Raw genomic sequence first — 115,343 nt, forward strand, 5'->3', positions numbered from 1 at the left:
TTGCTGCATTCCAGAATTGTGAAAAAGCATCCGGTGAAGTTACCACACCCTGATCTCCCATACCTCCTGATCTTGCATCTGGTGCGATTCTAAGGAATGGAGCTCCGGTTAAAACAGGTCTTACCTGACTCAAATCTTGTGCATAGCTTAAAAAACCAGCACTCAAACCAATCCCTAAAAGCAGTTTAGTAGTTAAATTCATATGTTGTCTTTTATATATTATCAGTTTTTTATTGATATTCTTAATTAATTATTTATTTACTTCAAAAGTACCATTTTTTCTACAGCTGTAGCACTTCCTTTGCATTTTTCTTGATTTTGACTTTTTGCAAATATCTTAAAAATATACGTACCTTTTGCTACTGTGTCACCAAAATCATCTTTTCCGTCCCACTCAATTGCCTGACGTGGCGTTCTAAAGCCCTGTAGGAAGGGTTCTGCAACTACAACATTTGTTAAAGTTCTTACTAATTTTCCTGTAATTGTATAAATTTGAACATTAACATCTAAAATATCATCACAATTATGCTCAAACTGAACGTATGTTTTGTTCGTAAAAGGATTTGGCCAGTTCAACGGTCTGTTAATAATCAGATGTTGATCTGCTTCATCTTTAACCTCAAAGTTTAACGTTTCAGTTGTCGAATTATTGTTGATATCCCAAACTTTAAATGTTAACTGATGTTGTCCTAATGCTAAATTTCTAAAAGGATAGGTTACATTTCCTTTCTGATAGTCTGCTAAAGAAGGATTAAGACACCCGTTTCCTTCACCTGAGGCGAAGAAATCATTTAAAACTACGGTATTAATAATTTGTCCGTCCAAATATACTGTAATATCGTGACCAATACCAGAACCTGTAGAATTTATTCCTGTATCATCTGTTAAACAAGCTAAAAGCATCGGGCTTTGATTGGTAATTCCTCCATTGGCAAAATTGGTATTGTTCATGTATAATTTTACTTTTGGTGGTTCATTATCATTAATTCCGTTAGGGTTAAGATCACCTACTCGTACCGTTTGGTTATTAAACACATCAAAAGATTTATTGTCGGCATAGCCTAATATTCTTCCGTCTCCAACAGCGTAATTGATGTCTTTAGGAACATAAAATTCAACAGTAAATACACCGTTAACTGCAGTTCCGGAAGCTTTTACAATTGCACTGCCTTCCTCTGTATATTGTAAAATAGGAGTTAAACCGCCATCGTTATTTAAAGTGCTTTTATTTAATCGCTTATCAAAAATATTAATCACAACTCTACCGTTAAATGTTGTATTAACCGTTCCGTTTGCATTATTAATGTGTCCCTTCACTTTCACAAAATCTAAACCTCTTATCAATCCCGGAACTGGTGATTCTATGTTATCAATCACCAATAATCTTTGAGGTCTGCTCAGTTTCATGGCTGGATCGCTCAGAACATTTACTTTCAGGTGATTAGAATCTCCTCCATATTGTTTTTTTGCATTCAAATGAGCGTTTCCTATAGTCTGAAAATCATCATTTACCATTTTGAACATTTCTCTGGTGAAAAAATTAGTGAATTGCTCACCATAAAATACACCCACTGCACGGCTTGAAGTAATCATTGAGGCAGGCCCTCCTTGTTTAAGCTTAATAAATTGTTCTCCGGCCGAAAAAGTACCCGGCTCGTCCCAAAGTGTAAATTCACATGTAATGGTTGATACAAAAGGAAATCTGCTGTAAACAGGCGAAAAATTATTTGAATTTTGAATTTCATCCGTTGTTAAAACTCTTTCCTGAGCCCATCCGTTGATACCTCCATGTCCGAAATAAAAAAGATAAAGACTGTTACCAATATCATTCGAGATAGCCTGATTTACCTGAGGATACCTCTGTCCTCCTGCTGTACTTTGAGCCTGAAAAGCATCTAAGTACAATTTTCTTACATTATATTCTTTTAAAGTATTTACCAGAGGAACTTCAAATATACTCTGTAAAGAATTATTCATGGTAGTATGGAAAGGCACTGTGTTGTCATTGTCATCATCAACTACAAAATCAAGCTTCATTCTCCACTCTCCAAAAGGGGATGATTGTCCCGAAAGAGCATTGTAATATGCTAAAGTTTTATCGATCATATTAGCAGCTTCCGTAGGATTTGCAGCAGGAAGACGACCAATCGGTAAATCCGGAATGTTCAGTGATAATTCTGCAGAAGTCTGAGGTTTCGTCATTACAATATAATCATCCGTCACGAAAGAGCTTTCGAAATCTCTTGAAGATTCACTTTCATAGCTTGAAACGATATTTGAATTATTTGAAATTCTATTTTTATAGTCATAAGAAGCATCACCAAGAATAAAAACATATTTCAGGCTTCCAAGAGGTGTGTTCAGTTTAGTTATAAAATCTCTTAATGCGGTAAGATCTCTGCTGCCGCTTCCAAATTCATTATAAATTTTATCTGTATCTACAATCTGAACATTAAAATTATTTCTTGTCTGATGATAAGTGGCAATTCGCTGAGCTTGTGCCATCATTTCTGGTGTCGTGATAATAAGGTAATCTACATTTTGCAATGCAGAAAGATTTTGATTGGCAATTCTTCCTACAAATTGCGGAGAAAATGCTGCATCTGCTCTGAAAGCTACAAATTCATTATTGAAATTAAGATCAGAAGTTGTGTATCCGAAATTAAAATTTCCACTTCCTGTAGCTTTGTTTACTCTCCTGTTGGCATTGGTAATATCTGTTACATCCCAAACCTGCTCCATATTCCCCGTATTTGAAATACTGAAACCATAATTTGTATTGGTACCTGTAGCCAAAGAAAAATCTCTGAAATTCATTTGAGAACCATTGAATTTAAGATCTTCTCTGTACTGTACCTCGGCATAATCGAGGTAAAAAACTCCGTTAGGATTAGTTGCAATATTCGGTAAATAATTAATGGTAATCTGGTTGCCGGAAATCGCCGTTGTAGTTCCTGTATAAGTTAAAGGATAAAAATCATTTGAGTAACTAGGAGGATTTTGAGGAACTGATTGAGGGGAAGGATTCTGGCTGTTAATATTGAAGATTAAACTGTTTTGCTGAGCACGCCAACCGACAACCTGAGTTCGGTATTTTACAATATCGCCTGCCTGAATTGGTGATCCTAAATTAAAAGTAACCGCTTTGTCTGTTGTAAAACCTTGATCTTCAACCCAAACTCTTCCTACTTTTAATAAATTTCTCTGGTCATTATTTATCACCTGATAATTATCAAACTTTGTTATCGGTGCAGAGGAAGGTAAATTCAAATCAACAGGTACAACTCTTTTTCCTGCACCTTTGTCGAAATTGATATAGTAATAAGAGAAATCTTCGTAGATGTTTTTTAAATTCTCACTGCTGTCAGTTCTGAATTCGCGTCTTTTTATACCGTTACCGTTCGCAGTGTTGTATAAATTATATCCATTCGGACCCTGAGCGTAAAAAAGTGCGTAATCATTATCATTCCAGACACCATCATCTTCTCCCACCACCTGAATTGCATTTTCCTGCAATGCACTATATTTTACATCCTGATTAAATTCGGGAAGCATAATTCCTCCATTTCCGTAGATTCTGAAATTTTTCGGATTGATATTGGCAGGATTCATCCCATTATCTCTCAGAAATTGAGCCGTAATTTTGAAAATTCCGGATTTGTCAACTTTAATTTTGTAAAAACCACCGCTTGATAAAGGATTTTGTGTAGTCCCGACTTTGCCTGCGCTCATTGGCATCGGCGCATTGCTTTCGGTGATATTAAAAGATGATAACCTTTGTACCTTACCATTTATTTTTTTAAATAATCCCACACGCACACTTGCAAAACGTTCTCCTTCTAAATAATAGTAGTCTATATCCGAAATGTCACGATCCTGGATAAAATAGGGATCTAATTCGTATAACTCTTTCATCGAAACCGCTTCCCACACAAGATTTGATACCTGAAGCTGTCTATCTCCTGTTTTCTGCTTATTGATGATGAAAATATTATTCTGATTATAAGAAAAACCTTCATTAGTAAAATTGGGAAGATTTTTTTTAATATCACCATAATCCTGAATTTTAGCTCCTTCCCAGTTTATGGATACTCTTTGAGCCCAAGCCGTTGATACAAAAGCAAATATAGATAATAGAGTGATTTTTAGTCTCATGTTTATGTTTGAAATTTCTAAATTACAAAATAAATGAAAATTTTATAATTAAATTGTCATACCATAAAATTAATTTGTTAAGAATTTTCAAAAAAATCAAATCTTTACTTGATTTATTGAATAATTTATTTTTTCTTTGTACTTTGAATAATATTTATATCGACTATGAAAAAACTAAAGTTGTTTTCATTAATAGCATTGAGTTCTACACTTGCATTAACCAGTTGTGGTGGTTCAGGGACTTCCGGAGGCGGCGGTACTAAAAAGTTTGTCAGCAAGACAGGTTGGAAACCAAACGAAAAACAGGGTTGGTTTTTTGCAGGAAAGCAGCAGAAACAAAAAGGTTGGCCGGGGATGGTATATGTTGAGGGAGGAACTTTTACAATGGGATTAGTGAAAGATGATGTAATGCACGATTGGAATAACTCTCCTCGCAGAATGCAGGTAAGCTCATTCTTTATCGGTGAAACTGAGATTACTAACTACGAATACCGCGAATACCTTACATGGTTGAAGTATGTATTCCCACCAAGTGATCCAAGTTATAAAGAAATTTACAACGGTGCTTTGCCGGATACTTTATTATGGGATAATAAATTATCTAGAAATGATCTTAATGAAACGTATTTCAGAGATCAGAACTACGATTATTATCCGGTAGTGGGAGTTTCTTGGACTCAGGCAAACAGATATTGCGAATGGTTGACAGACAGAGCAAACGAAAAAGCTTTGATGCAAGCAGGTATTATTGCAAAAGATTTGTACATCAACGAATCTAATAACCAAGGTGGAACAGCATTTAATATGGATAAATTTAGATCGAATGATCCTGAAATGCAAGGGTACATCAATGAGCAGAGAATGATGCAGAAGAGTGGTATGAAAACTACCAACCAAAGACTTCAGGCAGCAAACAGAGCTCCTAACGCAGCAATGGTTACCAAATTCAGACTTCCTTCTGAAGTTGAATGGGAATTTGCTGCTCTTGGAATGGAAAAAAACAGAGAGTACAATAGCTACTTAGAGAAAAAACCGGAGGTTGAGCTTCTTAGAGGTACCAAAGGTAGAAACAGAGGGATGATCCTTGAAAACTTTAAACAGGGAAGAGGAGATTACTCTGGTCCTGCAGGTTGGAAAAACGACGGTGCAGCTCAAACTTCAGACGTAAGACAATTCCCTACTAATAATCTTGGTATTTACGGTATGTTTGGAAACGTGTCAGAATGGACTGCAGATGTTTACAGACCAATTATCGATGAATCTGGAAGTGATTTCAACTATTACAGAGGAAATATGCCTCAGGCTATTGTAAGAAACGGTGACGGAACTTACAAAATGGTTGATGAGACTAATATTAAATATGACACTCTAAAAGACGGTCGATTGGTGGCAAGAAATCTACCTGGTCAGTTTGAAAGAGAAACGATTGCAGATTACAGAAACTATATGGATGGTGACAGACAGTCTTCATTAGATTATAGAAATGCAAGCGACTCTGCGGCTTCTTATGATATGTATAATTCTCCTGTTACAAAATTTATCGTTAATGCAAACGGTAAAGTAATATTGCAGAAAGATACTAAAGACAGAACCTCAGCGATTTCTAATGATATTAGAGTTGTGAAAGGTGGTTCTTGGCAAGATTCAGCATATTGGTTGGATCCGGGACAGAGAAGATACAAAGATCAGTCAGCTGGTTACGGCTGGATCGGTTTCCGTGTAGCACAAGATGCTAGAGTAAACGACAAAGCTAGAACAAGAAGATAATATTTATCAAAATACTTATAAAAAACCTCCCGAAAATACGGGAGGTTTTTTTATTTTTGAATTTTAAAAATTATATTTAACCCATGACTATAGAACAGTTTTATCAAATATTTTTAAAAGCTAATAAGGTAACAATAGACAGCAGAAAAATAGAAAAGAATGATATTTTTTTCGCTTTTTCAGGTGATAATTTTGATGCCGCTACATTAGCCGAAAAGGCTGTTGACCAAGGGGCGATTGCAGTAATAGTTGAAAATAAAGATTTTGAAAATTCAGACAAAAATATTTTGTATGTTTCTTCCACTTTGAAGTTTCTCCAGGAGTTGGCTATTTATCATAGAAATCAATTAAATATTCCTATCATTGGTCTTACCGGAAGTAATGGGAAAACCACGACAAAGGAGCTTATTCACGCTGTACTTTCACAAAAATATAAGGTTCAGTACACATTTGGAAATTTGAATAATCACATCGGGGTTCCATTGACTTTACTTTCAATAAAACCCGAACATAAAATAGCAGTTATTGAAATGGGAGCCAATCATCAAAAAGAAATAGAACTACTTTGCAGGATTGCGAAACCAAATTTCGGATATATCACTAATTTTGGTAAAGCCCATTTAGAAGGTTTCGGTGGCTTTGAAGGAGTTATTAGAGGTAAATCTGAATTGTATGATTATCTTAAAAATAAAAAACAAACTGTTTTAGTAAATGAAAGTGATCCCATTCAATATGAAAAAACACAAGATTATCAATCAAAAATAACTTTTGGAAAATCAGATTCCGATTATTATTTTGAGCCATTTTCTAAAGAACATTTTGTTGGCTTAAAATTTCAGAATGAAAACGTACTTTCTAAGCTTACAGGAGAATACAATTTTACCAATCTTTGTGCTGCAGCAAGTTTTGGCCTTCACTTTGGAGTAAGTTTCGATAAGATTAAATCTGCATTAGCATCTTATACTCCAACAAATATGAGATCTCAGATTATTAAGAAAGACAATAAAACGCTGGTTTTAGATACTTACAATGCCAATCCGAGTTCCATGTTTGCATCGCTGCACAATTTTATCACTTTTGAAGGGTCAAAAACAATTATCATCGGTGATATGCTGGAATTAGGTGATGAAAGTATAAAAGAACACGAAAACATTCTTACACTGGCTCAAGACTTAGGTTTTGACGAAATTATTACCGTCGGAAAACAATTTAGAAATATTAATTTAAATTCTAAAGCTTTTGAGAGTACCGAAGAATTGACTCAATATTTAAAAGAAAATAAAATTCAATCAGATAATATTTTATTTAAAGCTTCACGAGGAATTTCTCTAGAAAAAGCTATCGATTTTATTTAGACTTCGAGTCCCAAAATTCTTTAATAATCAATTTTATATTCTGGAAAGTACTTGGGAAAACTTCATTCTCAATCTGAGTGATGTTTTTCCAGGCAACTTCTGTAATGCCTTCTTCCACTTGAGGTTTTGAAGTATCTTCACCATCGAAAAGCATTTCAAACCAATGGGTATGTTTCAAAACACGGTCGCCGTTTCTCTCGATATAGATGTGATAGGTTGTATTGATAAAGTCTCTAAGTTCTACATTCTGCAAATTCGTCTCTTCTTCAATTTCTCTTACAGCAGACTCTTCACGAGATTCACCTTTTTCCATCTTACCTTTGGGAAGATCCCATTTACCTAATCTTTTGATGAAAAGCGTATCTCCATTTGGCCTTACTACAATTCCTCCTGCTGCTTCGATGATTCTGAATAATTTTTTAAATTCTTCCCAAATAATTTCAATCTGTTCGCCATAAACGTTCAGTTCGGAAGTCGATGTATTCTGCAGAAGATCAAGCGCGATTTCTAAAGTTGTGAAACTTTCATAATTTAAAGCTTTCTCTAAGTTTTCCGGCTTCTTAGAGATCAATAATTTTTTTTCGTTCACAAAAACTTTATACATTTGTAGTAATTTAAATACAAAAATAAAAAATGAATTTAGAAGGACGAAAAATTATTGTCAATAAATCATCAAAAGATTTATCTGAGTTGCTGAAATCGCCTGAAAATTATAAAAATTTTATGCCGGATGGTCTTCAGAAGTTTGAAACCAGAGAAGATGGATTCAAATTCGGACTTCAAGGTATGCCAGAAATAGCACTAAAAATCGATGAAGTTACAGAGGAAAAGGCTGTTTTGAAATCTGCTAGTTCAAGTTTAGATTTTGCGCTGACTGCAACTTTGAATCCGTTAAATGAAAATCAAACGGAAGTTCAGATGCTTTTTGAAGGAAAATTTAATCCTTTCATTAAAATGATGGTTGAAAAACCGCTTCAGAATTTTATCAATACTTTAACCGATAAGATTGAAGTTTACAAATAATCAGAAACCTTCAGAAATGAAGGTTTTTTTATGCAATAATTCCTGAGCTGTGATCATGTGAACTGCCTGTTGCAGAAGAAAGAACGTTGATTTCGTTATTCCATCTTAAAACTCCCATAAAAGCAAAAATCAAGGCTTCTTTAAAATCAATAATTTCTTTTTCAGGAATATTAATTTCAGATTTCGTTTTGCTGTTAATTCGCTCAATCAAAAACTGATTATACGTTCCGCCTCCTGTAAAAAGAACTTTTTTCAAATTATAATCGTTAAAAACTTTAGAAATCTGTTCCGCAACATGTTCTGTAAATGTTGCTAAAATATCTAAATTTTCAATATTTAAAAATAAAGGAAAAATATTTTCGTTACACCATTCAATTCCTAAAGATTTTGGATGCGATTGGCTGTAAAATTCCAAAGAATTTAGTTTTGTTAATATTTCTTGATTAATCTTCCCTTTCTTCGCTAAATCACCATTTTCATCATAATTCTGATTGAAATTTAAAGCTAATTTATTTAAAACAATGTTTACCGGAGCAATATCAAATGCAATTCTTTGATGATTGTTTTTAAATGAAATATTAGAAAATCCGCCTAAATTTAAACAGGCATCATAATCGGAAAATAAAAGCTCATCACCAATCGGAACCAAAGGTGCTCCGTTACCGCCCAATAAAACATCTTGTGAACGAAAATCATATATAACAGGAATTTGAGTTTCTGTTTTTATTGCTCTTCCATCACCAATCTGAAGTGTAAATTTTCTTTGAGGCTGATGAAAAACCGTATGACCGTGAGAAGCGATTAAATCAATATCTGATAATTGATTTTTTTGAATGAAATTTTGAGTAATCTGACCTAAATAAAAGCCATAATCGGTATTTAAAGCTAATAAATCTTGTGATGATAAGTGAATTGAATTTCTAAGCTGATCTTCTAAAGCTTTAGAATAAGAAACGGTTTCAGCCTGAATAATTTTAAATTTCCAATAAGAATTTTCTTCCCAAAACTGAGCAAAACAGATATCTAAACCATCTAAACTTGTTCCGGACATCAATCCTATTGCTTTAAAAACCATTTTTACTGAGCTTTAGGTTGGGCAATTTTGGCTTTGCTTACATCAAGATCTCCCGAATTATTGAAGAATTTGTATTCTGAGAAATCGTCTTTTGCGGTCATTCCGTTGGCGTGAACTAAAGTAGAACCATCTTCCATCGTTGCATAAACAGTATCTTTGGTATAAATTCTTTTTTTCATTTGATCCCAGAAAACACTTTGGGTAGCAAATCTTTGTCCGTCACTTGTAAGAATTTTTACATCACCTCTTGCTTCATAAAATTTCTTATAATCATAAATTTTAGCAAATTTCGCCGTGATATTTCCTGGCTTTTCAGGATTTTTTTTATCAAAAAATTCTATTTTCATGCCCTTTTTGGCAACGGTATAGGGACTGTCGATCAAATCATACGTTTCAATAATCGGAGCCGTCGCTTTTAAAGTAATAAATCCTGAATCTCTTTGAACTATTTTTGCATCATAAATAATTCTTGAAGGGAAGTTTTTGTTCTCATTACCGTTTAATTTGGTAAGATCTTCTTCGCAGGATGTGAATATAAAAAATATAGCACAACTAAAAAGGTATGCTATATTTTTAAAATTTTTATGTGAAATAAAATTCATTATTAATTGTAAAGCTGTTTTCTAAACCATCTGTCAGCAAAATTGAATCCAACTCTTAGGTTGATAAAATTTTGGTTGATCAGATTGTTTTTAAGCGTTCCTCTCTTTCCTAGTTCTAAGCCAATCTCCAAACCGCTCATTCTTGTGATGCTGCTGTTTTTGAAAGGTAACATTACTCCTGCTGAAACACCAAATTTATTAATGCTGTTGCCGTAAAGTTCGATATTTCCTTTTTCATAGAAAGCACCATAACGGTATACTACTCTTGAAAAATAACTTCTGAAGTTATTATAATTAGGCAAATACCATCCTCCTGCAGAAACTCTGTAAGAATCTTTGTAATCGAATGTGTTGCCGAAATAACTTATAGACTCTCCTTTTTTATAATCTACCTGCCCTGAAACGAACCATTGATTTTCGCTTCCATATCCAACTCCGACAGATGCCTGAAGCGGGAGAAGATTATTAGAATTGGTCTGTTTTTTCTCAATCACAGTAGGAATTGATGTAAGATCTACGTCTGTGTAATAATAAGTACTGTTGGTATATTCAGTAGTCATTTTGCTGGTGTTACCAAAAGTAGCAGTGGCACCAATAGTAAGTTTTTTGTCAGTTCGTGTATTAATCTTCTGATAACTTGTGCCTAATGTAAAATTGAAATTTCGGATGCTGTTTTTGGTTTCGTAGCCATTAATCAAATCTGCAGTGGAAGTTGTAAATTCATTCAGATCATACAGATTTCCAAAATAGTAATTTGCTCTTGCACCAACAGAAAACTGAGGATTTACTTTGTAAGATAATGCAAGCTGTGCAGTATTTAAAGTTCCGCTACCTTTAAATTTATTTCCGTAAACAGTTCCGTCTGTCATCGTTTCGCTATGAAGGATCTCATAACTTTTTGAGCTGTATGGTTGATACAAAAATCCCATTTTAACTTTTGGTGAAACAGGAAATGCCAATGAAATATTAGATAAATAAGTAGAATGCTTTGTTGCTTTTGTACTATTATAATCAGTTTTAAAGTAATTATTTTCGTTTGTAGCTTCAAGTCTGATGCTTGTCAGCTCAAAATTACTGTTATTAGCAGGGTTTCCGAAATTGAAATTACTGGTAAAATCACTGATGTATGCAGTAGAAATACCTCCCATTGAGTTGGTTTCAATCGTATTATCATATTTTACATCCCCAATTCCATAAGCAGCATAAGGTGAGTTGCTTAAACTCTGCGCGTTAAGGAAATACCCCACCGAAATGAATGATAGTACAAAAATTTTTTTCATTCTAGATTTTTAAAATAATGCGCAAATATCTTAAATATTAATGAATTGTAAAAATTTACTGAGGTTAAAGTTTGTTAAGGGGAATTTTGTAAAGAATTTCTATTGTGAATAGTGAGTCAGCTTTCCTGTGAATAGTGAATTTTTAATATTCAATACATAGGAAATGATTAGATAAAATTGACTATCGACTTGCGAAGCAAAATTGAGCATTCACAAAATATCAGTTCTAAAAATTCTTATCTTTGAAGCATGAATTGGGAAAACATCGCCGGACAGGAAAACCTAAAAAAAGTTCTTAAAGATAGCATCGCCGAAAATAGAGTAAGCCACGCCCAGCTTTTTATCGGAAAAGAAGGTTATGGAACGATGCCATTGGTTTTAGCGTATGCAAAAGAGATTTTGAAAGGTGAAAATGAACATGCAGCTTCGAAAGTTGAACATCTTAATCACCTTGATTTGCATTTCAGTTTTCCGGTTTTTACGGACAATAAAAATTCGTTAAGTAAAAATAAATTTGAGCAGTTCAGAGAAATGATAATCAGTTCGCCATATTCAAGTTTTGATGATTGGACGGCTCATTTGGAATCTGAAAACAAGCAGTTCTTTATTTCAGCAGACGAAATTGACGATCAAAATCAAAAATTTGCCCTGAAAAGTTTCGAAGGCGGTACAAAAATATTGATTGTCTGGAGAGTTGACAAAATGAATGTTGCAGCTTCCAACAAGTTTCTGAAATTTCTGGAAGAACCACCAGCAAAAACAATTATTCTTTTGACGGCAGAATCTACTGATGATATTTTGCCCACAATTTTATCAAGAACACAACTTATTGAAGTTCCAAGAATTAATGATAGAGATATTGAAACCTATCTTCAGTCTAAATTTCAGATTTCTGCAGAAAAAATAAGGGAAATTGTTCATCAGGCTCAGGGAAATCTTAATGATGCGATTAATTTTTTAAATTCAGAAACGAAAAATCCTGAGTTTGAAAAGTTGTTTGTACAATGGGTTCGTGATGCGTTTATGGTCAAAAAGAAACCTGAATTTTTGAAGAATATTATTTTGTGGGCAAGAGAAATTGCCGGCTGGAACAGAGAAAAGCAGAAGAATTTTTTAAATTATGCTTCTGAGATTTTCAGATTGGCTTTGCTGCAAAATTATCAGTCACAAGATTTGGTGTATAAAAAAATTGATGCAAATGGTTTCAATTGGGAAGGTTTTTCGAAATTCATCAGTGGAGCAAACATTATCAGTATTTTAGATGAAATCAATACAGCAGATTTACATTTAACAAGAAACGGAAATCCTAAAATTGTATGGACAGATTTGGGAATAAAATTATCGAGATATATTCACAAAAGTTCATAAATATAAATATTAATGAACAGCTATCATTTAAGATTGTTTTTAAACTCTAAATATTCCTTTTCCATAAAATCTGGTTTGCTTAGCTGAATACGCATAGATTCTATATTTTTTATTGTAGATTGTAATGCAGTTGTAAACCAAGGAAATTCCTGACTTAAAGAGATAAGTTTGGCGAGCGAACGTAAACCTGTATTTTCAGTTTCAGATAATTTTACTGCATGTTCGTAACGGAAAACAGGGCAATAATAATACTCGTCAGCAACATAATCCCACATCTCAAGATCTGCATTGCTGTTAATAAGGTAAGCCATTGCAAATACAGAAGAATCCAGATAATTTTCTGAAAAAATAAAACAATCGAATACGTTTTGTGATTCATCTTGTTTCATTTTCCTTTTCAAAAGATCACCGATAATCTGATGGCTTTTTTCCCTTTTTACAGTATCCTTAGATAAATGGAGTACACTGGCATATTCCACTTTCGCCAGATCATTATTGGGAAACTTTTTATAAGCCTTTTCTGCGTAGGTCATTGCTGCGTCATTATCCAATAAAATTCTTTGAAGCTTAGATGTTGCTACCAATTCTTCCACAGACAGCTGATCTTTTCCTTCAACCTTTTTTCTGAAATAATTCAGCGATTTTGTAGCGTATCTGTCTTTTGTAAAACGTTCTATAATTTGCCAGTCTTCTAATTTTTCAAATTGAGAATTATCCCAAAATTCATAAAGCACAGACATTCTGTCCCATTTAGACTGAATTTCTGCCCACTGAGAAAATACCTGAGAATAGGCAAGGTGTGGCGGTACACTTTTTCCGTTTTGATCTTCGATATCGAGACTGATCTCAGAAATCGGATCAGAATAATATCTTTTATAAGCTTCTACAATTTCCAGATCGAATTTTGCTCCGGATTCAGAGATTTTGACTAATTGATCTTCTGATTGAGGATTGATTTTTTCTGTCTGTTTTTTCTTGCCGAAAAGAAAGCTGAAGAAGCCCATAAAATCTATTTTTAGTAAAAAAAAATTAATAGTAAATATAGTAAGAATTAAAATAAAATTAAAAAATCAATCAAACGTTTGATTTTTATAAAAAAGCATTGTATATTTGCATCCGAAAATTATCATTTATGATTTCAAAAGAAGAAAATATATTGTTCGCTGCTGAAAAGCTTTTTGCTGAAAACGGCTTTCAGGGAACTTCTACTAGAGAAATTTCTAAAGCGGCAAACGTGAATATTTCCATGATTTCTTATTATTTCGGATCTAAAGAAAAGCTTTACGAAAAACTGGTTGAATACAGAATGCAGGAAGGGCAGTTTTTTGCGAAAGATATTTTGGAAAGAACAGATATTAACGAATGGGAAAAGATTCAGAAAATTGTTGATCAGTTTGCGGGTAGAGTAAGACATCACAAATGTTTTTACAGAATCATGCAGAGAGAACAGCTTCATACAGAAAATCCTCAGATTGTAGAGTTTCTGAAACAGACCAAATTAGGTTTTCTTACCATGTATTCTAAAATTCTGGAAAGCGGAATCGAAAAAGGAATTTTTACTAAAAATCCTCCCATCTATTTATTGCATTCTACGGTGAGCGGAACTCTGTTTTATGCATCAAACGCAACCGGGATGTATAAGGAGTTTCTTCAAAATAATGAAACTGATGAAGTTTTTGAGGAGACTTATTTCAATGAACTGACACAACACGTAAAACATATTTTAAAAGACCTTTTAGGTTATGAAGAGAATAAATAACTCAGTTATTGCATTGTCACTTTTTGCAGGGATGATGTATACTCATGCTCAGGAAAAAAAGCAGCTTACCCTTGATGAAGCGGTTCAGCTTGGAATCCAGAACAGCAAAAGTTTAAAAATAGATGCTGCCAAAATTGAAGAAGCAACAGCTGACCTTTTGGAAGCCAGAAACAGACAGCTTCCTGAATTAAAGGTTTCAGGAAGTTATATGTATCTTCCGGTTAAGCCGACTGTTAACTTAAAACTTCCCGGAGTTTCTGGAGCAGGTGGGCCGGAAGTCAGTCAGGTTGCGTTTGGTTCGGCAAATTTAAGCGTGCCTTTATACAGTGGCGGAAAAATAAAATACGGCATTCAGTCGGCGAAATATTTGGTGGAAGCATCAAAACTGAGTACGGAAAACGATAAGATTGCTATTGCTTACAATGTTGCTCAGGCTTATAATAATTTATTTAAAGCGAATCAGTCTATTAAAGTCTTAGAAGAAAATCTTACCGCTTCTCAAAAGAGAGACGAAACTTTTCTTAAACTGGAAAATAATGGCGTTATCGCAAGAAACGACCGTTTAAAGGCGAATCTTCAGACTTCAAATATCGAATTACAACTTTTAGAAGCAAAAAACAACTACAATATTGCGAATATCAATATGGATTTGCTTTTAGGTCTTCCGGATGCTACAGAAATCGAAGTTGATCAAAATTATATTGACGAATCTAATGAGGTGAAAGCTGTTGATTTTTATCTGAATGAAGCAAGAGAGAATCGTAAAGATCTTCAGGCTTTAGACCAACAGAGGAAGGCAGCGGCGTTGGGAACTAGATCTGCAAAATCCGAAAATCTTCCATCTATTGCTTTAACGGGAGGTTACGTTGCAGCAGATATTCCGAAGTTTTTAACGGTTTACAATGCGGTAAATGTAGGAGTGGGAATTTCTTATAATCTTTCAAACCTTTGGAAAGAAAATTCTTCATTAAAACAGTCTCAGGCAAAAGAAATGCAATTGTCTGCAACGAATGATATGCTGAATGACAATATTAAACTGGATGTCAACAGAGAATATCAAAATTCAGATTATTCTAAAAAAAGAATTGCAGTTTTCGAAAAATCTGCTGAGCAGGCAAACGAAAATTACAGAATCACCAAAAATAAGTACGATAACGGTCTTGCAACCATGACAGAATTATTGGATGCAGATGCTGCACAGATTGCTGCAAATGTTGGTGTAATTAATGCAAAAGCTGATGCTGCATTAGCCTACAGAAAACTGTTACAGACTACAGGAACTTTAACTATTAAATAAAAAGACAATACCCAAAATGGAAAATAATAATACTCAGGAAATCGCTGAACCAAAAAAGAAAAAAAGTTTAGTTTTTCCAATTATATTAGCAATAATCGTAATCGGAGGCGGAATCTTCGCTTACAGATCTTACACTTACGGTCAGTTTCATGAAGAAACCGATGATGCCCAAATTGCATCCAATATGAATCCCGTAATTTCTAAAATATCCGGTTATGTGGCACAAGTGAAAGTAAAAGACAATCAGTTTGTAAAAAAAGGTGATACTCTGGTAATTTTGGATAATAAAGATCAGAAAATGGCTTTGGAACAGGCGGAAGCAGCTTTGTCAACAGCGAAAAGTAATATTTCTTCTGCTCAGTCTTCTACCAATGCCACTTCAAAAAACATCAGCAGTTCTCAGGCTGCAGTTGCTACTGCAAATGCTCAAATTGAAGCGGCAAAAGTTAATGTTTGGAAAACAGCACAGGATTTAAAAAGATATGAGATTTTGGTAAAAGATCATTCTATCACGCAACAGCAATACGAACAGGCTTTGGCTGCAAAACAATCTGCTGATAAGCAATTGCAGGTTTTGGTGGAACAGAGAAATCAGATCGCTCAGCAAACAGGTATTGCTTCTTCTCAAACTGAGGCAAGTTCTCAACAAATTTCGGTTGCAGGTTCGGTTGCAAAACAAAGAGAAGTAGATGTGGAAAGTGCAAGATTGAATCTATCTTACACCGTTATTGTTGCTCCTGAAGATGGTTTTGTAGGAAAAGTTCCTATTCAGGCCGGACAGTTTTTACAAGCGGGTTCTCAGTTATTTAGTTTGGTTAAAAATGATCAAAAATGGGTAATTGCCAATTTTAAAGAAACTCAGGTAGCTAAAATGGTGGAAGGTCAAAAAGTTGAAATCAAAATTGATGCTTTTCCTGATACAAAATTTGAAGGCGTTGTGAGCTCGTTCTCCCCGGCAACAGGATCTACATTCTCTATTCTTCCTCCGGATAATGCAAGCGGAAACTTTGTAAAAGTGGTACAAAGACTACCGATAAAAATCGATTTCGTGAATTTAGATAAAAATATCGCCAAGAAATTGAGAACAGGGATGAACGTAAAAGCAGAAGTAGCTTTAAAATAATATTAAAATAGTGAAAGGTCTATAAACTTATTTGTCAATAGTGAATTTACTTCGCTGTCAATTTAAAACTGACTGCTTTAAAATTTCAAGATTGACTTGCAAATTAAAATTAACCATTCACATCTGTAAATGTATATCAGTGGATTGTCATGTTGAAGATGAAGGTCAATGATGATAATGAAAATGAAGAAGCAAAGATTGACAACGGTGTTAATTGACCATTGATAATCCACTTTTTTTTACAATATAAAAACTATGCAAGATTCATTAGTAGAATACGGAGCCCGAAGAGTAATTATTACAATTACAGCGATTCTTTGTGCTTTGCTTGAAATTGTAGACTCCACGATTGTAAATGTTGCCTTGAATGAAATGAAGGGGAATCTTGGAGCTACACTTTCTGAAGTAGGCTGGGTAATTACGGCGTATGCAATTGGTAACGTAATCGTTGTACCAATGACGAGCTGGCTTTCTCAGCAGTTTGGACGTAGAAATTATTTTGCGGCCTCAATTATTATATTCACTGTATTTTCTTTTCTCTGCGGTAATGCCGACAACATCTGGGAATTGGTATTTTTCAGATTGTGTCAGGGAATTGGTGGCGGAGCGCTTTTGGTGACTTCACAAACCATTATTACAGAATCTTATCCTCTCGAAAAGAGAAGTATGGCACAGGCTATTTATGGTTTAGGAGTAATTATTGGCCCTACTTTAGGTCCGCCATTGGGAGGATATATTGTTGATAATTACAGTTGGCCGTATATTTTTTATATCAATATTCCCATCGGTATTGCGGCAACCATCATGACTTTACAGTTTGTGAAAAGCCCGAAATTCTCAGAGAAAAGGAAAGCTTCGGATGTAGACTGGCTCGGAATTATGCTTTTGGCATTAACTGTTGGTTCTTTACAGTTTATTTTGGAAAGAGGGCACGAAGAAGACTGGTTTGAAAGCGGAATGATCGTTACTTTTACCACAACAGCAATTTTAGGATTTGTACTTTTCCTTTGGAGAGAACTCACCTATAAATATCCGATTGTAGAACTCAGGGTTTTAAAGAACGGAAATCTGAGGATTGGAACTGTAATGTCATTTGTTTTAGGATTTGGTTTGTATGGTTCTACATTTATTGTTCCTTTATACACACAAAGTATTTTGGGTTGGACGGCGCTTCAGTCAGGAGCTTTAATGATTCCGGCGGCTTTAACCACAGCTTTTATGATGCCTATTATCGGAAAATTACTGTCGAAAGGAGCAAAACAACAGATTTTGGTTTCTCTGGGGTTATTAATCTTCTTTATTTACAGTTTCTGGGGTTACAAAATTCTGACACCCGATACGAGTAAAGATGCCTTTTTCTGGATGCTGATTGTACGTGGAATGGGACTTGGTTTATTGTTTATACCAATCACTTCCTTATCCTTAAGCACTTTAAAAGGTCAGGAAATAGGACAGGGAGCTGCTTTTACAGGAATGATGAGACAGCTTGGCGGTTCATTCGGAATTGCTGCAATTACAACGTTTATTGCCAATGCAAGTCAGAAATACAGAGTCAATTTACTTTCCCATTTAGATGGCGACAGCTTTGATGTTCAGCAAAGATTGGTGGGGATGAAAGCCAGTTTCATTGCCAAAGGAATGACTCCTGATGCAGCAATGAATGCCGCTTATAAAGTTCTGGATATGACTGTCACCAAACAGGCAACTGTACTTTCTTACATGGATGTATTTCTTTATCTCGGGGTTGCATTTTTAATCTGTATTCCGTTTATCTTATTTATTCGGGAACGTAAAAGCAAAGAAAAAATAGATTTAAGTGAAGCAATGCACTAAAATATAAACCTCTGAAAAAATTTCAGAGGTTTTTTTTGTTTCCGAATTCTGTTGAAAACTTTACAAAATCTTCAGTTTAGAAATTTTAATAAATATCCTTTATGTATATCCGTAATTTGTAATAGTTTAATTTTTAGCTCCATTTTTATCATTCTGAAAGAATCTCATCACGTTGAAATAAAATGATTTGGATTCCTTCGGAAAGACAAAAAGACTGTTGATTTTTGCAATATGTTAAAAAACTCTTTTTCGTTTTAAAATTCTTTGCTTACAACATATCAACAGAAATATTTTATATTTTAAAGAATATCCGAAAACGCCTGATATTTGGTAGAATATTTTCCTTATTTTTGAGAATTAACTATCGTTTTTGAGCTGTTAATATTTAATAAAATAAATTATGAAAAAAATGAAATTGAAAACAGTATTGAAACGATCGTTTTTAATGCTAGTAACAGCATTTATTTTTGGTTTTGTAACATCTTGTAAAAATGACGGCGATGATGTTTCTGAAGCAAATGATACGCATAAAGTAATTTTCAAAGCTGAAGCATCATCTGGAAGTAATATCAGTACAGCTGTTTATGGAATTGATGGAAATCCTATTACAGTAAACGGTTTAAGCGGAACAACCTGGATGAGCCCTGAAATAACAACGGACACAAAGGTTTATAATTCTAATGTCGTTGTAAATGCAACAGGAGCAAACAGTGCTTCAACTCTCAAAGTTCAGATTTGGGTAGATGGTGAACTTAAAAAAGAAAGTACGGTAACGGGTAAGAATTTATCAGCTTCTACAAGCTATTCTTTTTAAGAATAATCTATAGACATAAGAAATCCGGTTCATGAATCTGAACCGGATTTCTTGTATTTAAAATAAAAATTAAATTACTTTAACAATGAAGTAACTTTTCTTCCCTTTTTGAAGTAATAAAAATTTACCGTCAATCAAATCACTTTCATTAGCAGTATAATCTTCAGCGATTTTTTCTTTATTCACAGATATTGAATTTCCCTTCAATTCTCTTGTAGCCTCACTTTTTGATTTTAAAAACCCTGATTTTTCAGAAAGTAAATCAACAATATTAATTTCTAAAACGTCACCTTTTGAAACTTCTTTCTGAGGAACTCCATCAAAAATTTCTAAGAAAATTTCTTCATCAAGACATACTAAATCTTCCGCTGTAGATTTTCCGAAAAGAATTTGTGAAGCTTTCAATGCTCTTTCGTATTCTTCTCTTCCGTGAACCCAAACTGTTACTTCTTCAGCCAGTTTTTTCTGTAGTTTTCTTTCGTGTGGTGCAGTTTGATGTTCTTCAATTAAAGCTTCGATTTCTTCTTTTCCTAAAAAAGTATAAAATTTAATAAATCTTTCAGCATCAGAATCAGTTGCATTTAACCAAAATTGGTAAAATTTATAAGGGGATGTTTTCTTTTTGTCTAACCAATAATTTTCTCCGCTTTCAGACTTTCCGAATTTAGAGCCATCTGCTTTTGTAATCAGAGGAACTGTTAAAGCAAATGCTTCTCCTTGCGCTTTTCTACGGATCAATTCTGTTCCGGTTGTAATATTTCCCCATTGATCAGAACCTCCCATCTGAAGTCTTACATTATTGTTTTGGTATAAATGAAGAAAGTCATATCCCTGAATTAATTGATACGTGAATTCTGTAAAACTCATTCCGTCAACACCCGCTTCTCCGGAAAGTCTTTTCTTCACCGAATCTTTTGCCATCATATAATTAACGGTAATGTTTTTCCCAACATTTTTCGCAAAATCAAGGAATGAAATTTTTTTCATCCAATCGTAATTGTTTACCAGCTCGGCATTGTTGGTTTCATTACCCTCAAAATTCAAAAATCTCGAAAGCTGGTTTTTCAGACATTCTACATAATGTAAAAGTGTTTCTTCATCCAAAAGATTTCTCTCTGCAGATTTTCCTGAAGGATCACCAATCATTCCCGTCGCACCGCCAACCAAAGCAATCGGTTTGTGACCGTGTTGCTGAAAATGAGCCAAAATTTTAATCTGAATAAGACTTCCGATGTGCAAAGAATCTGCGGTAGGATCGAAACCGATATAGGCAGTCGTCATTTCCTTATTCAGTTGTTCGTCTGTTCCGGGCATCATGTCAGAAAAAAGACCACGCCATTTTAATTCTTCTATAAAGGAATTCATTATTTTTTTCAGTTTAAAATTTAAGGTGCAAAGATAATAATTTCGTGCGAGTTCTGAATTGGGTTTTGAGTTCTGGGTTTCGAGATTCAAGATTATTCAGTCATAGTTTATTTTCAAAGTTATAAACTTCCAGCACCCATCTTCTAACTTCCAGCTATTATCATTATATTTGTTACTAATGAAAGACGAGCAATTATTTCCTCTCATCCAGAAAGCAAAGGAAAAAGATCAGAAAGCACAGACCAAACTCATCAATGTTTTTTGGGTAGATGTTTTTTCATTTGTGATGAAAAAAGTTCGTGATGAAAATGATGCAGATGAAATTACTGTAAATGTTTTTTCAAAAGTTTTGTCGAAACTCGATATGTATGACCCGCATTTTCAGTTTAAAACCTGGGTTTTAACCATTGCTCAGAATACTATTATCGATTTTTGGAGAAAAAAAGCAAGGGAAAATCAGGACCCGACCGAAAATTTAGATGAAGTAAAAAATCAGTTTGCAAAATCTCCGGAAGAACTCATGATTTCTGATGAAGAGCAAAATAAAATTATCAAAACAATCGAATCTCTGGATGCTAATTATCAGGATATTATTAAATTACGATTCTTCGAGGAAAAAAGCATTAAAGAAATCGCGGAAGAATTAGGGATTTCCGTTGCCAATACGAAAGTTCGTGTAATGCGCGCCAAAAAAGTTTTAGCAGAGTTGTTGAAGAACAACGAATTTGAGGATAATTAATTATTAAAATAAAAGAAAATCCCTGTTTATCATCCTGAAAGGATCTAAGCGATAATCTGTTCATACTTTTCTCTAGTTTTAATAATAGATTTAGATTCTTCTTTCGTCCGAATAACAATCTTTGCTGTTAATATAATTTAAAATTTAGAAAATTATAAATAAACTGTTTCTTTGGTTTTTGGCAGAACAATTTTTCTTTGTTTATCGAGATTTCTGTTTTGAAGATTAATTTTCAACCCTTTTTTTATAAAAGTTTCTTTTTTAGATGTTCCGTATTCTTTGGTGTTATCAACTTCTTTTTCAAAAATTAATTGTCCGGTAGATAAATTAAAATCAATATCTGTAAAATATTCTTCAGGTTTTCCGCTGCTTGATGAATAGCCGATTAATTCAAAATGTCCGTCCTGAAATCTATATTTGTCAGTATATCCCCATTTCCAGCTGCTTCCTCCGGCTTGAGTAATTTCTAGAATTCCATTTTTTATTTCTGTACTTTGATAAGGATCGCCCATCATGCCGCCATCATTGCTTTTCAGAATAGCATTTCTTGACTTTTCTAAAATTGTCCATTTTCCGTTCGTTTTTTTGAGTATCTGTAGTTCACGGATATTTCCGTACTCAGTTGTATCTTTAGTATTGTAAATAATTACTTTTTCCGGGATTTTATCACCATCAAGATCTCCGTCAACGGTTTCAATAATTGTAGATCCTGCTGGTTGAAATTCTTTTTGAGCATAGGAAAGTGTACTGAAAATAATACACAGAAAGCAAATTATTGTTTTCATAAAATATTTTTTGGATTTTAAAATTACAAAATTATACGTTTCATCAATAGCCGTCTTTGATTGTTTCGATAAAAAATTCACTAACTTTGAACCTCAATTTCAGAAATAAATGGAGAATTTAGTTCAAGATACTACCGTTCAAAAACCAAAATGGATTCGTGTAAAACTTCCTACCGGAAAAAATTACAGAGAATTGAGAACTTTGGTTGATAAATATAAATTAAATACAATTTGCCAAAGCGGAAGCTGCCCGAATATGGGGGAATGTTGGGGAGAAGGAACAGCAACTTTCATGATTTTAGGAAATATCTGTACAAGAAGCTGTGGATTTTGCGGTGTAAAAACCGGAAAACCGATGGATGTTAACTGGGACGAACCTGAAAAAGTGGCACGTTCCATCAAATTAATGAAAATCAAACACGCCGTTTTAACTTCGGTTGACCGTGACGATTTGAAAGATATGGGTTCTATTCTTTGGGGCGAAACAGTGAATGCTGTAAGAAGAATCTCACCTGGAACTACGATGGAAACATTGATTCCTGATTTTCAGGGAATAACAAAACATCTTGACAGAATGGTGGATGTTGCTCCGGAAGTAATTTCTCACAATATGGAAACCGTAAAACGTCTGACAAGAGAAGTGAGAATTCAGGCAAAGTATGAAAGAAGTCTTGAAGTTTTAAGATATTTGAAAGAAGCCGGACAAAACAGAACCAAAACAGGATTAATGCTTGGTTTAGGCGAAGAGAAACATGAAGTTTTCCAAACAATAGAAGATATCAGAAATGCCAATGTCGATGTCATTACAATGGGTCAATATTTACAGCCCACGAAAAAACATCTTCCTGTAAAGAAGTTTATTACTCCGGAAGAGTTTGAAGAATTTGGAGACTTTGCAAGAAGTTTAGGTTTCAGACACGTTGAAAGCTCGCCTTTAGTACGAAGTTCTTATCACGCAGAGAAACATATTCACTAAAATATCAATCGCTTCAAATTTTTGATGCGATTTTTTATTTATATCGAAATAGTTACCATGTAGTTTGTCATTCCGGTAGGAATCTAAACAACTTTATTAGAGATAAAATTTTAGTATAGATTCCTACCTGAATAACAAACTCGGTGTTTTGATGCTGTTTGAAAGATTTGATTAGAAAGAAAAGCATAAAAATCTGTGTAAATCTGTGAAATCAGAGGGAGAAAACTTATTCAACCTTACTCAAATGTTTTTTCTTAAAAGCGGAAGGAGTTTCACCAATATATTTTTTGAATAATTTATTAAAATAAGAAAGACTTTCAAAACCTACCTGAAAGCAAACATCCGTTACACATTCATTTTGCAGAAGAAATAATTTTGCCTGATTGATTCTGTAATTATTCACAAAATCGGTGAACGTCATATTGGTTTGCTTTTTGAAATAACGGCAGAAAGCAGGAGTGCTTAAGCTTACATTTTCAGCGATAGTATTGACATTCGGGCTTTTGTCATAGTTTTCATGAATATAATCGTAAATGGTTCCCATCCTGATTTTATCATTCAAAAACCACTTTATTCTGGTGTCTTCAGAATTAAGTTCTTTCACTTCATCTGAATTTGCCAGTATCTGTAAAATTTCAATTAGACCCATAAAAGAAGCGAACGAATTTTCATTTTTTATCTGATGAAGTTTTTCAACAACAATTTTTTTTGCCTCTCCTGAAAATGATAATCCAAGATAGGAACGTTCTAATAATTTTTTTATAGAATCGAATTCGGGAACGGGGAAAACAAGTTCGTTGAGAAAATTTTCCCGCATTTGCAAAACCAATTGCTTGCATTCTGTCTGAATTTTATAATCAAAATTTAGATGAGGAACATTAGAGCCAATTAATAAGAGCTCACTGTCTTTAAAATCTGAAATATTTTTCCCGACGTGACGTATGCCTTTACAGGCTTCTACATAAACAAGCTCTATTTCTGGATGATAATGCCAGAAAAAACAATCTTTTAATGAAGGTGAAAACAACTTGAAAGATTTACCTTCTTCAAAATCAATAATTTCTTTCTGAATTTTCATTAGGTTCTATTTTGATTAATATTAAGTTTAAATTGAATTAAAAAAGTTAATACAGAGCAAAAATAAGTCATTTCTGTTAAAGTTTAAATGATTATTTCTATCGAATTTTGTGCTTTCAAAATGATTAGTAGATAATTGCTTGAATTACATTTATTTTTAAAGAATATACAATGCAGATTGATAAAAGAATTATTCCGCTTGCGATTGGCGGTTTGGGAATAGGAACAACGGAATTTACCATCATGGGGCTGCTTCCCGATTTGGCGAGAAGTTTACAAATCAGTATTCCGGAGGCAGGACATTTAATTTCAGCTTATGCTTTTGGAGTTGTTGTGGGAGCTCCGATTTTAATTGGATATTCGGTAAAGTTTCCGCCCAAAAAGGTTTTAATTGTTTTAATGATGATTTTTACTTTGTTTAATGCTTTATCTGCAATAGCTCCGGATTACAATTCCATGTTGATTATCCGTTTCTTATCGGGACTTCCACATGGCGCATTTTTCGGCGTAGGAACTGTAGTTGCAACGAGAATGGCAGCAAAAGGGAAGGAGGCTTTTTATATTTCCTTAATGTTTACGGGATTGACGGTTGCCAATTTGGCAATGGTTCCTTTGGTTACATATATTGGTCACGAATTTCATTGGCGATGGTATTTTGCGATTGTTGCTGTTATTGGTTTAGTTGCTTTATTATTTTTAAAAATCTGGCTTCCCGGAATGGACGCCAATCAGGATACACATTTTAAGGAAGAAATTAAATTCCTCAGAAGAAAACAGGCTTGGTTTGTTTTAGCAATTACGGCAATCGGTTTTGGCGGGCTTTTCACTTGGTTTAGTTATATTACCCCTTTAATGACGGTGGTTTCAGGAATTGCAGAAAATAATATGGCATATGTCATGATTCTTGCCGGAGCCGGGATGGTTCTTGGAAATCTTGTCGGTGGATATTTATCCGACAGATTGAGTCCTGAAAAAACCTGTATCTTATTACTTACTTTAATGTTAGTTTCTTTATCGGGCGTATTTTTCCTTTCAGAATATCAATATATTTCTTTAGGATTAACGTTTATTTGCGGTGCATTATCAATGTCTGTTGCAGCACCGATTAATATTATGATGATGAAAGCAGCTCCGAAAAGCGAAATGATGGCAGCTGCGTTTATGCAGGCCGCATTTAATATAGCCAATGCAATGGGAGCCTTCTTGGGAGGGATTCCTTTAGAAAACGGATTTTCATACAATTATCCGTCATTAGTCGGAGTTTTTATGACATTAATAGGATTAATGATCAGCGTAAGATATCTATATCTCTTTCGTACAACAAAATCTGTAGAGAAAGAAGTTTCAGCGGAATGTATAATTTCTGATAAATAAAGAAAAGAGAAGCAGTTTAGCTTCTCTTTTTTATTACTTAATCTTCAACTTCATTGCCATTTTCACACCAGTACAAAGCATTATAGAGATTTTCTTTTGGAAAAGACTTAAATTCTCCGGGCATTAAAACACTGAAAATATCGGTGAAATTTTGTACACCTTCTTTATCGGTTACTATTGCAGTACGGTTCCAGTTTGAAAGGTTTTTTAATCCTAAGAAGACATCCTGAAGCCAGGCCCCCATTGTAAAGTTACTCAAATCTGTATCTAAATAAAGAAGATAATTCAGTTCATCAAATTGTTCTACTTTACTTTTAACATAGGGAATGACAAGATTTTCAAAATCCTCTTTCGTTACATCACCTGAAGCATTGAATGCAGCTACATTTTCAGGAGCGTCATTAATAATCGTTATCATATTTTATATTTTAAATCGTTTTGGCGTAATTAATTTATCAATAATTAAACCATAAACAGAAAATATGGTATTTAAGGCGCAATTCTTGATAAGCTTTTGAAAATAATTTTCTATGGACTTGAAATCTAACGAACCTTTCTGGCTTTTGAAAAATGGCTTGATCTCTTCCTATCCTTCCCTGAAATCTGATGAAGAATGTGATGTTCTTATCATAGGAGGCGGAATTACCGGAAGTCTCATTGCCCATCAAATGATAAAAGACGGATACCAAACTATTTTAATTGATAAACGAGAAATCTGTAACGGAAGTACCTCGGCAACAACCTCTATGTTGCAGTATGAAATTGATACTCCACTGTACGAATTAATTGATATGATTGGCGAAAAAGGTGCGATAGAAAGTTATAAAGCCTGCTCAAAATCGATAGATGATCTGGAAAAAATAACCAAAGAAATAAAAGCACGGTCAGGTTTTAAAAGAAAACAATCGCTGTATTTCGCATCAAAGAAGAAAGATGCGGTTTGGCTTGAAAAGGAATATGAGGCCAGAAAAAAAGCAGGATTTGATATAACCTGGCTCGGAATTGAAGATATTGAAGAAAGATTTGGTTTCCAAAATACATATGGCGGAATTCTATCAAAGCAGGGCGCAAGTATCGATGCATTCAAATTTTCCCACGAATTACTGAGATTTAATGTGAATAAAGGTTTAAAAGTTTTCGATAAAACCGAAATGAAATCGGTTAAATATCTTCGGGATCACAATTTGGCTTTAACCAAGGATAATTTTAGTATTAAAGCCAAAAAAATTATTTATTGTGTTGGTTATGAGAGTTCAAAAATGATTAAAGAGCATTTTGTAAATCTGAAAAGTACCTATGCCATCGTTTCTGAAATCGACAGAGATCAGTTTAAAAATATGGAACAAACCTTGGTCTGGAATACGGATAAACCCTATATTTATATGCGTTCAACGGATGATGAAAGGCTTCTGATTGGTGGTGGAGACGAAGATTTTACGGATCCTGAAAAGCGAGATTTACTTTTAAACAAAAAAGAGAAAGATATTCGCAGACATTTAAAAAGAATAAAACCTGATTACCACTTTTACACCGATTTTGTCTGGGCAGGAACTTTCGGAGAAACAAAAGACGGGCTTCCGTACATCGGAACACATGACAAGTTTAAAAACTCTTATTTCGTTCTTGGTTTTGGCGGAAACGGAATTACGTTCTCGGTTACCGGAATGGAAATGTCTTCCGCATTCATGAAAAACAAGCAACATCAACTTTCGGAATATTTTAAATTTGGCAGATGATATAAAATTTTATTTTTTCAGTACTAATAAATTGAAAAGTTTCGGACTCAGCAAAAGCCGAGTCCGAAACAAAATAAACAATAGTAACACTTACATTAATCTAAAAAACTATCACTGAAGGAACTGGTGTTTGCGGTTGATTCAATTATTTTTTTATTGATAAGTTTTCATCCTGTCTTTTAGAAAATGATCTTTTCAAGCTTGGGATATTAAACCCAGAATGTTAAATAAAGAATTTCAAATCAAAAACTTCAAATCTCAAATCAAAAACTGTAACCATTTTTCTTTGCAATCTCGGCAATCGACCTCTCAATCGCTTTTCCTAAGTCATCGGAATCTGAATCTCCACGTTTTTTGGTTTCGTGATCAATAAATTCCTGTCTTTTTTTCGCTAAAACTTCAATTTTTTTCTGAATTTTTTCACGGTCTGCTGTTTTTTGAGCGACAATCTTGGTAATTTCGGCTTTGCTTTTTCCTTTTAATTCAGACGGTAATTCTTCTTCTTTCATTGATGAAATATAACCTTTGTCTTTTTCAACTCTGTCTACCAAATCCCAATGTTCATTTTTATAAGCATTTTTCTTTGATTTGCTTACTGCTCTTTCTACAGCATTTGACGCTGAAAGAGATTCTGCATTAACGTCCTGCACAGACTGTTTGCTTTTCATTTCAGAACCACGGCTTCCGTAAGAAATGTAAGTGTCATTTAATTGAGAATTATATTGTGAAATTTTCACATCATAAGGCGTTTCGATATAAATTACCTTTTGATTACTGTCGATATTAAAGAATTTTCCGTCTCCTAAATTTGCGCCGTTTTGCCAGTGCGACTGAATTCCTTCTTCACGGCTTCCACAGAAAATCGTATTGGTATAGATGTTTTTGGTTTTGGCTTTGGAAATTACATCTCTATAACTGATTTTTCCCTGATCAAAAGGTTCGTTTCCGGCAATGTAGATTAGTTTCATGCTTTTTTCGTTCCCGTCCCATTTTAGATTCGTTGATGCATCACGAATTACCGCTCCGCAATATTCATTTCCACCATTGGTTCTCAGAGCGAAAAGTTTTTCGGAAACCAAATCCAGATCCTGAGTTAGCGGAGTTACCTGTCTTATGAAGTTTTCATCATTCAAACCGTCGTTTCCGTATTCATAAAGAGCAATTTCAACTTGCGGAGCTTTTCCGTTGTACTTTAAAGTAGTTAAAGTATTGACGATATTCCAAAGTCTTGATTTTGCCTGATCAATCAATCCATCCATGCTATTGGAAGTATCCAAAAGCAAGGCAACCTGAATTTTATTGTCTTTAGAAAGGTCAATTTCCGGTTTTGGAGAAATATTACTTTCTACAATTTCTCTCTCGTTATTTTTGCTGCAACGATTATCTGAAATTTTTCCTGCGCTCAAAAAAGCAATTACGCTTGCTGTTACTGTTAAAACTTTTAAGGTGTTCATATTGTATGTTTTTTTAATGATTTTATTTTTTGTTATAAGTTGCGAGACCCGGGTTAAGAGATTTGAACTACAATACAGTTTTAAATTTTAAATCTTGAATTGTGAAACCCAAACCTCGAACCTCGCATCCCGAAAAACTACCTGCTGTAATACTGAATCTGCATTTCCTTCGGATATTTCACTTCGTAAGAAAAGTTGATTTTTTCTGTATTTCCGCTGTTAATTTTTCTGTTCCAAAGGATGCTTCCTGTTTTAGCATCAAATTCTCCGTTGTCAATGCTCAGAGTCTTTACCGTGATTTTCTGATTTTCACTTAACGGAATCTGGTCTAAAATTTCCAGTTCGATACTTTCTTTTGTATTGTTTCTGATGGAAATTTCATAAGATTCTGTTTCGGATTTTGTGATTGATTTTTGCCCGGTTTTATCTTCAAGTTTAGTGCGTTTTACCACAATTCTTTCATCAACGCCGAGCGAAATCGGGAATTCGTCTTTTACATAATTGCTTGTAATATTGGTTTTACCGATATAGTTATCTTCAAAATAAATATTTGCTTCGCCGGAAATAAGATTCAAATTCTGCCAGTTTTTCACAAAAGCCATCAAGAAAACCTGATTGTTAAGTTTAGGAACTGTATGATATTTATAAGTGGATTCTATATTTTTCTTGTCTAAAATCACATACTGCTCTTTTTCCTGACTGACAATAGTTTGATTGTAATTCAATTCATACAAAATATTCATCTGATTATCAGAAACCGTAGCCACAGGAATCTGGCTTGTTGCAGAAACTTCCGCTCTCATCTGATAAGAATTTGAAAGATTAGCTTTCTCTTTTTTTGCATATCCCAAAACCACATCCTCATTATTGTAAGCTCGATATTCTGCAACATAAAGTGGCGATAAGATCGGTCTGTTTTGATTGTAAGAAGGTTTGTAAGTAGACACAAAAAGTTTGATATTGTTCCAATCCTGTCCGGTTTTTTGATAGATTTTTCCTTTATAAACAATTTCCAATGGTTTTTTGGTTGATAAAGCTCTCAAATCATAAGACGGTACCCAACCTGCATTAGAAACGATATAACTTATTCCGAGATTCAAATTCATTTCATTTTCGGCCAAAATTTCAAGAATCAGTTCTTTTCTGATGATGTTTTTGTGGGTCTGTACATCGGCAAACTGTTTGTTGATTTTTGTAATGCTTTCGTCGAATACTGATTTTTGTCCGTTCAGAAGAAAAACCTGATTATCGATTTCCAGCATTCTTTTTCTGTAAAATTTTGTCAGTTTTATGAGCTGTTCTTGTGGCGTTGATCTGTCATTGGTTGAAACTTTCAGATTGTCATTAATGATATTTTGTTCGCCCGTGAGATTTTTAATCTGAATATTTAACACATCCACCTGTCTCTGAAATTTTTTTCTTTCATCATCCAGTTTTTTTTCGGCATCAGTCATTTCATCATTTTTTAAAGGACTGTTTTGCGGCGTTATTGATAAAAGTGTTGTGTTTTTTTCAAGATTAATTTTGTACGTGTTTTCATCTAAATCATTTGGGAGATTAATGATTTTTACCGTGTTTTTTCCTTTTTGAAGAGTAACATTCGTACTTCCGAAAACTTTGGCTCCCTGCAGAAATACAGTTGCCTGTTTTACATCGATTTCTTTTCTGATTTCCTGAGATTTAAAAAATGAAAGCGAAAAAATTAAGATTAAAATTGAGTGTCGCATTGTTATTATTTTAAAATTCTACAGTAAAATTACCCTGATTTTAAGGCTGAAATCTGAAGACTTGGTGAACTGATGCTTTCACTTGGTGAATTTTTTTACAGCAAAAAAAGACAGCCATTTCTGACTGTCGTTGTGTGAGGTTTTACCGCAAAAGAAACAAAAGATTAATCCAGTTTCAGTTGCTCGAAAGTTTCACATCATTTGCGCTCAATGAATTTTCTGCATTTTGTAAACTTTTTGAAATTTTTTTCCCCCATAATTTCTTATAATTCTTTTGCGGTAAAAATTTTTTGTGAATTTATTATCTTCTCAATCTATTAAAGAATTTCGTATTTTGCTTTAATGCTGTATTTCAGCTTTATATTTTCGATGTTATCGAAAGAATACTCTAAATTTTGGTCGGCTGCTTCCATTTGTACATTCGCCATTTTACCTCTGTAAGCAACCGGCATTATTGAATCGCTCATGTAATCTTCAATTTCTGTAATCTCCATCGCATCTCCCGTTTTTTTGTTGATGCTTCCCAAAAGATAATCTGCTTTTTCTTTTGCAGCTTTTAAAGCATTGATTTTTACCGTTTTTCTGAAATCTGCAATTTTTGTGTTTTTAATTTCTGCGATGTTCAGATTGCTTACCCATTTTTGGTTTAGATCTTCAAAAAGCTTACTTACATTGGTTTTGGCATTCACTTTAAATTGAAAACTCTTAGTAAACTTAGTTGTCTTAGAATACAAATTCTGGTACATCGATTTGAATTTAATGTCTTCGTTTTTAACGCCATTGTTTTTCAAAGTTTCAAACAAAAGTTTTTCACTGTCTGCCAATTGATTCTTGTTGTCGGCTTTTATTCCGATGTTGAAAATAATTTCATCCGGCTCTACTTCCATTTCGGCAACTCCGGTTACTTCAATTGCGTTTTTTTTCATTTCTTGTGCATTCACCAAACTTCCTGCTGCAAAAATCCCTGCTAATAAAAGGTGTTTCAGTTTCATAATGTAATTATTTATTGTTTTTGTTTGTCATATGCAATCGCTTTTGCGATTTCATAATGTAATTATTTATTGTTTAAATTTCTAAAGTAAAATTACCACAATTAGAAACTGAGCTGTTGAATACTTGGTGAATAGAGGTTTTCACTTGGTGAGTGTCTTTACAGTTATCAGATTTTTGGATGCATATTTGTTTTTAAAAATATTTACCTATTTTTGTCTAAACAATTCATTTCTAGAGGTTTTGATTATCTGATTTAAATTTATAAAAAATGAGCACCTACAATGTTTCTATTCCTGATGATAAAAATTCTTTTTTTGTTGAGTTTCTGGAGCTCATAGGAGCGCAGTACAAAAAGGAAAATGATGATTTTTTTGAACTTTCTGATGAACAAAAAAATATTTTAGACAGCCAGAATAATTTCGATATTTCTGAATTTCAGGATAATGAAGAATTTTTAGCTGAACTTAAAAAAGAATATGGCTTATAAAACAATTATTTCTCCTATTGCCAAAGCTAATATCAAAGAAATTGTTGCCTACTACAAGAAAATTGCGTCACTGAAAATTGCTCAGAATTTCTTAAAAGACTATGAATTTACTTTAAGAAAAATCCAGAGAAACCCATTCTTTCAGATCTATTACAAAGATTTTAGAGGATTAACTTTAAAAAAATATCCTTTTATAATTTTCTATCAGGTTGATGAACATAAAAAACTAATTCTTGTAAAGGCAGTATTTAACGCCATGCAAGATGTCGGCAAACGCCCATCGTAAAAAACAATATTTACAAACTGATTTTAGATAACATATAATTTAAAGCTACTATAATTATTTAGTAATATTCAAATCCCTCATGTCACAGTTCGGAATTATTAGAAACTTAAATTTTAAATTCTTGGTGAACTGAGGTTTTGACTTGGTAAAAGAAATCTCAGTCAACCAAAACATGAAAGCTGTCCTGTAATGCATTCATATTTTTATACTGAACAGGTTTAGCATTCATTGTCTGATTATTCAATAAGAAAGTAACAGAATTGTCTTTATTTTTAATTAATAGATGTTTAGAAATATTGTGTCGAGAATCTTCAAGAATAATTTGATTATCAAAAGAAATGTCATAATGAAAAGCGGTCATTTTTTCTGAAGATTTTTCCATGAAAATCAAATATTGATCTTTATGGAAGAACAGATAGTTGTATGGATTTTCCAGAGAAGTCACTTCATAAACTCCGGTAAATTGCTTTGAATTATCGTTTGCTTCTTGTTGAAAATAAGGCATTCCAATTTTTACCAATATAATTCCTGCAATTAAAATCTTTATAAAAGTTTTATAAGGCAGAAAAGAAGTTTGATTAAGAAAAGTTTTTTTCGGAAAATCAATAATTTTCAAAATAAATTTCCATCCGTTTTTTCTAACCAGAAAAATACTCATGAATAGTAAAATCAATGAAAAGAATTTCACAGAAATATCGAAGCTAATATTGATGATTAATATTTGAGTACAACTTATTATCGCTAATAATAATCCTAAAAATCGGGAACGTCTGAACATCAAAAGAATTCCTGAAAAAAGTTCAATCGATCCGATAATCATATTGTATATTTTCGACGTTCCTATTGTACTCCAGAATAAAATGTCTTTATCTAAATTCCCCAATCTTGTAAACAGAAGATTAGCTTCCGGTTTCGGAAATTGCGCCTGGAAAATTTTATCGAAACCGTATTTAATGAGAATAATAGAAATGTAAAATACACAAACATATTCTGTGAAGATCAAAAAATGTTTAAACCATTTTTTTAATATCAGAAAACTGAAAATTATTGAAGTGACGATCAAAATAATAATTAGAATCAACATCGAGTAACTATCTGAACTGTAATCAATTCGAGTATTTTTTTTCTTCAGAAAATATTCCAGAATAAACTGAGTTAAATCTCCAAACAGAAAAGTCGTCAATTTCAACTGAAAATCATTCAGAAAACTCAACGGAAAAAAAAGGATAAACTGAATAAAAAAAACACCGCAAAAAGTAGTAGTTTTTCTTAAAAATATAGATTTGAAGTTCACAGAAATTCACTTTAATGTTTTTTTCTGTAGATAAATAAAGATCCGAAAACAGCAAACGTTAGTACAAAAAGATACGCCATTTTCTCTTTTGATGTGGATCTTTTCATTTCGGCAGTTTTAATTTTTCTCTTTGTGGAAATCGGCTTGTATTCTTTTGTTTTCTTATCGTATCTGAGAAAAACAGTACTGTCAATATCATTTTGGAAATTGTAATCTCTTTTCAGTTCTTTTTTTACATTTTCTATATTTTCCTGAGAAAAAACGGGATGATTATAAACAGTATCTCTTCCTGGATGCCATTTTTCATTCTTATTATTTCTCGTATTTTTGCAAAAATTAGAAGTTACAATTACACTCTTTTTGTCATCAATGATGATAACGCTGTCCAGTTTTGAGTTGGTTACATATCTTTCCGGTCTCATTCCGAGGTTTGAATAATTGGTGTTAAAGCGATTTTCCACAATACTTTTTTCAAAATATTCCATATCTCCGCTGTGACTTTTGTAGGAGATTAATTTGGTCTGAGCAGAAATCTGAAAATTAGAAAATATCAGAACCACAAGTAATAAAAAAGATAAATTTTTCATGAGAATTAAGTTTAAATTATACTGCAAACATACTTTCATAATTCAAGTGAAATAAGAGAAACTTGGTAAACCCGACTTTTCACTTGGTGAATAGTTTTTTGTAATCTGCAGATATGTATATCTTTGTTTTATGAAAATCATCAGGCTTTTTGCATTCGCATGTATGTTGCTTTCTGTGAATATCTTTTATTCTCAGAGCAGCAGAGATACAAAAGAAATTGTAGCCGAATCTTCAAAACTTAAAAAGGCGGTCGATAACCAAAATGAATCTGCGGAAGCCGATTCTTACTATAATATTGGGGAAACCTATTTCAACAGTGGAAACTTTTCCAAGAGTGAAGAGTATTTTATCAAATCAAAAAATATTTACGAAAAGATTAATGATAAAAAAAATCTTGAAAAAGTAACCCGGAAACTCGCCCAATCTCAGGAAAGCCAAAATAAGCTGAAAGATGCGGTTTCAAATTATGAAACGGCCTCAAAAATAGGTTATTCGAAAGCAAGCAAAAAGCTTAATTCTAATGATGTTTCCAGAGTTTCTTCATCTTCTGTAATTCAGAAAGCAGAAGCAATTCAAAGTAATATTGACATCAGCGAAAAGGAAAATAACAAGGAAGATGTTGTTCTGGGTTACAGCAGAATGGCAGAAGTAAACATTGAAAACAAAAACATTCCGAAAGCTGAAGAAAATTTGAATACAGCCTATAAAATTTCAAAAGAACAGGCTCCGCAACAGGCTTTGGCAATCAATCAGAAACTGACCGATCTGTATGTTGACAATAAAAATTTCGACAAAGCGATTGCCGCTAAAAAATCTGTTTTAAAAGAAGATTTCGTTAAAGAAAATTCTCAGAAAAAAGTTGAGCAGATTCAGGAGCTTGCAGAAATTTACATCAAGAAAAATGATCCCAAAGAAGCGATTGTTCTGTTGAAAAATGCTTACGATATTGCCTTACAGAAAGGTCACACCTTGGAAGCTCAGAAAAGTGTACAAAAACTCGACAGTCTTTATAATATTGCCGAAAATACAGATTCTTCCATAAAACTTTACCGTGATTTTTTGGGAAAATTACCCGATTTGGTCTCAAAAGACAGAAGCTTGGTTGATAATAAGATTCTTGAAGATACAGAACAGAAAATTGCTCAGCTTTTACAGGAAAAAAAACTAAAAGATGAGTTAATCAGAAAGAAAAATGTTTTTAATTACAGTCTCATTGGCGCTTTAATTATTTTAATCGGACTGATATTTTTCATTTTCAGAACCTTAAAAAAAGTTCAGATTAAAAACAAAAAAATTGCTTTGCAGTCGCTTCGTCGTGAAATGAATCCGCATTTTATTTTTAACAGCTTAAATTCTGTCAACCATTTCATTGCAACGAATAATGAGTTGGAAGCCAATCAATATTTAACTAAATTTTCAAAATTAATGCGTGGCGTGATGGAAAATTCTACAGAAGATTTTATTCCTTTTCAGCAGGAATTAGATTTATTGCAGAATTATTTAGCCTTAGAAAAAACACGTTTTGCCGATAAGTTTGATTACGAAATCGAAGTTGATGATAGTTTAAACACCCAAAGTTTAAAAGTTCCGGGAATGTTGATACAGCCTTTTCTTGAAAATGCAATCTGGCACGGCTTGAGATACAGAACCGATAAAGGGTTTTTAAGTTTAAAATTTGAAAAAAATAATGATTCTCTGAATGTTTTTATTGAAGACAACGGAATCGGAATCGAAGAAAGTAAAAAGCAAAAAACTGAACATCAAAAAAACCGTAAAGGTCGCGGCATGAAAAATACCTTAGAAAGAATCGCTTTGCTGAATAATTTGTACAGGCAAAATATTAAATGTAAAATTAATGATAAGAAAGATTCTCAAGGCGTTTTTGTAGAGATTTCTTATAAATTAATCAATAGCTAAACCTCAACTTTAATCTCAAAAGATGAAAATAAAATCTGTAATCGTAGATGATGAAAAAATTGCCAGAGAAGTTCTGAGGAATTATCTCACAAAATACTGTCCCCAAATTGAAATTTTGGGTGAAGCAGAAAACATTAAAGAAGCCGTTCCATTGATTTCTGAAACTCATCCACAACTCGTTTTTCTGGATGTAGAAATGCCTTTCGGAAATGCTTTTGATGTGTTGGAAGCTACCAAAGAATTTTCTTACGAAACTATTTTTATCACTGCTTTTTCGCAATATTCTCTGCAGGCTTTAAACAAATCTGCGAGTTACTATATTTTAAAACCCATCGATATTCAGGAACTGATTTTAGCGGTAAATAAAGTCGCTGAAAGTATTGAAAAAAAAGATGAGCTCAACCGAAATAAAATTCTTCTAGAAAATTTAAAATTAAAGCCTGAAAAGCAACAGTTGATTCTCCCGACTTTGCAAGGATTTGACGTGGTAAAAACCGAAGATATTGTACGGCTTCAGGCTGATGGAAATTTCACTCAGGTTTATCTCGCAGATGGCTCAAAGAAAATGGTTTGCCGGTTTTTGAAGCATTTTGATGACCTTTTAGAAAATCCATTTGTAAGAGTTCACCGTTCACATATCATCAATACCAGTTTCGTGAAATCTTACCATAAAAGCGGAACAGCGATGCTTTCCGATAATACGGAAATTGAAGTTTCAGGAAGTTTTAAAGAACAGTTTTTGAAAGTTTTTTCTTAAATTTTAAATGTAGAAATTATTTGAACCATAAAGATTTATTAAGTAGTTAAGTTTTTTTATGGAAAAATCCAATAGATTTTAATAAGTATTCTGTTTAAAGTGAAGCTCATCTTAACTTATCTAAAACGCTTAATAAATCTTAATGTTTTAAAATCAATAGGCATCATTTTTGAATTTTTCATCATCTACAAAGTACAGTATTATGAAAACCTTCTATAAAATAGCCATTCCCGTTTCTTTGGGAATTTTAAGTTTTACCATCCTAAACTCCTGTTCGGTAGGAATTCCGAAAGGTGCAACTGCGGTAACTGATTTTAATTCAGATAAATATCTGGGAAAATGGTATGAAATTGCACGTTTTGATTATAAATTTGAGAAAAATATGGATAATGTAACGGCAAATTATTCATTAAATTCAGATGGAACAATCAAGGTTCAGAACCGAGGATATAATTACGTTAAAAAAGAATGGAAAGAGTCGATTGGGGAAGCAAAATTTGTTAATGATAAATCAGAAGCGAGACTGAAAGTTTCATTTTTTAAACCCTTTTGGGCAGGTTATAATGTAATTGAGATTGATGACGATTATCAAAACGCTTTAGTGGTGGGTAACAGCACGAAATATATTTGGATTTTATCTAGGAATAAAGAAATTCCAAATAGCATAAAAGAAAGATTTTTAGCAAAAGCTCAGAAGTTAGGGTATAATACAGGCAATTTGATTTGGGTAAAACATGATTAATTGTCATTGCAAATTGCATAGAAAAAAGGTAATCTTTTAATAAGAATTTAAATACTAAACCTCACAGGTTTTTAAAACCCGTGAGGTTTAGTATTTTTAGTTTAAACTTTTATACTCTTTCCACTCCTCAAATCGATGATCAATAATCTGCTTCATCAGATTGTAATTTTCATAAGAATCTTCAATGTGATAAAAAGTTTCGTATTCATAATTACTTTCTTCAGCAATAGAATCAAAAAGATTGAGATAATCTGTAGCAAACGAACTGAATCGATCTGTAAAATCGGTTTCGTCAACATAATAGTCTTTGGCAAAAGCGTTTCCGAAATCATTCAAATCATATTCAGAAAATTTTCCGTCCATAGAATCGATAATGAATTCTGCTCCGGTGATTTCTCTCCTTTTTAATTTTTCAATTTCCTCTTCGGTATCTTCTTTAAATTCAGTTGAAACAAAATCTTTTTCAATACACCAGTTCAGAAACATTCCTGTATGTGTGACACCGTTTTTTTCTGGTAATCCTTCAGGAAAATCGCCTCCGTAATGCCATGAAGCATCATCGTATTTAGACATAAAATTGTTTTAATTATAGTTTTAGACTGTAAAGTTCAAAGATATAAAAAATGGTTTTCTTTTGTACACCACACAGAATTTTCCGTCATTTGCAGAAGAATTTTTCTCGAAAATTATTATATGGAAAATGCAGTTCTTGTTACCATTGGTGACGAAATTCTTTCAGGGAATACCGTTGATACCAATTCAAATTTCATCGCAGCCGAGCTTAAAAATATTGGAATTAAAGTCGTACAGATTTTTACTATTTCAGATGAAATTGATATGATCAAAAATACTTTAAGATCTGCTTTTAAAATTGGAGATTTGGTGATTACAACAGGAGGATTGGGCCCTACAAGAGATGATAAGACCAAGAAAGCTTTAGCCGAATTTTTCGATGATGAAATTGCTTTGGATGAAGCTACTTTTGACCATCTTAAAGCCTATATGGAAAAGCGCGGTAGAATTGAAATTTTAGAAAGAAACCGCGAACAGGCTTTTGTACCGACAAAATCTACCGTTTTTCAGAATCATTTTGGAACAGCACCTTGTATGATGATGCAGAACGGAGACAAACTTTCTTTCAGTTTGCCCGGAGTTCCTTACGAAGTAAAACCATTGATAAAAGACCAGATTGTTCCTTATTTAAAAGAAAAATTTAATCTCAATTATATTTCTACAAGAATTGTTTCCGTTGTTGGAATTCCCGAAAGTATTTTGGCTGATCAAATTGAAGAATGGGAATTGGCTTTGCCAGAAAATATGGCTTTGTCTTATCTTCCAGTCGGAACGAGGGTGAAACTGAGATTAACTGCAATGGGAGAAAACGAACAGTTTTTGCAAATTCAGCTTGAAAACGAGATTCAGAAATTGATTCCGATTATCGGTGAAAATATTATTGCTACCAATGAAGATAAAATTGAGAAGATCTTAGCGGAAATTTTGAGTGAAAAAGAATTGACCATTTCTACAGCCGAGAGTTGTACCGGTGGGGAATTAGCAAAATTGTTAACCTCAAATCCTGGAAGTTCAAAATATTTTACCGGTGGTGTTGTCGCTTATGCGTCTCAAAAAAAGACAGATATTCTTCATGTTTCAGAAAGTACGATTGAAAGATTTACGGTAGTGAGCAGAGAAGTCGCAAGAGAAATGGCGGATGGCTGCCAAAATCTTTTTCAAACTAATATTTCTCTTTCTACAACGGGCGTTGCCGGTCCCGGGAAAGGCGAAGACGGTAAAGAAGTGGGATTAGTTTATTATACGGTAAAAGTGGATAATGAGTCTGAAACCTTCAAACTCCATCTTCCGCATCTTGACAGGCAGGATTTTGTGTCTTTTGTATCACAGAAAGTAATCCAGGATTTGGTCGGGATTTTAATTCGGAAATAAATTCAATTAAAATTAAATTCGAAATTTAAGATTCAAAATAAATTAACTTTACCGTAACAAAATTTAAATTAAATATACATATTGTATAAATTATTATTACAATGAAATCGCTGCAGTTTTATGGTGAATGAAAAATCACAAAATACTGGCGATTGCATAAGACCTTAAAAAAAAATTTTTCTTATGAAAAAATTAACGCTTTCTTTATTTTTACTAGCTGGAATTTGTTCGCAAAATACGCTGAACGCTCAGACTAAAAGTACTAAAACAGCAACTGCAGCAGATAAAGGTTTAGACATCAGTCTGATGGATAAATCTGTTCGTCCACAAGATGATTTTTATAATTACGTGAGCGGAACCTGGATGAAAACTGCTAAAATCCCTTCTGATAAGCCTACTTGGGGAAGTTTCAATAAATTGGCAGATGATACGGATAACAATTCGATGACGATTTTAAATTCTCTTCTGAAAGATAAATTTGCAGACGGAAGTGAAGGTAAGAAAATTCAGGATCTGTATGCTACTTATATGGATCTTAAAAAGAGAGATGCAGATGGAATTAAACCTATTCAGGAAAATATCAGTAAAATTGATGCCATCAAAAACCTTACAGATTTACAGAATTATTTAGCTTCTGTTACAAAAGACGGTGAAAATAATTTTTACGGATGGGGTGTTTATGCGGATCTGAAAAATTCTAATATGAACGCTGTTTATCTTGGCGACGCTACATTAGGTATGGGTAGAGATTACTATCAAAAAGAAGACGTAAAAAATACAGAAGCTCTTGCAGAGTACGAAAAATATGTAGCTTCTATGTTGCAGGAGTTAGGTTATACCAATGCAGATGCAGCAGCAAAAGAAATTGTAGCATACGAAAAAACAATTGCCAAAACTTTATTGACGAATGAGCAGAGCCGTGATAATACTTTACAGTACAACCCACGAAAAATGCCTGAACTTAAAGAATTAGTAAAAAATATAGATATTCCTGCATATCTTAAAAAAGTAGGTGTAAATTCAGATATTGTAATTATTGGTGAGTTAGGATATTACAAAAGCCTAGATCAGTTAATCAACGAAAAGAATCTTCCCGTCATAAAAGATTACCTGAAATTTCACATGATTAACGGCAGTGCTTCATATCTTACCCAAAACCTGGGTGACAAAAAATTTGCTTTCTATGGTAAATATTTAAGAGGTCAGCAAGAGCAGAGAGCTTTAAACAAAAGAGGTTATGAATTAATCAATGGTTCTCTTGGTGAGGCTTTCGGTAAACTGTATGTTGAAAAATATTTCCCGGCTTCGGCAAAAGCTCAGATGGTTGAGCTGATTGATTATTTAAAGAAAAGTTTTGCAGTACACATCAATGGTTTAGCTTGGATGTCTCCTGTTACAAAAGAAAAAGCAATGACCAAGCTTAATAAATTTGCTGTAAAAGTTGCTTATCCCGATACTTGGAAAGACTACTCAAAATTGGTCATCACTCCGGAATCCAAAGGCGGAAACTTATACAAAAACCTTCAGAATATCGGTGAATGGCAGTATAATAAAGAGTTGGCAAAAATAGGAAAACCGGTTGACAAAACAGAGTGGGGAATGACTCCACAAACGGTGAATGCATATTACAATCCGGTTTATAACGAAATCGTTTTCCCTGCTGCAATTCTTCAGCCGCCTTTCTTCAATCCTCAAGCAGATGCTGCTGTAAATTTTGGTGGAATTGGTGCAGTAATCGGTCACGAAATGAGCCACGGATTTGATGATTCTGGAGCTCAGTTTGATGCCGAAGGTAATTTGGTAGATTGGTGGACTCCGGAAGATAAAGCAAACTTCGAAAAAGCGACTAAAGCTCTGGCTGCTCAATACGATAAATATGAGCCGGTAAAAGGAACTTTCGTGAACGGAACTTTTACAAACGGTGAAAATATTGCTGATTTAGGAGGTGTAAATATCGCTTACGATGCACTTCAGATGTATCTGAAAGATAAAGGAAACCCGGGAACAATCAGTGGTTATACACAAGATCAGAGATTTTTCCTGAGCTGGGCAACGGTTTGGAGAACTTTATCAAGTGAAAAATATATGATCAACCAAGTGAAAACAGATCCGCATTCTCCTGGATATTTCAGAAGTTTTGCACCTTTAATGAATGTTGATGCTTTCTACAAAGCGTTCGATGTAAAACCTGGTGATAAATTATACAAAAAACCGGAAGAAAGAATTAAAATCTGGTAATCAATATTTAAAATATTCAAAACCGTTCAGAAATGAGCGGTTTTTTCATTTAATAGAAACGGGGTTTAACCCGTTATCTAAAATGAGCTTTTCACAGGCTTTAGCCAAAACCTAATATTTCCTGTTTGATTTCAGAATATTTAAAAATCTCACAAAAAAATTTAACATAAATGCTTATATTTGATCAAACAGATTACAATTCAAAAATAATTTAATGAAAAAACTAAATATTGCAGTACTTGCATTCTCAGGTATTGTATTTCTAAATTCTTGTGGAACTGCAAAAAAGACGGTTGAAACCAAAGAAAAAACACCCACAAATATTGTTGCCATTAATTCAGAATTGGTGATTCAACCGGAAAACGGAATCAATTTATCTTACATGGACAAATCTGTTCGCCCACAAGATGATTTCTTTAGCTACGTCAATGGAAATTGGGTAAAAAACACTCAAATTCCCTCAGATAAAGCAAGTTGGGGTTCTTTCAATGCATTGAGAGAAAATGTAGATGATGCTTCGCTTAAAATTTTAAATAAAATCCTGACTGAAAAATATGCAGAAGGTTCTGAAGGGCAAAAAATACAGAATCTGTATGCGTCTTTTATGGATGTTGAAAAGAGAAATGCCGCAGGAATTACTCCCATCAAATCTGATTTGGCTAAAATAGATGCCATTAAAAATGTAAATGATCTTCAGAAATATCTTTTGGAAGCCACAAAACTGGGCGACAATTCATTTTATGGATGGAGAGTCGGTGCAGATTTGAAAAATTCTAATATGAACGCAGTTTATTTGGGTGGTCCTGATCTTGGTTTAGGAAGAGATTATTACCAAAAAGTAAACGAAGCAAACACCAAAACTTTAGCGGAATATCAAAATTATGTAGCCAAATTATTTGGAGTTTTAGGCTATAAAAATTCAGATTCTGCCGCAAAAAACGTAGTTGATTTTGAAAAACAACTGGCAAATTATCTTTTGACTTTAGAGCAAAACAGAGATGCCAATTTAAGATACAATCCAAAAAACGTTTCTGAACTTTCAGGTTTGGTAAAGAATATCAATTTGGCAAAATATCTTACCGACGCAGGTGTAAAGACCGATAAAGTAATTGTTGGCGAACTGAAATATTATCAAAATATGGATCAGTTTATCAACCAGAAAAATCTTCCTTTACTGAAAGATTATCTGAAATATCATGTTATTAATGGTAATGCAAGTAATTTGGGAGATAATTTAGACAATATCCGTTTCGATTTTTATTCTAAATATCTTCAGGGACAAAAAGAACAGCGTGCCATGGATAAACGTGGTCTGGCTTTGGTGAACAGTATTTTAGGAGAAGCTTTCGGAAAACTTTATGTTGATGAATATTTTAGCCCGGAATCTAAACAACAGATGGAAATGTACATCGAGTATATTTTAAAATCATTCAAAAAACATATCAATGATATGGATTGGATGTCTGCTGAAACCAAAGTAAAAGCCCAGGAAAAACTTTCAAAGTTCTCTGTGAAAATTGCATACCCTGATAAATGGAAAGATTATTCTAAATTAAAAGTTGAATCTCCAACTCAAGGTGCAAGTTTATACTCAAACTTACAGAATGTTTCGGCTTGGCAATATCAGAAAAGTTTAGAAAAAGTAGGAAAACCGGTTGATAAAACAGAGTGGGGAATGTCTCCACAAACTGTAAATGCGTACTACAGCGGATCAAATAACGAAATTGTTTTCCCTGCTGCAATTTTACAGCCTCCTTTTTACAATCCAAAAGCTGATGCTGCGGTTAATTTTGGTGGAATAGGAGCAGTTATCGGTCACGAGATTTCTCATGGTTTTGATGATAGCGGTTCAAGATTCGATGGTGACGGAAACCTGAATAATTGGTGGAGCGATCAGGATCGTAAGAATTTTGATGCAAAAGTGGCACAGCTAGCTGCTCAATACAATACTTATGAGCCGGTAAAAGGAAGCTTTGTAAACGGAAAATTTACAAGTGGTGAAAATATCGGTGATTTGGGCGGAGTTGCGGTTGCCTATGATGCTCTCCAAATGTACCTTAAAGATAAAGGAAATCCGGGATTAATTTCAGGATTTAATCAGGATCAGAGATTTTTTATGAGCTGGGCCACCGTTTGGAGAACGAAGTCTACTGATCAGTATATGATGAATCAGGTGAAAACAGATCCGCATTCTCCGGGATATTTCAGAGCTTTCGGTCCGTTGGTTAACCAGGATTCTTTTATAAAAGCATTCGATATTAAGCCGGGAGATAAATTATATAAAGCTCCGGAAGAAAGGATAAAAATCTGGTAGTTTATACAATAATAATATTTAAAACGCATCATTTCGGTGCGTTTTTTTGTTTGTTTTTCATAGATTAGTGACCAAAAAAGTGTTAATAATCATTGGCTTACCTTTGAAAATGCGGTTTATTTTAATAAAAATCATAACAAAATTTTGTATGTTATAGTTTTTTTATAAATTTAAGCAATGGATTGGTCAAAAAATTGCTAATTCAAACCAAAATCAATAATCACAAAAAATAATAATATGGCAATGTTCAATTATGGCGTTGGTGGAAACGAAGTAAAAGTAGACGCTAATGAAGCTATTCAGGAAATTCAGGAGAACAAATCTCTTATCGTAAGCCAGCTTACAACCGATGAATCTTATGTTCCCGAAATTGTTACAGGATTAAAAACCGTAGATGATGTTTTCAGGCATTTTCAGCCTTCAGTTGCTGTACAGCATGAATCTGAGGACGGAAATGTGGTGGAAGAAGAATTTCGTTTTCAAAATCTTGCAGACTTCACTCCCAAAAACCTTACACAAAAATCAGAATATCTTCAGCAGCTTAGTATGGAAAAAGAGCAGTACAATAAAATTGTAAGACAGCTGAAAACAAATAAAATTCTGAGAAATATGCTTGAAAATGAACAGACAAGGGCTGCTTTTATTGAAGCGTTAAAGGATGTGGCACAAGAACTTGAAAAATAAATCTAACGAAATCACCCTAAAATCATGGATAGTAAATTACAAGCGGCGGAAAGCCAACAGCATAATCAACAGCAACAAGCAGGAAGACCGAAAGGTAATCCGCTTGAAGAATTAAATAAAATCGGAGGTTTTGGCTTCATAGAATCTGTTGTTGACGGAATCGCAAACATGAATCCGACAAGAAAAGCAAGAAAAGAAATTTTTTTGAACGATGCTAATAAATCTGATGAGAGAAAAGAGCTTTTACAAAAGATAAATCTCTGGATGGAACTTTTGGGAAGCAACGAATCTGCTGAAGATATGGCAGAAACTTGTAAAAGTAAAGCTCAGCAAGCCGACCAGAGCCTGAAACAAAATCTTAAAAATACATTAGACGCTGTTCGCCAGTTAGAGACTTCTTACAGAACCGTTGCCCAGTTTTATAAGAATACAGAGCTTGATAAAGTTGATAATGTGAGCATTGTTAACGCTACATTAGATCAGGTCTCAGATCTGGATAATCCTTTATTTATTGATGCGATTGCTGAAGAATTTAAAAACTATTATGATCGTTTAGATTTGAGAGATAACTATTCTATTTTAGCAATTCCGGGTTATTTGGGATCTAATAAAGTAGTTGAGAAATGGGCGAAAATCTGTAATGAAAACAAAGTAATGATGGTTACCGATTTTGCAAACCTTGATAAACCGGATGATGTAGTAGATTTATTCCATTCTGCAAATCTTACAGGTGGTGAATTGCACAGAAGTAATGTTATTATGACTTGTAACTGGCTGGTTGGTCGTGGAAAAGCAGAAGAAGTAGGCGAAGAAGAAAATGTAGAACTTCCGCCTTCAACTTCATTGGCAGGAAAAATCCATAAAACACTGATGTCGCAAGTTGCAGCCGGTAAAAAGCATGGTAACATCAACGAAGTAGATGCAGTGAAATTTGAATTGAAGAAAAGCGAAATTTCTCAGTTGGAAAAAATGGGATTGGTTCCTATGGTTAATGAATATGGGAAAATCATGGCTTTCTCGGCCAAAACATTGTTTACAGGAGATAATATTGGTCTTCAGACGTATTCTGTAGTTCGTGTATTCGATTATGTAACAAAAGTTTTGTTAGATTTCTTAAACAGAAGAGCCTTCGAAAACTGGAATGCAAGAAATGAAGATGATTTGAGAAGACAAATTGTAAGTTTCTTAGATGGCATCAAAGGTGCAGATAAACTGATTGAAAAGTTCAAAATTGTACGTTTCGAACAGGATAAAGTAAATAAAGACAGAGTCTGGTTAGACATCAGACTGACCCCATATTTCCCGACAAAAAGTTTTGTTATCAAACTAGATGGTCACAAAGGTGACGACGGAAACGAATGGGATGCAGAATATATTCAGGATTAAATTTTACAATATTAATATAGAAACCGGTGCATCAAAAACATCGGTTTTTTATTTCGAATTTTTTTTAAACTGCTTAATGAAAAATTTTACATTTTATATCTTCGTTTTTTTCTGTATGTTTTCAATTGTTAGCTGTGAAAAAGAGTATCAACGACCACGAAAATATGAAATTGATCTTTTTGCCAACGAAAGAAAAGATACAGCTAAAGCTTATATCATGTCGGAAGATGAAGCTTACGGAATCAGCGATATGGTGGTTGCGAGTTCGGATATTTCTATTGCCGACAGTTCTTTGCGTGGAAAACCGTTTTACATTTACAGAGTAAATTCCGGAGATTTATTGTTTAGCAAAAGAGATTCTGTAATTCCATATCCATTTCAATTTCTTTCCCATCAGAAATTAAATTTTAAGAAAGAAAAAAATGATTCTGTTTATGTTTTTTTAGAAATTTTAAAAGGGTATAAATCAATTGCAGAGATTAAACAAATCAAATACCAATGGCTGAAAGGAGCTCCTGTTTATCGTCTTGACAACGAGAAAAAATAAATTATCTTTGCCTCACTAAAATGAATTGGTTTTTTGGAAAAGAATAAAAATACTTCAGACTTTCATCATATTGGAAACAAATTGTTGAAATGGTATGATAAAAATGCGAGAGATTTACCGTTCAGAAAAACCAAAGATCCGTATAAAATATGGATTTGTGAGATTGTTTTTCAGCAGACCAGAATTGCTCAGGGATTAAATCATTACAATAATTTTATCGAAAGATTTCCCGATGTGAAAACTCTGGCAGAATCTCCTGAAGATGAGGTTTTGCTGTATTGGAAAGGTTTGGGGTATTATTCCCGTGCCATCAATATTCATAAAGCTTCACAACAAATTATCAATGATTATAATGGAATTTTCCCTTCTGATTATAATGAAATTTTAAAACTGAAAGGAATCGGGAAATATACTGCAGCTGCAGTTTCCAGTATTTGTTTTGGTGGAAAAATGCCCGCTGTTGACGGGAATTTCTACCGGGTTCTGAGCCGGATTTTCGCAGATGATTTTGATATTTCCAATTCTCGGGCTTTCAATTATTTCTCTGAATTGTCAGGTTTAATATTACCTGAAAATGTTGGCGATTTTAATCAGGCGATGATGGATTTGGGTTCGGAAATCTGTAAACCTAAAAATCCTTTATGTGGAGAATGTCCTGTAAATGAAGAATGCCTTGCTTTTTCTTTAAACAAAACTTCAGAATTTCCAGTTAAAACTAAAAAAACGAAAGCTCAGGATTTAGACTTAAAATATTATTTCGTTCACAGAAACGGTCAGTTTTTAATTCAGCAGAGAAAAGATGATTTTATCTGGAAAAAATTGTTTGAGTTTCTACCGTTGATTGCTGATGATTTAATTCCATTCATTAAAAGTGTAAAAACGGTGAATCATAAACTGACGCACAAAAATTTAATCATAGAAATTTTTAATGTTGAGGTTGATTCTGAATCGGTTTGGGAGGATTTTATTGCTGAAAATAATTACATTGTAACGGATGTTGAAGGTTCTCATGAAAGATCATTTCCAAAGCCTTTGGAGAATTATATTCAGAACTATGAAACAGCTTATAGGATTTTTTAAGGATGGAAGATGGAAGATGGATGATGGAAGATGGATGCTTGAAGTTTTCAGTATTGAGAATAAAATTTTTTAGTAGAAAAATTCGACGAAACTGGTCTTAGCTGAGTGAAACGCCTTTGCGAACGAAAAATATGCAGTATGAGATAAAAAAATCTTTGCGTGCTTTGTGTTTAAAATAAAATTTCACAAAAATTAGCATCCAAATTAAAATTTGAAAAGGTTCAATTTCAAAACTCACTGAAATGCTGAAATTTGTACCTTAAAATCTGAAATGTAATTTGTATTTTTGCCGAATGATTAAAAAAGTCATTTTTATTTTTGTTTCAATGCTGATTATTTCATGTGCAAAAGAAACTACTCCAAAACCTTACGGGGAATTGAGACTGGAATATCCTGCGCCGAAATATCAAAAATTTGAGCCTGATTGTCTGTATTCTTTTGAAATTTCAGATTATGCTAAAATTTATAATGCAAAGAAACCTTGTTGGTATTATCTGAACTATCCGAAAATGAAGGCGAAGATTTTCCTGACGTATTATCCTATTAATAACGATTTTGCCCAGCAGATTATGGAAACCGAAAAAATGGTTTACAAACATACCGTGAAAGCAAGTTCTATAGATACAAAATCATTCGAATATCCTGAAAGAAGAGTCTTCGGGAATTTTTATGAGCTGAAAGGTCAGGCCGCATCAAATTTGCAGTTTTATGCGACAGACAGTACAAAGCATTTCGTAACGGGGTATTTATACTTCAATTCAAGACCAAAACCAGATTCTTTAGCTCCCGCAATCGATTATATTAAAAAAGATATGATGCATTTGCTGGATACTTTTGAATGGAAAAAATAAATTTTAAGTAATAAAAATGTAATCTCAGAATTACAAGAAAAAAAATAAAAATTAAATTATGAAATCGTAAAGATTACATATGATCTTTTAAAAAATATAAAATACATGAAACTTTTAGTCGTAGGAAGCGTGGCATTTGATGCAATTGAGACGCCGTTTGGAAAAACAGATAAAATTTTAGGAGGAGCAGCAACATATATTGGGATTACATCTTCTATTTTAGGCGTAAAATCAGGGATTGTTTCTGTAGTTGGGGGAGATTTTCCACAAGAATATCTGGATAAATTTACAAACAGAGAAGTAAATATCGAAGGATTAGAAATTGTAAAAGAAGGGAAAACTTTTTTCTGGGCAGGAAAATATCACAACGACTTAAATACCAGAGATACTCTGGCTACTGAAGTGAATGTTTTGGAGAATTTTGACCCGAAAATTCCAGATTCTATGCAGGATGCGGAGATTTTATTATTAGGAAATCTTCATCCCGGAGTTCAGCTTTCAGTTCTTGAAAAAATGAATCAGCGTCCAAAACTGGTAATTTTAGACACCATGAATTTCTGGATGGATTCTGCAATGGATATTTTAAAAGAAATGATTGCCAAAACTGATGTAATCAGCATCAATGATGAAGAAGCAAGACAACTTTCAGGAGAATATTCTTTAGTGAAGGCAGCTAAGAAAATTCACACTATGGGACCTGCTTTTGTGATTATTAAAAAAGGTGAGCATGGTGCTTTATTGTTCCACGATAATAAAATATTTGCAATTCCGGCACTTCCGTTAGAAGAAGTTTTTGATCCGACTGGAGCGGGAGATACTTTTGCAGGCGGTTTTGCAGCTTATTTGGCTAAAAAAGGAAAATTCGATTTTGAAACGATGAAATCTGCATTAATTGTAGGCTCTGCAATGGCTTCTTTCACAGTAGAAAAATTCGGAACTGAAAGAATTGAGGAAGTAAACGAAGCAGATATTCAAAGCAGATTGAAACAATTTAAAGAATTGACAACTTTTAATGTCGAATTGCAGTAAATCATCTCTTTTTAAGAAATATTTATAATAAAAAATTGAGTGCAATTCATTAAGAATTATAAATTTGCAACTTGTTTTAAAATAGTATAATGACAAATAAACTAAAAATCACTTTCCTTCTTGGAGTCTTCGCAATGTTGTTCTCAGGGAATGTGAATGCTCAATTGAAGAAAGGACAGTTGATAGACGGTATTGCAGCAGTAATTGGTGATGAGATCGTTTTGGAATCTGATGTTGAGGAACAGATGAATTACGGAAAACAACAGGGTGCTTCAACAACCGACAGATGTGAGTTTTTGGAAAACCTTGTGAATAATAAACTTCTGGTTTACGAAGCGAAAAGAGATACGTTAATTGAAAATCGTTCTGCGGCAATCAAAGATGGGGCAAATGCAAAATACAACAATTTGCTTGCTCAGTTTCCGGACGAAAAAACAATGCTTGCTGCTTATAAATTCAGAAATCAATACGAGATGAAAAATGCCATCGAAAAGATTGATACTGACCAATATTACGGACAGGCAAAATACCAGAGAATTACCGATAAAGCTGATGTTACGCCAAATGAAGTGACGGATTTTTTTAATATATACAAATCCCAGTTACCTGAAATCAAAGATGAGGTTTCTCTGTCTCAGATTATGATTCACCCCAAATTAACTGAAGCTCATAAGGATGAGTTAATCAATAAATTAAAAAAAATTAAAGCTGATATCGCAGGTGGAGAAAGTTTCGAAAGTCAGGCAAGAATTTATTCTGAAGATCCGGGAACGGCTCCTAATGGAGGCTTGATGAAAAATATTTTTAAAGGACAAATGGTAAAACCTTTCGAAGCCGCTGCTTTAAATCTTCAGGAAGGCGAGATTTCAGATCCTGTTGAGTCTGAGTTTGGATATCACATTATTCAGCTGGTGAAAAAATCAGGTAAAGCATATGACGCGAGACATATTCTTTTAACGGCAACTCCAACTGCAGAAGAAATAACGACAGCTAAAAAGAAACTGGACAGTATTAGAGGCTTAATCCTGGCTGAAAAAATGAGTTTTAAAGATGCCGCTTTCAAATTTTCGGATGATAAAAAAACAAAATTCAATGCAGGTGTAATTTCTGGTGCAGATGGTTCAAACAAAATTGAAAGAGAAAGTGTACCTGGAGTTATCAGTTATGAACTTGCCGGTCTGAATAAAAATGACATCACAACCGCTTTCGATGATGAAGATGAAAGAAAAAGAAAAGTTGTAAAAATTATAAAGATTGAAGATGTAATTCCTGCACATCAGATCACTTTAGAAACCGATTACGACAGAATAAAACAAATGGCACTGAATAAGAAAAAAGGTGAGATGATCGAAAAATTTGTTAATTCAAAACTTCCGACCACATTTATTTCTATTGACGGCCGCTACGACAATTGTAATTTTAAAGGAAACTGGAAAAAAGAGTCTCTTAGAAAATAAAAAAAAACCTTCAGGTATTCTGAAGGTTTTTTGTGAAAACGAAATCATTTTAATTTAAAATTAAATGAATGTCCGTTTTTAATCATAATGTTAAAATCAGCAGTCGTTTTAAGAATTAAATTATTACAATTTACGGATATTCATGTAGAAGTAAGTTCAGTTATTGACGAAAATCTGAACTTACAAATCGATCTGAAATTTTAATTAAATGATTAAAAAAGTTTAAAACATCAATGTTTAGGATATTTCCTTTTACTATTTTTACATCATGAGTAATTTTATAGATTTCAACTCGGCTAAAAAACTTCATCAGATGAGCGATAGCAAAAATAAAGTAACTGAGCTTTTTAATATTAAATATCCTGTTATTCAGGCTGGAATGATTTGGCATTCCGGTTGGAAACTGGCTTCTGCAGTTTCAAATTGTGGCGGATTGGGATTAATTGGCTCAGCAAGTATGTATCCTGATATTTTACGTGAAAATATTCAGAAGTGCAAGAGAGCTACAGATCAACCTTTTGGGGTAAATGTTGCCTTACTTTACCCGAATTTAGATGAAATTATCCAGATTATTTTAGAAGAAGGAGTAAAGATTGATTTTACCTCAGCCGGAAATCCTAAAAATTACACCGAAATTCTTCAAAAAGAAGGTATAAAAGTAGCTCACGTAGTTTCTTCAACCAAATTTGCTGTAAAATGCGAAGATGCAGGAGTTGATGCTATTGTTGCTGAAGGGTTTGAAGCGGGTGGTCACAACGGAAGAGATGAAACAACAACTTTATGCCTCATTCCGAATGTGAAAAAACATATTTCAAAACCATTAATTGCTGCAGGTGGAATTGCTTTGGGATGCCAGATGAAAGCTGCCATGATTTTAGGAGCAGACGGAGTTCAGATTGGAAGCCGTTTTGCCGCCACAACAGAAGCCAGTGCTCATGAAAACTGGAAAAAGAAAATTACAGAGCTGAATGAAGGCGACACGCATCTTACGCTGAAAGAATTGGCACCGGTAAGAATGGTAAAAAATAAATTTTTCAGTGAATTGGAGGAAATCTATAATGTTGGAAGAAATACTGAAGCTTTAATAACTTCTTTAGGCAGAGCGAGAGCAAAAAAAGGAATGTTCGAAGGTGATATGGATGAAGGCGAACTGGAAATAGGTCAGGTTTCAGCCTTGATTGATGAAGTTCTTCCTGTGGAAAAAGTTTTTGAAAATCTTTTAAGAGAATTCAACGAAGCTAAAATGCCGGAATTATAAATTTTATGATGACAAAAAATTAAGATTGAAAAGAATTATATCAATAGGAGCGGGCTTTAGTCCGCTTTAAATTTTAGAAAAGATGAAAGGCTTCAGCCAAAACCTATAAAAATTTCAATTCATTTTCAATATTCATTCTCGCCTGAATTTCATATTTTGTTTTAAAATAATCAGTTTTAAAAATATTTTCAAGCTCTGAAAAGTGCCTCAAAACTTTTTTCCTTCCCGGTTTATAAAGAAAATCAGGGTAAATAGAATATTCTTTTCTGATGTTTTTGGTGTAATCTAGATATGTTTCAGGATCTTTTCCCAGAATAGACAAATCAGCATCCAATAAATAATTAATGTCGCTTTTTTCAGATTTTTCATGAGATTTTGTCGCTAAAATCTGTGCTGAGATTTCGGTAATATCAGTTTCATCTAAACACAACTTTTGAAGTCTTGATTTGGCAAATTCTGCGCTCTTTTCTTCATTTAGTTTTGAAGTTGCATCATAAATTACATCATGATAAAAAACAGAAAAAGAAAGATTTGAAAAGTTGAGTATTGTATCTTTCACGAATTCCAATTCAGAAAACATATTTTCAAGATGTTGAACATTGTGATAATATCTATTTTTTTCAGAATATTTCTTTTCGATTTCTGTCGAGAAATTTTGAATAAGAATCTCATTCTGTGTGAACTGTAAGCAAATATGAAAGAATTTTTCTTTTAAAATCATAATTAAAAATTGCTAGAATTAAAATCCAATGCTAAAAAAAGGAACTTTAAAAAGTTCCTTGATTTGCTTCTAAATTTGCTTTCAATTCAGCCCAACCGCCGCCGTTGTAACCATCTTTCAGACCTTGAGAATTCAGATATTCTAAAGCTTTTCCACTTCTGTTTCCACTTCTGCAGAATAAAATTACCGGCTTTTCGATAGACAAAATTTCGTCTTGCCTGTCTTCAACTTCTCCCAAAGGAATATTTTTAGCACCATCTATATTTCCGTCCATTTCAAGCTCCATCGGCTCACGAACGTCTATTAATTCATAGTTTCCTGACTGTAATACATCTGCTAATGACATAATGTTTAATTTTTAAATGTTTAAAATTTCAAAATAAATGAATGAAGCATTTTCAGACATCCAAATCTCAACAAATTTATAAAATAATATTAATTTTGCAATGCGAAATCTATGAATTCAACAGCCGAAAAATATTCACAAATAATCAAGTCTAAAGCTAAAAGTTTCGGGTTTCAGAATTGTGGCATTTCAAAGGCTGACTTTTTGGAAGAAGATGCACGTCATCTCGAAAAATGGCTGAAGAACGATTACCATGGAGAAATGAAATATATGGAAAATCATTTCGACAAAAGACTCGACCCAAGACTTTTGGTAGAAGGTTCAAAATCGGTGATTTCGTTATCTTACAATTATTTTCCTGAAGAAAAAATTTCATCTTTTGAGAATTTTAAAATTTCTAAATATGCTTATGCCGAAGATTATCATGAAGTTGTAAAAGAAATTCTCCGTGAATTGGTTTCAGATTTACAAACTGAAATTGGAGAATTCAGCTTTAGAGTTTTTGTTGATTCTGCACCCATTATGGAGAGAACTTGGGCGAAAAAATCAGGAATTGGCTGGGTTGGTAAAAATGCAAATCTGATTACCAAACAAAGCGGTTCTTTCTATTTTTTAGCTGAAATAATTTGTGACCTTGAATTAATTTCTGATAACGAAACGGCTGACCATTGCGGAAGTTGCACGAAATGTATCGATGCCTGTCCCACAGATGCGATTGTTTCTGAAAAAATTGTAGATGGAAGCAAATGTATTTCTTATGCAACAATAGAATTAAAATCTGAAATTCCGGATTACTTTAAAGAACGAATGGAGGATTGGATGTTTGGTTGTGATATTTGTCAGGATGTTTGTCCGTGGAATCGCTTTTCTGTACCGAATTTACAAAGCAGATTTAAACCTAATGATTCTATGAAAAATTTCAAAAAAGGAGAATGGAAGGAATTAACTCAGGAAATATTCTCAGAAATATTCCGAAAATCTCCTGTGAAAAGGACGAAATTTACCGGTTTAAAAAGAAATATTGATTTTTTAAGCAAAGCATCAGATAAAGATATCTTCAATATTTCAGGATAAAATACCTTTCCGGAAAAATGACTTCCGGAGAATTGAGGGGATATTTCATGATCCTTAAAACTTAAGTTCTAAGAAAACTGAAAATTTAATCAGATAAAATTTAAAAATGCCTTTCCTACAAAAGAAAAATTGACTTTCAAAAAGATAATATCTTTAAGAAAATCAACGCTTTTTTTGTGTTCTTTTAGGGGCTATTTTTACTCTGATTTTAAATTTCTTCTGAGATTTTGATTTCTTGTGCATATTTGTGAATGTTTGATATCTAAATTTAGTTAATTTTTAAATTAAAATAAATACTTTTAGGAAAAATTTTAAAATTAATTTTTATTAAACTTCAATATTTAAACATGAATGTAAAAATAGTCTTCTTTTATTTTTTGAAAGTATTAGGTATAATCCTCGGAATTATCGTTGTATATGCTCTTTTGGGCTATCTGTTACCATTTATTGAAGTTTCGGCGAAGGAGGATGGTGAGAAAAAAGAAATTCCAATATATATTTATACAAATGGCGTTCACACCGATATTGTAATGCCTGTAAAAAATGATTTGCAGGATTGGAGCGCAAAAATTCCGTTTGCAAATACAAAATCTAAAAAAACTGATTATCAGTATATAGGAATCGGGTGGGGCGACAAAGGTTTTTATCTTGATACACCAACTTGGGCAGATCTGAAGTTTTCTACTGCTTTTAATGCTGCTTTTTGGTTAAGTGATTCTGCAATGCACTGTTCTTATTACCGAAAAATGACTGTTGCGGATGACTGTAAAATGATGATGATCAGCAGAAATCAGTATAAAGATTTGGTAAAATTTGTGGATGATAAATTTGATAAGGATGCAGACGGAAATTATATTCTGATCCCAACAGATGCTGTTTACAGTGATAATGATGCATTTTACGATGCAAAAGGAAAATATAGTTTTTTAAATACCTGCAACACCTGGGCAAATGATGCCTTGAAATCTGCCGGACAAAAAGCTGCACTTTGGACTCCTTCAGACTACGGAATTTTCTTACATTATAAATAAATTATGAAATTTTTCTCAGCACTTTTTGCCATGATGGTTTTTCTTTCCTGTCAAAAAGAATCAGCAAACGACAGAAAAAATTTTTTGACACAAAATACAATTTCCAAAGAAGAAAAACCTGTTTTAGATTTCAATAAAACAAAAGGAAAGGCAATTGAAGCGCTACAATTTTGCAAAGACAATAAGCTAAGTACAGATTTTTGTATTTTAATTGATATGAGTTTGCATTCTGGTGTGAAACGTTTTGTTATATGGAATTTCAAAGAGCAGAAAATTACCGGACAATATTTGGTTGGTCACGGTTGCGGAACAAATTCCTGGAGCAGTGACGAGTCTAAAAACGATCCTTCATTCAGCAATGCAGATGGAAGCCACCTTTCATCTCTAGGCAAATATAAATTATCAGGAAGAGGCTACAGCGACTGGGGAATTCACGTAAAATATTTAATGCACGGAATGGAAAATTCAAACAGTAATGCGTTAAAAAGATTCATCGTTTTTCATTCTTGGAATTTGATGAGCGATCAGGAAGTTTTTCCAAATGGTTCACCAGAAGGATGGGGCTGTCCTACGGTTTCCAATAATGCAATGAGAATAATTGACCCTATCATCCAACAATCTCAAAAACCTGTCTTAATGTGGATTTATAAATAAATGAAATCACTTGCCAACATTTTCCATATACAATTTCCGCCATTTTCCTACCGTATTTCTACTTAGATTAAAGTGATTCGCCAGCTGAATATTGTTCAGTTTTTCTTTTTCCTGATAGGCTAATATTTTTAGAATCGTTTCTCGGTCGTAAGATTTGTGTTTCTGATTAAAAATAATTGTATCTCTGTCTTTCAACGCAAATATTTTATTGTTCAAATCAATCACATCCATTATCGTAAAGCTTTTCTTTCTGAAATAGTGATTGAATTCCTGTAAACGGTCTGGACATTTTTTTTCTACAATATCTTCAAATATTTTTTTGTAGTTAGGTCTTAGTTCTGTCACGATGGATTATGGTTTATTAGATGATTATTTTAAATTATTTCTCAGGTGTTTCATGCTCTGAGTTGTATTTTGAGAACCATTTATACAAAGTTGTTTTCGGAATATGATATACGTCGATGATATCTTGCTTTGTTTTTTCTCCGGAATTCACGGATTCTAAGATAAACTCAATAATCTCTTTGGTATAAATATTCTTTCTGAACTGATGAGTTTTTTTTGAATCATCTTTAGTTTTCGATATATGTTTTTGTTTTTCCAGAGATGAAAAAAGTACCATATGCTGAGAATACATTCTGAAAAAATCGTATTCAAGAAATTTGCTCAGATTCAGCAGCATTTCTGTCTCAATATTTTTAGAGTCATAAATTGCTTGCAGATCTTCGGCAGTAAAATCCATCAAACTGCAGATTTGCATAACATCAGTATTCGTCTCAATCATTCTCTTTTCAATCATCTTCCCGATGTGTATATTTTTAAAGTCCATGACGTTTAGAATTTCATTGTTTATAATTATTTGATTTGAAATATTTTGTAAAATACTTCAAGTGATTTATATCCCTACCAATACACCTGCAGGTGAAATGATCTTTAGCAGAGAAATAATATTTATGATGAAAAATTTGTCTTGGATTCTCTTTTCAGCAAAATATCTATGACTCTAATCATATATTATGCCTGTAATAATAAAATTATGTTAAAAATTTAATAAATTTTGTCTTCCGGTTCGTTTTATATAATTTAACCAGAATCTAATGATCTTTACAGAATCTTTATCTTCTAAACTTTTAATTAGCTTCAAATATTTCATTTTTTAAAACGTAAAAATATTGAAAAATTATAGGTTCGTAAAATCAGGTTTTAAGGGTAATTTTATACTTAAATCTTAAAACCATTTTATTCCACAGCGTTAATGTCTGTTCAGCGGAAATACCGTGGTCATTTTCTCCGATAATTAATTTATCCCGAAAAGATTTAATGAATTGCGACCAATATTCACCTTTAGAATCTTTAAGGAGAAAGTAAAACCCGGCATCGCCGAAATTTTTCCCCGAAGAATCCAGTATCAGTTCACCGTTTTGTCCTACAGTTGGTGTCATAATGACTGTTGCATTTCCGTTGGGTAATGGAAAAACAGCTTTTACACACGTTTTTCCTGACGGTAATGTACAGACGCCGTAAATTCCGGAATAAACTACTTTTCCGCTGGATTTGATGGATCTGAACCAGATGGTATATTTAATTTCTTTAGTACCGGGATCTGTAAGAGTGATGATCTGGCTTTCTAAAGATTCTGAGTCTGAAATATTTTCTGTAGGAATATTTAGCTGATTGATTCTTACACTAAATAATCTGTTGACTAATCTGCCGAAAACTTTGAAAAAAGAATTCCATTTTACTGAAAAATCCAGGTCATAATCTGCAGTATTTTCATAAAATGAGATAACACTTTTCGACAGTCTGGAAAATTCTGTTTCTGAAAGATTGAGTGCATTCATGGAAGGTATCAAACCTTGTGAAGAGGTGTGATAATCGATGATCAGGTTTTCACTCCGGGCAAATTTTTCAATAAACTCTTTCCCGATGGAATCTAGCAGGCCAAAAGGACCTATAAGCCACGGAAAATCATCAGTTTTAATTTTTTGTCCCCGGAAAATTACCCATTGCTGAGTCAGCCAATCCTGGGTTTTCTGTAGCGGATACGCAAATCTCATTTAAAAGTTTATGGTTTTTGTGGTGAAATTTTTTTCTCCGTTCCATTCTCCGAATTCAGACAGAGGCTTGAAGCGAAGGGTCGTAAATTCAAAATGAAAGTCTTTTCTGTCTCTTTCTTTCATCGCATCGACGTGTTTTTTTGAATTGGGAACTGCGCTGTGACCACGAACCATATCGGTCATTTCTTTCTGGGTTTTCCATACAGAAAAAGTAGAAACCGTTTGTGGAAGCCTGATTGAGGCCAATGATAAAGTTGTTCCTGGATGATCACGAACCAGTTTTTCTACAGGTCTTCCCCAACGTATGAATCTCGGAACTTCAGGGAGTTTCATTCGGGCAATTGTAACTGCTACAACGGGCGATTCCGGTGAATCTGTTTCTAAAGTTTCATCAGAAATTATAAAACCCGAAATTCTTCCCCACTGTCTAAGAAAATGCAGTTTTACGTACCAACCTTTTGCCAATATTTTACCGAAACTGTTTTTATGCAAAAACTGATCAATTGCAGCTTCATTTTCCCACTGAGCAAATACTGCAACTTGTCGGAGCAACATTCTTGAAGGTGAAAAAACCGGAGAACCCAATGTCATGACGGTCATATATTCTGCATGAATTAAGCCCGTGATTTTTTTCGGTTTCAGAGGAAACAGAATAGCTTTTAAGGCTGAAAAATAAGAAGTTTTTACCAAATGGTAAGTGAATACACTCATATTTCAAAGGTTGATGATTAATCATTTTTATCAGGACAATAATTTACAAATAAATTTATAACTGTAAACAATTCTGAAGCTATATAAATTCTGAAATGAACTCCAGTTTAAAAAAGAGAATATCAATTCCCCAGTCAAGTTTTTCAAATAAAATATCTTGTGCTTTTCGATACTTTGGCTGATCATTTCATTAACATACTAATTTTTCGAAAATCATATTATATTATCATTTTCCGGGATTTTGTTGTTCAGGTGATAATTATATTACATCCAGTGTATATAAGCATCAGTAAGAAGATTGGTTTAAATTTATAAGATAAAAACGGTCAAAAAGAGGTTTTTATGAAGGGATGTATCAAAACAGATGACTTTTGATTATATCTCCGTTATTTCCTCAAAATCATAGCTTATATCTTTTTAAGATGTATTATAATTATTTTTAAGATGTAAATGTAAACAGACTCTTAGTTTTCTGATAATACAATGAAATTTAAAATTTATTTTTTTTTTATATATTTCGCAAATATTTATAAACACAAATTTACACTTATAATATCCGATTAAGATGAGAGAATTTTCCTTAAAAACTGGCAATAACCAAGTTGATGAAAATATTGAAAGTAATTATTTAAAACTTATTAACAAGTATCTTCTTTTTTTATTTCTCTCATTTCTATTCTATTCAGTATTTATTTTATTGTTTTTTCAAGATGTCATGGTATTCATATCACTTTTGATAATTACCATGTTTTGGTTGCTTATTTTTATAATGAATAAAAAGATTTTTAAGCTTGACAAAATTCTAAGGACGGGTATTATTTTCATCTATTTATTATTGATAAGTGTTGTAAGTTTTTTTCATATTTATACAAATAAGAACGCGGGTGTAGATTATTTTTACTTTTCACTTCTGTTTGCTCTTCCTTTTTTCTTTAACTACAGGAAAGATTTTACTCTAATTCTTACGATGGCAACTATCATTATTATATGCCTTGTTGCTTGTCTGTATTTTGATTTTAATTTTTTACCTAAAAGCAGATTTTTAAAAGAAGATGACTATAAAACTGTAAAACTTATAAATATTTTATACTCTTTCATCACTTTTATAATGGATATTTTCTTTATCTCACAAAAAGATGGGTTAATACATTCTCTTGTAAAAGATACGGAAATAAAAAATAACACTATTGAAGATTTGGTAAAGTCGAATAGTGAACTTATGAAACAGCAAATTATTTTAAACAATCTGACAGATGATAATATTTCAGAAATTACAAGCTTAGCAGAAAATGATTCGCCATTATTTATTGAAACATTCCAATTATGCTTTCCTGATTTTATTCCGAATCTTTTAATTATTAATTCCAAACTTATTTCTTCTGAAATACACCTTTGTGCTTTAATGAGATTAAATTTTGATACGAAGAAAATCGCTTCATGTACAAACAGCAGCGTTAGAGCCGTAGAAAGCAGAAAATATAGGATCAGGAAAAAACTAAATATTCATCCGGACGATAATATAAATAATTTCATACTTAAAATATAAATGAAGCGGAGAATTTTTTAAGTAAAATGAATGTATTGATTTGTAATGACTTAACTTTTAAGGGTTTGTTTGTCATTAAATAGAATTTAAACATTCTGAAAATAATGCAGTTGAGATTTCTGCCGGAATGACAAAATGACTGTTGAGTTCAGTGTTTTGATTAAAAACAGACATTTATAAAGTTAAATTTCTGTTTCATGCAAATGTTCTGTAAAATATAATCCTTAGTATTTGATAAATTTTTCAAACCAGCTTCCTTAAATTAAATTTTCACATGTCATTTAAAATGCTAATTTTAAAATATTGTTTTGTATAATAAATGAATAAATTATTCAAATGAAAATACTACTTATTGAAGATCATAAAGAGCTTGCTTATAGTATTACAGACTACTTAAAAAAAGAGGGTTACATCTGTGAAACGGCTTCCAGTAAAATAGAAGCAGAAGAAAAAATTGATTTTTATGACTATGATTGTATTTTATTAGATCTTATGCTTCCGGACGGAAATGGGTTAGACTTACTAAAAGATATTCATTCTAAAAAACAAAACTCAAGTGTTATTATAATTTCGGCAAAAGATACTTTAGATCACAAATTAACAGGTCTGGATGAGGGAGCAGATGATTACATTACCAAACCTTTTGCTCTTCCTGAGCTGCATTCTAGAATTAAAGCGGTATTACGAAGAAAAATGCCCGAATTAAATCATACCCTCTTATTCAATGAGATCAGTATTAATATAGACTCAAAAGAATGTAAAGTAAAGAATACACTCATTAATCTTACTCCGAAAGAACTCAATTTACTTATTTTTTTTATCAGCAATGAGAACAGAATGCTGTCGAAGCAGTCTATTGCCGGGCATTTGTGGGGAGATTACACCTATAGCATTGATAATATTGATTTTGTTTACCAACATCTGAAAAATCTCAGAAAGAAAATTACAGATGCAGGAGGAAAAGACTATCTGCAGACTATTTACGGGTTAGGATATAAATGGCAGGACGTATGAATTTAAATTATCGTTTTGCAAAAGCTTTCAGTTTGCTTGTCTTTTTTACGCTATTACTTGGTATTGGCCTCATTTACTATGCACTAGAAAGAGCTACCATGAGATCAGCGATTTTAAAAATGGAAGGATTGAATAATTATGTTGCTGAAAAAATAAAAAAAGATGAAAACTATAATTATTTATCTCAACATCATAATCAGGTTCAGGTTCAGTTAATTAAAGAAAGCTCACCGGAAAAAAAATACAAAAAAACTCAGGAAAAATATATTTGGAACAGCAGTATTCAATCTTATATTAACAGAATATCAGTAACGTCATATGCCACAATTCGAGGAAAAAAATATGCTATTACCAATGTACGTTATATAACCATTATAGAGAAGAGATTTCTGTTCAGTCTTATAATGGTAATTGCATGGATAATGGTTTTTCTTATCATTCTTACTATCATTACCAGTGTTGTGGTTTCCTCTAAAATATTAGACCCGTTTTATCATGCATTAGAGGAAATAAAAAATTTCAGGATCAAAGAGAAGAAATCTCTAAAGCTGATGAATACCAACATCCATGAATTTCGTCTGTTAAACAATTTTCTTGAAAAAATGACCGACAACTCCAGAAAAGATTATTATCTTCTGGAAGAACTTACGGAGAATACCTCCCACGAGCTGCAGACTCCTTTGGCATCGATAAAAGGTAAAATTGAATTATTGATGGAAACCAGCCTCAGCGAAAAACAATTTATTACCTTATCTTCAATGAATGATGAGCTAGACAGACTTTCATCTGTAAACAAATCACTTATCTTATTGGCAAAGCTGGAACATTTTGAAGCGGGCGATTCCGGATATATCAATTTTTCTCAGTTACTGCATGAGAGAATTTCTTACTTTGATGATATATTTTCCATCCAGAATATTACGCTTAAAATATCTATTGATGAAGACGTTTTTATCCGGTTTGACGAGAATTTAGCAGTTATCGTGCTGGATAATCTTTTAAGCAATGCCAAAAGACATAATACAACCAATGGGTATGTCTCTATACTCCTTACTGCAGAGCATCTTATCATTTCCAATACAGGAAATCCGCCTTTGCTTTCGAATCATGAAGTCTTTGAAAGATTCAAGCGGGGAAACCCCAATCAAAACTCTATCGGAATCGGATTGGCATTAGTCAAAAGAATTTTGGAGATTTTCAATTATGAAATTAGCTACCAATTTCATCAAAATTGGCACACAATGACTGTTGTTTTTAAAAGTTAACTATTAATTAATCAATTGTTTATGTTGTTTTTTTAAATTTTCATTATAACTTCAAAATTTCTTCAGAATTTCTTTTTTCATTGGCAACAAATAAAAGCTCCAATGAAGAAACTAATTTTACTTACTGCATTTTTATCACTTACATTGATCAATGCACAAGATAGTTTACAAACAGTAAAACAGAAAGAAACTAATGTTCCTGAAAAAAATCCTCTCGATATAGGTGAACTGAAACTTAATATTGACAGTAAAGGTGAAAAATGGGTAAAGGTTGGGATAAACAGCCAGATTTGGCTTAGGAATATTGAAAACAATCCCGGAACTCTCGTCAATGGCAATCCACAAGACAATACGTATGATGCAAGTATCAGAAGAATGAGGGTTACGATGCAGACGCAGCTGACTCCTTTCTACACGGTGTATTTGCAGGTCGGTATCAATAACCAATCTTTTATTTCCGGAGGCGGTACAGGAACTGGTGCATTTGGAGCGGGAAAAAAACCAAGCTTGTTTTTTCATGATGCCTATAATGAAATTGCCATAATACCAAGAAATAATTTCTACACCGGGAAACCCAATATTAACAATCTCTACATAGGAGCAGGTCTACATTCCTGGAACGGAGTGAGCCGACTTACAAATGCAAGCACAACAAAAATGCTGGCTGCCGATATTCCGATTTTTAATTTTCCAAATATAGAGGTTGCTGATCAATTCGCACGCCAGATTGGGGTTTTCGTACACGGAGATTTTAAGAGAATTAATTACAGATTGAGTGTAAATAAGCCTTTTGCTACCAGTAATACACCCGTTGTAGGAGGTGCAGCAGTAGATAACAACAAAAGCGGAAAACTTTCCTATTCAGGTTATGCCTACTATCAGTTTTTTGAAAAAGAAGTTACTTCGGTCTCATTTTTATCAGGAAACGGTCTTGCAAAAAAGAAAGTTCTGAATATGGGAGCAGGTTTTTACAGCAATAAAGAAGCAACCATAAGCCAGCCAATAGCAACGGTTTTTGAAACCCATAATTCTTCTATTTTTGGAGCAGATGTTTATGGGGAATTTCCGATAGGGAATAAAGCGAAGGAAATGGGTCTTACACTTTATTCAGCGCTTTACAATTACAACTACGGTCCCAATTATATCAGGATGAGCGGTCTCATCAATCCGGGAACGGCAGATCCTGCATTTACAGGAAGCAGAGCACTCGAAGGTGCCGGAAATAACAGAGTATTGATGGGAACAGGTAATATTTTATTTATACAAACCGGATTTGTACTGCCAAAATTCAGTAATGTGATGAAAGTGCAGCCGTTTTTCAATTATTCACTGAAAGATATGAAAGCACTGGAGCAAAAAGGGAGTTATTATGATGTGGGTACAAGCTTCTATTTTTATGGACAAAATGCAAAAATAGCATTACAATACAGCTCAAGACCGCTTTATGATGCAACAACAAAAAAAATATTTGACAGAAAAGGGGAATTTATTTTATTATTTCAAATTGTTATATAATCAGTTACAATCTATAAATACGATTATCAAATACAAATTTTCTAATTATTAAGAATAACATTTAAACATGAAAATAGATATTGAACAAAAAACAGTAAAACCCAAAAAAATATATCAGCAATTGTATTTTCAGGTACTTTGTGCCATTTTTTTAGGCGTTTCATTAGGGTATTTTTATCCCGATTTGGGAGAAAAAATGAAACCATTGGGTGATGGCTTCATCAAATTAGTCAAAATGATTATTGCACCCGTCATTTTTCTTACGGTTTCTACAGGAATTGCAGGAATGAACGATTTAAAAAAGGTAGGAAGAGTTGCAGGAAAAGCATTTCTGTATTTTTTTACATTTTCTACTTTAGCACTTGTAATTGGTATGATTGTAAGCAACGTGGTACAGCCTGGTAAAGGTTTAAACATTAATCCAAGTACTTTAAATGGTGCAGAAGTTGAGAAATATGTAAAAGCAGCGCACGACAATTCTATCGTTAGTTTTATTTTCAATATCATACCCGAAACGCTTTTCAGTCCTCTTACGGGTGATAATATTCTGCAGGTTTTATTGGTAGCCATTTTGTTTGGTGTTGCGTTGGCTATTACGTCAGAGAAAAGCCAGCCTATCAATGATTTTCTTCAAAACCTTACGATTCCGATTTTTAAAATTGTGGAAATTCTGATGAAAGTTGCACCCATAGGAGCATTCGGAGCAATGGCTTTCACGATTGGAAAATACGGTGTAGAGTCTCTCCAAAATCTCATAATGCTTGTCGGAACATTTTATTTGACCTCTGCGCTATTTATAGTTTTAATCTTGGGAAGCGTAGCTTGGTATAACGGATTTAATATTTTCAAATTACTGAAATATCTTAAAGATGAGATTTTTCTGGTATTGGGTACAAGTTCATCTGAACCTGCGCTGCCCGGATTGATGACCAAAATGGAAAATGCCGGATGTGAAAAAGGGGTTGTCGGGTTGGTTGTGCCGACAGGCTATTCCTTTAATCTCGATGGTACTAATATTTACATGACCTTAGCAGCTTTGTTTATTGCACAGGCGTGCAACATAGATTTATCTTTGGAGCATCAGCTCGGTTTGCTTTTGGTGGCAATGTTGAGTTCTAAAGGGGCTGCAGGTGTTTCTGGTGCAGGATTTATTACCTTGGCCGCAACTTTGGCCGTTGTTCCCGAAGTTCCAATTGCAGGAATGGCATTAATCCTTGGCATTGATAAATTTATGTCGGAATGCCGTGCTTTGACCAATTTTATTGGGAATGCAGTGGCAACAATAGTAGTTTCAAACTGGGAAAAACGTTTAGATAAAGAAAGATTAAAAGAAGTTTTAAACTAAAATTTAATAATAATCCTTTCATTTTGAAGTCGCTATTAAAATTTTCAGAATGATAGGTTTTGTTGTCTCTTTTTTGTCTCAGAGAAAATATGACTGCAAACAGTAGTTTTTGTAATCTTATAACAGAGAATAAATATTTAAATCTATATTAAAATGTAACTAATGCAATTATGAATACACAAGTAACAAAACAAATTACAACAGGAGAAAGAATTAAAGCCATTATCGGTGGTTCGGTCGGAAATTTAGTAGAATGGTACGATTGGTATGCTTATGCAGCATTTGCTATTTATTTTTCTCATTCGTTCTTTCCAGATTCGGATATGACTGCACAGCTACTGAATACAGCAGGAATTTTTGCGGTAGGATTTTTAATGCGTCCTGTAGGAGGATGGCTTTTTGGAAGTATTGCAGACAGAATTGGAAGAAAAAAAGCAATGACACTTTCTGTACTGTTAATGTCTTTTGGCTCTTTACTAATTGCGCTTACTCCTACTTATGAAACTATTGGTGTCCTGGCTCCGATACTGCTTTTGGTGGCGCGCTTGCTACAGGGATTAAGTGTAGGAGGGGAATATGGTGTTTCGGCAACTTACCTTAGTGAAATGGCTACTGAAGACAGGCGTGGTTTTTATTCCAGCTTTCAATATGTTACTTTAATTGGCGGGCAGCTTATAGCTTTAGGAATTCAATTGATTTTACAAAAATTACTTCTTACAGAAACCCAATTGGAAAACTGGGGATGGAGAATTCCGTTTGTGATTGGGGCCATACTTTCTGTCATCGCATTGTATCTGAGGTCAAGTTTGCACGAGACAGAGGCTTTTGAAAATAAAAAAGATATTAAGCAAGAAAAAAAAGGCAGTATAAAAGAACTTCTTAAACATCCACAGGCTCTTCTCACGGTGGTGGGTCTTACTCTTGGCGGTACGCTGGCTTTCTATACTTATACCACGTACATGCAGAAGTTTTTGGTAAATACGGTGAACTTAAGCAGAGAAGAATCTACTCTGATTTCTTTTATTTCTCTTTTCATCTTTGCCTGTTTGCAGCCTGTTTTTGGAGGACTTTCTGATAAAATAGGAAGAAGACCTTTACTTTTAGGCTTTGGAATTTTGGGTACAATATGTACAGTTCCTCTGCTTACAGCTTTAAGTCATACCACTTCAATGTATACTTCTTTCGTGTTAATCATGTTAGCTTTAATTATTGTGAGTGGTTATACTTCAATTAATGCAATTGTAAAAGCAGAGCTTTTTCCTTCCGAAGTAAGAGCGCTTGGTGTTGGTCTGCCCTATGCATTAACTGTAGCAATTTTTGGCGGAACCGCAGAATATGTTGCACTTTGGTTTAAACAAGCAGGTGTAGAGCATTATTTCTACTGGTATATCACCATATGTATTTTCTTTTCCTTGATTGTATATGTGAGAATGAAAGACACAAAAAACAACTCAAAACTAGATCAGGATTAAACACAAATTCTATATAAATTATTCATTTCAAAAAAGAGAAAACTAAAAAAAGTTTTCTCTTTTTTTGTGGTGAAGGTTTATTTTATCAGGTGTAATTTGATGACTGATACATAGTGAAAAAATATGATAAGGTACGCATTTGTACTTATTTTTAATCCTTCCATGAGTATATGACTTTTTTTTGCAATAAACTGAGGCAATCATATTGAAATATAAAATATTTTTTATCAACAGACCGGCAAAAAACAGTTCACGACGAACATTTTAATTAAGGTAATATTTTAGTGACTTTAATTTAGCTCAGTATGATTCTTTCTTTTTTATCTTTAAAATATGTGAGTGATATTTTTCTTTTTTTGTTTTTAATATTCTGCTGATTAATCCCAGTATAATTGAGTTTTTAGGCGTGAATTGGGTCTTAAATGAAATAAAATTCAGATATGAAAAAAAACTTTTTTATATACAAAAAAATGGCTAAAGCAGTTGAAAGTATAAATATAAAATCACACAAAAAAATTAAATATTAATCAAGAAAATAATACAAATAATTTCATACGTAAAATATAATTCTTACAATTTGGATTAATAATGAAGATGCGTAGTATTGCGTATGTGTTTTGATGTGATTATGAGAGGTATTTTAATATTTTTGAATTCAGATATTTATGATAACCACCTGTGTAATTTGGTAAGCGGAATGAAATTTAAGTCAAAAAAACTTTGAATCAATAAATAGAGTTTTCTGATTTTGTTTTTCAATCACTTTTAAAAAAAGACCGCTCATTATCAATTTTATATACCTTTTTATAATACTGATATAACTGTATAAAACATATGAACAAATCAACGCCAAATTATAAACTCATATTTTCAGATATCATTGATAAAAAATATCCTGATAAAAAAGATTGCTGTAAAAAAATACTTGAAAAAAGTTCTTTAAATAATTTAGATATCATCCGGCTTAATAAATTAATTTTTGGAACAATTGACAAACAAACAGAAACCTTTAATCAAAAACATCGTGCCTATAGTACTTCTGATATTACAGAAATTATTCAGTATCAGAAAAAAACAGGTTTAAATAATACACAAGTGTCTTTATATTTTAAATTAAGTCGAAACACATTATCTAAATGGAAAAAAATATTTCCGGCTTAATCTTAAGTGGGAAAGTATAACTATACTTTCTCACTTATTTTACAAATAACATAAATGTAAATCTTGCCTGTAACGTAATTTAAAAAAAAAGGAAAACTGAAATTAATTTTAATTGGCTACATATTATAAAAATGGATTTTAAAAATATACACATTGGTGAAATTATTAAAATAAAAGTAAAAGAATCAGGTATTGAAATGTCTCGTATTTGTAACTTCCTAAAATCAGATGAATATGGCATTGCATCTATGTATGAATCAAGCAGCTTAAACAGTGACTTGCTGCTGCAGTGGAGCAAACTTTTAAAATATGATTTTTTCAGATATTTTTCACAGCATCTTATTCTGTATGCACCTGTAAATAATACTGTTATCCATCAAAATTCCCCCAAAAAGGTATCAGAACTTCCTCAATTCCGCAAAAATATCTATACCAAAGAAATTATCGATTACATACTGTCTCTTATAACGTCAAAGGAAATGACAAAAAAAGAAGTGATAGATAAATATAAAATACCAAAGACCACTTTATATAAATGGATCAATAAGTATTTGGATAATAACAAGTGATGTTTGAATTGCTTATATATGATTTGAACAGGAAGAATAAATAATTATGGTTCAGTTTTTAACATTAAATAATTTAACTGAAAAAATAATACAGAACATATGAAAAAAAAATTATTATTAATTGCAACCTTGATGACTTCAGGAGTTGTATTTTCACAAGTCGGAATTAATACAGATTCCCCGAGCACTACGCTGGATGTTATAGGAAAGCCTAATACTGTAACTGCAGCAGACGGTATTATAGCACCTAGATTAACGGGAGACCAGCTGAAAGCAAAAGATGCCGCATATTCTGAAGTACAAAACGCGAGCATTGTGTATGCGACTTCTGCGGTTGGAGGAACTCCGGCTGGTAAAACAATCAATGTTACTGCACCTGGATACTATTATTACAGTCAGCCGACATCTTCTGTTGCCGGTATTTGGGTTGCTTTCAACTCATCGGCAACCTCTGGAATGCAACCTTGGAATCTGGAAAACTCCACAACTCCGGCAACAAGCAATACACAAAATATTTATCAAAACGGCAATGTTGGTATAGGTAATTTCAGTTCTGGTGTACCGGTATCAAAACTGGACGTACGTGGTGCTGTGAGGGGAGGTGGGCGTCATCCTAATGAACTAAATGGTACTTGGGTGATTGGTAATAATTCTGCTGCATTTGGAACATCTTCTACAGCTGAAGGAAGCTCTTCTTTTGCTGCCGGGCAAGATGCTCATGGTAAAGCTCTTCAATCGATAGCTTTGGGTTCTTCTGTTTTCGCAAATTCAAATCAATCTATTGCCATAGGGAATGGTAGTGCTGTATCCCAAAATAATTCTATTGTAATAGGTAATAATAGCAATATTCTGAATAATGCTACTGACTCTAATTCATTCTTATTAGGTAATGAAAATAATATATTTCAGGGGTCTAATTCGTCAGTTTTTGGGCAGGGAAATATTGCTGGTGGAAATTATAGTATTACAGTAGGTAATAATAGTTCAAATTTAGGGAATTATACTTCTGTTTTTGGACAAAATAACACAGCCGTTACATCTTCAACTTCCGAATATAGCGTTGCATTAGGTAATTTTAACCAACTTGCTGCACCTAGCTCGTTAGCAATGGGGTTTTCAAACCTTACAAATGGTCAAAATGCATTGGCAATAGGTAGTCAAACAACTGCAAAGGGACAGTATTCTGTAACTTTGGGTAGTAATTTAGTTTCAAATTCTTACAGTGAGATTGTACTTGGTTCTAATAATTCTATCACGAGTACGGATGCTGCAAACTGGATACCGACAGAGCCTATATTTCAGTTAGGGAATGGGCCAAGCTTTGGTAATAACAGTAATGCTGTCACTGTTTTGAAAAATGGTAATATGGGTATAGGAAATGAAAACCAGGCACTTAACCCCGTCAATAAATTGGTTGTGGGCAGTGGAAATGTTCAGATTATCAACTTACCATCCATATCGGGAGCTACATCTGATAAAATTGTTGTAGCAGACACAGGCGGAGTTTTGCGAACCATCAATTTCTCTCAGCTCACACAAGCTATCCCACAATATGCAAATGATGCAGCGGCAGATGCAGATTCCGGTTTACCAAGTGGTGGCTTTTATAAAATTACAGGAAATCGTGCCGTATACCAAAAGCCATAATAATATAAGCAGTGTTGTGCATCTTTGATTTTTACATTTCGAAATAAGTAAATGATTACACGAAATCAAACGTCTTTGTTTGATTTATTTTATAGTAAATAAATCAATTCTTTGTCTTTCTTAGCAATTAATCACCGGGCGATGGTGTATAAAGTTTCTTTATAATAACACCTAAAAAAGCAATAAAAATTGTAATTGGAAATATTAATTTCATTAATATAAGTCAGTATGGAAGCGGTATTCGTGTAAATGTGGTGTAAAAAATAACAAAAATTCAATAAAATTTTCTGAATATTATAAAATATATATTGTGTAGTATACTTATAACCTGTATATTTACAATACTCAAAATTTTAAAATATAGAATGATTTTGGGCAGTGAGTAGAATTGCGTAGATGCGTAGCCTCGTATTTTTGTAATACATTATATATTTGTACTGATTAAATGTAAATATTAAAAGATCCCTCAATCAGGTTTAATTTTACACATTAATTAAATTAACAGAGAGTACATTTTCATCACCCTGTTATAATTGTAGAATGAAAAAAAATATTATTAAACAACTTACTTATGAAAAAAACATTTATGAATTTAAAATTTAGAACTTTATTTTTTGCATTACTTCTCATATGCGGAAATTATTTTTCTCAAAGCACCAATGGTGCGGTTGGTATAAATACAGAAACTCCAAATGCCAATTCAGTTTTAGATGTTGTCTCCGGAAACAATAATAAAGGAATACTTATTCCCAGACTTACGGAAGCTCAAAGAAACGCAATTACGATAAATCCGGCTAATGACGATGGTCTTACTATTTTCAATACGACAGAGGACTGTTACAACTACTGGAGTCTTGCAGATAATGAGTGGAAAAGTGTCTGCGGGCAAATAGGTAAATCGGTTTTTACGGTTAACTGTGCCAGTAGTCAGGCTGTAGGAACTTATATTCAAGGAAAAACATTAACGAGTTCCAACTATTTAAGCATTACAGTAAACGTTACCAAGATTGGTAATTATACGATTTCCGGGACTACAAGCAACGGATATAATTTCTACGGGACAGGTGTTTTCCTAAATACCGGCGTACAAACTGTACAGATTCCGGGACAGGGTACTCCTGCTGCTGTGCAAACTGATAATATACAGCTTATTGCCAACGGAGTAAGTGTTACCTGTACACCTGCCATCTCTGTAAATGTTTTAAGTTCTGCAGGAACTTATACAGTGTCTTGCGGAACTGCAACAGTAAATGGTGTTTATACAAAAGGAACGGCTCTGGGCGCAGCTAATACAATTACATTACCTGTTGTTGTAAGTGCTTTGGGAAGCTATTCTATTACCACCAACACAGTAGACGGAATTTCTTTCAGTGTATCAGGAACCTTTACAGCTACCGGTAATCAGAATGTAACATTGTCTGGTACAGGAACTCCAACTTCTACGGCAGATAAGGTAATGACAATTACTTCTAACAGTGCAGACGGAGCAAGCACATGTAATGTGACAGTTGTAATGACGATTCCTGTAAAAAAAGTGCTACATATAGGAACTGAGTCAGTATACGGTTACAGTGCTTTTACAGGACCTTCAAGAAGCTTGATGGATTCTCCTACCAATTTTGGAACTGCAACAACAAGCAGAGTGAAATCTGCAGGGTTTACCCATACTTCTTTAGGAGCAGCACCTTCAAATGCAACATTACTAACAGCGCTAAATACTAAACCAGATGTTGTTATCATTGGGTTTGGTTATACACCAGATGCTACTGCGGCTGGCTATCTGGCAAATTATCTGAATAACAAAGGTGTTTTAATTCAATTTCAGGATGATGCGGCATCTTCTCAAAACTTGATGCGAGCGGTATACTCTGATCCTACAATATCTGCAGGTACTGGTTCAGGAGCAGGTTCTGTGTATGCGCTTTCAAATACAAATGATCCTGTTTTAAATGGTCCTTTTGGAGATGTGAGAGGCAAAAACTGGGGTGAAGATGCTTCTACCACAATAAATATAACAGGACTTACCAGTGGATTCATACCTTATAGTTTTGCGCAGCCTATTAACAGTGCGACTGCCAGAACTGGAGTTACTGGTTTACGACACTCATCTCTATCTTATATTTGGTTTGGAGATGGAGGATTCTTAAGCAACGAAAATGCAAACGGAAACCAATATCTTAGTAATACAATTGAACCTTTTGTTGCTCCAAGTTCCGGAGGTTACTTCCCTGTTCAAAAATCTGCCTACGGTACAGCGGGTAATGGTTATACAGCAGGAAGTATGCAGGTTCAGAATTCAATTATTTTTGCTAACGCTCTAGCCTGGGCAATAAAACAGGCAGAATTTAGTGGAATTAACACACAATAATATTTAATATTAGTTTTATTATCCGTGATATAGAAATATATCACGGATTTTTTATTTTCTGAAACTGATTTTCTCTAAAATAAAGTTTTCTGGATAAGATATACGAATATTTTAACACTCAAATAGTCACTTTGTTATTCTTAAAGAGACATAAAAAACTGTTAATGATTTAGTTTTAAGGGTATGTTTGTCATTTCGTAGAATCTCAACTGCTTTAATTTTAGAGTATTGAGTTTTTTTAGGAATGCCAAAATGAATGCTTATTTTGGCATTGTGATTAAAAACTGACATTCATTTTTTATTATTGGGGTTGTTGCTGTGTTACACAGTGTACCATTCCTCCGTTTTCGTACAAATTCCTCACGTCAATACCAACTGCGGTTCTTGTTGGGTAAAGAGTTTGAATAATGCTATTTGCAATTGCGTCATTCGGATCATTATAATTGGGAACTAATACTTTATTGTTGGCAATATAATAGTTTACGTAGGAACCTTTATACCCTAAATTAGTTCCGTTTGTAGTTACAACATTATTCTGTGTTAAAGGAACTTTTAAAAATGTATAAGGAGTTCCATTTTTGTTTTTGGCTGATAAAAGTTTATTGATATCTGATTGTTTTACGTCAAAATCCAACAAGTCGTTATTTTCCATTGTTACAATTGTTGTAGCATTTCCAAATCTTGCAAATCCGTCTATGTGTTGGTCTGTAAGATCAAGTCCAGCTTGTCCGTCAAGCCAGATAAAATTGGTAACACCCAGATATTTTTTAAAGATATTTTCAGCTTGTGCCTGTGACATTCCGGGATTTCTGTTGTTGTTTAAAATTGAACTTTTACAAGCCATCAAAGTTCCTTTACCGTCAATTTCTACACTTCCGCCTTCGTTTATCATTATGGCATTGATGTCAATTAAGGTTTTGCCCTGGTCTTTTGCAATTTTTGAAGGAATTGCATTGCAGTTTACAAAACCAATTGGCTATCCTGATTGGTCATCTGTTTTTTGTCCCCAACCATTAAAACCCCAATCCTGAATAACTAAATTTCCATTTTTGTCTTTTGCATAAATTGGTCCGTTGTCTCTTATCCAAACATCGTCTGTTTTATAAATTTTGAAATCTACATTTGCCAATGGAACACCTGCAGAATTCAGCAAAGCAATAATTCTATCTTTTTCAGTTTGATTGTATGCGATAATATGTACTTTTTCACCTGAGACCAGTTCTTTTGTCATAGATACCCAGGTTTGATCTAAGCTGTTACGATAAGCAACACCATATTGATATTGGTGAGGCCATTGCAACCAGGTTCCTTCGTGTGCATCCGATTCTTCGGGCATTGTATAGACGATTTCTGTGTCTGAAGGATTTTGTTCGTCATTTTTTTGACAAAAAAACAGAGTAGCGAGTACTGTCATAGTTAAGATTGTTATTTTATTCATTTGTTGTGTTTTTATTGGTTCTGTTAATTATGGAAATAAAATTAAAGATAATAGATCGGATCAGAAGTTCCTGTATTTGCTTTGGTTACCAGACCGATTAATTTTGTGGCAGCAAACGATCCCATCTCAAATCCGTCGTTGATATGGTATTCATAGGTTTCATCAAGATATTTCGGGAGTGTTCCTTCGCTTATCGAGACCACTTTTACATCGGTATTATTTAGATTCCTTTTTATTAGGGAGCTGTGAAGACCCAGCAATGTTTCATCGCTCATTGCAAAAAATCCATCGAATTTATTATAATCTAAAAGGTCTTCTATTTTTTCCTTCACTTTATCGGGAGATTTACAAAATATGATTTGTAGTTGAATGTCAGATACTTCCAGGATCTTTTCTTTAAAAGACTTCAGCCTGCTTTTTGTGATTTCCAGGTTTTCATCACCAAAAATCCCAAGTACATTTTTACAGCCGTGTTTAATGAGTTTTTCGGCAGAGAGCTCAGAATTTTTTTTGTTATCGAAAATGACCGTTCCAAAAAGATTTTGAGGCACGGTTTTATCAAAAATGACAGTCGGAATATCCATTTCTTTTAGTCGTTTCAGATGTTCAGCATCCGTCGTTTCATTTGTTAATGACATTAGAATTCCGTCTACTCGGGAATTAATGCAGGTTTCGACGTGGCCTTTTTCAGTCTCGAATGAATCGTTAGACGACAAAATAAAAAACCGGTATCCTTCCTTATTTAATACCTGTGAAATGCCATTTATGATCGATGGTACGAAAAACATCGATATTTCAGGAACGATAAGGCCAATGATTTTTGAGGATTTATTTCTGAAATTAATGGCAAAATCGTTGGGAACATAATTGAATGTTTCGGCAGCTTCCCTAACTTTAGTTTTCACAGAACTACTGATATCAGGATGATCTTTCAACGCTCTCGAAACAGTGGAAGTGCTTATATTTAGCATTTCTGCAAGGTCTTTTATGGTAGTTCTCTTCATTTTAAGTTTTGGATCAATTATTTGGATAAATTAAGAATAATTATCCATAAATATTTTGTTAATATTTGTTAAAATAAAGCGGCTTATTTCTTAATTAAATGTTAAATTATTTTAAAGTTATCAACCGCAACCGTTTGCGCAACCGTTTGAAATTAATACTATGTTAATGATCAGTTCAAAATCGTTTTTTGATATACTAAAAAAAATACTTTTGAGACATAACAAAAACAAAAATATTATGGAATCGCAGGTAATCAAGAAATTACTGATCTTCGGGACAATGAATATTGCAGCATTTATGTTTTCCCAGACTACAGTAACAGATACAATATCAACCAAAGATAAAGTTATAGATGAGGTGGTCATCACAGGGAACTCAAATCCTAAAAATTCGATCAAGACCAGTACTTCAATTTCTACTTTGAAATCTGCTGATATTATTAATTCGGCACCCAGAACGACGGCTGAGATCTTCAGAACCATTCCCGGAATACGTGCAGAATCTTCAGGTGGCGAAGGAAATTCAAACATTACAGTAAGAGGTGTTCCTGTTTCTGCAGGAGGCTCAAGATACCTTTTGATCCAGGAAGATGGTCTTCCGGTGATGCAGTTTGGTGATATTGCTTTTGGAACGCAGGATCAGTTTACAAGATTTGATTCTTTTATATCCCGTGTGGAAGCTTTGAGAGGAGGTTCTGCTTCTGTTTTTGCGTCCAATTCTCCGGCTGGGATCATCAACTTTATCACAAAAACGGGCGAAAAAGAAGGCGGCAGCATTACCCAGCAAGTAGGATTGAATTATAAAAACTTCAGAACAGATATAGACTATGGAACTCCACTTGGAAAAGACTTTTACATTGGAGTAGGAGGTTTCTACAGAGGCGGAGATGGTCCCAGAAAGACAGGCTACACATCCAACAACGGAGGGCAATTCAGATTATCTTTATTGAAGAAATTCGAAAAGGGAAGTGTCAGAGTTTATGGTAAATATCTGGACGACCGTACTGCAGCTTATATGCCGATGCCAATAGCGGTTTCAGGTTCAGATTCTAATCCGGATTACAGCTCGCTCAGCAATTTTAATATTTTAACGAGTGCTTTGCAGTCTTCCAATTTTAAAAATGACCTTACGATTGGCGGAAACGGACAGATTTTGAAAAGCGACATTCGTGACGGGATGCATTCAGTATCAAAGACGGTCGGATTAGAATTCAATTACGATCTGGGTTCAGATTGGAAAATAGATGCCAAAGCGAGATATGCGGCAAACGAAGGTCAGTTTTTGGCACCTTTTCCAGCGTCGGTTGGAAGCAAATCAGAAATTTTGGAATCTGTTGCGGGGTATGGCAGCGCAGTTTATTCGGTAACCAACACAGCAGTCGATAACAATGCAAAATATATGAAAACGGTTTTGTTCAACACCAAACTCAATAATTTGAACAACTTTTTCAGTGATTTGAATATCAGTAAAAAATGGAATAAAGTGAAACTTAATACCGGTGTTTACAACAGCTCACAAAATATCAATCTCTCGTGGAACTGGAATACCTACTTGATGGAGGTTTCTGACCACAATGCGCGTCTTGTAGATATTGTGAGCAATACAGGAACCAAAATTACAGATAACGGACTTTTACATTACGGCGTTCCGGAGTGGGGAGGTCTGAACAGAAATTATGATACTAAATATTCTGTAATTGCTCCTCACGCTCAGATAGAAATCAATCCGGTTGAAAAATTGACCCTGGATCTTGGGGCAAGATATGACTTTGGTAATGTATCGGGTAGTTTTGCCGGAATCAAAAATACAACCCGTGTTATAGATGTTAATCAAAACGGAACAATAGAAACGCCCGAACTTGCTGTGGCTGTTGTAGACGGAACTGTTCCTGTTGATTATAAATACGGTATTTTCGGATATTCTTTCGGAGCTAATTATGCTTTGGATTCTCATAATGCAGTTTTTGCAAGAGTAAGTCAGGGTGGAAGCGCCTCTGCCGACAGAATTCTTTTCGCAGGCTACAACTATACCAATAATGATGATCCGGCATTGGATGCTGTAAAAGTCAATAAACTGAATCAGATCGAAGTGGGTTACAAATTAAGAGGTTCAAATTATTTCCTGAATACAACCCTGTTTCAGGCAAGAACGATAGAAGCCAATTACGAAGCGACCACACAGTTGAGAACAGAAAATAAGTATGAGTCATTTGGAGTAGAGTTGGACGGTTTCTACAAGATAAGTAAAAACTTTGACATTAAAGCAGGATTGACCTATACACACGCCGAAATCAAAAATGCGATCGATCAGACCATCATAGGAAACATGCCTAGAAGAACTCCGAAATTAATGTATTCTTTCAACCCGAATGTGAATATTGAAAAATTAAGCCTTGGCTTCTTCGCAGTGGGGTCTACAAAAGCTTTTACTCAGGACAGCAATAAGTTGATCATGCCGGGCTATGTAATCGTAAATCCGTATATCTCGTACAGAGTATTGAAAAATTTAACACTTAATGTCAATGCCAATAACGTTTTCAATGCATTAGCGATCACCGAGGCAGAAGAGGGAACTTTGCAGGGAACTAACGGAATCATCAGAGCGAGAACATTGCCCGGAAGAACTATCGGAGCGAGCGTAAAGTTTGATTTTTAATAAGGAATGATAACTTTTCAGAGAGTTATTATCAAAGTGAAATAAATTTAAAATGTAAGCTAACAGTATATTTTGCTGTTAGTTTTACTTAATCATATTTATAAAAATATATGTTTACAAAAGAAGCCTTGAACGTTATAGAGCAGGCCATTTCAGAACAGGGGATTCTTGCATCTTCCGAGAAAAAGGACAATTATGCGAGAGTCTGGTCCAGAGATTCTATGATGACGGGGATCACAGGAATTTTTATTAAAAATCAAATGATCATTGATGGTTTGCAAAAATCTATAAAAACACTTGCAGATTTTCAGGCAGAAAACGGTCAGATCCCATCCAATGTTTACGGAAATAAAGCCAGCTACGGAACGCTTGTCGGCAGAACAGACGCCACAATCTGGTGGATCATCGGTGCTTGCGAGTACATCATCTATTCAAAAGATGAAGCATTGAAGAATATTTTAAAAGAAAAAATTTACAAAGCGCTTTCTTGCTTGAAAACCTGGGAATTCAATCAGAGAGGTCTTTTGTACAGTCCGCTTGGCGGGAACTGGGCAGATGAATATGTGACCTCTGGTTATGTTTTGTATGATAACGTACTCCGTTATTGGGCTATGAAAAATGTTGCGGAAGTCTATGATGACGAAGACCTTAAAATTCTTGCTGATCGCACAAAAAAACAGATAGAAAATAATTTCAGGAAAAATAATTCTGATGAAATCAAATACCACCAGACTGCCTATCAGAAAGCCAGCGAAAAACCATATTTCTGGGCTTCTTTGAACGCCAACGGCTATGATGAACGCTTCGATCTTGCAGGAAATGCTTTAGCAATATTTTTAGGTTTTGATATAGATCTGGATGCTTTTACTCAGTTTTTAGAAAAATTGAATAAAGAATTTAGCCATTGGATGCTTCCCGTTTTTTATCCGATCATCTTCCCGAAAGATGCAGACTGGACTTTGCTGGAAAACAATTACAGCTATGATTTTAAAAACCAGCCTTATCAATTTCACAACGGAGGTTCGTGGCCAATCTACCTTGGATGGCTTTGTCTGGGATTGAAAAAAAGAGGCCACAGTGAAATTCCTTTGAAGATATTAAATCAATATGAGAATCTTCTGAATAAAAAAGGCTCAAGTTTCAGAGAGTACTATTCTACAGACCAGTTGATCCCTTCAGGAACAGATCAGCTGTGTTTTTCGGCTTCAGGATATCTTTTGATGAAGATATAATGCTGATGATTGAGCAATTATAAAAGAAAAATATTTATTTTTAAAACAGATCAAAAAATGATTGGAGATGTAATTAATTTGGAGCAGAGACATCTGGAGACAGCAGAAAATATCTATAAAATTATAAAGCAAAATAATGGGCATGCTGAAAAACGGGCAATAGGAATCTGCGGAGAAAGTGGCAGTGGAAAATCGGTCACAGCCTATGCTTTGAAAAAAGTCTTGGAAGAAAACAATATTACCAGTTATGTGATTCAAATGGACGACTACTTCAAACTTCCGCCGAAAAGCAACCATGAAAACCGACAAAAAAGTTTAGATAACGTTGGGATGGGTGAAGTTCATCTGGATATTATTCAGGAAAACATACAACATTTCAAAGAAGGAATATCGGGCATTGAAAAACCTTTGGTTCATTATCAGAATAATACGATTTCGAAAGAAGCTGTTGATTTGGAAAATGTTGAAGTTCTTATTGTCGAAGGGACGTATATTTTGAATATTGATGCGTTTGATTTCAGTATTTTCATAGACCGGAATTATAAAGATACCTATGAAGACAGAATGGATAGAAACCGTGATGAGCAGAGCGATTTTGTTGAAAAAGTTTTGGATATTGAACATAATATTATCCATCAATTCAAAGAAAAAGCAGATATTATACTAGGGAAAAATTATCAAATTGTAAAGCCTTAAAAGATGACTAAAAAATTAATTCCCAAGCTTAGCTTTTGGCAGATCTGGAATATGAATGTCGGTTTTTTCGGGATTCAGTACAGTTTCGGTCTTCAACAAACAGCCGTCAATCCTTTATACTCATTTTTAGGAGCTCACGCAGAGCAGCTTCCTATTCTCAATTTAGCAGGTCCTGTTACAGGATTGCTGATCCAGCCATTGATCGGAGCGATAAGTGATAAAACATGGAGCGTGAAATGGGGAAGGCGGAAACCTTTCTTTTTGCTGGGTGCAATATTTTGTAGTCTTGCATTGTTGGTTTTTCCATTCAGTTCTTCAATTTGGATGGCAGTAGGTCTTTTGTGGATTTTGGATGCAGCAAATAATACGGCAATGGAGCCATACAGAGCTTTTATCGGCGATAAACTTCCCGAAGAACAGCAGACCTACGGTTTCCAGATGCAGAGTCTCTTCGTAGGGGGTGGTATTACCCTGGCCAATCTCTCGCTGTTTGTTTTCCAGAAATATTTCGGAGGAAGTTCTGAGTCCGGAGGTATTCCTGTTTGGGTCTATTATTCATTTTTCTTAGGTTCATTCTGTTCGATAGCATCCGTGGTATGGTCGGTTTACAAAACTCCGGAAATTCCTCCGACAGAAGAAGAACTTGTAAAATTGAAAGCAGAAAAAGAAAATGATACAGTTTTTACACCGTTTGTTGATATTTTTACCGCAATCATAAAAATGCCGAAAATACTTTGGCAACTGGCTTTGGTGTATTTGTTTCAATGGTATGCGCTTTTCTGTTACTGGCAGTTTGCTACGCCAATGATCAAGCAGTCTCTATATCGCGTTTCTGAAAATGATGAACAGAAAGCCAATCATTTTATTGAACTTTCAAAAAGCGGATTATCAGTTTCACAAAGTGATATGTCTTGGGCAAAAAATATATTGAACCTGGTAGAAACGGCAGTCGGACAAACCGGGCTGATGAATGGTTTTTATAATTTCATTACGATGATCTCGGCATTGCTTCTGATTCCGTTTGCACTTAAATTTTCCAGCAAAAATGTGTACGCCGTTTGTCTTCTGGGAACAGGTTTCTCATTATTGGTGTTACCTTTTATTCATAATGAATACACAATTTTACTGCCGATGGTTCTTTTCGGAATAGGATGGGCTGCAATGATGGGATTACCTTATTCGATGGTTTCTCCATCCATACCTCCGGAGAAAAGAGGCGTTTATATGGGCGTTATCAATATGATGATCGTTATCCCGATGTTGATCCAGACTGTGTCATTCGGTTTTATCTATAAAAATCTTTTAGGCAATAATCCTGCAAATGCTATTATGATGGCAGGTATTTTATTTTTAATGGCGTCTTTGTCGGTAGTTCTTATCAAAGTCAAAAATGGTAAAGGATAAAATATCAAATTCTATCGCTACAATGGAATTGATATTTCATTTATTGTTCAAAATGATTTGATTTTGTTTTTACGCACAAAATTTAATAAAGAAAGCCTTATCCATCAATGTTTTTTGAATAATGATGGGCTGAAAATATGGTGAAGTTTATATAGATGTTACAAGACTTACAAAATTGTAACATCTGTATTTTATTACCCAAACGATTTCACTTTCATTTAACAGAAAATAGCATAACCAAAAATTGTGGGTGTGAAACATCTTTATTAATATTGTGTTAATATGTCCACGAAAAAAGTTTTTAGCGAATTTGGCGTTCTCAGGATTTGTGCAATTTTACTTTTGTTGCTGATGACTTTATCGGCGTGTAAAAATGCTTCCGAAAAATCAGATAAAATAAATATAGGCTTTTCGCAAGGTTTGGGAAATCATCCTTGGCGACAGTCGATGAATCACTCGATGGCGATTCAGGCATCATTGCATTCTGAGGTGGAATTGAGCATCAGCAAAGCAGAAGGTTCTGTTAAAAAACAGATTCAGGATATTCAAAAAATGATTGATAGCGGAGTAGATATTATCATTATTTCTCCCATTGAACCCAATTCATTGATTCCGGTTGTAGAAAAGGCATTTGAAAAAAAAATTCCTGTTATTCTCGTCGACAGGAAAATTAATTCCTCAAAATATACAACTTACATTGGTGCAGACAATGTTGAAATAGGAAAAGAAGCAGCCAAATACATTCTTTCTGATTCTAAAAATCTGAAAAAAATTATTGAAATAAAAGGTGACGACAATTCTTCACCAACGGTTGAAAGGAGTTCAGGTTTCGGGCAGACCATCAAAAATAATCCAGATGCCGAATTGATAAAAACTTTCAAAGGCCTTCCCGCAGAAGCTTTCAGAAAAACGCTGGATTCTTTGAGAAATCAGAGTTTATACGTTTTTACTTTTAATGATGAGCTTGCTTCTCAGGCGTGGCAAATTGCAAGAAACGAAGGCCTGGAAAATCAAATCAAATTCATCGGTGTCGATGGCCTTAATACCAAAGACGGCGGAATTCAGATGGTTTTAGATGGAAAATTAAACGCAACTTTACTTTATCCTACAGGTGGTGCAGAAGCGATTGAAACGGCCATCAAAATCTACAATGGGCAAACGCCTCTGAAACGCATCAAACTCAGCACAACCATTATTGACAGGTTGAATGCCGAAATTATGCGAAATCAGTTTGACAAAATTATCGAGCAGCAAGGTGTGATAGAAAATCAGGTCAACGCCGTGAAAAAACAGACCGAATTGTATTCTTCCCAAAAGGAACTATTTCGCTGGTCGGTCGTTTTGCTGATATTAATGTTTTGTCTGGTCGCTTATTCCATCTACCTGATTTATGCTATTAAAATCAAAAATAAACAATTGACGCTTACCAACGAAAGAATCACCATTCAGCGGAACCAGATTGAGATGATTGCCGATGAACTCAAGCAAAGCAACGAAGCAAGGGTCAATTTCTTTACAGGTTTGTCTCACGAGTTTAAAACACCGATAACGCTGATTATGAGTTCTTTAGAGTCGCTGAAAGATACCTTTAAAAGCAAAGGTACAAAACCTTCATATGAAATTGAGCTCATCAATAAAAATTCTAACCGCTTGCTTCGTTTGGTAGATAATCTTTTAGATTTCAGGAAAATAGAGAATAAAACATTTAATCTTCGGGTGTCGAAAACCAATATTTACGATTTTACTTACGGGATTTTCAGGGATTTTGAGAATGAGGCCAAAAAGAGAAATATAAGGTTTGAAATTCATTCTGCCAACAAAAACCAGGAACTTTATATTGACCGGAATCTGATGGATAAAGTGTATTTCAACCTTTTGTCTAATGCTTTCAAATTTACACCAGACAACGGAAAAATCGAAATTACGATTCTGGAAAAAGGCAATCATGTGGTTATTAAATTTAAAGATAACGGCATCGGAATTCCTGAAAAAGAAATTGGCAGCGTTTTCGAGGCGTATTTCAAAGGTTCCAACAATCGGAAAAACAGCTCGGGAATCGGTCTTCATCTCACTCGCCAATTTGTGGAACTTCATCTCGGGAAAATCGAAGTCAGCTCTTTTCAGGGAACAGAATTTGTCATTAGTCTCTATAAAGGCAATAAGCATTTCAACGAAGATCAAATGATAAAAGAACCGGGCGTGACAGATGCGGAGACTCTGGCAAAAGATGAGGTTTTTACAGAAATAGAAAGTGAAATTTTTCCATCCAATCCGGAAAATCAATCTGAGCGGTATTCTTTACTTTTGGTGGAAGACAATTCAGATTTGTCATTTTTCCTCAGTAATAAGCTGAAATCTGAATTTGATGTAATGGTTTCTGATGGTACAGATGCGATTGACAAAGCTTTGAAAGAGATTCCTGATATTATCATCTGTGACGTGAATCTCCCAGACAAAAACGGTTTTGAAATCTGTGAAATTCTGAAAAATGACCTTAGAACTTCTCATATTCCCGTCATTTTGCTAACAGCTTTAGATAATAAAGAATCTTATCTCCAGGGTCTGAAATCCGGTGTTGACCTTTATCTTACCAAGCCGTTCAGCTATCCGATTCTTACGCAATCTTTACGGGCATTGCTTTACAATCGTGAAAAACTACGCTATTATTACACCAATAATATCGGCAGAATTGTAGACAGCAAATCGTTCGGAAGTATCGAGCAGACTTTTGTCAATAACCTGAACCAAATTATCCAAACCAATATCGACAATGCAGAATTTTCCGTAGAAAATCTTGCAGATCTGCTGAATATCTCACGAATTCAGCTTTACAGAAAGATTAAAGCGATGTTTGATGTAAGTGTAAGCGATTATATCAGCAACATTCGTCTGGAACAGGCAAAATCGATGCTTCAAAACCCCGAGCTGACTATTTCCGAAATTGCCTACAAAACAGGATTCTCTTCTCCGAATTATTTCTCCACGGTTTTTAAAAACAAGTTTGGTGTGTCGCCCAATGTTTTCAGGAAGAGTGCGGGTAATGAATGATAATTTTATTTAGGTTTATACTTTTCAAAATAAATTTTATGAATGTCCGTTTTTAATCATAACTCTAAATCAACAGTCATTTTATCATTCCGATTCCTATGACAAGCAAACTCTTAAAACTAAATGATTATCAGTTACGGACATTCATATAAATTTTAATTAGATAATATTTTATTGTGTTATTTATTTTTGTAAAAAGGTTTCAAAAAACAAAATGATTTTGAATTCCGGCTGAATTATCGTCTGTATTTTAATGGGAAGCTAAAAAAATCGAAACCGAAAAAAAAAGCAGAGATATGAAACCCGACAATTATAAAATACTTCTTATTCCACTCCAAATACAGGATTTTAAACAATACTATCATTTATATTATCCGGATTCGTATAATGATTATGAGAATTTAGCAATTGACTTTACACAAGATATTTTGCAGCGTTGTAATGAGATTTTTACAATTAGAATGATTGAAAATAAAAATCAAATAATAGGCGATTGTGCACTTCATCATTGGAATCAGCTTAAAAATGAAATTGAAATCGGTGGTTCCTTAAAGCCTGAATTTTGGGGTAAAGGGATTATGGCAGATGCTTTTAAGATACTAATAAATTTGGCGAAGGATAAATATAATGTGCAGACTATTGTGGCAAAAACTGAAAAATCCAATTCAAAAGCAATAAAATTTGCTTCTAAATTAGGTTTTAATTTAGTAATTAATGAAAATAAGAAAGAGGTGAAGTTAATTAAACATTTGGTATAAAAAATTAATTGATAACTTCCATTTAATATTTATCAGTTCTTTTCTAAATATAATTTTGTGTAATTGATAAACACATTTGGTTAATATGCTATTAATAAAAATTGGTATCACTTTTCAAAAAGCTAGAAAACAGTGAAACAATTCTATAGATCGATGTAACATTTTTGAAACATCTTTATAATTTTTTAAAATAAATTTATTATAAGTTTCTGATTATTAAATAATTATAATGTGTTAACAAATAATTAACCCTGACGAAATATTTTGTTACATAATTAGACCTTCCCATTACCATCTCAGGATATATTAGCCACAAACAAATAAATAATTTCTTTGAGATGAATAAAATTGTATTGTGGTCTGTTACCGCTGCATTGGCAGGATTTCTTTTCGGTTTTGATGTGGTGGTGATTTCCGGAGCCGACAAAAAACTACAGGCGCTTTGGCAGAGTTCAGATGCTTTCCACGGAGCAGTCGTGATGGGAATGGCATTATGGGGAACGGTTATCGGCGCTATCTTCGGTGGAATCCCGACCAACAAGTTCGGACGCAAAAAAACGCTCTTGGCAATTGGCGTTCTATACGCACTTTCTGCCATAGGGACTGCTTTCTCCAATGATCCTTATATATTTGCATTTTTCAGATTTATGGGCGGTTTGGGCGTTGGTGCATCCACCATTGCTGCACCGGCATACATTTCCGAGATTGCTCCCGCAAAAGACCGTGGCAGATTGGTTTCCCTATATCAGTTCAATATTGTTTTGGGGATTTTAGTGGCATTTTTATCCAATTATCTGCTCAGTGGAATTGGTGATAATGATTGGCGTTGGATGTTGGGAGTGCAGGCCATTCCGGCAACAATTTACACACTTTGCGTTTTTATCATTCCGGAAAGTCCAAGGTGGCTCGTTTCACAAGGCAGAATAGAAGAAGCCAAAAAGGTAATGAAAATCGTGAGTCCTGATCAGGATTCTGAAACACTCATAAGACAGATGGAAGACGACCACGCCGATTCGCCAAGGGAAAATATCTTTATGAAGAAGTATAGATTCCCATTGATATTGGCTTTCCTTGTTGCATTTTTCAACCAGATGTCGGGAATCAATGCTTTTTTATATTATGCTCCAAGAATATTTGGCGAGGCAGGTTTGGGCGAAAAAACGGCGTTACTCAGCAGCATCGGAATCGGGATTATCAATATGGTTTTCACACTCGTTGGTGTTAATCTTATTGATAAAGTGGGAAGAAAAACATTGATGTTCATTGGCTCTATCGGGTATATTATTTCGCTGGGACTCGTATCTATGGCGTTTTACTTCCATTGGACAGGTTTGGCAATTCCGGTATTTTTATTCCTGTTCATCGCTTCGCATGCCATCGGACAGGGAACGGTAATCTGGGTTTTCATTTCTGAGATTTTCCCCAATCATCTCCGCGCATCCGGACAGGCTTTTGGGAGTTCTACGCATTGGGTTTTGGCAGCGATCATTCCGTCGCTCATTCCCACATTATTCTCCACTATAGGAGCTGGAACTGTATTTTTAGTCTTTACGGTTGCGATGCTGTTCCAGTTGTTGTTCGTGATTTTTATGATGCCCGAAACCAAAGGCGTTTCCCTGGAAAAATTGAGCAAAACATTAACGAAAGAATAAAAAATTCTGTAGAACTGCCAAATCAGCGAGTAATAATTTATAACAGAAATTTGGGCAGCTTTATCCGCCCTCCGTTCCCGCTTTTTTCCGGCATTGCGAAGCAAGTTCAGACTTCAAAAAGAAATATCCGGCATCCGCAATGCCAGAAAAAGTGCTCCACTCAGGTCGGGCTGCGGGATTCGGTATAAAACAAGACTTGTCATAAAAAATAATATTTGACTCACTTACATATCTGAATGAAAACTTTATCAGGTTCAAAAAAATCAAAAAAAAAGTCAAATCCAACCAAAAAAAATTGAAATCTGCCAAATCCGCAAAATCTGCGTGAAACAGAAAAATAATCCTAATGAAAAAAATAATATCAACCTTAATTATCGCTGCCACTTTCCAATCAGGACTCCACGCACAGTCAGATTCCAAACCATCGGAAGAACAGCTTTACCGTCCCAATTTTCATTTTACGCCCAAAAAAGGCTGGATGAACGACCCAAACGGACTCTATTATAAAGATGACGCTTACCATCTCTTTTTCCAGTATTATCCCGATGGAAACAAATGGGGACCGATGCATTGGGGACATGCGACCAGCAAAGATCTTGTGAAGTGGGAAGAAACTGACATTGCACTTTATCCTGATGATTTGGGATACATTTTCTCAGGAAGTGCGGTTGTGGACAAAAATAATACTTCTGGTTTTGGAGATTCCAAAAATAATCCTGTGGTTGCCATTTACACCTATCACAATCCAAACCGTGAAAAAGATGGCAAAATTGACGTGGAATCTCAGGGAATCGCTTATTCGCTTGACAACAGCAAAACGTGGACAAAATATAGCTCAAACCCAGTATTGAAAAATCCTGGAATCCGTGATTTCCGTGATCCGAAAGTCATTTGGGATGCCAAAAGAAAACAATGGGTAATGGCTTTGGCAGCGCAGGACAGAGCGCATTTATACACCTCAAAAAATCTTAAAAACTGGACTTTTCAATCCGAATTCGGGAAAGATTTGGGCGGTCACGGCGGCGTTTGGGAATGCCCTGATTTATTCCCGTTGAAACTTGAAGGTTCAAATGAGGAAAAATGGGTTCTGATTGTGAATATCAATCCGGGTGGTCCGAATAATGGTTCTGCCGGACAATATTTTGTCGGAGATTTTGATGGCAAAACCTTTAAAATAGACGAATTATTCACAAAACAGCTCAACAAAGAAAAAGCAGCCTGGCTGGATTGGGGAAAAGATAATTATGCAAGTGTTTCCTTTGATAATGTTCCTCAGGATAAAAGAATCATTATTGGCTGGATGAGCAATTGGGAATATGCGCAGGAAGTTCCTACAGAAACCTGGAGAAGCAGTATGACCGTGGCAAGGGAAGTTTCACTCAAAAAAACAAAGGATGGGTATATTCTTAAAAATATTCCCGTTGCTCAGCTGAAAAAATATCATGAAAAATCAATCCGGAAAACCATCAATATAAAAGCAGAAAATCAATTGGTCGGTAAATCGGAAATTGACCTCAGCAAAGCCATTATCGACTTAGATTTAAAAAAAATGAGTTCAGGAAAATACACTTTCGCCTTGAAAAATACTTTGGGAGAGCAAGTCCTTTTCGGGATTGATAACAAAGCAAAAGAACTGTTCATAGACCGCTCCAAATCGGGGAAAACAGATTTCGGGAAAAATTACGCAACATCTGTTACCAAAGCACCACTCAGTCAGGTCTATTCCAATGCAAAAATGAAGCTGATTATTGACAAAGCATCTATCGAAATCTTCTTCAACGACGGCGAAAAAGTCCTCACAGAAATCTTCTTCCCGAATGAAAACTTCTCAGAACTGACATTAAACACAGACACTAATGGAAGTTCTTTAGTTTTCAATGCTTATCAGCTAAACATTAAATAAAAAAACTATATCATAATGAAGAAATATAAAATTGCAATTGCCTTTTGTCTTCTTCCGTTTTCCTACATCTTTGCACAGGAAATCATTAAGGGAAAGGTGCTTTCGCCCAATCAGAAACCACTGAGCGGCGTTACCGTAACGGTTTCGGAAACCGGCGTAAGTACAACAACCGACAGTAGCGGAACATTCCAAATCAATGATTTGCAGAAAGGAAATACGCTTGTTTTCACCTATCCCGATTATTCCACTCAGGAAGTCATTGTGGATGAAAAAACGGTGCTTAACATCGTTCTGGCTGCCGATAAAGTGAAAAACATAGATGAGGTCGTAGTAACCGGCTATACCAAGCAGAAAAAAGCCGACATCACAGGTGCTGTTTCCATCGTTGATATGAAAGATTTGAACAAACAAGGTGAACCGAATCCCATCAAATCTTTGCAGGGAAGAGTTGCTGGTGTGAATATCACGACAGACGGTTCGCCTTCCGGTGGAAATACCAAAGTTCTTATCCGTGGTGTCGGAACTTTGAATAATACAGACCCGCTTTATGTGATAGACGGCGTTCCCACAAAAGCCGGAATGCACGAACTTAATTCCGGTGATATAGAATCGATGCAGGTTTTGAAAGACGCTTCTTCTGCAAGTATTTACGGTTCTAGGGCGGCAAACGGTGTGATTATCATTACTACGAAAAAAGGAAAAAAAGGCAAAACAAGAATCGACCTGAATTATTACACTGCCTTTTCCCAATATGCCAAAAAAACAGAAGTTCTGAATGCAAAACAGTTCGGACAAGTTCTTTGGCAGGCAAATATTAACGATGGTCTGAATCCGAATCTAAATAATCTGAGCTACAATTTCGACTGGGGCGTTCAGAATGGTGTTCCAACTTTGTACAACAGTTTCGTTCCCGAATATCTGGATGCGGGAAAAACCATCAAATCTGCCAATACCAACTGGTACGATGAGGTTTCCCAGACTGGCGTTGCCAATTCTTTGGATGTTGCGGCTTCGAGTTCGTCCGACAAAGGTTCTTATTACTTCTCGATGGGTTATTATGACAATGACGGCATCGTGAAGCTTACCAATTTCAAAAGATTATCTGCCCGTGTGAATACTTCGTACAATTTCTTCGATGGTAAATTGAAAATCGGGGAAAATTTTACCTATACCAAAACCAATGAACTGATGGACCCGGGCGTTTTGGACCCTGCTTTGAGAGCCTTGCCGATTATTCCTGTTCATACTGTGGACGGAATCGGGTGGGGCGGTCCGGTTGGTGGGATGAATGACCGTCAGAATCCTGTCCGTCTTTTGGAATACAACAAAGACAACGGTTATCGTTACCAAAGGTTTTTCGGAAATGTTTATGCGGAATTGCAACCAGTGAAAAACCTGACTTTGAAATCAAGTTTTGGGGTTGACTTTTCCAATTATTACAAAAGAATGCTGCAAAGAAGCTATGTTTCCGGTTATCTTCAGAATAAAACCAATGCAGTAAATATTGACCAGTCCGATACTGAAAAATGGACTTGGACAAACACTGCTCAGTATACTGCCAAAGCTGGAAATCATCATTTCGATTTGCTGGGCGGAATGGAGATGTACAAAGATACTTACAACAATACCTGGCTCAGAAAAGAAGGATTTCTGATAGAAACACCTGATTATATGTATCCTGATGCCGGAACAGGTGATGCGTTCAATGGCGGAAGTTCTACTTATTACAGCTTACTGTCCTACTTCGGAAAGTTTTCTTATGATTATGATAATCGCTATTTATTTTCTGCAACGGTACGTTATGACGGTTCATCAAGATTTGGAAAAAACAACCGTTTCGGAACATTCCCTGCATTTTCAGCAGGTTGGAGAATCAATAAAGAAGATTTTGCGGAGAAAGTGATTCCGTTTTTCTCAGATTTGAGGTTGAGAGCAGGTTGGGGACAGACTGGAAATCAGGAAATCAGCAACTCGGCGGTGTATTCGCTTTACATTGCCAATTATGCAGGCGGAAATCCGACATGGGCAACTTCTTACGGAACGGCTTATGATATTTCCGGTGTCGGAAGTGGTTTATTACCTTCAGGGTTCATCGCAACCCAGACCAAAAATGATGATTTGAAATGGGAAACCACCACACAGACCAACCTTGGTTTGGATTTCGGATTTTTCAACCAAAAACTGACGGGAAGTGTAGATATTTATAAAAAAGATACCAAAGATATCCTCGTATTGCCACCATATTTAGGCGTGATTGGCGAAGGCGGAAACCGCTGGATTAATGGTGCTTCAATGGAGAACAAAGGGATTGAGGTTGCTTTAGGTTATCAGGACAAAACTTCCGGTGGATTTGGCTATGAGATTTCAGGGAATTTCTCAATGAACAAAAATCAGATTACCGCATTACCACAATCCGTTATCAACAATTATGGTGGAAACGGAACCACGGATAATATCCTCGGAAGACCCATTAATTCAATGTATGGCTATGTAGCCGATGGACTTTTCAGAACGCAGTCCGAGGTGGATAATTCTGCCACACAGCCGGGAAAAGGTTTGGGAAGAATCCGTTATGCTGATTTGAATGGCGATGGCATTATCGATGACAAAGACAGAACGTGGATAGGAAATCCGAATCCGGGGTTTATGTACGGAATCAATCTTAATTTCTCCTACAAAAACTTCGATTTGTCAACTTTCTGGCAAGGCATCAGCGATGTGGACGTTATCAATTCCAAAAAATACCAGACTGATTTCTGGAGTGTGGATGATGTAGGTTCTAACAAAGGAACAAGGTTGCTCAATGCATGGTCGGCACAGAATCCGAACTCTGATATTCCGGCATTGACAACGGTGGACAACAACGCAGAATCCAGATTTTCATCCTATTATGTGGAGAACGGAAGTTATCTGAAATTAAGAGTTTTACAGCTGGGTTACAGTATTCCTAAAAATGTGTTGGAACAATATAAAATCACGAATTTCAGAATTTATATCAGTGCGCAGAATCTATTGACCATCAAATCCAAAAGTTTCACAGGCATCGACCCGGAAACGCCGGCCTTCGGTTATCCGCTTCCGTTGACGTTTAATTTTGGAGTTAATTTATCATTATAAGATTTGAATAAAACACTCGCAGATTTTCCAGATTTAACGGATTAAAAAATTAAAATCAGCTTGATTGTCGAAATCGGCGAAACTAAAAACTTTTAAAATAATATTAAAACAATGAAAAAACATATCATTTTTACAATAGCCTGCGCTTTCCTTTTGGGAACAGTTTCCTGCAACGATTTTCTGGATAATGAGCCAAGAGGCGTTCTTTCCGAAACTGATGTGGTAACACCGCAGAATGTGGATGGTTTTGTCGTAGCTGCTTATGCTTCTATGGGAAATGACCATTACGATACGCCTTTCAGCCTTTGGCCTTACGGAAATGTTCGTTCGGATGATGCCTACAAAGGCGGAAGCGGAACCAATGATATTCAGGCATTTCACTTTTTTGAAATCTCCAATAATATCCGTTCAGATTTTGGCGAATTAGACCGTCTCTGGTATCTTAATTATGTAGGAATCGGACGATGCAACAAGGCGATTGCGGCATTGAACCAACTTTCTGATGCTCAATATCCAAATAAGCAGAAACGAATTGCTGAGATGAAATTCGTGAGAGGACATTTTTATTTTTTACTGAAAGAACTTTTCAAATATGTGCCTTACGTGGATGAGAACACGCCAGTTGACGATTATCCTAAAATCTCCAACCGAGCGAAAACCGACCAGCAATTGTGGGATGCCATTGCTTCCGATTTTGAATTTGCAGCTGCGAATCTTCCATCAACACAATCCGAAGTAGGGAGGCCGAAGAAAAGTGCCGCATACGCTTACCTTTCAAAAGTTAGGTTGTACCAAGCCTATGAGCAGGACAGTAATTATTCTGTAACTCAAATCAATCCGGCAACACTTCAGAAATCCATTGATGCCGCCAATCAGGTTATCGGAAACTATACTTTGGAATCAGATTTTGGGTATAATTTTCTTCCGGGAACGCATGAAAACGGTCCGGAGTCGGTTTTCTCCATTCAATATTCAGACAATGACGGAACACTTTTCGGAAGGCTGAATTATGGTGATGTTCTCTCATTGCCGCAAGGTTTGGGATGTTGTGATTTCCACAAACCAAGCCAGAATCTTGTGAACGCCTTCAAGACAACACCTCAAGGTCTTCCGATGTTCGATACTTATAACGATACAGATTTGAATTATAATCAGCTTAATAATTACAAGGTTGACCCGAGATTATACCACACCGTTGCGTTGCCTGGATTACCATGGAAATATGAGGAAGCCAAAATCTATCAGGAAAGCTGGAACAGAAGTCCGGGAACCTACGGTTATTATGCTTCATTAAAGGAAAATGTACCTGTCGGATGTGGCTGTACCGTGAATGTCGACCCATTCTATGGTAATTCTAAAAACAGAATCATCATCCGTTATTCTGATGTTTTGCTGATGAAAGCCGAAGCGTTAATTGAACTTGGACAGCAAGATGCCGCACTACCATTGATTAATCAGGTAAGACAACGTGCTTCGAACAGTACGGTTTTAACAGGAAGTTACACCTCAAACAATCTTATCAGCCAATATCAGCCGGGTGTAAACTGCACCTGGAATCAGGATTTTGCAAGAAAAGCTTTACGTTGGGAACGCAGAATGGAATTTGCAATGGAAGGAAGCCGTTTTTTCGACCTTGTGAGATGGGGAACAGCGACTGCAACGATGAACGGCTATTATTCGGTAGAAAAAACGAAGAGGTCTTACTATTCTCATGCAGGATTTGACCACGGCATCGAAGAATATTGCCCGATTCCATTGGCTCAGATTAATTTCAGCCAAGGTGTTTACAAACAGAATAATGGTTATTAAAATTCGACAGATATGAAATCGCCATTAAAAAAATTTGCAAACAAACACTTATGAAGATTTGGCGATAACATATGGCAAATAAAAACAATAAACATCTATATATGAAAACAATTTTAATTAAATTTCAAATAGCCCTGATGTTGCTGATTTCTGCAATATTGATTGTGTCTTGCGATAGTGCGATGGAAGACGGTCTAGTAACAGATGTTTCGGTGAACGTTTCTTCCTTTAAAGTAAACGGAGTTTCAGGAGACATTGATAATAAAAATGATAAAATCACGGTGACGCTGCCATACGGAACAAGTGTAACCACATTATCTCCAGCCATCGAAATTCCACAGGGTTCGGTAATTTCTCCGGCTTCAGGAATAGTGCAGAATTTTTCACAACCTGTAAAATATCGTGTAAAAAACGGAAATATCTATAAAGATTATCAGGTAACAGTTCAGGCTCAGATTCCGATTATCAGTTTTAAAATCAATGGATTATCGGCAACAATTAATCACTCAAGTAAAAGTATTTCACTAGTAATGCCGGAAGGAACCAATTTAACAGCCTTGCAACCTGTAATAGAAATGGCAAACGGAGTGAGCATCAATCCGGCATCGGGTACAGCAATTAATTTCAGCAGTCCTGTACAGTTCACTGTTTCCAATTCGAATCTGACTGAAATCTATACCGCAAAAGTTACAACACCGGTTTCGGGACCAACCGTTGCATTTTTGGGAACAGCTTCCACAAGAACAGGTTTGACGAATCCTGATGAAATCGCTGCTTCTGACTGGCTTTTCGGAAAATATTCCGGAGCAGTTTATGTGTCTTTGGCAGATGTGGCGAGCGGTACGGCTAATCTGACAGGCATTAATGTGATTTGGTGGCATTTTGATTCGGCAACCGCTCTACCGAACGATGCACTGAATGCGAATGTGACCTCAAAAATTAAAACCTATCTGAATGCAGGCGGAAATATTCTGTTAACCGGATTTGCTTCACAATACGTGGATGCTTTGGGAATCGTGCCTTCCGGAAAAGGGCCGAACAATGTTTTTGGGGATTTCCCTCCTAACGGATTTATAGATGCCAATAACGATTGGGGGATTTCCTTTAAAGGTCACGAAACGCATCCAGTTTTTGACGGACTTCAAACCTATGAACCAGGAAAAGCTAATCTTTTGCAAAAAGGAACATTCCGATTAAATCACACGGCATGGTGGTTTTTACCGGATTGGGGCGGATATGGAAATGGTGCAGGATGGAGAACCCAGACTGGAGGAAATAACCTTGCCAGCGAAGCTTGGGACGATAATCTGGACGGGCGTGTAGGAATCGCTGAATTTCCAGGTGGAACGGCGAATAAAAAGTGTATCATTATTTCAATGGGTGCTTACGACTGGTACAACGAAACATCAAACGGAAATCCTAGCCAACCCAACGGATTCCTGGATAATATCAAAAAACTGACGGATAACAGTCTCAATTATCTTGCAACAAATTAATTCAGAAACAATGACAATCAGAAAAATATATTTAACGGCCATATTAGGTTTGGCGATTTTTTCCTGCCAAAGTCAGGATTCGATTACAGAATTGAGTCAGGACGAGATTTTCAATCAGACCAATATTTTTCCGCAACCGCCCAATCAATGGATGGGAAATGGCAATCCTTATTACACCGCCGGTTACGTAGGGGATGCAATGCCATATTATGAAAACGGAAAATTTCACCTTTTTTTCCTGCACGATGCCAAAACCAAACCTGCAGGCGAAGGTTTTCACGATATTCACAGCTTCGAAACGACCAATTTTAAAGATTTTACTTATCAGGGAAGACAGATTCCTTACGGTTTAGCATCAGAGCCCGATTTTGGTGTTGGAACCGGAAGTATGGTGAAAGCTGGAAACATTTATTATTACTATTATACGGGGCATAATGCCATTGCTTCTTTTTTATCGGGTAATCCGAGGGAAAGTGTGCTTCTGGCGACGAGTACAGATATGAAAAACTGGACGAAGGTGAAGAATTTTAAAATCACGGCTCCGGCTGGCTATTATGATTATGAATTTCGTGATCCGCACGTTTTTTTCAACGCAGAAGACGGAAAATACTGGATGTTGGTTTCAGCACAGACTTCGGCAAAAAAAGCTGTCGTGTTAAAATTTACCACTACCAATCCTGCAAATGGAAACTGGACAGTAGAAAATCCTATTTACACCACTTCATCTTCAGAAAATTATATAATGCTGGAATGTCCTGACCTTTTCAAAATGGGCAATTACTGGTATCTTGTTTTTTCTGAAAACTGGAGCAGCAATGCCGGAACCCACTACAGAATGGCAACATCACCAAACGGACCCTGGACTACGCCTGCGAACGATAGGCTGGATGGCTCTTATTTCTACGCCGCAAAAACCGTTTCAGACAATACAGACCGCTATATTGTGGGTTGGACTGCCCGAAAAGTTCCGGAAAGCAATACAGGAGGAAAGGATTGGGCAGGAAATCTTGTCACACACAAGCTGGCTCAGAATACAGACGGAACTTTAGCGGTAAAACCAATTTCTGCCTTACAATCTGTCTTTGGAAAGAATGCCACACTTTTGGTGGATAAAATTACAGGAAATGCGTCTCAGAATGGTAATAGCTTTAATTTTTCCGCAAATTCCCAGGTGATGTTTGGTCAACTTCAGAAAGCCAATCAAATCAGCTTTACTTTGAATTCTTCTGCTAATGGAAAATCGGGATTGATTCTGGCTCAGGATAATGAAGGCAAAAATGGTTTTAAAATTTCATTTGAACCTTCTGCCAACAGAATTGCAAGCTATGTAATAAATGGCGGAAGTGAAGAATTTTCCAATTCATATCCGTTATCAGTAATTTCTGGAAACAGTTATAATGTGACGGTTTTTATCAGTAACGACGTTTGTGTTGTTTACGTGAATAATAAAATAGCTTTCAGCAACAGGGTTTATGATATTGTCAACAAAAAATGGAGTATTTTTGGTTCAGACAGTTCATTCACTAATATTAACATCAAAAATCCTTAATCCATGTTTCTTAACAAAAAAATAAATGCAGTAAGTTACGGAGAAGTGCTCTTCGATGTTTTTGGAGAAGAAAAGAAAATCGGTGGTGCGCCGCTCAATTTGGCACTTAGAACGGCTTCATTTGGTTTTCCTGTATCAATGATTAGTGCGGTTGGAAATGATCAGGATGGAAAAATAATTTGCGATTACATCAAAGATAATCAGGTTAATATCGGAGGAATTACCACAACGCCTGATTACGAAACGGGAATAGTTCTGGTAACATTGAATAAACGTGGTTCGGCGACGTATGAGATCAAATTTCCGTCTGCCTGGGATTTTATCGAAGCGAATGAAAACACCAAGAATATCATTAAAAATGCTGATGTTTTTTTCTTCGGAAGTTTGATTTGCAGAAATGATGTTTCAAAAAACACACTTTTCAGTTTGCTGGATTCCAGTTATGAAATGTTTAAGGTTTTTGATGTAAACCTTCGAAAACCTTTTTACAATATTGAGCTTCTGAAACAGCTGATGAATAAAGCCGATTTTATTAAATTTAATGATGAAGAAATCCTGGAAATTGCTTCAGGATTAGGTTTAAAATCTGACAATCTTGAAGAAAATATTCAGTTTATCTCAGAAAAAACCCATACAAAATCAATCTGTGTTACTTTGGGAAAGCACGGTTCATTATTGTTATGGAAAGGGAAAATGTACCAACACGGCGGTTATCCTGTAAAAGTGGCAGATACTGTTGGCGCAGGCGATTCTTTTTTAGCCAGTCTGATTGCGAAATTGCTTTCAGATGAAAATCCGGACGATGCTCTTAATTTCGCAAGCGCAGTCGGTGCTTTGGTAGCGAGCTGTACCGGTGCAAATCCTAAGCTAGAAAGCTCTGAAATCAATAACTTTCTGAAGCAAAACGCTTTTTGATATGCGCAGCATTCTAAATTGCTGAAGTAACACATTATCATTTAAACGATATATAAAGTCTTCTTCTCTAAGCTTTGGAGAAGAAGACTTTTTAAAATTTCTAATCGAAGGTATTTTTATAATTGCTGTTAAAAAAACTCATGAATAATTAGTAACTAGAATTTCTAATAATTTTGGGTGATGAGTATAGGGATTATGAATTTAAATTTACAGATGGATCAAATAATATTGAAATAAATCTTGAATATGAAATCTTTGAAAATAAATGATTTTCAGAATTTTTTTTAACTTTTAGCGAAAAAATATCGAAACATTTACTCAAAGATTTTAAAAGAATTATAAAATTAAATAATGCTGTCGTATAACATCTATGAGCATTTATAAAAATATTTTTTTTAATGATTAATTCTTAAGCCGAATTAAACAAGAAGCACGAAATTCATTTTTATCTGTTGTGTATTTATGGGAAAATATTAAATAAACTGAAAATCAAAAATTTGCATTTCTTTGATAAGCGAAGCGCCCTTGTTTTACTTTATTTCAGCATAATTTTGAGTTTTTTGTTTAACCTTGCGTTTATTTTATCGCAAAGTAAAACAAGAATTTAAATCAAAAAGCTTTTTTAAAGGTAAACAAAGGCGTTTCACTTACTGAAGTAAAACAAATTTATAAATGCATAACAGGTTTTTATATTATAATTTTCATGCAGGATATTCATTTCTGCACATTTCTTTAGTTGATATTGCCTACCACAACAATTGAAAGAAAAAGCAGGATAATTTTTTTACTGATAGGCATTTCCGTAAATTTGAACCAGTAAAAATAAAATAAATCTTAAGTAAGAATGGAAAAGTATAATTACGGGATCATTGGTCTCGGAGTAATGGGGAGAAATCTGCTTTATAATATTGCTGATAACGGTTTTTCTACAGCAGGATTCGATTTAGACAGCGAAAAAGTAAATGAACTTCACAATGGTGCAACACCTGGAACTAACGTAAAAGGAACAGCATCTTTGAAAGATTTTGTTTCATCTCTGGAAACGCCTAGAAAAATTATTCTAATGGTTCCTGCAGGAAAACCTGTAGATGCCGTTTTGGAAAGTATTGTTCCGCTTCTCAGCCCAAAAGATATCGTAGTTGATGCAGGGAATTCTTATTTTAAAGATACAGAAAGACGTATTGACAGTTTAGCTTCAAAAAATCTTCATTTTATGGGAATGGGAGTTTCTGGAGGTGAACAAGGTGCAAGAAGAGGTCCGAGTATTATGCCGGGTGGTGATTTGGAAGCCTTTAATTTACTGAAGCCAATGTTGGAATTTATTTCAGCTAAAGTGAATGGTGAAGCTTGCACCGCATACATGGGAAAAGGTTCTGCCGGAAATTACGTGAAAATGGTTCACAACGGAATAGAATACGCCATTATGCAGTTGATCAGTGAGGCGTATGATCTTTTGAGAAAAGGAGCAAATCTTAATAATGACCAACTATATCAGGTTTTCAAAAAATGGAATGAAGGCGAAATGAATTCTTTTCTTATTGAAATTACAAGAGATATTTTCCAACAGAAAGATGATTTAACAGATGGTTTTCTTGTCGACCAGATTTTAGATAAAGCTGGAGCAAAAGGAACCGGAAAATGGACTTCCGAGCAAGCAATGGAAATTGGTGTTTCTATTCCCACTATCGATATTGCGGTGACATCAAGAATTTTGTCAGCCTACAAAGAAGAAAGAGTTACGGCGTCTAAATTATATCCTAAAGAAGAAATTACAGCTCCAGAAAACATAGAATTGTTTATCGAAGAAGTGGGTGAAGCATTATTTCTGGCTACATTAATCAGTTATGCACAAGGTTTGGCATTATTGGTAAAAGCTTCAGAAGAATACAAGTTTGAAATTCCTTTAAAAGATGTGGTGAAAATATGGAGAGGCGGTTGTATTATCCGTTCTGTACTCTTAGAGAAATTTTATTTGGCTTACACTCAAGATCCTAATTTATCTAATATTTTATTAAATAAAGAAATTTCTGAAATCGTAAAAAATAAAATTTCTTCACTAAGAAAAACTGCTTCTTATGCTGTGACTAATGGCATTCCAAGTTTGGGACTACAGTCAACTTTAGGATATTTTGATGCTTACACTACAGAATCTCTACCAGTAAATCTAATTCAGGCTCAACGTGATTATTTTGGTGCACATACCTATCAAAGAGTTGATAAAGACGGTGTTTTTCATACTTCATGGCAATCTGTTAACAAATAATCTGGTAAAATGAGCGACAATACAATATTACAACCAACAACAATTGTGATTTTTGGTGCCACTGGAGATTTGGCAAAAAGAAAACTTTTCCCTGCGTTTTATAATTTATATATCGATGGAAGAATGCCGAAAGGCTTCAATATTTTAGCCTTAGGAAGAGCTGAAAATACGGACGAAAAATTCAGAGCTTACGTAAAAGAAAATCTTGAAAGTTTTTCCAGAAAACCTGTTACAGATGAGGATTGGGCAGGTTTCCAAGTTCACATTACCTATTTTCAGCATCAGCTTGATGAAGAAGCTTCATATAAAAATCTCTATGAAAAGCTGGAAAGTTTTGACGAAACTTACGGATCGCGCGGCAACCGACTTTTTTATCTGTCGATTGCACCTAATTTTGTTTCAGTTATTTCAAATCATATCAAAAATACCTCTATTGCTTCAAATCCCGAAAAAGATAGGATCATCATTGAGAAACCTTTTGGTCACGATAAAGAATCTGCAATTGAGCTTAATAATCTGCTTTCAAAAACTTTCAAGGAAGAGCAGATTTACCGTATCGATCATTACTTAGGAAAAGAGACGGTTCAGAATATTTTAGCTTTCCGTTTTGGAAATTCGATTTTTGAACCTTTATGGAATAATAAACACATAGAATCCGTTCAGATTACTGTCGCAGAAGAAGTTGGAGTAGAAACAAGAGCCAGTTTTTATGAACAGACGGGAGCTTTGCGGGATATGATTCAAAATCATTTGTTACAAATTCTTTGTATGGTTGCTATGGAACCGCCTGTTTCTCTCGAATCTGGTGAAATCCGTGATCGTAAGGTTGATGTTCTGAAATCGATTAGAAGAATTTCCCCGGATAGAGTTGATCATTATGCGGTGAGAGGTCAATATGGAAGAGGCGAAGTGGATGGTAAAAAAGTGAATGCATACCGTGAAGAAGAAGGAGTAGATCCCGTTTCTAATACGGAAACATTTGTCGCAATTAAATTTTATCTTGATAACAAAAGATGGGAAAATGTTCCTTTTTATGTACGAACAGGAAAAAGGATGAAAGAAAAACATTCTTACATCACCATTCAGTTTAAACCGCTTCCACATTCCACATTCTCAGAAAGTTCATCGCTTCTCTCTGCTAATAAATTGATTATTAATATTCAGCCATTAATGGATATCAGATTACAATTTATGGCTAAAAAACCTGGTCTTTCCTTAGAATTAAAACCTGTAGAAATGATTTTTGATAATTTCGCCTGTCAAACAGATACGCCTGAAGCTTATGAAACGCTTTTACTAGAGGCACTTGTAGGCGATTTAACATTGTTTATGCGTTCTGATCAGGTGGAGGAAGCCTGGGATGTTGTAAAAACCATTCAGGAAACCTGGGAAAACAGAAAAGATCTGCCATTTCCAAATTATGACGCAGGAAGTTGGGGTCCGGAAGAAAGTAATGCTTTGGTAGAAAGACAAGGCCATCACTGGGTTTAAGATTTAATTAAAAGAAAGAAAATGAATATTACCATATTTGATGATCTGGAAACTCTATATCAAAAGTCGGCAGATACGTTTGTAGAGCTTTCAGAAAAATCGATTAAAAAACACGACAAATTTGTAGTTGCCCTAAGTGGCGGTTCTTCTCCGAAAGCTATTTTCAGCTTACTGGCAACACCGGAATATGCCGGGAAGATAGAGTGGAGCAGGGTTTATTTTTTCTGGGTAGATGAGAGGTGGGTTTCTCTTGATGACGAAAAAAGTAATTACAAAATGACTCTTGAAACGTTACTTAATAAAGTTTCCATCAATGAAAATCAGGTTTTCCCGATGTACAAAGCCGGAATTGAGCCTGAAGATTATGCTAAAGAATATGAAACTCAAATCAGAAATGTTTTGGGAGCAGATGGCATATTCGATTTTATACTTTTAGGAATGGGCGACGACGGTCACACTGCTTCGCTATTTCCGGGCGAAGAGATTCTCCACGAAAAAGATAAATGGGTGGATGCTTTTTATCTGAAACCACAAGAAATGTTTAGAATTACTTTAACTGAACCCATCATTAACAAAGCTGAAAATATATTGATCGTTACTTTCGGTCAGTCTAAAAAACATGCTCTGAATGAGGTTCTGAACGGAGAATACAATCCAGAATTATACCCGCTTCAGTTGATTGAAAAAAGAGATGGTTTTCAGGTTTTTACTGATAAAGAAGCTGGAATTTAAAATTTTAATTTCTTTCGCTGAAGACAGATTTAAACGGGTTAAATGTGTAAGAAATTAAACATTACAAATTTGCCTTATCGTTAATCTCTCAAAGTTTAACATTTGCTCAAGAAAATGATAATGTAATAACATTAAATTTTCCTAAAGAGTGATTTATCCATAAAAAAATAGACTTAGACTATATGATCTAAGTCTATTTTTTTTAAACATACAGCTTTACACAAAGTTAGGAGATATAAAGTAAATATTAAATAATTGTTCGACTTATTCAAAATAATTGTGCGAATGATAGAAGTGCAGATAGGACTTACACTTTTCATGTGTGAAATTTATTTGCGAAATCACTGTTTTTTATGAATTTTTCTAAAGTTAATGATATAGAATGCTATATAATATTTATGAAAATATTATAATGATATTTGTTTATTTTTAAATAATTTAGTTTTTAGTATGTTAAATTATATAATTCCTGATAATGAAGAAGATAGATTGAAAAAATTAGCATTTTTTGATCTTCTGAACTTAGGCAAAGATCCTCAATTCGATGTTTTTGCAGAAACAGCATGTTTAATAGCTGATTGTCCGGCTTCTTTAATTTCAATTATGGAAAGTGAGAAGCAGAATATTCAGAGCTGTATAGGGATGCAAATCGATTCGGTAGAACGCGAAAACACTGTCTGTCAATATTCAATCGCAAGTGGAGAAATTGTAATTATTAATGATACGCTTCTGGATGACAGATCGCGGAAAAATCCATTAATTTTACAGGGAGGAATACGGTTTTATGTAGGAGTACCTTTTTTTGATGAAGAAGGTTTTGCATTAGGCACAATCTGTGTGATTGATTATAAGCCGAGAACTGTAACAGACAGTCAGATTGCAGCACTTAAAAAGCTTTCTGAGGTTATTTCAAAACTTTTAACGTCAAAGAGAAAGACTGTTTATGCGGAATATTTTCAGCAACTATTCAATATATCTAATAATCTAATCTGTGTTTTAGATGACGAATTGAAATTCAAAGATTTTAATCCGGTAGTCGAGAAGATTTTCTCTTTAAAAAAAGATGAAATATTAGGTCGTGGTTTCGATGAGGTTTTTGGTGTACTGAATAACTTGTCTTCGTTAAAAGATTTTACAGAGGCAGCCCAAGAAGTATCTTTTACTACTTCTACAGTAATTGAAGACGGTAATACTGTGATTGTGGAATGGGTATTGAAACCCAATAAAGAACTTTCTGAAATATTCTGTTTTGGAATTAATATTACATCAAAGACGGAGGAAAAGCGTCAGATGGAAAGTTCAGAGCGACGTTTCAGAAGTTTCTTTGAAAACGCCATCGGTTTGATGAGTATGCATGATATGGACGGCAACATACTTGCAGTGAATGAAAAAGGTAGAGAAATGCTGCATTATTCTATAGATGAAGTAAAAAATCTAAATCTTAGAGATCTTGTTCCTGAACATAATCTGCCTTCTTTAAGCCAATATCTTGATCGGATTAACAAAAACAAGGAAGATTTCGGAACAATGATTCTGAAGACAAAAAATGGAATAGAGCAGGTGTGGATGTACCATAATCTTGTAGAGACAGACAAGGAAGGAAAGCCATACATAATAAGCACAGCTTTGAACGTTACCGAAAGAATGACCTTAGAAAAAGATCTGATTCGCACAAAAAAAATGCTCGAACAGACAAGTTCTGTAGCTCAAGTTGGTGGTTGGGAAGTAAATTTGAAAAAAAACACCGTATTCTGGTCACAAAGTACAAAAGAAATTCATAAAGTTAGCCACGACTTCCAGCCTGATTTAGAAAATGCTATTGGCTTTTATACAGAAGATAGCAGAGAAAAAGTTAAATTTTTATTTAACAGAGCGATAACAGAAGGGGTTTCGTATGATGATGAATTTCAGTTACTTCGTAATGACGGGGTTACAATCTGGGTAAGGGTTAAGGCTATTCCGGAATTTGAAGATGGTCTTTGTACCCGAGTTTTCGGTATTATTCAGGATATTGATGCTTTCAAAAATATGTTCCTTGATATTGCAAAAAAAGAAGCAATGATGCAGTCTTTTGTAACATATGTTCCCATTGCTGTTGCGATGTTTGATAAAGATCTTAATTACATTTCTGTGAGCAGCAAATGGAAAGATGAATTCAATATGGATGCAAAGGACGTTATCGGAAAGAACCTTTTTGTGGTGTCTCCGAACATCCCTGAAGAAAGAAAAGAAATTTATCATGCTGCTTTGCAGGGAAAAACGTACATCAATGAGGATTTTGAGATTCAGATTGATGGTAAAAAAGAGATTCAGCATTTAGATCTTAAAGTGGGACCGTGGTATCTTTCAGATAATGAAATCGGAGGGGTTATTGTCTCTGTACAGGATATCAGTAATGCTGTAAAAATAAATGAAGAACTTAAAAATGCAAAAAAAATGGCTGATATTGCCAGTAAAGCAAAATCAGAGTTCCTTGCAAATATGAGCCATGAAATCCGTACTCCTCTCAATGGAGTGATTGGCTTTTCCGATCTCCTTCTAAAAACTCCTCTCAATGATATTCAGACGCAATACCTTAATTATATAAATGAATCAGGAGAAAACCTTCTGAATATTATTAATGACATTCTTGATTTTTCTAAAATAGAGTCTGGTAAAATGGAACTTTTAATAGATAAAAGTGATGTTTATGATATGGTGAGCCAGGTAATTAACGTTATTCTTTATCAGTCTCAGAAAAAAAATATAGAACTGCTGCTTAATATAGAGCCCGGACTTCCAAAAACTTTACTGCTGGATGAATCCAGATTAAAGCAAATCCTTATCAATCTTCTTGGTAATGCCGTAAAATTTACAGAAAAAGGGGAAATTGAACTTAAAGTGGAAAAACTCCGTATTGATAATGAGAATATCGTTCTGCGGTTTTCAGTAAGAGATACAGGAATAGGTATACCCGTCGACAAGCAGAAACATATTTTTGATGCTTTCACTCAGGAAAACAGTTCTATAAGTAAGAAGTATGGGGGCACTGGTCTTGGACTTACCATATCAAACAATATTCTTGGATACATGGGAAGTCATTTGTCCTTAAATAGTGTGCCTGAGAATGGATCTGTCTTTTTCTTCGACATTGAAATTCCTTATGAAATATCTGATTTAAAAGAAGATGACAATCTGACTATAAAAAAAGTTCTTGTGGTGGATGATAACGAGGCAAATAGAATCATTCTTCAGCATATGCTTACCTATAAAAATATAGAGTCTACATTAGCTGCCAACGGAATGGAAGCCTTACAGATTCTGCTTAAAGGTGAGCGTTTCGATGCAATATTGATGGATTATCATATGCCGGTAATTTCCGGTCTGGAAACAGTTGCCAAAATCAGAGATTTATTTAATGAAAAAAATGAGACTTCCCCGCTTGTAATTCTCCATACTTCTTCGGAGGAACATGATGTCATTAATTCTTTCCGCAAAGAAGATGACTCCTATTTTCTTCTTAAACCTATTAAATCTAATGATCTTTATAGAACACTCAGACGTGTCTCGCAAAATACTGTTTCGGAAGTTGCTGCTTCTAAACATTCGGATAAAAATAAGTTTTCTTTTATGAAAGGACTTGAGGTACTCTTAGTAGACGATAATCCGGTAAATATGGTTTTGAATAATCGGATGATGAAATCTCTTGCGCCTGATGTACATCTTACCGAAGCGGTTAACGGTTTAGAGGCTCTAGAAGAATGTAAGAAAAAAGAGTTCTCTATTATTCTTATGGATGTTCAGATGCCAGTAATGAATGGTATTGAAGCTACGAAGAACATTCGTCTTTTACCAGGATATGAAAATATACCCATTATTGGAGTGACGGCAGGAAACGTGTTAGGAGAAAAAGAGAGATGTCTGGAATCCGGAATGGATGATTTTCTGCCAAAACCTTTAAGGCAGGCAGATCTTTCAGAAATGCTCAAAAAATATATTGCTATTGAACATGATATAGATGATGACGGCCAGGAAGAAATCGTAACTGAGAAATATATCAGCTTGGATGTACTTAAAGAACAGATCGGTGATGATGAAGATTTCAAAAAAATATTTTTAAATCTTGTCACTAAAGAACTTACTGAAACAAAGGATAATATTGTTAGTTCAGCCGCACTAAAAGATGCAGTTGCCGCCAAAATGATTCTTCATAAACTTAAGGGCACTGCTGGAACTGCCGGTCTTTTCAGACTGTCCGACTGTGCATTGAAATGGGAGAAAAAAGCTGATGAAAGTTTAGATTTTTCAGATATGGAGAAAGAAATAAATGTAGAGATAACAATAGCATTAGACATCATAAAAAATTTAATAAAATAAAAATTAAAAGCTGTCCTCAACAGTAAAAAAGCTGTTAAAGTCTTAAAAAAAATAATTACCGACTCATGATGCCATTTCCTTCATGCATTAGCTGTACCTTGATGAAAGAAGATGTATTGTTTTACTTATATTGAATGGTTTAATAATTTAATCTTAAATCACATTATATCATCAAAATTTATCTATATACTTTAATGTACAAAGTTCTTAATAGATAGGGATTTAATCCTGCATTGCATTCAAACCTATTTGAAGTGAAAGATCATAATAACAGCTATTTAGACCAGAAATAATATAGCATCGACTTTCATACTTTAATTATTTAATTTCAATAAAGGTCTTGTTTATATCAGATAATGTTATTATTTTTGATTTCAATGAGATTTGGTAGTATAATTGATCTTTTAATAAAAAGGATTTATTATAGTTACTTCAAATAGGACCAATCATGAAAAAACAAATCACAATCGCAACGCTTTCTTTGGGAGTAATCGCTCTGGGAAGCACTAAAATTCTGGCACAAAATTCTGCACAGGTCAATACTTCTGTAAATATTATTTTGGCAGATATTATTTCAATGGATGTTGGAACTGCTTCTTCGGGAGATTTTGTAAATTTCAATTATGTGAATACAGCAGATTATAACTCTTCAAAAAATGTCACGGTACCGAATAGTTTAGTCATCAATTCCTCCAAAAATTTCGATGTAAAAGTAAAATCCGAAGGTGCTAATTTCATAAGTGGTGCAAATGCTATTCCTGTAAATGTATTACAGGTAAAAGCAGTACCCGGAGGAAGTGTAGTGGGAACTATGAATGAGATCACTTTATCTACAGACGATCAGGTTTTGGTAAGTAACGCCAGATTAGGCGCAAAACAAACTTTAAATATAGCTTATTCTATTTCTGCAGAAAAAGCATCAAAGATACTTCTGGGAAAACCTACAGGAAATTATACACAAACAGTAACTTATACTGCTACAGCACTTTAATTAAAGCAAATAAGAACTTTACGAAAAGTCCTTAACATTATATATGTTGAGGACTTTTTTATTTGAAATGATACGTGTAGTTATTTTACTACATGAACTTCCATTTTTAACTACAAAGAAAATTTTATCGGTGCTGTAGATTTGCAGTGTTCAAAAGAAACAATTAACATAAAATAAAAATTAAATATTACTGTCATGAAAAAACAAATTGTAATCTCAGCCTTAACTTTCGGAGCAATCATATTAGGAACTAACGCTGTTCAAGCACAGAACACTACTGCAACCACAACCGTAAACATTACATTGAGTGATGTGATCTCTATTGATGCGGGCAGTACTGCAATTGCTGGTGCAGTTGCCTTCAACTATGCTACGGCAGCAGAGTATAATTCTGCACAAACTGTTGCTCAGGCCAACGCTTTGAAAATAACATCAACTAAAGCTTTTAATGTAAATGTAAAAGCAGGTGGTGCGAATTTTATCAATGGAACCAATTTAATACCTGTAGATGTTTTAACAATTAAGGCTGCTGCTGCTTCCGGAACAATGGGCGGAACAAAAAACACTGTTGTTTTATCTGCAACTAACCAGCTTCTTGTTGCGAACGCTCCGCTAGGAAGTGCTTTAACACTTAATTTGGATTACACCATTCCTGCTGCAGAATCGTCTTCTGCTAAAATCTTAGGTAAACCAGCCGGAACTTACACGCAAACGGTAACCTACACTGCGACAGCTTTATAATAAAAACACATCAATTATATATATGCCTTCAATACTTAGAAAGTATTGAGGGCTTTTTTTTAAACAAATCAGTAATACGTGTAGTTATTTTACTACAACAACTTCCATTTTAGACTACAAATAAACTTTTAGAACTGCTGTAGATTTGTAGTGTTCAAAAGAAAAGAATTAAATAAAAATTAAATATTACTATCATGAAAAAACAAATCGTAATCTCAGCCTTAACTTTCGGAGCAATCATTTTAGGAACTAATGCTGTACAGGCACAGAACACTACTGCAACCACTACAGTAAACATTACTCTGAATGATGTGATCTCTATTGATGCGGGAAGTACTGCAATTACCGGTGCAGTTGCCTTTAACTATGTTACTGCATCAGATTATAATTCTGAGAAAACTGTTGCTCAGGCAAATGCACTGAAAGTGACTTCTACAAAGAGCTTTGATGTAAAAGTAAAAGCAGGTGGTGCAAATTTCGTCAATGGATCTAACTTAATTCCTGTAGATGTTTTAACCATTAAAGCTGCTACAGCTGCCGGAACAATGGGAGGAACAAAAAGCGCTGTTGTTTTATCTGCAACGGATCAGACTTTAGTGGCAAATGCTCCGCTTGGAAGTGCTTTAACGCTAAATTTAGATTATACAATTCCTGCTGCACAATCATCTTCTTCTAAAATTCTGGGAAAACCAGCCGGAACATATACGCAGACAGTAACTTATACGGCGACCGCTTTATAATAAAATTTTTAGGTTTGTAAGGGTTCCTTTAGCTACGTTTTCAGTAGTTTTGGGAATCTTTTATATTTAAACAATTTACACCATGCGCAAGTTTATTCATTTTTTCATTTTCTTTATCCTGGCAGAATCTTTATTTTCGGCACAAAGTATATCTATGTCGCCTACGCGTTTGTTTTTTACAGGCAACCCGGGAGAAAAAGTCACACAGACCGTTACTCTTCAGAACAGCTCAGACAAAGATTATGTCTTTAATCTAAACTATAAAGATTGGATGAGAGATGAAAACGGAAATAAAGTTTATCTTGATGCAGGAAGTTCAAAAAATTCCAATGCCACTTGGGTGTCCACTTTAGAAAGCTCTGTCACAGTTCCTGCAAAAAGTACAAAAGAGGTTGCAGTAACCATGCAGATTCCGGCAAATGCATCGAAGTCTGCGGTTACAAACAGCATGCTGTTTTTCACACAACTTCCACAGCAGGCAGATCAGGCGCGCGCTCAAAATGGGATTGGTATTATCACATTATTTGAAGTTGGATTACATATTTTTTATACACCATCTGGAAACCAAATAAAAAGTCTTGATATTACCAATATTGCAGAGATTTCTACAGAGAATTCAGGAAACAGAAAAGTTGCAGTAAGTATCCATAATGACGGAAACACCATCAATGATGCTACTGTTGAATTTGAGCTGACCAATACAGACAATGGTAGTGAAATAAAATTATCCGCAATTTCAATCTCCATGCTTCCCAATAGCAATCAAGTCGTTCAATTCTCTTTACCGGACAACCTTTCAGGAAACTTTCTTGGGGTGGCTATTATCAAAATGGCGGGATCTAATGATTTGCGCGTGGGAGAAAAAAACTTCAAATTTTAAAATTAAGTCTTGAAGCCACAAAATAGAATGCCGATATTATTTCTTAGGAGAACAATCTTACTTTTAGCATTTGTTCTTCTAAACTCTTCATTTGCATTTGCTCAGGAAAAGAAAGATATCAAAATCTATTTTGAAAATGACAGTGTTGCTGTTGAAAAAGGCTCTACTTTCACTAATTTTCTGGTGGTTGAGAATAAAAGTTCTGAAGTAATTACCATCCAGAATATCATACCCGGGGAGATGTATCCGGGATTGCTTTTTTATCCTAAAAATGGTTTCACCTTAGATGCAGGACAGTCTAAAAAACTTCCTGTGAAACTGATTGCCAATCTGGATTTTATGAAACTAAAATCCAACGAAATTAAATTTCAGTTTTCTTATAACACTCCAAGCGTCACCGGCACTGATAATGCCTCCTTTTTCGTTGTAAAAGGAGAAAACAAAAACATCGCAATTTACACGGAGACTTACGAAAATTTTATTAATCCTAATACGCCAGACTCTTCAATTCTGCTGATGGTAGAGAATCAGGGTTACAGTAAACGAGCTATTAAGATTGATCTGCAATCTATTCCTGATGGTTTGGAAATAATGCCCAAACAACAGACTGTCACTTTGGAGGGTTTGGAAAAACAAACAGTCGAGATCAAAATTGTGATCAGAAAACACAATACGCTTTTTCCGGAATTTAATATCAATGCGATAGCTACAGATCTACTTAATAATGAAATTGTGGGGAGCAACACACTCCATTTATTAATATTGTCAAACAACAGACAAATTGCCAGAGGAAACGAATCTGTAAGCGGAACTCATTTTGCGGAAATGAGCTACAACCAAAACAGTTCAGGTTTTAATTTTCTTCAAATGAGAGGAAATACAGTGTTTCGGGTTTCCGAAAATGTAAATTCGCGCATCAATATCGGTGCAGATTACTTTATGGAAGGCAGTCGTTATAATCTGTATGATACCTGGTTGGAACTGGAAAGAAAAAATTCGGCATTACGCTTGGGAAATATTAACAGCAGTGATTATGAGTACCCGGTTTTCGGAAGAGGCGGGAAGTTTTCCACCAAATTTGGCAATGATAAACAGCTGGAAATACTTGCACTGGAAAATAATTACAACCTTTACGGTACTTATTTCCAGCAAGCACAGGGATCTACCATTCTGGGTACAAAATATAATTTTGGTAATGTTAAATCTTTCAGTGGAAAAATATCTTATATCTTCGATCATGATCCGCGCTTAAATGTAGATACACAGTTGGTGAATGCGGTAACATCATTTTTAATCAATGATAAAAACAAAATAAGAACGGAGGTGGGGCTGAGTGATGAAAAAGGACTTTCGAACGGAGATGAAAACACAGGAGCTTTAATGGGAGCAAGCTACGAAGGGAAAATAGGGAAGTGGGATTTACAATCCATTAATTCCTATGCTACCAAAAGTTATGCGGGGATCAAGAGAGGGTCTTTTTTTTCAAATCAACGGATTGGCCGCCAATTTTCTGCATCTCAGGGTGCATTTGTACAATATCAGAATTCACAGGTTGACCCTGAGTTCCTGAGTTACCAAAGTACACCCATTCAATCTGAGCTAACTTCTAATTTGCGCTATTATTTTAACAGTACTGAAATATTATCATCAGGGTATCTGTTTTCCGCAAAGAATTGGAATTTCCTAATTTCTCCGAAGATTGAAAATCAAAAAACAGGCACTTTTTATACATCGCAGGAACTATTTTCTTACCGTATGGAAGCCAACATTAGTGCTGCAATAGGTGCCCACGGATTCAACCTGATGGCAGAATATTCTTATTCAAAAGAAAACAATAAAGCAGATTGGTTCAACAGTCTGAAAACTACTTTATCTTACAGATATAAATCATTCTCCCTCAACGGAACAGCGCAATGGAACGCAACCAATGTTTTTGATTTAAATTCATATTATAATACAGACCGCAATTTTGCCAACTATAATTTTTACGCATCATATAATTTTCAGATGATAAATAGTAGCCTGACTGGATCTTTGTCGGCCGGAACTTTTTATTCTGAGCTTTATAAAAATTTAAACAGTAACATTACCGGTAATCTGGAATATAAGATTTCTCCTTCCTGGTCTACCACAGGTTATTTCAATCTTTCCGGCTATAAATCTACTGCTGAATATACGAGCAGCGGCAGTTACTATCAGTTCAGAGTGGGAATTAAAAAATATTTTACTGCAGCCACGGCTCTGGGAAATCATAAAGTGACGTTTCAGTTCTTTGAAGATAAAAATTTCAATGGACTTCTGGATTCCGGCGAAAGCGTATTTGCTGATGAAATTGTAAAACTTAACAGTTATGTAGCAATGACGGATAAAAACGGAAAAGTAGTTTTTCAGAACGTTCCCGAAGGTATTTACACACTAAAGGTGAACGAAAATGCAGGTGCGCGATTGATGATGGATCCTGTAATTATGGTTAAGAATAACATCAACCGCAAAGTTAGCTTGGTAAAAAACATCAGGGTCAGTGGGAAATTAAAAGAAATTAAACAAGCTTACGATGTTTTGGAAACAGATGTAACCGGTATTGTTGTATATGCAAAAAGTGAAGATGGTGTAATTTATACTGCTGTGGTCAACCAAAAAAACGAGTTTGAGTTTTTTCTTAAAGACGGCAAATATGATGTGTATATTGAAAATGATAAATACAGCTACATAAAACCCACCCAAACCATTCAAGTGACAAAAGAAGGTTATACAGAACCCGTAATTTTTGAATATAAGAAGAAAGACACTACCATTAAGGTGAAAAAGTTTTAAATTTAGAGTTATGAGAACGAAGAAGTTTTTTTTAATAGGAATTTTAACAGTTTGCTTTGGATCATCAGTAGTGAAAGCTCAGGATATTTACCTTACCATCCCGGAAAATAATATTTTTAGCAGGGTTGAATTTACCTCAGTGCCTACAAGGGTAATGACGAACGCCAACAGAACAAACTGGGACTATGTTTTTTTTGGATTTAGCCCGATAGCTCCTACATTTACCTCCACGTCCGGATCAACGTTTACGCACTCATCTTCACTGTTTAATCTACCCAATTCTGTTCTGCTTTGGCAGTTAGAAAGTATGGGAGGACAGTTGCCATATACAGGACTTTCTGGTTCTTTACCGGGATTTCAGCTCTTCAGTACGAGTTCTACAAAATGGTTTGAACCGCCAACGACCAGTCTTGGAGGAGGATTCAGCAGGGGAAATATCAATTTTATATTTAAAATTCCTGCCTCACAATTTTCTGGCAATGCTTTTAGAGCAGGGAATTATTCAATGGATATTATTCAGAATTATAATGATTTCACACCACGTAATTTTAAAACAATTTTAGTCATTCCTCAGTCGATACGATGGATCACAACTTCTTTAACAAAATATATAGAGATATCTTCTCTGAACGACTACCGAAGTACGAGTACAAGGGTTTGGGATTTGGGGAATACAGAAATCGCTCATACGGTCGATTTTAATCTTTGGGCAAAAACTGCTGCCAATACTGTTCAGTTCACTTCATCTAAAGGAGTTTCCTCTACCAGAAATATAGCCAGTATTAAATTGGGAAGTAACGGATCTGCTCTTACAACAAAATCATTATCAGCGAGTTTTCAGAATTTTTCTGCTAGTAACTTTAATGTTGTATCGGGAAACAGAAGCATCTTCAATCCAGAGCTTTATGTGTCAGCGGATGATTTTAAGAATTATTTTTTTGAAGCAGGAACTTATACTTTTGAGTTGAATCTCAATACAAGAAGTACAGATAATTCAATTAATAGTCTGCAGAATACAGCTGTACAGATAAAAGTGCTTCCACGCTCGGAGATTACAATCCCAAGTTCCGGGCGAAATGTAAACTTTAATTTTAATACTGCAGCCCAGTATAACAATGGTCAGTCCCAAATAATTCCCAACCAGATCACATTATCCAACAATGAGAGTTTTGAACTCTATGTAAAATCAGACGAGAATTATTTCAAAAAAAGTGGCCTCCAAACAAATATCAATTCCAACATATTACAAATTGGTATCGATGGAAGTTCTGTTAATGTACCCTTGTCCAAAACTCCCCAAAAAATACTATTTGACGGTACACCCGTCTTAGACCGGCAACTCAACGTAAGATATACCGTAGCGCCTGCTGATGCACAAAGTTTAATAGGTAAGGAAAATAGCACATATTCTATCAATCTTTATTACAGCTTCACGGCGATCTGATGAGTTTTGAAAATAAAAAATGGGGTATCTAAAGTAAGTATCGACGAAACAAAAATTTTGATTGCTGAAGATAATACTGTTAATTTGCTTTCGCTAAACCTATCTAAAGGAAATTATTCCGCAGATTTTATTAATTAAGGCAAAAAATGGAGTAGAAGCAGTGGAATAGTATAAAAAAAGAAAGTCGAAATCATATTTTTATGAATATTCAAATGTCTCAGTTATAAATTATATTGATGCAACACCAAAGATAAGAGCGACGGAAAAATATTGAAATTCCCATATTGTAAAAATGACGGGGGCAGTGTTCAAGGCGAAAAGTAAAATTTATACAAGCCGAAATATCGCACTTATTAATTGAATATTTTGTTGAAACAACCTCTGTTAGATTTAATTAAGATATGTTTGGTAAATAAAAATTTTCAGGTAAAAGTTTTATAAATATTCTCATACGATGAAGGATCTTATCAAAGAACTACATAAAAAGATAGAAAAACAGGAAAAGGAAATCAATTTCAAAAACGGACTGATCTCAATATTGTCTCATGATTCAAAAGAAATGTTCGGAAATTTTCTGTGGCTAATAGAAGCGTTAGAAGAAAAAACAATCAGCGAAGAAGATTTTTATAAGCTGTTGCAGCACGTAAAAAAAGATGCCCGGAAAAACCTGCGAACCATTCAGGATAGCACAACATGGTTAAAAACACAATACGGTGATTTTAAAATTAAACCTGTGAAAATTTTGGTGATGGATCTTTTTGCTTATTTAGAAGAAAAATACACCACAATATTAAAAGAAAAAAACATTGAATTTTTTTTTAAAGGAGATCAAAATGCATTTCTTACAACCGATCACCTGTTGCTAGAATATGTACTGGATAAAATTCTTAACAATGCGATAAAGTACTCTTTGCCCGGAAAGGAAGTTCATTTACAGTGCGTTAAAGCAGACGGTCAGGTCGTGCTTTCTGTTATAGATTTCGGAACGGGAATAGATGAAAAATATTTATCTACGATCTATACATATGAAAATCCAGTTTTTGAAGGTACTGCGGGAGAAAAAGGTGTAGGATTAAGTTTGAAAATTGTAAAAAATTTCATATCCTTGATGCAGGGAAATATCGACATCATATCTTCTGAAAAAGGAACTGCTGTTTCCCTATTTTTACCAAATTTTAGTGA

90 protein-coding genes and 1 pseudogene (2 of these 91 cut by a window edge) are annotated in these 115,343 nt (G+C 34.5%); 66 read left to right on the top strand and 25 right to left on the bottom strand.

Going from position 1 to position 115,343, the window contains the following annotated elements; translation table 11 throughout:
* Together porV and porU are read right to left on the bottom strand one after the other, a co-directional pair.
* On the bottom strand, positions 1 to 202 hold the beginning of the coding sequence (gene porV, locus ACOOWA_RS10885) for a type IX secretion system outer membrane channel protein PorV (RefSeq protein WP_421375180.1). Its footprint begins 962 nt before the window's first position; the window shows 202 of its 1,164 coding nt (coding positions 1-202); the start codon lies at positions 200 to 202; the stop codon falls past the left edge of the window.
* A 56-nt stretch (positions 203 to 258) separates the two neighbouring features.
* Positions 259 to 4,155 (bottom strand): type IX secretion system sortase PorU, encoded by a 3,897-nt coding sequence (porU, locus tag ACOOWA_RS10890; protein WP_421375181.1) that lies wholly within the window; start codon positions 4,153 to 4,155, stop codon positions 259 to 261.
* 165 nt (positions 4,156 to 4,320) lie between these two features.
* Between porU and gldJ the strand changes: the two genes are divergently transcribed.
* Both gldJ and ACOOWA_RS10900 read left to right on the top strand, forming a co-directional pair.
* A complete protein-coding gene (gene gldJ / locus ACOOWA_RS10895) occupies positions 4,321 to 5,922 on the top strand; it encodes a gliding motility lipoprotein GldJ (protein ID WP_421375182.1) in 1,602 nt (533 codons plus the stop codon).
* A gap of 83 nt (positions 5,923 to 6,005) precedes the next feature.
* Positions 6,006 to 7,277, top strand: coding sequence for a UDP-N-acetylmuramoyl-tripeptide--D-alanyl-D-alanine ligase (locus ACOOWA_RS10900; RefSeq protein WP_421375183.1), 1,272 nt, complete (start codon positions 6,006 to 6,008; stop codon positions 7,275 to 7,277).
* Here the strand turns inward: ACOOWA_RS10900 and ACOOWA_RS10905 are convergent.
* Positions 7,270 to 7,881 (bottom strand): NUDIX hydrolase, encoded by a 612-nt coding sequence (locus ACOOWA_RS10905; protein WP_421375185.1) that lies wholly within the window; start codon positions 7,879 to 7,881, stop codon positions 7,270 to 7,272. The two genes, ACOOWA_RS10900 and ACOOWA_RS10905, sit on opposite strands and share 8 nt — an antisense overlap.
* A 29-nt stretch (positions 7,882 to 7,910) precedes the next feature.
* Between ACOOWA_RS10905 and ACOOWA_RS10910 the strand changes: the two genes are divergently transcribed.
* On the top strand, positions 7,911 to 8,300 hold the full coding sequence (locus ACOOWA_RS10910) for an SRPBCC family protein (RefSeq protein ID WP_421375187.1): 390 nt from the start codon (positions 7,911 to 7,913) through the stop codon (positions 8,298 to 8,300).
* A gap of 28 nt (positions 8,301 to 8,328) precedes the next feature.
* Here ACOOWA_RS10910 and ACOOWA_RS10915 read toward each other — a convergent pair whose 3' ends face one another.
* From ACOOWA_RS10915 to ACOOWA_RS10925, 3 genes are read right to left on the bottom strand one after another with little or no spacing between them, the layout of a single operon-like run.
* Complete coding sequence (locus tag ACOOWA_RS10915; RefSeq protein WP_421375188.1) at positions 8,329 to 9,375, bottom strand: anhydro-N-acetylmuramic acid kinase; 1,047 nt, start codon at positions 9,373 to 9,375, stop codon at positions 8,329 to 8,331.
* 2 nt (positions 9,376 to 9,377) lie between these two features.
* The gene (gene lptC, locus ACOOWA_RS10920) at positions 9,378 to 9,977 is read right to left on the bottom strand and encodes an LPS export ABC transporter periplasmic protein LptC (RefSeq protein ID WP_421375189.1); all 600 of its coding nucleotides are present in this window, start codon (positions 9,975 to 9,977) and stop codon (positions 9,378 to 9,380) included.
* A gap of 2 nt (positions 9,978 to 9,979) precedes the next feature.
* Complete coding sequence (locus ACOOWA_RS10925; RefSeq protein ID WP_421375190.1) at positions 9,980 to 11,257, bottom strand: hypothetical protein; 1,278 nt, start codon at positions 11,255 to 11,257, stop codon at positions 9,980 to 9,982.
* Between the two features lie 249 nt (positions 11,258 to 11,506).
* Here ACOOWA_RS10925 and ACOOWA_RS10930 point away from each other — a divergent pair, with 249 nt between their 5' ends.
* Positions 11,507 to 12,625, top strand: a complete 1,119-nt coding sequence (locus tag ACOOWA_RS10930) for an ATP-binding protein (RefSeq protein WP_421375192.1) — start codon at positions 11,507 to 11,509, stop codon at positions 12,623 to 12,625.
* A gap of 23 nt (positions 12,626 to 12,648) precedes the next feature.
* Here ACOOWA_RS10930 and ACOOWA_RS10935 read toward each other — a convergent pair whose 3' ends face one another.
* On the bottom strand, positions 12,649 to 13,629 hold the full coding sequence (locus tag ACOOWA_RS10935; protein ID WP_421375194.1) for a hypothetical protein: 981 nt from the start codon (positions 13,627 to 13,629) through the stop codon (positions 12,649 to 12,651).
* 128 nt (positions 13,630 to 13,757) lie between these two features.
* Between ACOOWA_RS10935 and ACOOWA_RS10940 the strand changes: the two genes are divergently transcribed.
* The 5 genes from ACOOWA_RS10940 to ACOOWA_RS10960 all read left to right on the top strand — a co-directional run bounded on the left by ACOOWA_RS10940 (position 13,758) and on the right by ACOOWA_RS10960 (position 19,451).
* Entirely contained in the window at positions 13,758 to 14,384 is a 627-nt protein-coding gene (locus tag ACOOWA_RS10940; RefSeq protein ID WP_421375195.1) for a TetR/AcrR family transcriptional regulator, read from the top strand.
* Positions 14,368 to 15,681, top strand: coding sequence for a TolC family protein (locus ACOOWA_RS10945; RefSeq protein ID WP_421375196.1), 1,314 nt, complete (start codon positions 14,368 to 14,370; stop codon positions 15,679 to 15,681). Before ACOOWA_RS10940 ends, ACOOWA_RS10945 begins: the two co-directional genes overlap by 17 nt.
* 16 nt (positions 15,682 to 15,697) lie before the next feature.
* Positions 15,698 to 16,804 carry an HlyD family secretion protein gene (locus ACOOWA_RS10950; protein ID WP_421375197.1) on the top strand — a complete coding sequence of 369 codons (1,107 nt, stop codon included), beginning with the start codon at positions 15,698 to 15,700 and terminating at the stop codon, positions 16,802 to 16,804.
* 255 nt (positions 16,805 to 17,059) lie between these two features.
* On the top strand, positions 17,060 to 18,637 hold the full coding sequence (locus ACOOWA_RS10955; RefSeq protein ID WP_421375198.1) for a DHA2 family efflux MFS transporter permease subunit: 1,578 nt from the start codon (positions 17,060 to 17,062) through the stop codon (positions 18,635 to 18,637).
* A 409-nt stretch (positions 18,638 to 19,046) separates the two neighbouring features.
* Positions 19,047 to 19,451, top strand: a complete 405-nt coding sequence (locus ACOOWA_RS10960; protein WP_421375200.1) for a hypothetical protein — start codon at positions 19,047 to 19,049, stop codon at positions 19,449 to 19,451.
* Positions 19,452 to 19,520: 69 nt separating this feature from the next.
* Here ACOOWA_RS10960 and tyrS read toward each other — a convergent pair whose 3' ends face one another.
* Positions 19,521 to 20,816: a tyrosine--tRNA ligase gene (tyrS, locus tag ACOOWA_RS10965; protein ID WP_421375201.1), complete on the bottom strand. Its 1,296-nt coding sequence runs from the start codon at positions 20,814 to 20,816 to the stop codon at positions 19,521 to 19,523.
* Positions 20,817 to 20,994: 178 nt separating this feature from the next.
* On the opposite strand from tyrS, the gene ACOOWA_RS10970 reads away from it, so the two are divergent.
* Positions 20,995 to 21,555, top strand: a complete 561-nt coding sequence (locus tag ACOOWA_RS10970; protein ID WP_421375203.1) for an RNA polymerase sigma factor — start codon at positions 20,995 to 20,997, stop codon at positions 21,553 to 21,555.
* Between the two features lie 152 nt (positions 21,556 to 21,707).
* On the opposite strand, the gene ACOOWA_RS10975 is transcribed toward ACOOWA_RS10970, so the two are convergent.
* On the bottom strand, positions 21,708 to 22,340 hold the full coding sequence (locus ACOOWA_RS10975; protein WP_421375204.1) for a hypothetical protein: 633 nt from the start codon (positions 22,338 to 22,340) through the stop codon (positions 21,708 to 21,710).
* A 109-nt stretch (positions 22,341 to 22,449) separates the two neighbouring features.
* Between ACOOWA_RS10975 and lipA the strand changes: the two genes are divergently transcribed.
* Positions 22,450 to 23,316, top strand: a complete 867-nt coding sequence (gene lipA, locus ACOOWA_RS10980) for a lipoyl synthase (protein ID WP_421375206.1) — start codon at positions 22,450 to 22,452, stop codon at positions 23,314 to 23,316.
* Between the two features lie 226 nt (positions 23,317 to 23,542).
* Here the strand turns inward: lipA and ACOOWA_RS10985 are convergent, their stop codons facing one another.
* Positions 23,543 to 24,394 (bottom strand): AraC family transcriptional regulator, encoded by an 852-nt coding sequence (locus ACOOWA_RS10985; protein WP_421375208.1) that lies wholly within the window; start codon positions 24,392 to 24,394, stop codon positions 23,543 to 23,545.
* Positions 24,395 to 24,564: 170 nt separating this feature from the next.
* Between ACOOWA_RS10985 and ACOOWA_RS10990 the strand changes: the two genes are divergently transcribed.
* Positions 24,565 to 25,767, top strand: coding sequence for an MFS transporter (locus ACOOWA_RS10990; protein ID WP_421375210.1), 1,203 nt, complete (start codon positions 24,565 to 24,567; stop codon positions 25,765 to 25,767).
* Between the two features lie 37 nt (positions 25,768 to 25,804).
* On the opposite strand, the gene ACOOWA_RS10995 is transcribed toward ACOOWA_RS10990, so the two are convergent.
* Positions 25,805 to 26,185, bottom strand: a complete 381-nt coding sequence (locus tag ACOOWA_RS10995; RefSeq protein ID WP_421375211.1) for an STAS/SEC14 domain-containing protein — start codon at positions 26,183 to 26,185, stop codon at positions 25,805 to 25,807.
* A gap of 112 nt (positions 26,186 to 26,297) precedes the next feature.
* Here ACOOWA_RS10995 and ACOOWA_RS11000 point away from each other — a divergent pair, with 112 nt between their 5' ends.
* The gene (locus ACOOWA_RS11000; protein ID WP_421375212.1) at positions 26,298 to 27,503 is read left to right on the top strand and encodes an NAD(P)/FAD-dependent oxidoreductase; all 1,206 of its coding nucleotides are present in this window, start codon (positions 26,298 to 26,300) and stop codon (positions 27,501 to 27,503) included.
* Positions 27,504 to 27,766: 263 nt separating this feature from the next.
* Here the strand turns inward: ACOOWA_RS11000 and ACOOWA_RS11005 are convergent, their stop codons facing one another.
* From ACOOWA_RS11005 to ACOOWA_RS11015, 3 genes are all read right to left on the bottom strand, one after another.
* Complete coding sequence (locus ACOOWA_RS11005; RefSeq protein ID WP_421375213.1) at positions 27,767 to 28,957, bottom strand: vWA domain-containing protein; 1,191 nt, start codon at positions 28,955 to 28,957, stop codon at positions 27,767 to 27,769.
* Between the two features lie 137 nt (positions 28,958 to 29,094).
* Positions 29,095 to 30,684, bottom strand: a complete 1,590-nt coding sequence (locus ACOOWA_RS11010; protein WP_421375214.1) for a DUF4139 domain-containing protein — start codon at positions 30,682 to 30,684, stop codon at positions 29,095 to 29,097.
* Positions 30,685 to 31,001: 317 nt separating this feature from the next.
* The gene (locus ACOOWA_RS11015) at positions 31,002 to 31,676 is read right to left on the bottom strand and encodes an SIMPL domain-containing protein (RefSeq protein ID WP_421375215.1); all 675 of its coding nucleotides are present in this window, start codon (positions 31,674 to 31,676) and stop codon (positions 31,002 to 31,004) included.
* Between the two features lie 269 nt (positions 31,677 to 31,945).
* On the opposite strand from ACOOWA_RS11015, the gene ACOOWA_RS11020 reads away from it, so the two are divergent.
* Both ACOOWA_RS11020 and ACOOWA_RS11025 read left to right on the top strand, forming a co-directional pair.
* Positions 31,946 to 32,164: a hypothetical protein gene (locus tag ACOOWA_RS11020; protein ID WP_421375217.1), complete on the top strand. Its 219-nt coding sequence runs from the start codon at positions 31,946 to 31,948 to the stop codon at positions 32,162 to 32,164.
* A complete protein-coding gene (locus ACOOWA_RS11025; protein ID WP_421375219.1) occupies positions 32,154 to 32,450 on the top strand; it encodes a type II toxin-antitoxin system RelE/ParE family toxin in 297 nt (98 codons plus the stop codon). The genes ACOOWA_RS11020 and ACOOWA_RS11025 overlap by 11 nt, the downstream gene beginning before the upstream one ends.
* Positions 32,451 to 32,607: 157 nt before the next feature.
* Here the strand turns inward: ACOOWA_RS11025 and ACOOWA_RS11030 are convergent, their stop codons facing one another.
* Positions 32,608 to 33,744 carry a hypothetical protein gene (locus tag ACOOWA_RS11030; protein WP_421375220.1) on the bottom strand — a complete coding sequence of 379 codons (1,137 nt, stop codon included), beginning with the start codon at positions 33,742 to 33,744 and terminating at the stop codon, positions 32,608 to 32,610.
* Positions 33,745 to 33,755: 11 nt separating this feature from the next.
* On the bottom strand, positions 33,756 to 34,331 hold the full coding sequence (locus ACOOWA_RS11035; RefSeq protein ID WP_421375222.1) for a hypothetical protein: 576 nt from the start codon (positions 34,329 to 34,331) through the stop codon (positions 33,756 to 33,758).
* 130 nt (positions 34,332 to 34,461) lie between these two features.
* On the opposite strand from ACOOWA_RS11035, the gene ACOOWA_RS11040 reads away from it, so the two are divergent.
* The 3 genes from ACOOWA_RS11040 to ACOOWA_RS11050 all read left to right on the top strand — a co-directional run bounded on the left by ACOOWA_RS11040 (position 34,462) and on the right by ACOOWA_RS11050 (position 37,748).
* Entirely contained in the window at positions 34,462 to 36,249 is a 1,788-nt protein-coding gene (locus tag ACOOWA_RS11040) for a tetratricopeptide repeat-containing sensor histidine kinase (RefSeq protein WP_421375223.1), read from the top strand.
* A gap of 22 nt (positions 36,250 to 36,271) precedes the next feature.
* Positions 36,272 to 37,006, top strand: a complete 735-nt coding sequence (locus ACOOWA_RS11045; protein ID WP_421375225.1) for a LytR/AlgR family response regulator transcription factor — start codon at positions 36,272 to 36,274, stop codon at positions 37,004 to 37,006.
* 202 nt (positions 37,007 to 37,208) lie between these two features.
* Positions 37,209 to 37,748 (top strand): lipocalin family protein, encoded by a 540-nt coding sequence (locus tag ACOOWA_RS11050; protein WP_421375227.1) that lies wholly within the window; start codon positions 37,209 to 37,211, stop codon positions 37,746 to 37,748.
* Positions 37,749 to 37,844: 96 nt separating this feature from the next.
* Here ACOOWA_RS11050 and ACOOWA_RS11055 read toward each other — a convergent pair whose 3' ends face one another.
* On the bottom strand, positions 37,845 to 38,321 hold the full coding sequence (locus ACOOWA_RS11055; protein WP_421375229.1) for a hypothetical protein: 477 nt from the start codon (positions 38,319 to 38,321) through the stop codon (positions 37,845 to 37,847).
* Positions 38,322 to 38,441: 120 nt separating this feature from the next.
* Between ACOOWA_RS11055 and ACOOWA_RS11060 the strand changes: the two genes are divergently transcribed.
* From ACOOWA_RS11060 to ACOOWA_RS11110, 11 genes are all read left to right on the top strand, one after another.
* Positions 38,442 to 39,692 (top strand): CinA family nicotinamide mononucleotide deamidase-related protein, encoded by a 1,251-nt coding sequence (locus tag ACOOWA_RS11060; protein WP_421375231.1) that lies wholly within the window; start codon positions 38,442 to 38,444, stop codon positions 39,690 to 39,692.
* A gap of 183 nt (positions 39,693 to 39,875) precedes the next feature.
* Positions 39,876 to 41,930: a M13 family metallopeptidase gene (locus ACOOWA_RS11065; RefSeq protein WP_421375233.1), complete on the top strand. Its 2,055-nt coding sequence runs from the start codon at positions 39,876 to 39,878 to the stop codon at positions 41,928 to 41,930.
* Between the two features lie 214 nt (positions 41,931 to 42,144).
* Positions 42,145 to 44,244 carry a M13 family metallopeptidase gene (locus ACOOWA_RS11070; RefSeq protein WP_421375235.1) on the top strand — a complete coding sequence of 700 codons (2,100 nt, stop codon included), beginning with the start codon at positions 42,145 to 42,147 and terminating at the stop codon, positions 44,242 to 44,244.
* A 237-nt stretch (positions 44,245 to 44,481) separates the two neighbouring features.
* Positions 44,482 to 44,928 (top strand): type VI secretion system contractile sheath small subunit, encoded by a 447-nt coding sequence (locus ACOOWA_RS11075; RefSeq protein WP_421375237.1) that lies wholly within the window; start codon positions 44,482 to 44,484, stop codon positions 44,926 to 44,928.
* A gap of 24 nt (positions 44,929 to 44,952) precedes the next feature.
* The gene (locus ACOOWA_RS11080) at positions 44,953 to 46,314 is read left to right on the top strand and encodes a DUF5458 family protein (protein ID WP_421375239.1); all 1,362 of its coding nucleotides are present in this window, start codon (positions 44,953 to 44,955) and stop codon (positions 46,312 to 46,314) included.
* A 76-nt stretch (positions 46,315 to 46,390) separates the two neighbouring features.
* Entirely contained in the window at positions 46,391 to 46,861 is a 471-nt protein-coding gene (locus ACOOWA_RS11085; protein ID WP_421375241.1) for a hypothetical protein, read from the top strand.
* Between the two features lie 33 nt (positions 46,862 to 46,894).
* Positions 46,895 to 47,941 (top strand): A/G-specific adenine glycosylase, encoded by a 1,047-nt coding sequence (mutY, locus tag ACOOWA_RS11090; protein WP_421375243.1) that lies wholly within the window; start codon positions 46,895 to 46,897, stop codon positions 47,939 to 47,941.
* Between the two features lie 293 nt (positions 47,942 to 48,234).
* Complete coding sequence (gene gldD, locus ACOOWA_RS11095; protein WP_421375245.1) at positions 48,235 to 48,792, top strand: gliding motility lipoprotein GldD; 558 nt, start codon at positions 48,235 to 48,237, stop codon at positions 48,790 to 48,792.
* A 105-nt stretch (positions 48,793 to 48,897) separates the two neighbouring features.
* Positions 48,898 to 49,821 (top strand): PfkB family carbohydrate kinase, encoded by a 924-nt coding sequence (locus ACOOWA_RS11100; RefSeq protein WP_421375247.1) that lies wholly within the window; start codon positions 48,898 to 48,900, stop codon positions 49,819 to 49,821.
* Positions 49,822 to 49,910: 89 nt separating this feature from the next.
* The gene (locus tag ACOOWA_RS11105) at positions 49,911 to 51,278 is read left to right on the top strand and encodes a peptidylprolyl isomerase (RefSeq protein ID WP_421375249.1); all 1,368 of its coding nucleotides are present in this window, start codon (positions 49,911 to 49,913) and stop codon (positions 51,276 to 51,278) included.
* A gap of 268 nt (positions 51,279 to 51,546) precedes the next feature.
* Positions 51,547 to 52,536 (top strand): NAD(P)H-dependent flavin oxidoreductase, encoded by a 990-nt coding sequence (locus tag ACOOWA_RS11110; protein WP_421375251.1) that lies wholly within the window; start codon positions 51,547 to 51,549, stop codon positions 52,534 to 52,536.
* 103 nt (positions 52,537 to 52,639) lie between these two features.
* On the opposite strand, the gene ACOOWA_RS11115 is transcribed toward ACOOWA_RS11110, so the two are convergent.
* Together ACOOWA_RS11115 and ACOOWA_RS11120 are read right to left on the bottom strand one after the other, a co-directional pair.
* Complete coding sequence (locus ACOOWA_RS11115) at positions 52,640 to 53,257, bottom strand: hypothetical protein (RefSeq protein WP_421375253.1); 618 nt, start codon at positions 53,255 to 53,257, stop codon at positions 52,640 to 52,642.
* Positions 53,258 to 53,303: 46 nt separating this feature from the next.
* Positions 53,304 to 53,603 carry a rhodanese-like domain-containing protein gene (locus ACOOWA_RS11120; protein WP_421375255.1) on the bottom strand — a complete coding sequence of 100 codons (300 nt, stop codon included), beginning with the start codon at positions 53,601 to 53,603 and terminating at the stop codon, positions 53,304 to 53,306.
* 111 nt (positions 53,604 to 53,714) lie between these two features.
* Here ACOOWA_RS11120 and queG point away from each other — a divergent pair, with 111 nt between their 5' ends.
* The 3 genes from queG (at position 53,715) to ACOOWA_RS11135 (ending at position 56,362) form a co-directional block, all read left to right on the top strand.
* The gene (gene queG, locus ACOOWA_RS11125) at positions 53,715 to 54,677 is read left to right on the top strand and encodes a tRNA epoxyqueuosine(34) reductase QueG (RefSeq protein WP_421375257.1); all 963 of its coding nucleotides are present in this window, start codon (positions 53,715 to 53,717) and stop codon (positions 54,675 to 54,677) included.
* A gap of 347 nt (positions 54,678 to 55,024) precedes the next feature.
* A complete protein-coding gene (locus ACOOWA_RS11130; RefSeq protein ID WP_421375258.1) occupies positions 55,025 to 55,708 on the top strand; it encodes a TIGR02117 family protein in 684 nt (227 codons plus the stop codon).
* 3 nt (positions 55,709 to 55,711) lie between these two features.
* Complete coding sequence (locus ACOOWA_RS11135; RefSeq protein WP_421375260.1) at positions 55,712 to 56,362, top strand: murein L,D-transpeptidase catalytic domain-containing protein; 651 nt, start codon at positions 55,712 to 55,714, stop codon at positions 56,360 to 56,362.
* Between the two features lie 6 nt (positions 56,363 to 56,368).
* On the opposite strand, the gene ACOOWA_RS11140 is transcribed toward ACOOWA_RS11135, so the two are convergent.
* The 4 genes from ACOOWA_RS11140 to ACOOWA_RS11155 form a co-directional block, all read right to left on the bottom strand.
* Positions 56,369 to 56,707: a helix-turn-helix domain-containing protein gene (locus ACOOWA_RS11140; protein ID WP_421375262.1), complete on the bottom strand. Its 339-nt coding sequence runs from the start codon at positions 56,705 to 56,707 to the stop codon at positions 56,369 to 56,371.
* 34 nt (positions 56,708 to 56,741) lie between these two features.
* Positions 56,742 to 57,191 carry a transposase gene (locus ACOOWA_RS11145; RefSeq protein WP_421375263.1) on the bottom strand — a complete coding sequence of 150 codons (450 nt, stop codon included), beginning with the start codon at positions 57,189 to 57,191 and terminating at the stop codon, positions 56,742 to 56,744.
* A 367-nt stretch (positions 57,192 to 57,558) separates the two neighbouring features.
* A complete protein-coding gene (locus ACOOWA_RS11150; protein WP_421375265.1) occupies positions 57,559 to 58,419 on the bottom strand; it encodes a hypothetical protein in 861 nt (286 codons plus the stop codon).
* Complete coding sequence (locus tag ACOOWA_RS11155) at positions 58,420 to 59,130, bottom strand: hypothetical protein (RefSeq protein ID WP_421375267.1); 711 nt, start codon at positions 59,128 to 59,130, stop codon at positions 58,420 to 58,422.
* Positions 59,131 to 59,695: 565 nt separating this feature from the next.
* On the opposite strand from ACOOWA_RS11155, the gene ACOOWA_RS11160 reads away from it, so the two are divergent.
* From ACOOWA_RS11160 to ACOOWA_RS11205, 10 genes are all read left to right on the top strand, one after another.
* Positions 59,696 to 60,676, top strand: coding sequence for a helix-turn-helix transcriptional regulator (locus ACOOWA_RS11160; protein WP_421375269.1), 981 nt, complete (start codon positions 59,696 to 59,698; stop codon positions 60,674 to 60,676).
* 336 nt (positions 60,677 to 61,012) lie between these two features.
* The gene (locus tag ACOOWA_RS11165; protein ID WP_421375271.1) at positions 61,013 to 61,690 is read left to right on the top strand and encodes a response regulator transcription factor; all 678 of its coding nucleotides are present in this window, start codon (positions 61,013 to 61,015) and stop codon (positions 61,688 to 61,690) included.
* Positions 61,687 to 62,955 (top strand): sensor histidine kinase, encoded by a 1,269-nt coding sequence (locus tag ACOOWA_RS11170; protein ID WP_421375273.1) that lies wholly within the window; start codon positions 61,687 to 61,689, stop codon positions 62,953 to 62,955. Before ACOOWA_RS11165 ends, ACOOWA_RS11170 begins: the two co-directional genes overlap by 4 nt.
* A 102-nt stretch (positions 62,956 to 63,057) precedes the next feature.
* Positions 63,058 to 64,470 (top strand): porin, encoded by a 1,413-nt coding sequence (locus ACOOWA_RS11175; protein ID WP_421375274.1) that lies wholly within the window; start codon positions 63,058 to 63,060, stop codon positions 64,468 to 64,470.
* A 67-nt stretch (positions 64,471 to 64,537) separates the two neighbouring features.
* Positions 64,538 to 65,815 (top strand): dicarboxylate/amino acid:cation symporter, encoded by a 1,278-nt coding sequence (locus ACOOWA_RS11180; RefSeq protein ID WP_421375275.1) that lies wholly within the window; start codon positions 64,538 to 64,540, stop codon positions 65,813 to 65,815.
* Positions 65,816 to 65,985: 170 nt separating this feature from the next.
* Positions 65,986 to 67,287 (top strand): MFS transporter, encoded by a 1,302-nt coding sequence (locus ACOOWA_RS11185; RefSeq protein WP_421375277.1) that lies wholly within the window; start codon positions 65,986 to 65,988, stop codon positions 67,285 to 67,287.
* An 834-nt stretch (positions 67,288 to 68,121) separates the two neighbouring features.
* Positions 68,122 to 68,448 (top strand): helix-turn-helix domain-containing protein, encoded by a 327-nt coding sequence (locus ACOOWA_RS11190; protein WP_421375279.1) that lies wholly within the window; start codon positions 68,122 to 68,124, stop codon positions 68,446 to 68,448.
* 131 nt (positions 68,449 to 68,579) lie between these two features.
* Positions 68,580 to 69,017: a transposase gene (locus ACOOWA_RS11195; protein WP_421375281.1), complete on the top strand. Its 438-nt coding sequence runs from the start codon at positions 68,580 to 68,582 to the stop codon at positions 69,015 to 69,017.
* A 99-nt stretch (positions 69,018 to 69,116) separates the two neighbouring features.
* On the top strand, positions 69,117 to 70,664 hold the full coding sequence (locus tag ACOOWA_RS11200) for a hypothetical protein (RefSeq protein ID WP_421375283.1): 1,548 nt from the start codon (positions 69,117 to 69,119) through the stop codon (positions 70,662 to 70,664).
* Between the two features lie 571 nt (positions 70,665 to 71,235).
* The gene (locus ACOOWA_RS11205) at positions 71,236 to 73,032 is read left to right on the top strand and encodes a hypothetical protein (protein WP_421375284.1); all 1,797 of its coding nucleotides are present in this window, start codon (positions 71,236 to 71,238) and stop codon (positions 73,030 to 73,032) included.
* Between the two features lie 301 nt (positions 73,033 to 73,333).
* Here ACOOWA_RS11205 and ACOOWA_RS11210 read toward each other — a convergent pair.
* Positions 73,334 to 74,470 (bottom strand): annotated as a pseudogene (locus tag ACOOWA_RS11210) (agmatine deiminase family protein).
* A gap of 41 nt (positions 74,471 to 74,511) precedes the next feature.
* Positions 74,512 to 75,474 carry a LacI family DNA-binding transcriptional regulator gene (locus tag ACOOWA_RS11215; RefSeq protein WP_421375285.1) on the bottom strand — a complete coding sequence of 321 codons (963 nt, stop codon included), beginning with the start codon at positions 75,472 to 75,474 and terminating at the stop codon, positions 74,512 to 74,514.
* 238 nt (positions 75,475 to 75,712) lie between these two features.
* On the opposite strand from ACOOWA_RS11215, the gene ACOOWA_RS11220 reads away from it, so the two are divergent.
* The 24 genes from ACOOWA_RS11220 to ACOOWA_RS11335 form a co-directional block, all read left to right on the top strand.
* The gene (locus ACOOWA_RS11220) at positions 75,713 to 78,130 is read left to right on the top strand and encodes a TonB-dependent receptor (protein ID WP_421375286.1); all 2,418 of its coding nucleotides are present in this window, start codon (positions 75,713 to 75,715) and stop codon (positions 78,128 to 78,130) included.
* A gap of 110 nt (positions 78,131 to 78,240) precedes the next feature.
* Positions 78,241 to 79,362: a glycoside hydrolase 100 family protein gene (locus ACOOWA_RS11225; RefSeq protein ID WP_421375287.1), complete on the top strand. Its 1,122-nt coding sequence runs from the start codon at positions 78,241 to 78,243 to the stop codon at positions 79,360 to 79,362.
* A 57-nt stretch (positions 79,363 to 79,419) separates the two neighbouring features.
* Positions 79,420 to 80,058: a uridine kinase family protein gene (locus tag ACOOWA_RS11230; protein WP_421375288.1), complete on the top strand. Its 639-nt coding sequence runs from the start codon at positions 79,420 to 79,422 to the stop codon at positions 80,056 to 80,058.
* Between the two features lie 3 nt (positions 80,059 to 80,061).
* Positions 80,062 to 81,462 carry an MFS transporter gene (locus ACOOWA_RS11235; protein WP_421375290.1) on the top strand — a complete coding sequence of 467 codons (1,401 nt, stop codon included), beginning with the start codon at positions 80,062 to 80,064 and terminating at the stop codon, positions 81,460 to 81,462.
* A gap of 282 nt (positions 81,463 to 81,744) precedes the next feature.
* Positions 81,745 to 84,510, top strand: coding sequence for a substrate-binding domain-containing protein (locus ACOOWA_RS11240; protein ID WP_421375291.1), 2,766 nt, complete (start codon positions 81,745 to 81,747; stop codon positions 84,508 to 84,510).
* 296 nt (positions 84,511 to 84,806) lie between these two features.
* Positions 84,807 to 85,268, top strand: a complete 462-nt coding sequence (locus tag ACOOWA_RS11245) for a GNAT family N-acetyltransferase (RefSeq protein ID WP_421375293.1) — start codon at positions 84,807 to 84,809, stop codon at positions 85,266 to 85,268.
* A 338-nt stretch (positions 85,269 to 85,606) separates the two neighbouring features.
* A complete protein-coding gene (locus ACOOWA_RS11250) occupies positions 85,607 to 86,920 on the top strand; it encodes a sugar porter family MFS transporter (protein ID WP_421375294.1) in 1,314 nt (437 codons plus the stop codon).
* Between the two features lie 346 nt (positions 86,921 to 87,266).
* Complete coding sequence (locus ACOOWA_RS11255) at positions 87,267 to 88,823, top strand: glycoside hydrolase family 32 protein (RefSeq protein WP_421375296.1); 1,557 nt, start codon at positions 87,267 to 87,269, stop codon at positions 88,821 to 88,823.
* Between the two features lie 15 nt (positions 88,824 to 88,838).
* Positions 88,839 to 91,940: a SusC/RagA family TonB-linked outer membrane protein gene (locus tag ACOOWA_RS11260; protein ID WP_421375298.1), complete on the top strand. Its 3,102-nt coding sequence runs from the start codon at positions 88,839 to 88,841 to the stop codon at positions 91,938 to 91,940.
* 111 nt (positions 91,941 to 92,051) lie between these two features.
* Positions 92,052 to 93,749 carry a RagB/SusD family nutrient uptake outer membrane protein gene (locus ACOOWA_RS11265; RefSeq protein ID WP_421375300.1) on the top strand — a complete coding sequence of 566 codons (1,698 nt, stop codon included), beginning with the start codon at positions 92,052 to 92,054 and terminating at the stop codon, positions 93,747 to 93,749.
* Positions 93,750 to 93,850: 101 nt separating this feature from the next.
* The gene (locus ACOOWA_RS11270) at positions 93,851 to 95,245 is read left to right on the top strand and encodes a DUF4960 domain-containing protein (RefSeq protein WP_421375302.1); all 1,395 of its coding nucleotides are present in this window, start codon (positions 93,851 to 93,853) and stop codon (positions 95,243 to 95,245) included.
* A gap of 10 nt (positions 95,246 to 95,255) precedes the next feature.
* Entirely contained in the window at positions 95,256 to 96,794 is a 1,539-nt protein-coding gene (locus tag ACOOWA_RS11275) for a glycoside hydrolase domain-containing protein (protein ID WP_421375303.1), read from the top strand.
* 3 nt (positions 96,795 to 96,797) lie between these two features.
* Positions 96,798 to 97,709, top strand: a complete 912-nt coding sequence (locus ACOOWA_RS11280) for a carbohydrate kinase family protein (RefSeq protein WP_421375305.1) — start codon at positions 96,798 to 96,800, stop codon at positions 97,707 to 97,709.
* A gap of 844 nt (positions 97,710 to 98,553) precedes the next feature.
* Positions 98,554 to 99,972, top strand: a complete 1,419-nt coding sequence (gene gndA, locus ACOOWA_RS11285; protein ID WP_421375307.1) for an NADP-dependent phosphogluconate dehydrogenase — start codon at positions 98,554 to 98,556, stop codon at positions 99,970 to 99,972.
* A gap of 9 nt (positions 99,973 to 99,981) precedes the next feature.
* A complete protein-coding gene (zwf, locus tag ACOOWA_RS11290; RefSeq protein WP_421375309.1) occupies positions 99,982 to 101,463 on the top strand; it encodes a glucose-6-phosphate dehydrogenase in 1,482 nt (493 codons plus the stop codon).
* A gap of 21 nt (positions 101,464 to 101,484) precedes the next feature.
* Positions 101,485 to 102,195 (top strand): 6-phosphogluconolactonase, encoded by a 711-nt coding sequence (gene pgl / locus ACOOWA_RS11295; protein WP_421375311.1) that lies wholly within the window; start codon positions 101,485 to 101,487, stop codon positions 102,193 to 102,195.
* 450 nt (positions 102,196 to 102,645) lie between these two features.
* A complete protein-coding gene (locus ACOOWA_RS11300) occupies positions 102,646 to 106,551 on the top strand; it encodes a PAS domain S-box protein (RefSeq protein WP_421375312.1) in 3,906 nt (1,301 codons plus the stop codon).
* 448 nt (positions 106,552 to 106,999) lie between these two features.
* Positions 107,000 to 107,542 carry a peptidoglycan-binding protein LysM gene (locus ACOOWA_RS11305; RefSeq protein WP_421375313.1) on the top strand — a complete coding sequence of 181 codons (543 nt, stop codon included), beginning with the start codon at positions 107,000 to 107,002 and terminating at the stop codon, positions 107,540 to 107,542.
* A gap of 195 nt (positions 107,543 to 107,737) precedes the next feature.
* Positions 107,738 to 108,283: a peptidoglycan-binding protein LysM gene (locus tag ACOOWA_RS11310; RefSeq protein ID WP_421375314.1), complete on the top strand. Its 546-nt coding sequence runs from the start codon at positions 107,738 to 107,740 to the stop codon at positions 108,281 to 108,283.
* A 194-nt stretch (positions 108,284 to 108,477) separates the two neighbouring features.
* On the top strand, positions 108,478 to 109,023 hold the full coding sequence (locus ACOOWA_RS11315; protein WP_421375315.1) for a peptidoglycan-binding protein LysM: 546 nt from the start codon (positions 108,478 to 108,480) through the stop codon (positions 109,021 to 109,023).
* Positions 109,024 to 109,177: 154 nt separating this feature from the next.
* Positions 109,178 to 109,903 carry a WxL protein peptidoglycan domain-containing protein gene (locus ACOOWA_RS11320; protein WP_421375316.1) on the top strand — a complete coding sequence of 242 codons (726 nt, stop codon included), beginning with the start codon at positions 109,178 to 109,180 and terminating at the stop codon, positions 109,901 to 109,903.
* Positions 109,904 to 109,912: 9 nt separating this feature from the next.
* Positions 109,913 to 112,717: a hypothetical protein gene (locus ACOOWA_RS11325; RefSeq protein WP_421375317.1), complete on the top strand. Its 2,805-nt coding sequence runs from the start codon at positions 109,913 to 109,915 to the stop codon at positions 112,715 to 112,717.
* Between the two features lie 10 nt (positions 112,718 to 112,727).
* Positions 112,728 to 114,161 carry a hypothetical protein gene (locus ACOOWA_RS11330; RefSeq protein ID WP_421375318.1) on the top strand — a complete coding sequence of 478 codons (1,434 nt, stop codon included), beginning with the start codon at positions 112,728 to 112,730 and terminating at the stop codon, positions 114,159 to 114,161.
* 454 nt (positions 114,162 to 114,615) lie between these two features.
* Positions 114,616 to 115,343 carry the 5' portion of a sensor histidine kinase gene (locus ACOOWA_RS11335; RefSeq protein ID WP_421375319.1) on the top strand. 4 nt of this gene lie beyond the right edge of the window, so 728 of the gene's 732 nt are visible here — the first part of the coding sequence; the start codon lies at positions 114,616 to 114,618; its stop codon lies off the right edge, out of view.

This window comes from Chryseobacterium sp. GP-SGM7, from assembly GCF_049166575.1.
Classification (GTDB): domain Bacteria; phylum Bacteroidota; class Bacteroidia; order Flavobacteriales; family Weeksellaceae; genus Chryseobacterium.

Excerpts from the sequence above, each read along its gene's own strand:
- porU (WP_421375181.1), bottom strand. The coding sequence starts at position 4,155 with ATGAGACTAAAAATCACTCTATTATCTATATTTGCTTTTGTATCAACG.
- gldJ (WP_421375182.1), top strand. The coding sequence starts at position 4,321 with ATGAAAAAACTAAAGTTGTTTTCATTAATAGCATTGAGTTCTACACTT.
- ACOOWA_RS10900 (WP_421375183.1), top strand. The coding sequence starts at position 6,006 with ATGACTATAGAACAGTTTTATCAAATATTTTTAAAAGCTAATAAGGTA.
- ACOOWA_RS10905 (WP_421375185.1), bottom strand. The coding sequence starts at position 7,881 with ATGTATAAAGTTTTTGTGAACGAAAAAAAATTATTGATCTCTAAGAAG.
- ACOOWA_RS10910 (WP_421375187.1), top strand. The coding sequence starts at position 7,911 with ATGAATTTAGAAGGACGAAAAATTATTGTCAATAAATCATCAAAAGAT.
- ACOOWA_RS10915 (WP_421375188.1), bottom strand. The coding sequence starts at position 9,375 with ATGGTTTTTAAAGCAATAGGATTGATGTCCGGAACAAGTTTAGATGGT.
- lptC (WP_421375189.1), bottom strand. The coding sequence starts at position 9,977 with ATGAATTTTATTTCACATAAAAATTTTAAAAATATAGCATACCTTTTT.
- ACOOWA_RS10925 (WP_421375190.1), bottom strand. The coding sequence starts at position 11,257 with ATGAAAAAAATTTTTGTACTATCATTCATTTCGGTGGGGTATTTCCTT.
- ACOOWA_RS10930 (WP_421375192.1), top strand. The coding sequence starts at position 11,507 with ATGAATTGGGAAAACATCGCCGGACAGGAAAACCTAAAAAAAGTTCTT.
- ACOOWA_RS10935 (WP_421375194.1), bottom strand. The coding sequence starts at position 13,629 with ATGGGCTTCTTCAGCTTTCTTTTCGGCAAGAAAAAACAGACAGAAAAA.
- ACOOWA_RS10940 (WP_421375195.1), top strand. The coding sequence starts at position 13,758 with ATGATTTCAAAAGAAGAAAATATATTGTTCGCTGCTGAAAAGCTTTTT.
- ACOOWA_RS10945 (WP_421375196.1), top strand. The coding sequence starts at position 14,368 with ATGAAGAGAATAAATAACTCAGTTATTGCATTGTCACTTTTTGCAGGG.
- ACOOWA_RS10950 (WP_421375197.1), top strand. The coding sequence starts at position 15,698 with ATGGAAAATAATAATACTCAGGAAATCGCTGAACCAAAAAAGAAAAAA.
- ACOOWA_RS10955 (WP_421375198.1), top strand. The coding sequence starts at position 17,060 with ATGCAAGATTCATTAGTAGAATACGGAGCCCGAAGAGTAATTATTACA.
- ACOOWA_RS10960 (WP_421375200.1), top strand. The coding sequence starts at position 19,047 with ATGAAATTGAAAACAGTATTGAAACGATCGTTTTTAATGCTAGTAACA.
- tyrS (WP_421375201.1), bottom strand. The coding sequence starts at position 20,816 with ATGAATTCCTTTATAGAAGAATTAAAATGGCGTGGTCTTTTTTCTGAC.
- ACOOWA_RS10970 (WP_421375203.1), top strand. The coding sequence starts at position 20,995 with ATGAAAGACGAGCAATTATTTCCTCTCATCCAGAAAGCAAAGGAAAAA.
- ACOOWA_RS10975 (WP_421375204.1), bottom strand. The coding sequence starts at position 22,340 with ATGAAAACAATAATTTGCTTTCTGTGTATTATTTTCAGTACACTTTCC.
- lipA (WP_421375206.1), top strand. The coding sequence starts at position 22,450 with ATGGAGAATTTAGTTCAAGATACTACCGTTCAAAAACCAAAATGGATT.
- ACOOWA_RS10985 (WP_421375208.1), bottom strand. The coding sequence starts at position 24,394 with ATGAAAATTCAGAAAGAAATTATTGATTTTGAAGAAGGTAAATCTTTC.
- ACOOWA_RS10990 (WP_421375210.1), top strand. The coding sequence starts at position 24,565 with ATGCAGATTGATAAAAGAATTATTCCGCTTGCGATTGGCGGTTTGGGA.
- ACOOWA_RS10995 (WP_421375211.1), bottom strand. The coding sequence starts at position 26,185 with ATGATAACGATTATTAATGACGCTCCTGAAAATGTAGCTGCATTCAAT.
- ACOOWA_RS11000 (WP_421375212.1), top strand. The coding sequence starts at position 26,298 with ATGGACTTGAAATCTAACGAACCTTTCTGGCTTTTGAAAAATGGCTTG.
- ACOOWA_RS11005 (WP_421375213.1), bottom strand. The coding sequence starts at position 28,957 with ATGAACACCTTAAAAGTTTTAACAGTAACAGCAAGCGTAATTGCTTTT.
- ACOOWA_RS11010 (WP_421375214.1), bottom strand. The coding sequence starts at position 30,684 with ATGCGACACTCAATTTTAATCTTAATTTTTTCGCTTTCATTTTTTAAA.
- ACOOWA_RS11015 (WP_421375215.1), bottom strand. The coding sequence starts at position 31,676 with ATGAAACTGAAACACCTTTTATTAGCAGGGATTTTTGCAGCAGGAAGT.
- ACOOWA_RS11020 (WP_421375217.1), top strand. The coding sequence starts at position 31,946 with ATGAGCACCTACAATGTTTCTATTCCTGATGATAAAAATTCTTTTTTT.
- ACOOWA_RS11025 (WP_421375219.1), top strand. The coding sequence starts at position 32,154 with ATGGCTTATAAAACAATTATTTCTCCTATTGCCAAAGCTAATATCAAA.
- ACOOWA_RS11035 (WP_421375222.1), bottom strand. The coding sequence starts at position 34,331 with ATGAAAAATTTATCTTTTTTATTACTTGTGGTTCTGATATTTTCTAAT.
- ACOOWA_RS11040 (WP_421375223.1), top strand. The coding sequence starts at position 34,462 with ATGAAAATCATCAGGCTTTTTGCATTCGCATGTATGTTGCTTTCTGTG.
- ACOOWA_RS11045 (WP_421375225.1), top strand. The coding sequence starts at position 36,272 with ATGAAAATAAAATCTGTAATCGTAGATGATGAAAAAATTGCCAGAGAA.
- ACOOWA_RS11050 (WP_421375227.1), top strand. The coding sequence starts at position 37,209 with ATGAAAACCTTCTATAAAATAGCCATTCCCGTTTCTTTGGGAATTTTA.
- ACOOWA_RS11055 (WP_421375229.1), bottom strand. The coding sequence starts at position 38,321 with ATGTCTAAATACGATGATGCTTCATGGCATTACGGAGGCGATTTTCCT.
- ACOOWA_RS11060 (WP_421375231.1), top strand. The coding sequence starts at position 38,442 with ATGGAAAATGCAGTTCTTGTTACCATTGGTGACGAAATTCTTTCAGGG.
- ACOOWA_RS11065 (WP_421375233.1), top strand. The coding sequence starts at position 39,876 with ATGAAAAAATTAACGCTTTCTTTATTTTTACTAGCTGGAATTTGTTCG.
- ACOOWA_RS11070 (WP_421375235.1), top strand. The coding sequence starts at position 42,145 with ATGAAAAAACTAAATATTGCAGTACTTGCATTCTCAGGTATTGTATTT.
- ACOOWA_RS11075 (WP_421375237.1), top strand. The coding sequence starts at position 44,482 with ATGGCAATGTTCAATTATGGCGTTGGTGGAAACGAAGTAAAAGTAGAC.
- ACOOWA_RS11080 (WP_421375239.1), top strand. The coding sequence starts at position 44,953 with ATGGATAGTAAATTACAAGCGGCGGAAAGCCAACAGCATAATCAACAG.
- ACOOWA_RS11085 (WP_421375241.1), top strand. The coding sequence starts at position 46,391 with ATGAAAAATTTTACATTTTATATCTTCGTTTTTTTCTGTATGTTTTCA.
- gldD (WP_421375245.1), top strand. The coding sequence starts at position 48,235 with ATGATTAAAAAAGTCATTTTTATTTTTGTTTCAATGCTGATTATTTCA.
- ACOOWA_RS11100 (WP_421375247.1), top strand. The coding sequence starts at position 48,898 with ATGAAACTTTTAGTCGTAGGAAGCGTGGCATTTGATGCAATTGAGACG.
- ACOOWA_RS11105 (WP_421375249.1), top strand. The coding sequence starts at position 49,911 with ATGACAAATAAACTAAAAATCACTTTCCTTCTTGGAGTCTTCGCAATG.
- ACOOWA_RS11110 (WP_421375251.1), top strand. The coding sequence starts at position 51,547 with ATGAGTAATTTTATAGATTTCAACTCGGCTAAAAAACTTCATCAGATG.
- ACOOWA_RS11115 (WP_421375253.1), bottom strand. The coding sequence starts at position 53,257 with ATGATTTTAAAAGAAAAATTCTTTCATATTTGCTTACAGTTCACACAG.
- ACOOWA_RS11120 (WP_421375255.1), bottom strand. The coding sequence starts at position 53,603 with ATGTCATTAGCAGATGTATTACAGTCAGGAAACTATGAATTAATAGAC.
- queG (WP_421375257.1), top strand. The coding sequence starts at position 53,715 with ATGAATTCAACAGCCGAAAAATATTCACAAATAATCAAGTCTAAAGCT.
- ACOOWA_RS11130 (WP_421375258.1), top strand. The coding sequence starts at position 55,025 with ATGAATGTAAAAATAGTCTTCTTTTATTTTTTGAAAGTATTAGGTATA.
- ACOOWA_RS11135 (WP_421375260.1), top strand. The coding sequence starts at position 55,712 with ATGAAATTTTTCTCAGCACTTTTTGCCATGATGGTTTTTCTTTCCTGT.
- ACOOWA_RS11145 (WP_421375263.1), bottom strand. The coding sequence starts at position 57,191 with ATGGACTTTAAAAATATACACATCGGGAAGATGATTGAAAAGAGAATG.
- ACOOWA_RS11150 (WP_421375265.1), bottom strand. The coding sequence starts at position 58,419 with ATGAGATTTGCGTATCCGCTACAGAAAACCCAGGATTGGCTGACTCAG.
- ACOOWA_RS11155 (WP_421375267.1), bottom strand. The coding sequence starts at position 59,130 with ATGAGTGTATTCACTTACCATTTGGTAAAAACTTCTTATTTTTCAGCC.
- ACOOWA_RS11160 (WP_421375269.1), top strand. The coding sequence starts at position 59,696 with ATGAGAGAATTTTCCTTAAAAACTGGCAATAACCAAGTTGATGAAAAT.
- ACOOWA_RS11165 (WP_421375271.1), top strand. The coding sequence starts at position 61,013 with ATGAAAATACTACTTATTGAAGATCATAAAGAGCTTGCTTATAGTATT.
- ACOOWA_RS11170 (WP_421375273.1), top strand. The coding sequence starts at position 61,687 with ATGAATTTAAATTATCGTTTTGCAAAAGCTTTCAGTTTGCTTGTCTTT.
- ACOOWA_RS11175 (WP_421375274.1), top strand. The coding sequence starts at position 63,058 with ATGAAGAAACTAATTTTACTTACTGCATTTTTATCACTTACATTGATC.
- ACOOWA_RS11180 (WP_421375275.1), top strand. The coding sequence starts at position 64,538 with ATGAAAATAGATATTGAACAAAAAACAGTAAAACCCAAAAAAATATAT.
- ACOOWA_RS11185 (WP_421375277.1), top strand. The coding sequence starts at position 65,986 with ATGAATACACAAGTAACAAAACAAATTACAACAGGAGAAAGAATTAAA.
- ACOOWA_RS11190 (WP_421375279.1), top strand. The coding sequence starts at position 68,122 with ATGAACAAATCAACGCCAAATTATAAACTCATATTTTCAGATATCATT.
- ACOOWA_RS11195 (WP_421375281.1), top strand. The coding sequence starts at position 68,580 with ATGGATTTTAAAAATATACACATTGGTGAAATTATTAAAATAAAAGTA.
- ACOOWA_RS11200 (WP_421375283.1), top strand. The coding sequence starts at position 69,117 with ATGAAAAAAAAATTATTATTAATTGCAACCTTGATGACTTCAGGAGTT.
- ACOOWA_RS11205 (WP_421375284.1), top strand. The coding sequence starts at position 71,236 with ATGAAAAAAACATTTATGAATTTAAAATTTAGAACTTTATTTTTTGCA.
- ACOOWA_RS11215 (WP_421375285.1), bottom strand. The coding sequence starts at position 75,474 with ATGAAGAGAACTACCATAAAAGACCTTGCAGAAATGCTAAATATAAGC.
- ACOOWA_RS11220 (WP_421375286.1), top strand. The coding sequence starts at position 75,713 with ATGGAATCGCAGGTAATCAAGAAATTACTGATCTTCGGGACAATGAAT.
- ACOOWA_RS11225 (WP_421375287.1), top strand. The coding sequence starts at position 78,241 with ATGTTTACAAAAGAAGCCTTGAACGTTATAGAGCAGGCCATTTCAGAA.
- ACOOWA_RS11230 (WP_421375288.1), top strand. The coding sequence starts at position 79,420 with ATGATTGGAGATGTAATTAATTTGGAGCAGAGACATCTGGAGACAGCA.
- ACOOWA_RS11235 (WP_421375290.1), top strand. The coding sequence starts at position 80,062 with ATGACTAAAAAATTAATTCCCAAGCTTAGCTTTTGGCAGATCTGGAAT.
- ACOOWA_RS11240 (WP_421375291.1), top strand. The coding sequence starts at position 81,745 with ATGTCCACGAAAAAAGTTTTTAGCGAATTTGGCGTTCTCAGGATTTGT.
- ACOOWA_RS11245 (WP_421375293.1), top strand. The coding sequence starts at position 84,807 with ATGAAACCCGACAATTATAAAATACTTCTTATTCCACTCCAAATACAG.
- ACOOWA_RS11250 (WP_421375294.1), top strand. The coding sequence starts at position 85,607 with ATGAATAAAATTGTATTGTGGTCTGTTACCGCTGCATTGGCAGGATTT.
- ACOOWA_RS11255 (WP_421375296.1), top strand. The coding sequence starts at position 87,267 with ATGAAAAAAATAATATCAACCTTAATTATCGCTGCCACTTTCCAATCA.
- ACOOWA_RS11260 (WP_421375298.1), top strand. The coding sequence starts at position 88,839 with ATGAAGAAATATAAAATTGCAATTGCCTTTTGTCTTCTTCCGTTTTCC.
- ACOOWA_RS11265 (WP_421375300.1), top strand. The coding sequence starts at position 92,052 with ATGAAAAAACATATCATTTTTACAATAGCCTGCGCTTTCCTTTTGGGA.
- ACOOWA_RS11270 (WP_421375302.1), top strand. The coding sequence starts at position 93,851 with ATGAAAACAATTTTAATTAAATTTCAAATAGCCCTGATGTTGCTGATT.
- ACOOWA_RS11275 (WP_421375303.1), top strand. The coding sequence starts at position 95,256 with ATGACAATCAGAAAAATATATTTAACGGCCATATTAGGTTTGGCGATT.
- ACOOWA_RS11280 (WP_421375305.1), top strand. The coding sequence starts at position 96,798 with ATGTTTCTTAACAAAAAAATAAATGCAGTAAGTTACGGAGAAGTGCTC.
- gndA (WP_421375307.1), top strand. The coding sequence starts at position 98,554 with ATGGAAAAGTATAATTACGGGATCATTGGTCTCGGAGTAATGGGGAGA.
- zwf (WP_421375309.1), top strand. The coding sequence starts at position 99,982 with ATGAGCGACAATACAATATTACAACCAACAACAATTGTGATTTTTGGT.
- pgl (WP_421375311.1), top strand. The coding sequence starts at position 101,485 with ATGAATATTACCATATTTGATGATCTGGAAACTCTATATCAAAAGTCG.
- ACOOWA_RS11300 (WP_421375312.1), top strand. The coding sequence starts at position 102,646 with ATGTTAAATTATATAATTCCTGATAATGAAGAAGATAGATTGAAAAAA.
- ACOOWA_RS11305 (WP_421375313.1), top strand. The coding sequence starts at position 107,000 with ATGAAAAAACAAATCACAATCGCAACGCTTTCTTTGGGAGTAATCGCT.
- ACOOWA_RS11310 (WP_421375314.1), top strand. The coding sequence starts at position 107,738 with ATGAAAAAACAAATTGTAATCTCAGCCTTAACTTTCGGAGCAATCATA.
- ACOOWA_RS11315 (WP_421375315.1), top strand. The coding sequence starts at position 108,478 with ATGAAAAAACAAATCGTAATCTCAGCCTTAACTTTCGGAGCAATCATT.
- ACOOWA_RS11320 (WP_421375316.1), top strand. The coding sequence starts at position 109,178 with ATGTCGCCTACGCGTTTGTTTTTTACAGGCAACCCGGGAGAAAAAGTC.
- ACOOWA_RS11330 (WP_421375318.1), top strand. The coding sequence starts at position 112,728 with ATGAGAACGAAGAAGTTTTTTTTAATAGGAATTTTAACAGTTTGCTTT.